We start from the raw sequence: 115343 nt of genomic DNA, 5'->3' as shown, positions 1-115343 counted from the left end.
CCGCCGCCATTGCCGCCGCCCAGGGTTTCCCAGGCCTCAAGGGCATGGACCTGGCGAAAGTCGTCAGCACCAAGGAAAGCTACGAGTGGCGCTCGACTGTCTGGGATCTGAAAACCGACAGCCACGCGACTATCGAAGCTTCCGAGCTGCCGTACCACGTGGTTGCCTACGACTACGGTGTCAAGGTGAACATCCTGCGCATGCTGGTCGAGCGCGGTTGCCGCGTGACCGTCGTGCCTGCGCAAACACCTGCTGCCGATGTGCTGGCGCTGAAGCCGGACGGCGTATTCCTGTCCAACGGCCCTGGTGACCCGGAGCCTTGCGACTACGCGATCCAGGCGATCAAGGACGTGCTGGAAACCGAAATTCCGGTCTTCGGTATCTGCCTCGGTCACCAACTGCTGGCCCTGGCCTCCGGCGCCAAGACCCTGAAAATGGGTCATGGCCACCACGGTGCCAACCACCCCGTCCAGGACCTGGACAGCGGTGTGGTGATGATCACCAGCCAGAACCACGGTTTTGCCGTAGACGAAGCGACCCTGCCGGCCAACGTTCGCGCGATCCACAAATCGCTGTTCGACGGCACCCTGCAAGGTATCGAGCGTACCGACAAGAGCGCCTTCAGCTTCCAGGGTCACCCGGAAGCCAGCCCTGGCCCGAACGACGTAGCGCCATTGTTCGATCGCTTCATCACCGAGATGGCCAAGCGACGCTGATCGCTCGCCCTGATGTAGCAAGGCTTGAGGGTGGTCCCGATACCGGCGGCCCCCTCAAGGCTTCAGATTGAACAAGACGGCTTGCCGACTGACCTGCGGATTTGAGTGACAAACCCATGCCAAAACGTACAGACATTAAAAGCATCCTGATTCTCGGCGCTGGCCCGATCGTGATCGGCCAGGCCTGCGAATTCGACTACTCCGGCGCCCAGGCCTGTAAAGCCCTGCGCGAGGAGGGCTACCGCGTCATCCTGGTGAACTCCAACCCGGCCACCATCATGACCGACCCGGCCATGGCCGACGCCACCTACATCGAGCCGATCAAGTGGCAGACCGTTGCCAAGATCATCGAAAAAGAGCGTCCGGACGCGCTGCTGCCGACCATGGGCGGCCAGACTGCTCTGAACTGCGCCCTGGACCTGGAGCGCGAAGGCGTTCTGGAGAAGTTCGGCGTAGAGATGATCGGTGCCAACGCCGACACCATCGACAAGGCTGAAGACCGTTCGCGTTTCGACAAGGCGATGAAATCCATCGGCCTGGCGTGCCCGCGTTCCGGTATCGCCCACAGCATGGAAGAGGCCAATGCGGTCCTCGAGAAGCTTGGCTTCCCGTGCATCATCCGTCCGTCCTTCACCATGGGCGGCACCGGTGGCGGTATCGCTTACAACCGTGAAGAGTTCGAAGAAATCTGCGCCCGTGGTCTGGACCTGTCGCCGACCAAGGAACTGCTGATCGACGAATCGCTGATCGGTTGGAAAGAGTACGAGATGGAGGTTGTCCGCGATAAGAAGGACAACTGCATCATCGTCTGCTCCATCGAAAACTTCGACCCGATGGGCGTGCACACCGGTGACTCGATCACCGTGGCACCTGCACAGACCCTGACTGACAAGGAATACCAGATCCTGCGTAACGCCTCCCTGGCGGTACTGCGCGAGATCGGCGTGGAAACCGGCGGCTCCAACGTTCAGTTCGGTATCTGCCCGAACACTGGCCGCATGGTCGTGATCGAGATGAACCCGCGTGTATCCCGTTCGTCGGCCCTGGCTTCGAAAGCCACCGGCTTCCCGATCGCCAAGGTTGCGGCCAAGCTGGCCGTGGGTTACACCCTCGACGAGCTGTCGAACGACATCACCGGCGGCAAGACCCCGGCGTCCTTCGAGCCGTCCATCGACTACGTCGTCACCAAGCTGCCACGCTTTGCCTTCGAGAAGTTCTCCAAGGCTGACGCGCGCCTGACCACTCAGATGAAGTCGGTCGGTGAAGTCATGGCCATCGGCCGGACCTTCCAGGAGTCCCTGCAGAAAGCCCTGCGCGGCCTGGAAGTCGGTGTTTGCGGTCTGGACGAGAAGGTTGATCTGGCCAACCCGGAAAGCATGAGCGTGCTCAAGCGCGAGCTGACCGTGCCGGGCGCCGAGCGTATCTGGTACGTGGCGGACGCCATGCGCGCCGGCATGAGTGTTGAAGACATCTTCGGCATGACCATGATCGATCCTTGGTTCCTGGTGCAGATGGAAGACCTGATCAAGGACGAAGAGAAGGTCAAGACCCTGGGTCTGACCAGCATCGACCGCGATCTGATGTTCCGCCTCAAGCGCAAAGGCTTCTCCGATATGCGCCTGGCCAAACTGCTGGGCGTGACCGAGAAGAGCCTGCGTGCTCATCGTCACAAGCTGGAAATCTTCCCGGTCTACAAGCGCGTTGATACCTGCGCCGCTGAGTTCGCCACCGACACCGCCTACCTGTACTCGACGTACGAAGAAGAGTGCGAAGCGGCGCCATCGGGTCGCGACAAGATCATGATCCTGGGTGGCGGTCCGAACCGTATCGGCCAGGGCATCGAGTTCGACTACTGCTGCGTACACGCGGCACTGGCCCTGCGCGATGACGGCTACGAGACCATCATGGTCAACTGCAACCCGGAAACCGTATCCACCGACTACGACACCTCCGATCGCCTGTACTTCGAACCAGTGACCCTGGAAGACGTGCTGGAAATCGTCCGCGTCGAGAAGCCGAAAGGCGTGATCGTCCAGTACGGCGGCCAGACCCCGCTGAAACTGGCGCGTGCCCTGGAAGCCGCCGGCGTGCCGATCATCGGTACCAGCCCTGACGCCATCGACCGTGCGGAAGACCGTGAGCGCTTCCAGCAGATGGTTCAGCGCCTGAACCTGCGTCAGCCGCCAAACGCCACCGTGCGCAGCGAAGACGAAGCGATTCGTGCCGCCAGCAAGATCGGTTACCCGCTGGTGGTGCGCCCGTCCTATGTACTGGGCGGTCGTGCGATGGAAATCGTTTACGAAGAAGAAGAACTCAAGCGCTACCTGCGTGAAGCGGTTCAAGTGTCCAACGACAGCCCGGTGCTGCTGGACCACTTCCTCAACTGCGCGATCGAAATGGACGTGGATGCGGTCTGCGACGGCAAGGACGTGGTAATCGGCGCGATCATGCAGCACATCGAGCAAGCCGGTGTTCACTCCGGTGACTCCGCATGCTCGCTGCCGCCGTACTCGCTGCCGGCGCACATCCAGGACGAGATGCGCGAACAGGTCAAGAAAATGGCCCTGGAGCTGGGTGTGGTTGGTCTGATGAACGTACAGTTGGCGCTGCAAGGCGAGGACATCTACGTCATCGAAGTCAACCCGCGCGCCTCCCGTACCGTACCGTTCGTGTCCAAGTGCATCGGTGTTTCCCTGGCGATGATCGCGGCGCGCGTGATGGCCGGTAAAACCCTGAAAGAACTGGGTTTCACCAAGGAAATCATTCCGAACTTCTACAGTGTGAAAGAGGCAGTGTTCCCGTTCGCCAAATTCCCAGGCGTTGACCCGATCCTCGGCCCAGAGATGAAGTCGACTGGTGAAGTGATGGGCGTGGGCGACACCTTCGGTGAAGCGTTCGCCAAGGCCCAGATGGGTGCCAGCGAAGTGTTGCCGACCGGCGGTACTGCGTTCATCAGCGTACGTGACGACGACAAGCCACTGGTTGCGGGCGTGGCCCGTGATCTGATCAACTTGGGCTTCGAAGTGGTCGCCACTGCCGGTACTGCCAAGCTGATCGAGGCTGCAGGTCTGAAAGTGCGCCGTGTGAACAAGGTGACCGAGGGTCGTCCGCACGTGGTCGACATGATCAAGAATGACGAAGTCACGCTGATCATCAACACCACCGAAGGTCGTCAGTCGATCGCTGATTCGTACTCCATTCGTCGTAATGCCTTGCAGCACAAGATTTACTGCACCACCACCATTGCTGCTGGCGAAGCCATCTGTGAAGCGCTGAAGTTCGGTCCCGAGAAGACCGTGCGCCGCTTGCAGGATCTACACGCAGGATTGAAGGCATGAGCATAACGAAGTACCCAATGACCGTTCAGGGCGCTCGCGCCCTGGAAGAAGAGCACACTCACCTGACCAAGGTCGTTCGTCCGAAGCTTAGCCAGGACATCGGTACGGCCCGCGAGTTGGGTGACTTGAAGGAAAACGCCGAATACCACGCTGCCCGTGAGCAGCAAGGTATGGTCGAGGCGCGGATCCGTGATATCGAAGGCCGCATGCAGAACGCGGTGATCATCGATGTGACGACCATTCCTCACTCCGGCAAGGTGATTTTCGGCACAACCGTCGAAATCGCCAACGTCGAAACCGATGAAAGCGTGACTTACCAGATCGTTGGTGAGGACGAGGCTGACATCAAACTCGGCAAGATCTCTGTCGGCTCGCCGATTGCCCGCGCCTTGATTGCCAAGGAAGAGGGTGATGTGGTTGCCGTCAAGACGCCTGGTGGCGTTATCGAGTACGAGATTGTCGAAGTTCGCCACGTCTGAAGGCCGGCGCCCGCTTCGTGCGGGCGTCATGCTTTGGCAGCTGACCCAGATGTTGTGGGTCGGCGGCTTGTGGTTGTTGCACGTCGGTCTTTTGCCGGTGCTGGGACGAATTGGCCTGGCACCGCTGCTGATCGATGAAATCGCAGGCATGCTCAATGCGTTGGTAGTGGGATTCGCTACGGCGTGTGTGATATTGCAGGCTTTGGTGCTGGTTAAGGCCGAGGGCCTTGTCAGTCTATGGCGCGATATTCGCGGGCAACTGCTGTTGATGGCGCTGTATGCGTGCGCGATGTACTTCGTGGTGCGTTTCGGCTGGCCGGATGCCGTGCGTTGGCAGGCGTTCAGCTATCTTGTTCTGGGCTTTACCGGGCTGGTGCTGGTGTTGCAGCCGATGCCGGGATGGAGTGGCAGGGTGCGCGAAGCACACCCTTGACCCTTGCCATCACTTGAAGCGATGGACGTTCGACAGCTGCTTGTTGACGCTGAAGTTCTTGCGGTAGATCAGTGCCATCTTGCCGATGACCTGGACCAGATCCGCTTTGCCGACCTTGCAGAGCTCTGCAATGGACGCCAGGCGCGATTCGCGATCGAGGATGTTGAGCTTGATTTTGATCAGCTCGTGATCCGCCAATGCGCGTTCGAGTTCGGCTAACACACCTTCAGTCAAACCATTGTCTGCCACAATCAGAACCGGTTTCAGATGGTGGCCAATGGATTTGTACTGTTTCTTCTGCTCTTGAGTGAGCGGCATAATCTGACCCCTGCGTCTGATCTTGTAAAAAGCGGCGGCCAGTTTACCCGAGCGAGTCCGGGACCGCCCAGTTAATCACGACCCGTTTTATTTTCGAGGTGGCCCGTGGCCCGTTCCAAGACAAGCCTTAACTGGCTGAAAGAACATTTCAACGACCCATTCGTCAAAATGGCACAAAAAGACGGGTATCGTTCCCGCGCCAGCTACAAACTGCTGGAGATCCAGGAAAAGGACCGTCTGATCCGCCCGGGCATGAGCGTAATCGACCTTGGAGCGGCCCCTGGTGGCTGGTCCCAGGTGACCAGTCGTCTGATTGGTGGGCAGGGGACATTGATCGCTTCTGACATTCTGGAAATGGACAGCATCCCGGACGTGACCTTCATTCAGGGCGACTTTACCGAGGATGCCGTGCTGGCCCAGATCCTCGATGCCGTCGGAAATAAGGAAGTAGACCTTGTGATTTCCGATATGGCCCCCAATATGAGTGGACTACCAGCCGTGGACATGCCGCGAGCGATGTTCCTGTGCGAGTTGGCGCTGGATCTCTCGACTCGGGTGCTCAAGCCCGGTGGTGATTTTTTGATCAAGATCTTCCAGGGCGAAGGTTTCGACGAGTTCCACAAGAGCGTTCGCCAGCAGTTCGAGAAGGTGCAGATGCGCAAGCCGACTTCGTCGCGCGACCGTTCTCGCGAGCAGTACCTGCTGGGCCGTGGTTTCCGCGGACGCAGTGAGAGTTGAGTGAATTTTCGATCAAGGCGATAGGATTTTTGTATTACGCCTTGTCAGAATTAGCGAATATTGTGTAGGAAGTGTTTCACAAAGGGTTACAGACGGCGCCTGCCAAGTTGTAGGTAATGTAGTAAGTTAGGCCGGTGAATATCATGCGAAGCGCGCGCCAGTAGCGGAGCTTGCTTCAGAGGGTAGTTAATTGAACGATATGGCAAAGAATCTGATCCTGTGGTTGATCATCGCGGCTGTCCTGGTGACGGTGATGAACAACTTCTCCAGCCCTAACGAGCCGCAGACCCTCAACTATTCCGACTTCATCCAGCAGGTCAAGGATGGCAAGGTCGAGCGCGTAGCGGTTGATGGCTACGTGATTACCGGCAAGCGCAACGATGGCGACAGCTTCAAGACCATTCGCCCGGCGATCCAGGACAACGGCCTGATCGGCGACCTGGTGGATAACCACGTCGTGGTCGAAGGCAAGCAGCCTGAACAGCAAAGCATCTGGACTCAGCTTCTGGTTGCCAGCTTCCCGATCCTCGTGATCATCGCCGTGTTCATGTTCTTCATGCGGCAGATGCAGGGCGGTGCCGGTGGCAAGGGCGGGCCGATGAGCTTCGGCAAAAGCAAGGCGCGCCTGCTCTCCGAAGATCAGGTGAAGACGACCCTGGCTGACGTTGCCGGTTGCGACGAAGCCAAGGAAGAAGTCGGTGAACTGGTCGAGTTCCTGCGCGATCCGGGCAAATTCCAGCGCCTCGGTGGCCGCATTCCTCGCGGTGTGCTGATGGTGGGGCCTCCGGGTACCGGTAAAACCTTGATCGCCAAGGCCATCGCCGGCGAAGCCAAAGTACCGTTCTTCACCATTTCCGGCTCCGACTTCGTCGAAATGTTCGTCGGCGTGGGTGCCAGCCGTGTTCGCGACATGTTCGAGCAGGCCAAGAAACACGCTCCATGCATCATCTTCATCGACGAAATCGATGCGGTCGGTCGCCATCGTGGTGCTGGCATGGGTGGTGGTCACGACGAGCGCGAGCAGACGCTCAACCAATTGCTGGTTGAGATGGACGGCTTTGAGATGAATGACGGCATCATCGTGATTGCCGCGACCAACCGTCCCGATGTTCTGGACCCTGCGCTGCTGCGTCCGGGCCGTTTCGACCGTCAGGTTGTAGTTGGTCTGCCGGACATCCGTGGTCGCGAACAGATTCTCAAGGTTCACATGCGTAAAGTGCCGATGGGCGACGACGTTGCCCCGGCCGTGATCGCTCGTGGTACTCCAGGCTTCTCCGGTGCTGACCTGGCGAACCTGGTCAACGAGGCATCGTTGTTCGCTGCCCGTGCCGGCAAGCGCATCGTCGAGATGAAAGAATTCGAACTGGCGAAAGACAAGATCATGATGGGCGCCGAGCGCAAATCCATGGTCATGTCCGAGAAAGAAAAGCAGAACACGGCTTATCACGAAGCGGGTCACGCCATTGTAGGTCGTGTCGTGCCTGAGCATGATCCGGTGTACAAGGTGTCGATCATCCCGCGCGGTCGCGCTCTGGGTGTGACCATGTTCCTGCCGGAAGAAGATCGTTACAGCCTGTCCAAGCGTGCGTTGATCAGCCAGATCTGCTCGCTGTACGGCGGTCGTATCGCTGAAGAAATGACCCTGGGCTTCGATGGCGTGACCACCGGTGCCTCCAACGACATCATGCGCGCCAGCCAGATTGCGCGGAACATGGTGACCAAGTGGGGTCTTTCGGAAAAGCTCGGTCCGTTGATGTACGCCGAAGAAGAGGGTGAAGTGTTCCTCGGTCGCGGCGGTGGCGGTCAGAGTGCAAGTTTCTCTGGTGAGACGGCCAAGCTGATCGATTCCGAAGTGCGCAGCATCATTGATCAGTGCTATGGCACGGCGAAGCAGATTCTCACGGACAACCGTGACAAGCTCGATGCGATGGCCGATGCCTTGATGAAGTACGAAACGATCGATGCCGAGCAGATCGACGACATCATGGCGGGTCGTACGCCTCGCGAGCCGCGCGACTGGTCGGGTGGCACGGGTACTTCCGGCACCCCTCCGGTGGTGCAGGACGAGCGTCCGGAAACACCGATCGGCGGTCCTGCTGCTGACGTATAAGGTTTTAAATGACTTCTGTTCAGTCCTCGACCCGGTTGCCTTGCGGCAACCGGGTTCTTGATTTGGCCCAGACGCATGTTATGGGTATTCTCAATGTCACCCCTGATTCTTTCTCCGATGGTGGCCAATACAGCCAGCTTGACGCGGCCATGCGCCACGCCGAAGCCATGGTGGCTGCCGGCGCGACGCTGATCGACGTCGGTGGCGAGTCCACCCGCCCTGGTGCCAGGGTTGTGTCGCCACTCGAAGAACTGGAGCGCGTAGCCCCCATCGTCGAGCGCATCAATCGCGAGCTGGATGTGATCATCTCGGTCGACACCTCAACGCCTGCCGTCATGCGAGAAGCAGCGCGCCTGGGTGCGGGCCTGATCAACGATGTGCGTTCGTTGCGACGCGATGGTGCCCTGGATGCTGCTGCTGCCACCGGGCTGCCGGTTTGTCTGATGCACATGCTGGGCGAGCCGGGCGATATGCAGGACAATCCGCAGTATCAGGATGTCACCCGGGAGGTCGGCGAGTTTCTCGCCGAGCGCATGCATCAGTGTTCATTGGCGGGTATTCCAGCTGAGCGGATCATTCTTGATCCCGGCTTTGGCTTCGCCAAAACCTTGCAGCACAATCTGAGTTTGTTCAAACATATGGAAGCCCTGCATGTCTTGGGTCGGCCCCTGTTGGTCGGGGTTTCGCGTAAGAGCATGATTGGTCAGGCATTGAATCGTCCGGTGGGAGACCGGCTGTATGGTGGTTTGGCGCTCGCGGCGCTGGCTTTGGCGAAAGGTGCGCGTATATTGCGCGTCCATGATGTAGCCGAAACAGTGGATGTGGTGCGGATGATCGCCGCAGTGGAATCAGCCGAATAAGAATGAAGGAGCACTTATGAGCAAAAAATATTTTGGCACCGATGGTATTCGTGGGCGTGTCGGTGAATACCCGATTACTCCTGATTTCATGCTCAAGCTCGGCTGGGCTGCAGGCATGGCTTTCCGCAAGATGGGCGCCTGCAAGGTATTGGTAGGCAAGGACACCCGAATCTCCGGCTACATGTTTGAGTCGGCGCTTGAAGCGGGGCTGACGTCGGCAGGTGCCGATGTGATGCTGCTGGGGCCGATGCCGACTCCGGCAATCGCCTACCTGACGCGCACTTTCCATGCCGAGGCAGGCATCGTCATCAGTGCGTCGCATAATCCGCATGATGACAATGGCATCAAGTTCTTCTCCGGCAAGGGCACCAAGCTTCCGGATGAAGTCGAGCACATGATCGAAGAGCTGCTCGATACCCCAATGACTGTGGTTGAGTCGAGCAAGATCGGCAAGGTGTCGCGAATCAATGACGCGTCGGGTCGGTATATCGAATTCTGCAAGAGCAGTGTGCCGACCGGTACCAGCTTTACCGGCCTCAAGATCGTGATCGACTGCGCTCACGGTGCGACCTACAAAGTGGCGCCGAGCGTGTTCCGCGAGTTGGGCGCTGAAGTCGTCGTATTGTCGGCGCAGCCGAATGGATTGAACATCAACGACAATTGCGGTTCGACCCATATGGGGTCGCTGCAGGCTGCCGTCGTGGCCGAGAAGGCTGATCTGGGCATTGCCTTCGATGGTGACGGTGATCGCGTTCAGATGGTCGATCACACGGGAGCGGTGGTGGACGGCGACGAATTGCTGTTCATCATTGCCCGTGACCTGCATGAGCGCGGCAAGCTGCAGGGCGGCGTGGTCGGAACCCTGATGAGTAACCTGGGGCTGGAGCTGGCCTTGGCGGATCTGGGTATTCCATTGGTGCGCGCCAATGTCGGTGACCGCTATGTCATTGCCGAACTGCTGGAGCGCAACTGGATCGTGGGTGGTGAAAACTCCGGGCACATCGTGTGCTTCAGCCACACCACCACGGGCGATGCAATTATTGCGGCGCTGCAGGTGTTGATGGCGCTGGGCAGGCGTGACGAAGGTCTGGCGCAATCGCGGCAGGCGCTGCGCAAGTGTCCTCAGGTGCTGATCAATGTGCGATTCGGCGGTGGCGCAAGCCCTCTCGAACATCCGTCGGTCAAGGAGGCCAGCGAGCGTGTGACCAAGGCCATGGCAGGTCGCGGGCGTGTGCTGTTGCGCAAGTCCGGAACCGAGCCGCTGGTGCGTGTGATGGTCGAAGGTGAAGACGAAACGCAGGTTCGTGGGTATGCCGAAGAGCTGGCAAAACTGGTTACTGAAGTTTCTGCCTGAATTCGGCTTGCCAGCCATGATTGTGTTGGGTAACATCTGCGCCCACTTTGACCGACGAGGTACAGCATGCGTCGCCCTATGGTAGCTGGTAACTGGAAGATGCACGGTACCCGCGCCAGCGTCGCAGAGCTGATCAACGGCCTTCGTGACTTGGCCTTGCCGAGCAGTGTTGATGTTGCGGTATTCCCGCCTTTCCTGCATATCAATCAAGTGATTGAAGGCCTGGAAGGAAAGTCGATTTCGGTCGGCGCGCAGAATTCTGCGGTGGAATCCGGACAAGGTGCGTTGACCGGTGAAGTTGCACCGAGTCAGTTGGTGGATGCAGGTTGTTCCCTGGTGCTTGTCGGGCATTCCGAGCGCCGCCAGATTCTGGGGGAGCAGGACGCAATGCTGATCCGCAAGTTCGCAGCGGCACAGGCATGTGGCTTGACTCCGGTGTTGTGCATAGGGGAGACCCTGGAGCAACGTGAAGCCGGAAAAACTCTTGAGGTTGTCTCGCGTCAGCTTGGCAGTATCATTGAGGAGCTGGGTGTCGGTGCCTTTGCCAAGGCAGTGATCGCTTACGAGCCGGTCTGGGCCATTGGCACGGGGCTGACTGCAACGCCGCAACAGGCGCAGGATGTGCACGCAGCCATTCGCGCCCAGTTGGCGGCAGAGAATTCTGAAGTCGCACAAGGTGTGCGGCTTCTATACGGCGGCAGCGTGAAGGCGGCCAATGCGGTCGAACTGTTCGGCATGCCGGATATCGATGGGGGTCTCATTGGTGGGGCTTCCCTGAATGCAGATGAGTTCGGTGCGATCTGTCGCGCCGCGGGAAACTGAAAAAATGCTGGAAACAGTCGTAGTCGTTTTTCATCTGCTGGGTGCATTGGGCGTAGTAGCTCTGGTTTTGCTGCAGCAGGGTAAAGGTGCGGATGCTGGCGCGTCTTTCGGAGCAGGTGCTTCAAATACTGTGTTCGGAAGCCAAGGTTCCTCTACCTTTCTTAGTAAGTTTACTGCTATACTTGCCGCAGGTTTTTTCATAACCAGCTTGGGGTTAGGTTACTTTGCTAAAGAGAAGGCTCACCAGCTGACTCAAGTAGGTCTCCCAAATCCAGCGGTACTTGAAGTTCCAAAGCAACAACCGGCTTCTGATGATGTCCCGGTGCTTCAAGAGCAAAAGTCGGCTACTCCAGCGACTGACGTGCCTCCAGCTCAAGAGCAGAAGTAAGAAGGGTTTCAAACGTAGTATTGCCGAGGTGGTGGAATTGGTAGACACGCAACCTTGAGGTGGTTGTGCCCATAGGGTGTAGGGGTTCGAGTCCCCTTCTCGGTACCAATTAGTCAGGAGAGCCCGCTGTTGCGGGCTTTCTTGCAGGTGGAAGGTTACATTGACCCTGTAGGGGATCGGTCGTATACTTCCGCCCCAGCTTTGTCGCGGGGTGGAGCAGTCTGGTAGCTCGTCGGGCTCATAACCCGAAGGTCGTCGGTTCAAATCCGGCCCCCGCAACCAGTTTAAGGAGCCCCTTTTAAGGGGCTTTTTGTTAGCTGGACACTTTCAACGCCGCTGTTCGACGGCGTTTCAAGGATGGGCGTTTCGCCCATTTTTTTATTTTGCATAGCATGCACATACATGCACTAGGGGGTTCAGGTGTCGAGCAAGCTAGAAGAGTTGCAGGCCTTGCTGGCCCCGGTGGTCGTGGCCCTAGGCTATGAATGCTGGGGTATCGAGTTTTCGGCTCAGGGTCGTCACTCGATGTTGCGCGTTTATATCGATAAAGAAGGCGGCGTGCTGGTGGACGATTGCGCCATCGTCAGCCGTCAGATCAGCGGTGTGCTGGATGTTGAAGATCCTATCTCCGTTGAGTACACCCTTGAAGTTTCCTCGCCTGGCATGGAACGCCCTCTGTTCACTCTTGAGCAGTTTGCAAAATTTGCCGGTGAACAAGTGAAGATCAAGCTGCGCTCGCCTTTTGAAGGACGACGCAACTTTCAGGGCCTTCTGCGCGGCGTAGAAGAGCAGGATGTCGTGGTGCAGGTAGATGACCATGAGTTCCTGTTGCCGATCGATATGATCGACAAGGCCAACATTATTCCCAGTTTTGACTGAGGCGTGCCAGATACTGCGGATCCCGCGGATCCAATGGCTTGCGAAAGGCGAGGCGTACGATGAGCAAAGAAGTACTGCTGGTTGTTGAGTCGGTATCCAATGAAAAGGGCGTACCGGCAAACGTGATTTTTGAAGCGCTGGAGCTGGCCTTGGCCACTGCTACCAAAAAGCGTTTTGAAGACGAAGTTGATCTGCGTGTGGAAATCAACCGCCACACGGGTGCATACGAGACATTCCGTCGCTGGACGGTCGTCGAAGAAGCAGACCTGGACGATCCGGCCATCGAAACCTGGCCGAGCAAGGTTGCTGAAACGCATCCTGGCGCCAAGGTCGGTGACGTCGTAGAAGAGAAGATCGAGTCCATCGAGTTCGGCCGCATTGCCGCACAGACTGCCAAGCAAGTCATTGTGCAGAAAGTTCGCGAAGCCGAGCGCGCTCAGGTTGTTGACGCTTACCGCGAGCGCCTGGGTGAAATCATCTCCGGCACCGTGAAAAAAGTTACCCGCGACAACGTGATCGTTGATCTGGGCAACAACGCTGAAGCGTTGCTGGCCCGTGAAGACATCATTTCTCGCGAAACTTTCCGGGTTGGCGTGCGTCTGCGTGCGCTGCTCAAGGAAATCCGCACCGAGAACCGCGGCCCGCAGTTGATCCTGTCGCGTACCGCGCCGGAAATGCTGATCGAGTTGTTCCGCATCGAAGTGCCGGAAATTGCCGAAGGCCTGATCGAAGTGATGGCTGCGTCCCGTGATCCGGGTTCGCGCGCCAAGATCGCCGTTCGCTCCAAGGACAAACGCATCGACCCGCAGGGCGCTTGCATCGGTATGCGCGGTTCGCGCGTCCAGGCAGTGTCGGGTGAGTTGGGCGGTGAGCGTGTTGACATCGTCCTGTGGGACGACAACCCGGCTCAGTTCGTGATCAACGCCATGTCCCCGGCCGAGGTTGCGGCAATTATCGTTGACGAAGATGCCCACGCAATGGACATCGCCGTTGGCGCAGACAATCTGGCTCAGGCCATCGGTCGCGGTGGTCAGAACGTGCGTCTGGCCAGCCAGTTGACTGGCTGGACCCTGAACGTGATGACCGAATCGGACATCCAGGCTAAACAGCAAGCAGAAACCGGCGACATCCTGCGCAACTTCATCGACGAGCTGGAAGTCGACGAAGAACTGGCTCAGGTGCTGGTTGATGAAGGCTTCACCAGCCTGGAAGAGATTGCCTACGTACCGTTGGAAGAAATGCTCAACATCGACGGCTTTGACGAGGAAATCGTCAACGAGCTTCGCGCTCGTGCCAAGGATCGCTTGTTGACCAAAGCCATCGCTACTGAGGAAAAGCTGGCAGACGCCCATCCGGCCGAAGACCTGCTCTCGCTTGAGGGTATGGACAAGGATTTGGCGATGGAACTGGCGGTGCGCGGCGTAATTACCCGCGAAGACCTGGCCGAGCAGTCTATTGACGACCTGCTCGACATCGACGGCATTGACGATGATCGTGCCGGCAAGTTGATCATGGCCGCCCGAGCCCACTGGTTCGAGTAATTAGGCGCGGCCTGAGGAGAGAAGTGCATGACGCAAGTCACGGTGAAACAACTGGCCGATGAGGTCAAAACACCGGTAGAGCGCCTGTTGCAGCAGATGCGTGAGGCAGGTCTGCCGCACACCGCCGCCGAAGAAAGTGTGACTGACAGTGAGAAGCAATCGTTGCTGACTCACTTGAAAAGCAGCCACAAGGCGAAAGTGGAAGAACCACGCAAGATTACGCTGCAGCGTAAAACCACCAGCACCCTGCGTGTTGCTGGCAGCAAGAGCATCAGCGTTGAAGTACGCAAGAAGAAAGTCTTCGTACAGCGCAGCCCGGAAGAAATCGAAGCCGAGCGCAAGCGTGAACTGGATGAACGTCGCGCAGTAGAAAATGCTGCTCGTCAGAAGGCTGAAGAAGAAGCCAAGTGTCGCGCCGAAGAAGAAGCGCGTCGCCAGCCTGCTGCTGCGCCGACCGCTCAAGCCGAACCTGTTGCAGCGCCTGCTGCGGTGGCCGAGCCAGTTCGCGAAAGCGCACCGGTTGTGGCGGCTGCTCCAGCTCCTGCGGCCGATACCCGCAAGCGCGACGAACAGCGCCGTCCGGACAAGCCACGTGCCGATGACAGCAACCGTCGCGGTAGCGGCGATGGCGAGCGCAAAAACGCTCCGCATCGTGCTTCGGTCAAGGAAAAGGCTCCGGCTCCACGTGTTGCCCCACGTACTACCGACGAAGAAAGCGATGGCTTCCGTCGTGGTGGTCGCGGCAAGGCCAAGCTGAAGAAGCGCAACGCCCACGGTTTCCAGAGCCCGACCGGCCCTGTCGTGCGCGAAGTGAAGATCGGCGAAACCATCACTGTTGGCGATCTCGCCCAGCAGATGTCGGTGAAGGCTGCTGAAATCATCAAGTTCATGTTCAAACTGGGTACTCCAGCGACCATCAACCAGGTACTGGATCAGGAAACTGCCCAGTTGGTTGCCGAGGAGCTGGGCCACAAAGTGACCCTGGTCAGCGACACCGCCCTGGAAGATTCCCTGGCCGAGTCCCTGAAGTTTGAAGGCGAGGCAGTTTCCCGCGCACCAGTCGTGACCGTAATGGGCCACGTTGACCACGGTAAGACTTCCCTGCTCGACTACATCCGTCGTGCCAAGGTTGCTGCTGGCGAAGCCGGTGGTATCACCCAGCACATCGGCGCATACCACGTTGAAACCGACCGTGGCATGGTGACTTTCCTCGACACCCCTGGTCACGCCGCGTTTACCGCAATGCGTGCCCGTGGTGCCAAGGCGACCGACATCGTGATCCTGGTGGTTGCAGCGGACGACGGCGTGATGCCGCAGACCATTGAAGCTGTCCAGCACGCAGTAGCGGCTGGTGTGCCACTGGTTGTTGCAGTGAACAAGATCGACAAGCCAGGTGCTGACCTCGATCGCATCCGTAGCGAACTGTCGGTTCACGGCGTGACGTCGGAAGAGTGGGGTGGTGACACTCCGTTCGTACCGGTCTCGGCGAAGATGGGTACTGGCGTCGACGAACTGCTCGAAGCCGTATTGCTGCAAGCCGAAGTCCTGGAACTGACTGCAACTCCGTCGGCTCCTGGTCGTGGCGTCGTGGTTGAATCGCGTCTGGACAAGGGCCGTGGCCCGGTGGCTACCGTTCTGGTTCAAGACGGTACCCTGCGCCAAGGCGACATGGTCCTGGTCGGTTCGAACTATGGCCGTGTACGTGCCATGCTCGACGAGAACGGCAAGCCAATCAAGGAAGCCGGTCCGGCCATCCCTGTCGAGATTCTCGGCCTGGACGGTACCCCGGACGCTGGCGACGAGATGAGTGTGGTTGCCGACGAGAAGAAAGCCCGTGAAGTGGCTTTGTTCCGTCAAGGCAAGTTCCGCGAAGTCAAACTGGCTCGCGCTCACGCCGGCAAGCTGGAAAACATCTTCGAAAACATGGGCCAGGAAGAGAAGAAGACGCTCAACATCGTCCTCAAATCCGACGTCCGTGGTTCGCTGGAAGCGTTGAACGGTGCCTTGAACGGCCTGGGTAACGACGAAGTGCAAGTGCGTGTAGTGGGTGGCGGCGTCGGTGGTATCACCGAATCCGACGCCAACCTGGCACTGGCCTCCAACGCTGTACTGTTCGGCTTCAACGTGCGTGCCGATGCCGGCGCGCGCAAGATCGTCGAGCAGGAAGGTCTGGATATGCGTTACTACAACGTGATCTACGACATCATCGAAGACGTCAAGAAAGCCCTGACCGGTATGCTCGGCAGCGATGTTCGCGAGAACATCCTGGGTATCGCCGAAGTGCGTGACGTGTTCCGTTCGCCGAAGTTTGGCGCGATCGCCGGTTGCATGGTTATCGAAGGTGTTGTTCACCGTAACCGTCCAATCCGTGTACTGCGTGAAGACATCGTTATCTTCGAAGGCGAGCTGGAATCCCTGCGCCGCTTCAAGGATGACGCTTCCGAAGTACGTGCCGGCATGGAATGCGGTATCGGCGTGAAGAGCTACAACGACGTTAAAGTCGGTGACAAGATCGAAGTCTTCGAGAAGGTGCAGGTTGCTCGCAGCCTCTAACTCGCGCACTTCAGGAGCCGTGACGGGTCGTCGCATGCAAATGCGCTATTCGTCACCAGGACTCTAAACGCAACGCCCGGTCTGGCTTTTGTCAGGCCGGGCGTTTGCCGCTTTCAGACCTCACGGGTTTGACCGTGGGGCAGTAACAGGTAACAAGACATGGCAAAAGAATATAGCCGTACCCAACGCATCGGCGATCAGATGCAGCGTGAGCTGGCACAACTGATCCGTCGTGAAGTCAAAGACCCGCGCGTCGGCCTGGTCACCATTACCGCAGTGGAAGTCAGCCGTGACGTCGGTCACGCCAAGATCTTCATCACCGTGATGGGGCAGGACAGCGCCGAAGAAATTGCACAAAGCATCAAGGTGCTCAACTCTGCCGCCGGTTTCCTGCGCATGCAGTTGGCTCGCGAGATGAAGCTGCGCAGCGTTCCACAGCTGCACTTCCACTACGACGAAAGCGTCGTGCGTGGTGCGCATCTGTCGGCATTGATCGAGCGCGCAGTGGCTGAAGACAATCAGCATCCGGTTGCGGCAGAAGCCGAAGACACCAAGGAGTAATCGGTGGCTCAGGTCAAACGTATCCGTCGTAACGTCAGCGGCATTATCCTTCTCGACAAACCGCTGGGGTTCACCTCCAACGCGGCCTTGCAGAAGGTTCGCTGGTTGCTGAACGCCGAAAAGGCAGGTCATACCGGCAGTCTCGATCCCTTGGCCACCGGCGTGTTGCCGCTGTGCTTCGGCGAGGCGACCAAGTTCTCGCAATACCTGCTCGATTCCGACAAGGGTTATGAAACCCTGGCGCAACTGGGCAAGACCACCACCACGGCGGATGCCGAAGGTGAAGTTTTGCAGGAGCGCCCGGTGACCGTTGGTCGCCCCGATATCGAGGCTGTACTGCCGAAATTTCGTGGGCAAATCAGTCAGATACCGCCGATGTACTCAGCACTCAAGCGTGACGGCCAGCCGCTGTACAAGCTGGCTCGTGCAGGCGAAGTAGTGGAGCGCGAACCGCGTTCTGTTACTATTACGCGCTTGGAATTGCTGGCCTTCGAAGGTGATACTGCGCGGCTGGCGGTGGATTGCAGCAAAGGCACCTATATCCGTACCCTGGTGGAGGATATCGGTGAGCAACTCGGTTGTGGCGCTTACGTTGCAGAACTGCGACGTACCCAGGCCGGGCCATTCACCCTGGCGCAGACGGTTACCCTCGAAGAGCTGGAAGCGGTACATGCCGAAGGCGGCAACGAAGCGGTCGATCGCTTCCTGATGCCATCGGACAGCGGCCTGCTGGATTGGCCACTGTTGCAGTTCTCGGAAGCGAGTGCGTTCTACTGGCTCAACGGCCAGCCGGTACGTGCCCCGGATGCTCCGAAGTTCGGCATGGTACGGGTACAGGATCACAATGGTCGCTTCATCGGTATCGGTGAAGTGAGCGAAGACGGGCGCATCGCGCCGCGTCGACTGATTCGGTCAGAATGACCGGACGAGGGTGGCTGTCAACAGGCACGGTCACTACTCATTTTTAGATACAGGGATTTGTCCCTGGCCTGTTGAAACTGTTTTTCTGAAACAGTTTCCTGATAAAAGGATTGCCTCATGGCTCTCGACGTTCAAGAAAAAGCTCAAATCGTAGCTGACTACCAGCAAGCTGTTGGTGACACCGGTTCGCCAGAAGTGCAAGTTGCACTGCTGACCGCCAACATCAACAAACTGCAAGGTCACTTCAAGGCCAACGGTAAAGACCACCACTCCCGTCGTGGTCTGATCCGCATGGTTAACCAGCGTCGTAAGCTGCTGGACTACCTGAAAGGCAAGGATCTGGGTCGTTATCAGACTCTGATCGGTCGCCTGGGTCTGCGTCGCTAATAAGCGATTGCGCTAGAGGTTGGTTGTCTGTCGTGCACCAGCGGGTTTCCCGCCGGCGCATGGCAGGCTCCCAGCCTCAAGTTTTATCTGGATACCTGCTTTGCCTGAGTAACACCTGGACAAACCAGTCGGGCCGATTCCCGGCGTTGCCCAAGAATTTCGCAAGAAACCAGTTCCCCCAAGAGCCACAAAGAAGGTAGGACACCGTGAACCCGGTAATCAAAAAATTCCAGTTCGGTCAGTCGACCGTTACCCTCGAGACTGGCCGTATCGCCCGTCAGGCCTCCGGCGCAGTATTGGTCACCGTTGACGACGACGTCAGCGTATTGGTGACCGTAGTCGGTGCAAAACAAGCCGATCCAGGCAAGGGCTTCTTCCCTCTGTCTGTTCATTACCAGGAAAAGACTTACGCTGCCGGTAAGATCCCTGGCGGTTTCTTCAAGCGCGAAGGCCGTCCTTCCGAGAAAGAAACCCTGACTTCCCGACTGATCGACCGTCCGATCCGTCCGCTGTTCCCGGAAGGCTTCATGAACGAAGTGCAGGTTGTCTGCACCGTCGTTTCCACCAGCAAGAAGACCGATCCGGACATCGCTGCGATGATCGGTACCTCGGCTGCGCTGGCGATCTCCGGCATTCCTTTCGATGGCCCGATCGGCGCTGCCCGCGTTGCGTTCCACGAAAGCACCGGTTACCTGCTGAACCCGACTTACGAGCAACAGGCTGCTTCGAGCCTGGACATGGTCGTTGCCGGTACTTCGGACGCTGTGCTGATGGTTGAATCGGAAGCCAAAGAGCTGACCGAAGACCAGATGCTGGGCGCGGTACTGTTTGCTCACGACGAGTTCCAGGTTGTGATCAACGCCGTCAAAGAACTGGCCGCTGAAGCTGCCAAGCCAACCTGGACCTGGGCGCCTGCGCCAGAAGCCACCGAACTGCTGGGCGCTATCCGTGCCGAGTTCGGCGAAGCGATCTCCCAGGCCTACACCATCACCGTCAAGGCCGACCGTTACGCTCGCCTGGGCGAGTTGAAGGATCAGGTCGTTGCCAAGCTGTCCGGTGAAGAAGGCCAGCCTTCTTCCAGCGAAGTCAAAGCGGCTTTCGGCGAAATCGAATACCGCACCGTTCGCGAAAACATCGTTAACGGCAAGCCACGTATCGACGGTCGCGACACCAAGACCGTACGTCCGTTGAACATCGAAGTCGGCGTTCTGCCAAAAACCCACGGTTCGGCTCTGTTCACCCGTGGCGAAACCCAGGCTCTGGTCGTTGCAACTCTGGGTACTGCCCGTGATGCACAGCTGCTGGACACCCTGGAAGGCGAGAAGAAAGACCCGTTCATGCTGCACTACAACTTCCCTCCGTTCTCGGTAGGCGAGTGTGGTCGCATGGGTGGCGCTGGTCGTCGCGAAATCGGTCACGGCCGTCTGGCCCGTCGTTCGGTTTCGGCCATGCTGCCTGCCGCTGACGTGTTCCCGTACACCATCCGTGTTGTGTCGGAAATCACCGAATCCAACGGTTCGAGCTCGATGGCTTCCGTTTGCGGCGCTTCCCTGGCCCTGATGGACGCTGGTGTGCCGATGAAGGCGCCGGTTGCCGGTATCGCCATGGGTCTGGTTAAAGAAGGCGAGAAATTCGCCGTCCTGACCGACATCCTGGGCGACGAAGACCACCTGGGCGACATGGACTTCAAGGTAGCCGGTACCGCCAAAGGCGTCACCGCGCTGCAGATGGACATCAAGATCAAGGGCATCACCGAAGAGATCATGGAAATCGCTCTGGGCCAAGCCCTGGAAGCGCGCCTGAACATCCTCGGCCAGATGAACCAGATCATTGGCCAGTCGCGTACCGAACTGTCGGCCAACGCTCCGACCATGATCGCGATGAAGATCGACACCGACAAAATCCGTGATGTCATCGGTAAAGGCGGCGCGACCATTCGTGCGATCTGTGAAGAAACCAAGGCTTCGATCGACATCGAAGACGACGGTTCGATCAAGATCTTCGGCGAAACCAAGGAAGCGGCTGAAGCAGCACGTCAGCGCGTTCTGGGCATCACCGCTGAAGCCGAGATCGGCAAGATCTACGTCGGCAAGGTTGAGCGCATCGTCGACTTCGGCGCATTCGTCAACATCCTGCCGGGCAAGGACGGTCTGGTTCACATCTCCATGCTGAGCGATGCTCGCGTTGAGAAAGTGACCGACATCCTGAAAGAAGGCCAGGAAGTGGAAGTGCTGGTACTGGACGTGGACAACCGCGGCCGTATCAAGCTGTCCATCAAAGACGTGGCGGCAGCCAAGGCTTCGGGCGTTTAATCACGCCTCACGCCTGACCGCTTCAACGTTATAAAAAATGCCCCGCCGTGAAAACGGTGGGGCATTTTTTTGTCTGTAGATCACAGAGTTGATTGACGACGTTGCCGTTGCCGAAACTCGGTGCTAGGTTTAGCCCACCGCCCGTGTAGCTCAGCCGGTAGAGCAGCGCACTCGTAACGCGAAGGTCGCAGGTTCGATTCCTGTCTCGGGCACCATATCTCCCTCGCTTGTTTCACCTTTCCGCTCAGGTTCTCGACGGTGCGCTTGAGGTTCTCGAGTTCGCGGTCCTGATCGCTGTTTGAATTTATGTTCCCGCCGCCATCAAAACATTGTGTGCACAACTTTTTGTGGGGAGATGTAAAGAGACGTGTAAATCCTCAGCCAAACGTCCTATATTCGGAGTCTGCCTGAGCAACGCCCAGCAGTTTTCAGATGATCCAGAATGGTTCTGAAGGCCAGATAAACCGGGCTTGATCCGGTTTTTTGTGTCAGAGAGATCCTTGAAGATCCAGATCCATCTTCCATTCCCAGATCAGCGAGAACGCCATGACTGTTAAAGAGATGACCCAGGAAGCCCGACACGAAGAAGCGCTGAAGAAGTATGTGCTGGATGCCCCCGAGTTGATGGACGAGATCAAGGACTTGTCCGCCGACGATCAGAAAGACCAGATCCAGTGGGCGTTCGAGGATGAAGCCGAAGCCCAGGGCTTGCAACCGTGGGAACTGACGCTCAAGTACACATCAACCCCGGAAGAATACGAGACCGAACGCCTGAAACTGCACAAGGAAGCAGCCGAGGTGTTGGGCGTCGAGTGGGAAGAGTACTGCGAGATGAACAATCTGGTGGTCTGACACTCATGTAGGAGCGAGCTTGCTCGCGATGGTCGTTAACGATAACGCCTGTTTACTGGTTAAACATGGCGCTCTCAGGTACATCGCGAGCAAGCTCGCTCCTACAGTTTTGGCAACTCACATACGTGTGATCAGAGACTCAGGCGCATCGACAGATCGACCGCCTTCACATCCTTGGTCATCGCACCGATCGAAATGTAATCCACCCCGGTCTGTGCAATTGGCAGCAACGTACTTTCGTTGATCCCGCCGCTGGCCTCCAGCTTGGCCTTGCCGGCATTCAGGCGCACGGCTTCACGCATGTCGTCCAGGCTCAGTTCGTCGAGCATGATGATGTCGGCACCGGCCGCCAGCGCTTCCTTGAGTTCATCCAGGCTTTCCACTTCAATCTCGACCGGTTTGCCCGGGGCGATCTTGTGCGCGGCGGCAATGGCCTGCGCGATGCCGCCGCTGGCGGCGATGTGGTTTTCCTTGATCAGGAAGGCGTCATACAGGCCGATGCGGTGGTTATGGCAACCGCCGCAGGTCACGGCGTACTTTTGCGCCAGGCGCAGCCCCGGCAGTGTTTTGCGGGTGTCGAGCAGCTTGACCTGAGTCTCGGCCACGAAGTCCGCCAGGTATTGCGCGCGGGTCGCCACGCCGGAGAGCAGTTGCAGGAAGTTCAGGGCGCTGCGTTCGCCGGTCAGCAGTGAGCGCGCAGGGCCTTCGAGGTGGAACAGCACCTGATTGGGCGTCACCCGTTCACCGTCGGCAACCTGCCAGTGCACCGCCACCCGCGGGTCCAGTTGCCGAAACACGTTATCCACCCAGGCGGTGCCGCTGATGACGGCCGCGTCGCGGGTAATGATGGTGGCTTTGGCCAGGCGTTCAGCCGGGATCAACTGCGCGGTGATATCGCCGCTGCCGATGTCTTCATGCAGCGCACGGCGCACGTTGGCTTCGATTTCGGCGGTCAGATCGGCGAGACGTAGATTCGGCATAACGGACTCCACAAACAAAGTGGCTCGATTATAGGGCCATGGCACCGACCAACCCAAGGCATCAGAGCGTTACGTTTGCGCTGGCACCTGTATTTGGTCGAATCCCTGACGTTACCGGCGTTGGCTGTCGATTCCGAACATACGCCTGTTTGAGATCGGCAACCTCAAACGCGGCAAGTGATCGCGTCCTGGGGGATTATCGCGGCATACTGTGCCAATACAGTCGACGTTGAAGGAATCGGTATGCAGTTGGACCCCGCGAGCGGTTGGATTCAGGGTGTGCATGTCTGCCCCTCTCCCAACTTCAATGCGCGCCCCACAGGCGAAATTTCCCTGCTGGTGATCCACAACATCAGCCTGCCGCCGGCGCAGTTCGCCACCGGCAAGGTGCAGGAGTTTTTCCAGAATCGTCTGGATGTCACCGAACATCCCTATTTTGAAGGGATCGTGGACTTGCGGGTGTCGGCGCACTTTCTGATCGAACGTGACGGTACCGTTACCCAGTTTGTTTCGTGCCTTGAGCGTGCGTGGCATGCGGGCGTCTCGAGCTTCGAGGGGCGGGAAACCTGTAACGATTTTTCCGTGGGCATCGAGCTCGAAGGCACGGATGATCTGCCGTTCACCGACGCGCAATACCACGCGTTGACAGCCCTGACGCGCCAGTTGCAACAGGCGTTCACGGCAATCACCACAGAGCGCATCTGCGGGCACAGCGACATTGCACCGGGGCGCAAAACCGATCCAGGGCCGGCGTTCGACTGGGCACGCTATCGTGCCGCCCTGGCACAAGAGGAAGGACGATGAGTTTTCTGGTGTTGCTGTTGGCGGTGTGGATCGAGAAGTTCTCGGCCCTGCGCCATCGGGTTCAGCGTGACAATGGCTGGACACACGAGCTGAACAAGCTTGAGGCCAGCCCGCGATTTTCAAACCGACCATGGTTGGTGCTGTCGATACTGGTCTTGTTGCCGGTGGCGTTGCTGGGGTTGCTGCTGGTCGTCATCGAGCCGGTGGCCTACGGCTTGCTGGCGTTGCCGATCCATATGCTGGTAGTCATCTACAGCCTGGGGCGCGGTGATCTACTGGGCGATCTCGGGCCGTTCCGCGATGCCTGGCGTCGGGAGGACCTGCAAGCGGCGGCCCATGTCGCCCAGCGCGATCTGGATATCTGCGCAGACAATGGCGAGCAGCTGCTGGAGCAGGTCGAAGGGCATTTGCTGTGGGAAGCCTACCAGAGCTTTTTCGCGGTGATTTTCTGGTACTTCCTGTTGGGTCCGGTTGCGGCGCTGAGTTATCGGTTGCTGGCGCTGGCCGAAGAGCACGGGAAAAACCCTGCAGTGATCGAGCGCGCCGGGCAACTGCGTCACGCCTTCGACTGGTTGCCGGTGCGTCTGCTGGCCGCGAGCCTGGCGTTGGTCGGCAATTTTGTCGCGGTCAGTCGGGTGATGCTGCATGAGCTGCTGAACTGGAACATCAGCGCCGCGCAATTGATCGTGAAAGTCGGGCTGGTGGCCGGTGAAATTCCGGCGCCGGTGACCGGCGCGGAAGGTATCAACAATCTGGATCGCATCTGGGCGCTGCTGCTGCGTGCGGCGGTGCTCTGGTATGCCGGGTTTGCGTTGTGGACGGTCCTGCATTAACCCGGCTGTCTGAGCCATTGTGGCGAGGGGGCAAGCCCCCTCGCCACATTGAGTTCGCTTCGTATCGCTCGCGGACTTCTGTCGTTAACCTTAAGTTACAAAACCTCCTGCCGATTTAAGTTATACAGAGATAGCGTCGAATAGTGGCCATCTGCTTTCTGTCTGCGCCTGCCAATAAAAAAAATAAGAAACTGAAGGGAGACATCCAGTGAAGAGCTTGCTCTATCCCGCTGTCGCACTGATGAACCGCCTGAGCTTCGGTATGAAGTTCAGCCTGATCAGCGTACTGTTCCTGGTGCCGATGCTGGTGACCAACTTCTATCTGGTGCGTGACTCCTACCGCGAATTCCAGGGCACGCGCATCGAGCTGCAAAGTCTCGACCTGTTGGGCAGCAGCCTGACGTTGCGGCGCGATCTGGAAACCCTGAACAACCTGGTGCAGATCAATGTCAGCCTCGGCCAATCCGGCAAGGCCGGCAACGTCGAGTCGAAAATCAACGCCCTTGAGCAGAATATTCTGACTCGCCTGCAAGGGCTGACGGCGATGACCAGCGACCCGGAGCAGGTTGCGGTGTTTGATGGCAAACGCGATGAAATGATCGCCGCGTTCAAGGCCCAGCAAACGGAAAATTCCCTGCAAAGCAAAAGTGCCTTGATCGGCAAGCTGGTGGGCAGCGCGCAGATTTTCAGCCAGCTCATTACCAGCCAGTCCGGCCTCAGTCGCGACAACCAGAGCGACATGCGCCAGTTGAGCGAGCTCGTCACCCTCGTCACGCCGCGGGTCACTCAGATCCTGGGCGAAGGTCGGGCAATGGGGTCTTACTCGTTGGGGCAGGGGTTCATCAACTCGGCTTCGAGTACCCGTTTCGATGAATTGCTGGCGCAGATTGAAAAGCTCCAGGCCGAGTATGGCCTGAAGTTGCAGGATGCCCTGGGTTCCAGCAAGGCTGCGCGTGAGACCCTGGTCACTCAGGCCGATAGCAGCCGGGCATCCTTGAAGAAAGCCAGCGAGCTGTTCGAAGAACAAGTGGTCATGGCTGATACCCTCGACGCGCCGTGGCAGGGCTTTTACGATCAGGTCAGCGCCCTGATGGACCAGACCTACCAACTCAACGAAGCGGTCCTGAAGTATCTCGGCCCGCAATTGCAGCAGCGACTTGAGCAGAATCGCACGCACATGGTCTTGCAGGCCGTGGCGCTGTCAGTCGTCTTTGTGTTGATCTTTTATCTCTACGGCGCTTTCTATGCCTCGACCCGCACCACCCTCAAGCGCCTGGGCGCGGTGATGGACAAGGTGGCGGCCGGCGACATGACCGTGACCTTCAGCGCCCACAGCCGCGATGAGCTGGGGGAGCTGGGCGAAGTGTTCAACGGCACGGTGAAAAAGATCCATGACCTGATCGAGCGGGTGGGGCAGACCGTCAGCGAAGTCGAGCGTCAGGCCGGCCAGGTGGAAAGCGTTTCCGCGCAAAGCAACCAGGCCGTCGCCGGGCAGCGCACGCAGATCGAACAAGTGGCCACGGCGATGAACCAGATGTCGGCCACTTCCCAGGAAGTGGCGCGCAGTGCCGCCGCGGCGGTGAGCAGTGCCCACAGTGTCAACGATGAGACCATCAGTGGTCGTGGCCTGGTGGAGTCGCAGCAAGGCAGCATTGCCGCGCTGGCCAGCGAGATCGATCAATCGGTACTGGTGATCAACCAGCTGGCCAGCGACAGCCAGTCCATCAGCCGTGTGCTCGAAGTGATCAAGAGTATCGCCGAGCAGACCAACCTGCTGGCGCTCAATGCTGCCATCGAGGCGGCACGGGCCGGTGAGCAGGGCCTTGGTTTCGCCGTGGTAGCCGACGAAGTCCGGACCCTGGCCAAACGAACCCAGCAATCGACCGAAGAAATCGAGCAGATGATCGCCAGGCTCCATGGCGGTGTCGGCGCTGCGGTCAAGGCCATGGGCACCAGCCATGAAATGGCCAATGGCACGGTCGGGCAGTCGGAAAAGGTCCAGCGGGCGCTGGAAAACATCTTGGGAGCGGTCGGCATGATCGTCGACCAGAACCAGCAGATTGCCGCCGCAGTGGAGCAACAAACCGCCGTGGCTCACGACATCGACCAGAACATCGTCGAGATCAATCGCGCTGGCGAGCGCACCGCTGAAGGTGCGCATCAGACCGAAGATGCCAGCCGGGCGTTGTCGGCCCAGGTCGTGGAGTTGAAACAGTTGATCAGCGCGTTTCGGGTGTAGCGGTCGCCTGATACCACAGGATTTGATTCACCAGTTGAACAACTCGCAGGCATTGGCCGTACTGGTCGCAGCCAATTGCTCGGGGCTGATCGCCATGATGTCGGCCAGTGCCGCGCAGATCGCGGGCAGATGCGCGGGGCTGTTGCGTTGGCCGGGGAACATGGCGGGCGCCATGTCCGGGGAGTCGGTTTCCAGCACCACAGAATCCAGCGGTAGCTTGGCCAGCACTCGGTGCATGCGCAGTGCTTGAGGCCAGGTCGCGGCGCCGCCCAGGCCGAGTTTGAAACCCAGCTTGATGTATTCCCGGGCTTCTTCCTGGCTGCCGGCAAAGGCGTGGATGATGCCGGCCCGTTTCAGGCGAAACCGTTTGAGCGTGGCAATCACCGCCGCATGGCTACGCCGCACATGGATCAGTGCTGGAAGATTGAAGTCCGCCGCCAATTGCAATTGCGCCTCGAACAACGCCTGCTGGCGGTCGCGGTCCAGGTTTTCGATGAAGTAGTCCAGGCCGATCTCGCCGACGGCACACAGTTGCCGATGGCCAGCCAGGTGGGTCAGCCAATCGCCGAGTTCGCTCAAGTCTTCAGGGCGATGATCGTCCAGATACACCGGGTGCAATCCGAACGCCGCATGCAGGTCGGGATCGTTTTGCACCAGCTCCCAGACCCGCTGCCAATTGGCCTGATAAACCCCCAGCACCACGATCCGCCGCACCCCGAGGGCGCGGCTTTCGGCCAGCAGCGCCTGACGGTCGGCGTCGAAGTCCGGAAAATCCAGATGGGTGTGGGTGTCGATCAGCTCCACGGTTCAGTCCTGGCGAATACGCTGCTTGAACGTGCGCGCAATGGCTTGCACACCGGGCCGGTAATCCGACTGCTCGATGGCTGCCAGGGCCAGCGCGAGGGCTTTGTCGGCAATCAGCTGGTGCTGCTGGGCCATGGCGTTGACCGGCAGCGGCAGGAAGTCCAGCAACTGAGTGTCGCCGAACGTGCCGAGGCGCAGCGGGCGGTTTTTCAGCGGGAAGTCGTGCAGCGCATCGAACACGCCTTGAAGCAGCACGTAGGATGTGGTCACCAGGGCATCGGGCAAATGGCCCAGGCGCTGCAGCAATTCTTCCATCAATTGTTTGCCGCACTCGCGGCTGAAGGATTCGCCTTCTTCAATCAGCACCTCACCGTTGAACCCGACGAGCGCCTCTTTGAAGCCGGCGCAACGTTCCTGGCTGATGCTCAGCTCCGGGCGGGCGCCGATCAGCGCGATCTGTTTGGGCAAGGGGTCGAGCAGGCTGCGGGTCAGTTGCAGGCTGGCCTCGCGGTCGTCACTGATCACCGAGCAGAAATGCTCGGGTTCCATGACCCGGTCGATGGCGATGATCGGAATGCCCTTGGCCTGCAATTGGCGATAGCTGTCGTCGCCGGGCGGCAGGCAGCTGGCAACGATCAGTGCGTCGCAGCGCCGGGCGCGGAACAACTGCAGCAATTGCCGTTCGCTGTCCGGCGCATCGTCGGAGCTGGCGATCAGCAACTGATAACCCCGGGCCCGCGCACCTTGTTCCAGCAATTTGGCGATTCGCGCGTAACTGGGGTTTTCCAGATCCGGCAGAATGAACCCCAATGTGCGGGTGTGTCGGCTGCGCAATCCGGCGGCCTGTGGGTTAGGCGTGAAGCCATGTTGTTCGACGACCGCGCGCACGCGTTCGACGGTAGCGCTGCTGATGCGCTGTTGTTCGGCCTTGCCATTGATGACATAGCTGGCGGTGGTGACGGACACACCGGCCAACTGGGCGATATCACTGAGTTTCAACCCGCTGTTTCCTTGTTTTTTCGAGATTGCCTCGACATTTTCGTCAATCCTAACCGATTAAGGCAGGCGACCATTGTCGCAACGCATCCGACAAGTTGGACTTCAAGGATGGGCCAATTTCGAGTAACGTGCCAATCGATATAGATTAAACGTTTCAGCAAGCGTATTTTCTACGTTTTAGGCGCCTTTGGCCGGTTCTGCCGTGAAACCGCCAAAAGCGATGACCAAGCGCCTAAGCTGACTCATTCAAAACAATACCTGGTGCCCCAAGGCGCCAAAAAGGAGAAAGCATGCTCGAGCTCACTGTAGAGCAGATTTCGATGGGCCAGTCGGCTGTGGATAAGTCCGCAGCCCTGCAATTGCTGGCCGGGCATCTGGTCGCCGACGGCCTGGTTGCCGAGGGTTATCTCGCCGGCTTGCAGGCGCGGGAGGCTCAGGGCTCGACCTTTCTCGGTCAAGGTATTGCCATCCCCCACGGTACGCCCGAAACCCGCGACCTGGTGTTCACCACCGGTGTGCGTCTGATGCAGTTCCCCGATGGCGTGGACTGGGGCGATGGTCATATCGTTTACCTGGCGATCGGCATCGCCGCCAAATCCGATGAACATCTGCGCCTGTTGCAATTGCTCACCCGCGCCCTCGGCGAGACTGACCTGGGCCAGGCCCTGCGTCGCGCCGGTTCCGCCGAAGCCTTGCTGAAGTTGCTGCAAGGCGCGCCGCAGGAGTTGGCGCTGGATGCACAGATGATCGGTCTCGGTGTGGCGGCTGAAGATTTCGAAGAGCTGGTCTGGCGTGGTGCACGTTTGCTGCGGCAGGCCGACTGCGTGAGCAACGGTTTCTCCGCCGTGTTGCAGCAGGTTGAAGCGCTACCCCTGGGCGATGGCCTGTGGTGGCTGCACAGCGAGCAGACGGTGAAGCGTCCGGGCCTGGCCTTCGTCACCCCGGACAGACCGCTGCGTTATCTCGGCCAGCCACTCACTGGACTGTTCTGCCTGGCCAGCCTCGGTGAGGCCCATCAAGCCCTGCTCGAACGCTTGTGCGCGTTGTTGATCGAAGGGCGTGGCCATGAGTTGGGACGTGCCACCAGCAGCCGCAAGGTCCTCGAAGTGCTCGGTGGTGAAGTGCCTGCCGACTGGCCCAGCGCGCGAATTGCATTGGCCAACGCCCACGGTTTGCATGCGCGCCCGGCGAAAATCCTCGCGCAACTGGCAAAGAGTTTTGAAGGTGACATCCGCGTACGCATCGTCGATGGCCATGACAGTGCGGTGTCGGTAAAGAGCTTGAGCAAGTTGCTCAGCCTCGGCGCCCGTCGGGGACAGGTCCTGGAAATCATCGCCGAACCGGGCATCGCGGCGGATGCGTTGCCGGCCTTGTTGGCCGCCATCGAAGAAGGCCTCGGGGAGGAAGTCGAACCGCTGCCGCCGGTAAGTCAGGCGCGTGAAGTCGTTGCCGATATGGCCGAAGTGGTCCTCGCTCCGTTATCTGGCAGCGTGGTTCAGGCGATTGCCGCGGCTCCGGGGATCGCTATCGGCCCGGCGCATATTCAGGTGCTGCAAACCATCGATTACCCGTTGCGCGGCGAGTCCGCCGGCATCGAGCGCAAGCGCCTCCAGCACGCCCTGGAGCAGGTACGCCGTGATATCCAGGGCCTGATCGAGCGCAGCAAGAGCAAAGCCATTCGCGAAATCTTCATTACCCACCAAGAGATGCTCGACGACCCGGAACTGACCGATGAGGTCGATACGCGCCTCAAGCAGGGCGAAAGCGCCGAGGCGGCGTGGATGGCCGTGATTGAAGCGGCGGCTCGGCAACAGGAAGCGTTGCAGGATGCCTTGCTCGCCGAGCGTGCGGCCGACTTGCGCGACATCGGGCGTCGGGTGTTGATGCAGCTCAGCGGCATCGAAACCCCGAGCGAACCGGATCAACCGTACATTCTGGTGATGGACGAGGTCGGCCCGTCCGACGTCGCGCGTCTCGACCCGGCTCGCGTGGCGGGGATTCTCACCGCTCGGGGTGGTGCTACGGCGCACAGTGCGATTGTTGCCCGGGCGCTGGGTATTCCGGCCTTGGTCGGCGCCGGTCCCGGCGTGTTGCTGCTGGCACCGGGTACGGCTTTGCTGCTCGATGGCCAGCGTGGTCGTCTGCATGTGGACGCTGACGCGGCGACCTTGCAGCGCGCCACGGCCGAACGCGATACCCGCGAGCAACGCTTGAAGGCGGCTGCTGAACTGCGTCATCAACCGGCATTGACCATCGATGGCCACGCCGTCGAAGTGTTCGCCAACATTGGTGAAAGCGCCGGCGTCACCAGTGCGGTGGAGCAGGGCGCCGAAGGCATTGGCCTGTTGCGCACCGAACTGATTTTCATGGCCCACCCGCAAGCGCCCGACGAGGCGACCCAGGAAATCGAGTACCGCCGCGTTCTCGACGGTCTGGCCGGACGGCCGCTGGTGGTGCGCACCCTCGATGTCGGTGGCGACAAACCGCTGCCGTACTGGCCGATTGCGAAGGAAGAGAACCCGTTCCTCGGCGTGCGCGGCATTCGCCTGACCTTGCAGCGTCCGCAGATCATGGAAGCGCAACTGCGCGCCTTGCTGCGGGCTGCCGACAACCGGCCGTTGCGGATCATGTTCCCGATGGTGGGCAGCGTCGACGAGTGGCGCCAGGCCCGTGACATGACCGAACGCCTGCGCCAGGAAATCCCGGTCGCCGACCTGCAACTGGGGATCATGATCGAAGTGCCGTCGGCGGCATTGCTGGCGCCGGTCCTGGCCAAGGAAGTCGATTTCTTCAGCGTCGGCACCAACGACCTGACCCAGTACACCCTGGCCATCGACCGTGGCCATCCGACGCTGTCGGCCCAGGCCGATGGCTTGCATCCGGCAGTGCTGCAACTGATCGACATCACCGTGCGTGCGGCCCATGCTCACGGTAAATGGGTTGGTGTGTGCGGCGAGCTGGCGGCCGACCCGCTGGCGGTGCCGGTGCTGGTCGGCCTCGGAGTGGATGAGCTCAGCGTCGGGGCGCGCAGCATTGCCGAGGTCAAGGCGCGGATTCGCGAACTGGGCTTCACTCAGACTCAAACCCTTGCCCGACAGGCCCTGGCCGTGGGCAGCGCCAATGAAGTGCGCGCATTAGTGGAGGCCCTGTAATGGCCCGGATACTTACCCTAACCCTTAACCCGGCGCTGGACCTGACCGTCCAGTTGCCGCGCCTTGAAGCCGGCCAGGTCAACCGCAGCGATGTGATGCACACCCACGCCGCCGGCAAAGGCGTGAACGTGGCGCAAGTGCTGGCGGACCTCGGGCATCAACTGACCGTCAGTGGCTTTCTTGGCGAAGACAACCTGCAAGCGTTCGAAACATTGTTCGCCAAACGCGGTTTTGTCGATGCCTTCATCCGTGTTCCGGGCGAAACCCGCAGCAATATCAAACTGGCGGAAAGCGACGGCCGCATCACCGACATCAACGGGCCGGGGCCGCAGGTCAGCGAGGCGGCGCAGCAGGCCTTGATGGATCGACTGGAGCAGATTGCTCCGGGGCACGATGCGGTGGTTGTCGCCGGAAGCTTGCCGCTGGGCGTCAGTGCGCAATGGTTGCAGGCGTTGATCTTGCGCTTGAAGAACCTGGGGCTGAATGTCGCCCTCGACACCAGCGGCGAGGCATTGCGCGCAGCGCTGAAAGCGGGGCCGTGGCTGATCAAACCCAACACTGAAGAGCTGGCCGAGGTGCTGGGCTGCGAGGTCGTGTCGGTCAGTGCCCAGGCCTTGGCGGCGGAGCGTTTGCATGCCCAGGGCATCGAGCATGTGGTGATTTCCCATGGTGTCGATGGCGTGAACTGGTTCAGCGTTGGCTCGGCGCTGCATGCCACACCACCCAGGGTCAACGTCGCCAGCACGGTGGGCGCGGGTGATTCGTTGCTGGCGGGGATGCTCCACGGTTTGCTCAGTGCCGATACGCCGGAGCAGACCTTGCGCACCGCCACGGCGATTGCCGCGATGGCAGTGACCCAGATCGGATTCGGCATTGGCGATGCAGCGCAACTGGCGCAGCTCGAACAGGGTGTGCGCGTGCGTCCCCTGACAGAACAATAAGAGGGATTGTCATGAAGTTAGCCATCGTTACGGCCTGCCCGAACGGCATGGTCACCAGTGTGCTGTGTGCCCGGCTGCTCGATGCCGCGGCCCAGCGCCAGGGCTGGAGCACCAGTGTCGAAGTCACCGATGCCGCGCATCCCGAAAAGCAACTGTCGGCGGCCACCCTCGACGCGGCTGAGTGGGTGCTGCTGGTGACCAGCGCGCCGGTGGAAATGTCGCGCTTTGTCGGCAAGCGGGTGTTCCAGAGCACCCCGGCCCAGGCCCTGCAAGACGTGGAAGCCGTGCTGCGCCGTGGAGCGCAGGACGCTCAGGTTTACGCCGCCGAAGAGGCCGTCGTCGAACCTGTAGCGGTTGTCCAGAATGCGCCGCGACTGGTGGCCGTTACCGCGTGCCCGACGGGTGTCGCTCACACGTTCATGGCCGCCGAAGCCTTGCAGCAAGCGGCCAAGCGCCTGGGCTATGAGCTGCAGGTGGAAACCCAGGGCTCGGTCGGCGCGCGCAATCCGTTGAGCGCGCAAGCGATTGCCGAGGCCGATGTGGTGCTGCTGGCGGCCGATATCGAAGTCGCCACCGAGCGTTTCGCCGGCAAGAAAATCTATCGCTGCGGCACCGGCATTGCCCTCAAGCAAGCCGAAGCGACGTTGAAAAAGGCCTTGGCCGAAGGTCAACAGGAAAGCGCATCGAGCGCTGCCAAAACAACGGCCAAACAGGAGAAGACGGGCGTCTATAAACACTTGCTGACCGGCGTGTCCTTCATGTTGCCGATGGTGGTGGCCGGCGGCTTGATGATCGCCTTGTCGTTCGTGTTCGGCATCACCGCGTTCAAGGAGGAGGGCACACTGGCGGCGGCGTTGATGCAGATCGGTGGCGACAGCGCGTTCAAGCTGATGGTGCCGCTGCTGGCAGGCTATATCGCCTATTCCATCGCCGACCGTCCGGGCCTCGCGCCGGGGATGATTGGCGGACTGCTGGCGAGCACCTTGGGCGCCGGTTTCATCGGCGGGATCATTGCCGGCTTTCTTGCCGGTTATGCGGCCAGGGCGATCAACCGTTATGCGCGATTGCCGCAAAGTCTTGAGGCGCTCAAGCCGATCCTGATCATCCCGCTGCTGGCGAGTCTGTTCACCGGTCTGGTGATGATCTACGTGGTCGGCAAACCGGTCGCCGGGATGCTTGCCGGGCTCACGAACTTTCTCGACAGCATGGGCACCACCAACGCGATTCTGCTCGGTGTGTTGCTGGGCGGCATGATGTGCGTCGACCTCGGCGGGCCGATCAACAAGGCGGCCTATGCGTTTTCGGTGGGGTTACTGGCGTCGCAGAGCTACGCGCCGATGGCGGCGACCATGGCGGCCGGCATGGTGCCGCCGATCGGCCTGGGCATCGCCACGTTCATTGCCCGACGCAAGTTCGCCCAGACCGAGCGCGAGGCCGGCAAAGCAGCGCTGGTGCTGGGGCTGTGCTTTATCTCTGAAGGGGCGATTCCTTTTGCGGCGAAAGATCCGCTACGGGTGATTCCGGCGAGCATCGCCGGCGGTGCGCTGACGGGTGCGTTGTCGATGTATTTCGGCTGCAAATTGATGGCGCCCCATGGTGGGTTGTTCGTCCTGGCGATCCCGAATGCAATCAACCATGCGCTGCTCTACCTGTTGGCGATTGTGGCGGGGAGTCTGTTGACGGCGGTGGCGTATGCGCTGGTGAAACGGCCGGAGGTGGTGGAGTTGGCGGTAGAACCCGTCACCGCCTGACACCTGACCCTGTGGGAGCGAGCTTGCTCGCGATGGTCGCGAACGATAACGCGTCAAACCAGATGCCCAGCGGCGCCCATTGGTTTTTCGCGAGCGGGCTCGCTCCTACAGGGTGGGGATGTCATGCCGGCTTCATCCAGCCATGCTTTAGTTTTTCCTTTTCCAGGGAGAACACCATGAGCGATTTCAACCTCGGGCGCCGTCGTGTCATGCAAGCGGTCGGCGCCGGGCTGTTGTTGCCGGGGCTGGCGCCGGCGGTGATCGCTTCGGTCAAGGATCGGCCGCAACTCACCGACGGCGTACAGTCCGGCGACCTGCTGGGCGACCGGGCGATCATCTGGAGCCGCTGCGACCGCCCCGCGCGGATGGTGGTGGAGTGGGACACCCGCAGTCTGTTTCCCAACCCACGGCGATTCGTCTCGCCCCTGGTCGATGCGCGCACCGATTTCACCGCCCGGGTCGAACTCACCGGGTTGCCCGCCGACCAGGCGATCTTCTATCGCGTGCAGTTCGAAGACACCCGGAATGGCGTTGCCAGCGAGCCCTGGTTCGGTCACTTGCGCAGCGTGCCGCAGGCCCGCCGTGACATCCGTTTTGTCTGGAGCGGCGACACCGTCGGCCAGGGCTTCGGCATCAACCCGGACATTGGCGGCATGCGCATCTACGAAGCAATGCGCCTGCGTCTGCCAGACTTTTTTATCCACAGTGGCGACACCATTTACGCCGATGGTCCGATCCCGGAACAGCTCATCACAGAAGGTGGCCGTGTGTGGCGCAACATCACCACCGAGGCCAAGAGCAAAGTTGCCGAGACCCTCGATGAGTACCGCGGCAATTACCGCTACAACCTGATGGACGAAAACATCCGTCGCTTCAACGCCGAGGTCCCGCAGATCTGGCAGTGGGACGACCACGAAGTGGTGAACAACTGGTCGCCGGGCAAGCAGCTGGACGCGCGTTACCAGGACAAAGATATCCACAGTCTGGTGGGCCGCGCACGCCAGGCCTGGCTTGAATATGCGCCGATGCGTTTGCAGAGTGCCGATGGAGGCGGGCGGATCTATCGCAAGCTTGGTTACGGGCCGCTGCTCGATGTTTTTGTACTGGACATGCGCAGTTATCGCGGGCCCAACGATGACAATCAGGGCGCTGAAAAACCTTTCCTCGGGCGTGAGCAACTGGACTGGCTCAAGCGCGAAATGCAGGCCTCGAACGCGCAATGGAAAGTGATCGCCGCCGACATGCCCATTGGCCTCGGCGTGCCCGACGGCGAGGTCAGCCCTGGTGTAGCGCGCTGGGAGGCCGTGGCCAACGGTGAACCCGGCCCGGCACAGGGGCGTGAGCTGGAGATCGCAGAACTGCTCGGCTTTCTGCGGGCGCAAGAGGTGCGCAACTTCCTGTTCCTGACCGCGGATGTGCATTACTGCGCTGCCCATCATTACCATCCGGATCGGGCGGCGTTTCAGGATTTCGAACCGTTCTGGGAGTTCGTCGCCGGACCGCTGAATGCCGGTAGCTTTGGACCGAACTCGCTGGATAAAACCTTTGGTCCTGAAGTGGTGTTCGAGAAGGCGCCGCCCGCGCAGAACGTCTCGCCGTTTGCCGGGTTTCAGTTTTTTGGCGAGGTGAACATCGATGGGCAGAGCGGGGAGTTGAGCGTGGTGTTGCGGGATCTGGACGGGGTGTCTGTATTTGAGAAAAAGCTGCAGCCGGTTTGAGATGGAGATGGATACATGAACCCTTGTGGGAGCGAGCTTGCTCGCGATGGCGGTATTACATTCAACACATTGGTTGACTGATAGACCGTAATCGCGAGCAAGCTCGCTCCCACAGGGAACTCAGTGAATCAGTACACGTCGCGGCGGTAGCGGCCCTGTTCGATCAGGCGCTCCACTTCGGCGCTACCCAACACTTCGTTGAGCACCTGATCCACGCCCGAAGCCATGCCTTGAAGGCTGCCGCAGATGTAGATCACCGCATCGTCCGCCAGCCACTTCTTGAGCTCGGCCGCCGATTCACGCAGGCGATCCTGTACGTAAATCTTTTCGGCCTGGTCGCGGGAAAATGCCAGGTCGAGGCGCGCCAGATCACCATTGATCAGCCACTCCTCCAGCTCCTTTCGGCACAGGTAATCGTGCTCGCGATGGCGCTCGCCAAACAGCAGCCACTGGCGTTGCTGACCATCGGCAATCCGGGCCTTGAGCAGGCTGCGCAACCCGGCCAGGCCCGTGCCATTGCCCAGCAGGATCATCGGCACCGGTTGGGCCGGCAGATGGAAACCACTGTTGCGCCGCACGCGCAGGCTGATGGAACTGCCCACCGGCGCGTGTTCGGTCAGCCAACCGGAACCGACACCGAGGTTGCCGTCGGCATGCACTTCCTGACGCACGATCAATTCCAGCACGCCATCGGCCGGGATCGACGCAATGGAATACTCGCGCATGGCCAGCGGCACGAGGGCCTCTGCCAACGCTTGGGCGTGCAGGCCGACCAGGTGGGCGCGGTTCTCCGGCAACTGGCGGCTGGCCAGGGCCTGTTCGAGGGTTTCTTCAAGGCCGTTGAGTTGCACCTTGGTTTCACCGTGAATCCCCATGCCGTCGAGGAAGTGCTCGATGGCCCACGGGCAATTGCGCGGCATCACTTCCACCAGGTCGCCCGCCAGCCAACTGCTGGTGGAAGGAGGCTTGAGGCCCAACAAGTACACCGGCGAGCCACTGCTGTCCGGATTGAGCAGTTCACGATGCAGCAGGGTCCAGTTGTCGTAGCTGGGCGCTTGCCAGGTATCCACGGGGACCTGGCCGGTCAACAGGCCCAGTTGCTGTTGCCAGTGGCGCAAGGCGTAAGGGTCACCGCTGTCGACCTCCACCGGGGCGAACAGGGTCTTTGCGCCATGTTCGCCCAACCAGGCGTGCAGGCGTTTGGCGAAACCGCAGAAGTGTTGATACTGCCGGTCGCCCAACCCCAGGACGGCGTAATTCAGGCGTCCCAGGCTCGGTGTCCGGCCCAGTACCTTGCGCTCGAAACTGCGGGCGCTGTCCGGTGCTTCGCCGTCGCCGAAGGTGCTGACCACGAACAAGGCATTGTTCGATTCATGCAAGTCCTGCTCGCTGACGTCCGCCAATGGCTGCACTTTGACCGGCAAGCCTGCGGCCTGCAATTGCCCGGCGGTTTGCCATGCCAGCTGTTCGGCAAAACCACTTTGGCTGGCGAAGCCGATCAGCCACGCCGGCGCGTCGCTGGCGGTTTGCACGAGATCTTTGCGCGCATCCTTGATCTGACGTTTTTTGCGCCGACGATCCAGGTACAGCATCCAGCCGGTGATGAAGAACAGCGGCATGGTCAGCGAGGCGATGGTCAGGATAATGCGCCCGACGATGCCGAAGTAACTACCGACGTGCAGCGCATAGATGCTGGTCAGCAGTTGCGCCTTGAGGCTCTTGTCGCTGTAGCGATCAACCCGTTTGACCACGCCGGTGGCCGGGTCAAGGGTGATCTGGTTCAGGGCGCGGTCGTGAGGCGAAGTTTTCAGCAGGAAGTAAACGGTCGCTGGTTGGCCGGCCACGGGCGGCATGCGCACGTTATAGGAGCTCAGTTGCGGACCGGCCGCACTGTAGATGCTGCTCCACATCGCCGCGTAATCGGCCGTCGGTGCCGGACCGCTTGGCGCAGGGCCGCGTCCGCCGCGAACGCGTTCGCTCTGTGGTGAGTCGGAGAGCAACCGGGTCAGGCCTTTGTTGTACCACTCATAGGACCAGAACAACCCGGTCATCGCCGCCAGAAGGTAAAACACCAGGCACCAGGTGCCGGCCACCGAGTGCAGGTCCCAGTTGAAGCTGCGGCCCTTTTTCTTCCAGTCCAGGGTCAGCCAGGTCCGCCAGCTTTTCCACTGGCGAGGCCAGCGCAGGTACAGGCCGGACAGGCAGAAGAACACCAGAATCAGCGTGCACGCGCCGGTGATCTGCCGCCCCGTGTCGCCCATGGCGAGGAAACGGTGCAGTTGCAGCATCAGGCCGAAAAAGCCCTGGCCGTTGGCGTCGCCGAGGAACTCGGCGGTGTACGGGTCGAAGTAGCGCATCTCGCCACGGCGTTCACCCGGCGGCGGGGTGAACCACACTTTGGCGGCGCTGCCGCTGTCGGTCTCCACCGTGAGCATCGAGACTTTTTTGCCCGATGCGGCTTCGATTCGCTCCACCAGTTCGACGGGCGGCAGCACACCGGCGACCTGTTTCTCGACCTGCAACACAGAAGGATTGAGTGTGCTCAGGATTTCATCCTGAAACGACACCGCCGCCCCGGTGATGCCCATCAGGGCCAGGACCAGCCCGGCGCTGATGCCGAAAAACCAGTGCAACTGGAACAGGGTTTTCTTCAACACGTCGCTCGCCTTGTTCGTTCAAGTTGATTCATCACGGCGCGCATTATGCCGTGGGGTTGTCGAGAAGCATTCTTTTTACGCACAAAGGCCCCGTTCATGTGGATGAACGGGGCCAGGTCTGATTTCAGCATTCACCCACAGGGATTGCAGTGTGAGTGGCAATCAGAAGTGGAAGTTGGTGCTCAGCAAAGCGGTACGACCGGCCGCCTGGTTGGCGAAGTGAGTCGAGAACGCCTTGTCGTAGTAGGTTTCGTCGGTCAGGTTCTGTACGTTCAGTTGCAGGTCGACGTTCTTGGTCAGCTTGTACGCCGCCATTGCGTCGTAACGAACGTAGGAATCGACCATGGTGGTGTTGGCGGCACTGCCGAACACGTCATCGACATAGAACGCACCGCCACCGATGGTCAGCCTTGGCGTGACCTGATAGGTCGTCCACAGGCTGGCGCTGTTTTTCGGCGTGTTAGGCAGTTCGTTGCCGTTGTTGGCTTTGTTTGCCGGCAGGTCGCCGCCATCGACTTGCTCGCTGTCCATGTAGGCGTAACCGGCGAAGACCTGCCATTTGTCGGTGAGCTTGCCGGTGGCCGACAGTTCGATACCTTGAACGCGGGTTTTGCCGACGTTTTCAAACGTAGTGGTGTTGGTTTGCACACGAGCGTTTTCTTTCTCGGTGCGGAAGATGTCGGCAGTCAGGGACAAACGATCGTTCAGCAGATCCCACTTGGTACCGATTTCGTAGTTCTTGGTGGTTTCCGGCTCCATGTCGCTTTTGAGCAGGTTGCCGTTGCGATCCGGCGTGCCGCCCAGCGGGTTGCCTTCCGCGCCATCGCCCAGGGTGTTGCCCGGTGGAGTGGCAGATGTCGCGTAGGAGGCATAGATGCTGCCGTTTTCGGCTGGTTTGTACACCACACCGAACTGACCGGTAACGAACTCGCTGGTGTCATCGCCCTTGGACGTGGTCACGCTGGAACCGTTGAAGGTTTTGTAGTCGGTGTCGAAATGGTCGTAGCGCAGGCCCATGTTCACCAGCCACTGCTCGGACAAGGTCAGGGTGTCGAATACATACAGTGCGTAGGTGTTGGCCTTGGTATCGGTGCCCGCGTAGTTGCGGGAGATGGCACCGCTCCACGGATCATTCGGCGTCGGGTTGGACAGCGAGGTGCAGTTGTAACCGCTTGGCGCGCCAATCAGTGCCGGCGAGCAGTTGTTGGTTACCGCTGCCGTTCCCGGGGTAGTGTCCGTGTTGACGTTGTACGAGGATTTTTCACTTTCCTCGTGGGTGTATTCGACACCGGTGGAGAAGCTGTTCTTGAACCCGGCGATGTAGATATCACCAAACAGGTCGGTCTGGTTGGTGGTTGTCTCGGTGTTGCTCACGCGGGTGTTCGCCCGGCGCCAGACGCTGCCGTTGTTGACGTTGCCTTTACTGTCGTCCGGCTGGGTCAGGATGTAATCCTGCATGCTGGTGCCGTGACGCAGGGTGTTCTTGATGGTCAGCGAGTCGCTCAGGTCGTGCTCGATGGCGAAGGTCGCGGTGTCGGTGCGGGTCTTGCGGAAGTCGCGGTCGGTCAGACCATAGAAATTGCTGCTGTCGCCGCCGTCATTCGGCTTGTCCGGGTTGGACTTGGTGCGTCCAGCCGCGAGAGTGGTCGGGATCGAGTACGGAATGCCCGAATCCGGCGTGTCGTTGCTTTCGAGGTGGTAGTAGTCGAGGTTGACGCGAGTGTCTGTACCCAGGCCGAAAGCCAGGGACGGTGCGACACCCCAGCGGTCGTAGTCGACGCTGTCACGTCCGGCGACGTTGCTCTCATGGCTCATCAGGTTCAGACGGCCAGCGGCAGTGTCGGTGAACTGATAGTTGCCGTCCATGGTGTAGCGCTGGGTCTGGTCGGAGCCCCAGGTGAAACCACCATCGAACGAATTGCCCAGGTGAGCTTTCTTGCTGACCAGGTTGATGCTGCCGCCTGCAGCGCCGCGACCGCCGATGGCAGAGTTCGGGCCTTTGCTGACTTCGATCGATTCCACGGCGAAGATCTCGCGGCTCTGGGAACCGGTATCGCGAACGCCGTCCAGGTAGGTATCGCCCTGGGCGTCAAAGCCGCGAATGAACGGACGATCGCCCTGTGGGTTGCCGCCTTCACCGGCACCGAAGGTGATGCCTGGAATGGTGCGCAGGGCGTCCTGCATGTTCATGGCGCCCGTGTCTTTCAACACTTGTTGCGGAATGACGGTGATCGAGCGCGGTGTGTCCACCAGCGGCGCGGTGTACTTGGGCGAGGAGGCTTTCTCTACGTTGTAGGTCGTCTCGTCCTGAGCTTCGCCGGTGATGGCGGTGGCGCCCAGCGAAATCACATTGCCCGGTGCTTTTTCGTCGGCTTTTTCCGCCGCGAAAACCATGTGGCCCGCAGAGCCGGCAGTAATCGCCATGCCGATGGCCGATGCGAGCAGACGTGGTGAACTGACCGGTACTTGTGGTTGTTGACGCGACATTTGAGTTCCCCTCCCCAAGGATTTGAGGCCGCGGAATATAGGGTAAACACGTATTCGTATCAATTGCGAAACATTACTATTCGCACTGAATTTACATTCTTTACAATTTACCCTTACGGTTTCTGCTGACTCATTCGTCAGATGTGTTTTACACAGGCAATAAGAATCAATACCATTGGCATCCCTTTGGTTTCAGGTGCCTTTGTCATGCTGCTGCACATTCCCGGCCTGTTTGAAAAAGACGAGGTGCAGCGCATTCGCGAGGCTCTGGAGCAAGCCGATTGGGCCGATGGCAAGATCACCGCCGGCTACCAGTCGGCGAAGGCCAAACACAATTTGCAGTTGCCGGAAGGTCACCCGCTGGCCAAGGAGATCGGCGCGGCGATGTTGGAGCGGCTGTGGAAAAATCCGCTGTTCATGTCAGCAGCGTTACCGCACAAAGTCTTCCCTCCGTTAGTGAACTGTTACACCGCCGGTGGCAGTTTCGACTTCCATATCGACAACGCGGTGCGTCAGCCAAAAGGCAGCATCGAGCGGGTGCGTACGGATTTGTCCGCCACGCTGTTCTTCAGCGAGCCGGAGGATTACGACGGCGGCGAGCTGGAGATCCAGGACACTTTCGGCACCCAACGGGTGAAGCTGCCTGCCGGCGACATGGTGCTGTATCCCGGCACCAGTCTGCACAAGGTCAATGCGGTGACACGCGGAGCGCGGCTCGCCTCGTTTTTCTGGACGCAAAGCCTGGTGCGTGAAGACAGCCAGCGCGCCCTGTTGTTCGAGATGGACGGAGCAATCCAGCAACTGACCCGCGATGTGCCCGATCATCCATCGCTGATCCGCCTGACCGGGACGTATCACAACCTGTTGCGTCGCTGGGTCGAGGTGTAAGTGGCGGATTTTCGTTTACGCCGCGAGGAAATGCTCGACGGTGAGCGCCTGCGCGCGATGCTCGACGAAAGTCCGGCCCGTGCTGCCCAGGCCATCCTGATTGCCGCACGAGAAGGAGAGGTCGAAGCCCAGGCCTTGCTCGGGCAGATTCTGCTCGACGGCCAGGGGATCGCGCAGGACCAACCGCTGGCGCTGAGCTGGTTCGGCATCGCAGCGCGCCAGGGGCACCTCATGGCGCGCAACATGCTCGGTCGTTGCCATGAGCATGGTTGGGGCTGCGCTGCCGATGCATCGCTAGCGGCCAGGCATTACCGACTTGCCGCCACTGCAGGGCTGGATTGGGCGATGTACAACTACGCCAATCTGCTGGCGACCGGTCGCGGGGTGGTTGAGGATCAGCTTCAGGCACTGAGTCTCTATCGCCGTGCGGCTGAGTTGGGTCATGCAAAATCGATGAATCTGTTGGGGCGGTATCTGGAAGAAGGGCGGGTCTGTCCTGTGAATCCGGCAGCGGCTCGTAACTGGTATCGACGTTCGGCCGAAGGCGGGGATTTTCGCGGGCAGTTCAGCTTTGCAGCGGTCTTGACCGACGAAGGGAATATCGAGGATGCGCTGGTCTGGCTGCGCAAGGCGTTGGCCGGTGGCAACCTGAATTTTCTGCGAGTGGCCTGTGAGGCATTGTCAGCCGCCAATGATCCACAGATTCAGGCGATGGCTGTGGATTACAAACAACGTGCCGAACAGCTCGAAACCCTGTAGGAGCGAGTTTGCTCGCGATGGTGGACAACGATAACGCGTGCTGTCTGAGTACACGCGGTGCTCTGAAATCCATCGCGAGCAAGCTCGCTCCTACATGGAACTGCATAAACAAAAAAGCCCATGACAGGTCATGGGCTTTTTGTTTTCTACGCAGTATTTACACGTAGAACGACTTCAGCGGCGGGAAGCCATTGAACTCGACGGCGCTGTAACTGGTGGTGTACGCACCGGTCGACAGCCAGTACAGGCGATCACCGATGGCCAGGTTCAGCGGCAGGCCGTACTTGTAGTTTTCGTACATGATGTCGGCGCTGTCGCAGGTTGGACCGGCGATGACCACTTCTTCCATTTCGCCTTTCTTCTCGGTCCAGATCGGGAACTTGATGGCTTCGTCCATGGTTTCGATCAGGCCGGAGAACTTGCCCACATCCGTGTACACCCAACGCTCTACCGCGGTACGGGATTTACGTGCAACCAGTACCACTTCGCTAACCAGGATGCCGGCGTTGGCGATCAGCGAGCGGCCTGGCTCCAGGATGATTTCCGGCAAGTCATCACCGAAGTCTTCCTTCAGGAAGCGGATGATTTCCTCGGCGTAGGTTTCCAGGCTGTTGGTGCGGGTGATGTAGTTGGCCGGGAAGCCGCCACCCATGTTGATCAGCTTCAGGTGGATGCCGTCTTCTTCCTTCAGACGTTCGAAGATCACTTTGACCTTGGCGATCGCCGCGTCCCAGACGCTGATGTCGCGCTGCTGCGAGCCGACGTGGAACGAGATGCCGTAAGGCACCAGGCCCAGGTCGCGAGCGAGGATCAGCAGGTCCATGGCCATGTCGGTCTGGCAGCCGAATTTGCGCGACAACGGCCAGTCGGCGGTGGTCGAGCCTTCGGTCAGGATACGCACGTAGACTTTCGAGCCCGGTGCGGCCTTGGCGATGTTGCGCAGGTCGGCTTCGGAGTCGGTGGCGAACAGGCGCACGCCCTTCTCGTAGAAGTAGCGGATGTCCTTGGATTTCTTGATGGTGTTGCCGTAGCTGATCTGGTCAGCGCTGACGCCGCGACCAAGCACTTTGTCCAGCTCGTAGATCGAGGCGATGTCGAAGCTCGAGCCTTTCTCTTTGAGCAGGTCGATGATCTCGACGGCCGGGTTGGCCTTGACCGCGTAGTAGACCTTGGCGAATTCGAAACCGGCGCGCAGGTCGTCATAGGCCTGGCTGATCATCGCGGTGTCGATCACCACGAACGGGGTTTCCTGTTTGTCGGCGAACGCCTTCATTTTCTGAAAGGTTTCACGCGCGAAATAGTCTTCGACCTGGATCGACATACCTGGGAGCTCCTAAAGGCAAACGTTGTTAATCAATGGGTGCAAATGAACGTCCTCCGTATCCCCACTTTGGTTCGCCTACTTCCCAAGGCATGTCGCCGAAAGCAAAAAGGCCATGGGAAGTGCAGCTTTCCCTTGGCCTTGCTGTCTCGTCGTCAGTACTTGAGCCGGATGGATCGTTTCCAGCATGGACGTTCGGCGCGAACTTTAGGGCGTGAGGGGCTTGAGATCAACAAAAAATGTCGCGTTTTTGCACTCTTCTGACGCGCGTTGCAGGCATCACTCTTTGTAACCGACACAGATGACAGTCGGATGTTCCCGAGGATTTATGGAGTGTTAAAAATACCTGCACGTTCGACGCTTTTGTGTGCAAAGTCGCTAGTAAGTACGATAGCGTCAACATCGGCGACGTTGGCCGCGAAAAGGTAGGCTGATAGGGGATTTGAGTATTCAGGAGCGTGTTTTCGGATAGCTTTTACAGACGCTACTGTTGATATTTTTTTCCGGCCTGCGAATCACTGGAAAATCGCATCGAACCTGTGGGAGCGAGCTTGCTCGCGATGACATTTTCACAGCCAGCATCGTGGTCGTCTGAAATGACGCCATCGCGAGCAAGCTCGCTCCCACAGGTTTTGTATTTTTACCGGGTAACGTGAGCTATCAGGCGACCACTGCCTCAGCTGGCGAGACGATATTGGTCTTCATCCCCCGCGAACGTCCGGAACTCAGGTACGCCGCAATCGACTCCTGCGTGACCTCGCCAAGAAACACCCGCTCGGCATCCATCACCGGCAACCACGCCCGATTGAACTCGTACATGCGCGACAGCAGGATGCGCAAATGTTCGTCGTACGCCGCCGTGGCGTTGAACTCGCGTTGGTACTGCGCGCAGGTGCCGGTCTGACGGTGCAAGTCGCGACGTCGTACATAACCCAGGGCTTTATTCTCGGCACAAGTGACCACCACATAGCGTCGGTCATGCTCGTCCATCAACTCCAGCGCTTCGGCCACCGGGGTATGCGGGCTGACGGAAGGCGCGTTGTCCGCCGCATCTTCGGCTTTCACCAGCAGCAGGCGTTTCAGTGTGCTGTCCTGGCCGACGAAGTTGCTGACAAACTCATCCGCCGGATGCGCGAGCAAAGTGTCCGGGTGATCGATCTGCAGCAGCTTGCCGGCGCGGAAAATCGCGATCTTGTCGCCGAGCTTGATCGCCTCGTCGATGTCGTGGCTGACCATGATCACGGTCTTGTTCAGCGCCCGCTGCATTTCGAAGAACTCGTTCTGGATCATCTCGCGGTTGATCGGGTCGACTGCCCCGAACGGCTCGTCCATTAATAGCAGTGGTGCATCGGCGGCCAGTGCGCGAATCACGCCGATCCGCTGTTGCTGGCCACCGGACAATTCGCGGGGATAGCGATGCAGATATTGCTTGGGATCGAGCTTGATCATGCTCATCAACTCGCGGGCGCGGTCGTGGCATTTCTGCTTGTCCCAGCCGAGCAGTTTCGGCACCACGACGATGTTCTCCTCGATGGTCATGTTCGGGAACAAACCGATTTGCTGGATGACATAGCCGATGTTGCGGCGCAGCGTCACTTCGTCGAGGCCTGTGGTGTCTTCACCGTTGATCAGGATCTTGCCCGAGGTCGGTTTGATCAGGCGGTTGATCATTTTCAGCGTGGTGCTTTTGCCGCAACCCGATGGCCCGAGGAACACGCAGATTTCGCCTTCATTGACGGTCAGGCTCACCGAGTCCACGGCTTTCACATCTTTGCCGTTGCTTTGGAAGGTCTTGCTGAGGTTTTGAAGTTCGATCATTTGAGCAGTCCTTTTGGAGTCAGCGAACGTTGCAGCACTTGCAGGATCAGGTCGGCGATGATCGCCAGCACACTGACCAGTACAGCGCCGACAATCAGCATCGACATGTCGCTGCGGCTGATGGCAGCGAGGATGAGTACGCCCAGGCCACCGGCGCCGATGGTCGCGGCGATGGTCATGACGCCGATGTTCATGACCACGGCAGTGCGCACACCAGCGAGGATCACCGGCACGGCGATGGGTAATTCGACCATGCGCAGGCGCTGGCCGAAGGTCATGCCGATGCCGCGCGCGGCTTCACGGATGCCCGGTTCGACGTTGGTCAGGGCCAGGTAGGTGTTACGCATGATCGGCAGCAGCGAATACAGAAACACCGCGGTGATGGCCGGCATCGGGCCCAGGCCCTGGCCGAACTTGGAGTAGAACGGCAGCAGCAGGCCAAACAGGGCAATCGACGGCACGGTCAGCAGCACCGTGGCGCTGGCTTGCAAAGGCCCGGCGAGGCTCGGGAAGCGTGTCATCAGGATGCCCAGCGGCACGCCAACCACAATCGCCAGGGTCACGGCGATGCCGACCAGGGTGATGTGTTGGCCGGTCAGCTGTATCACCTGCTGCCAGTCGAGGTGGGAAAAGGCGTTGAGAAATTCCATGGCTTTTCCTCCTTATTTGATTGGATGCTGGCGCAGGAAATCTGCGGCAACGGACGAAGGGCTTTGGTGATCGACATCGACCCGCGCATTGAGCTCGCGCATGGTGTCGTCGTCGAACAGCTCAGCCAGAGGCTTGAGTTGTTCGGCCAATTGCGGATGCGCATCGAGGTAGGCCTGACGCACCACCGGTGCGGCGGTGTAGTCGGGGAAGTAATGCTTGTCGTCTTCCAGCAGTTTCAGCTTGAAGGCGTTGAGGCGACCGTCGGTGGTGTAGACCAGACCGGCAAACACCTGGCCGTTACGCAGCGCGGTGTAGACCAGTCCGGCGTCCATCTGGCGGATGTTCTTGCGGGTCAGGTTCATGTCGTAGAGCTTGACCATGCCATCAAGACCGTCCGAGCGGTTGGCGAACTCGGTATCCAGCGCCACCAGATTGTTGGTCTCGGCTTCCTTGCGCAGCACCGAGTTCAGCTCGCTGATGGTGTTGATCTGCGGGTATTGATCAGCAACGTTTTTCGGCAGTGCCAGGGCATAGGTGTTACTGAATTTCGACGGTGTCAGCCAGACCAGGCCTTTTTTCCTGTCGAGTTCTTTTACTCGTGCGTAGGACTGTTCGCTGTCGAGTTTTTCAGTGACATGGTTGTAGGCCACCAGCGAAACGCCGGTGTATTCCCAGAGCATGTCCAGTTGACCACTTTCATGGGCGCTGCGGGCCAGATTGCTGCCCAGGCCGCCGGTCACCTGCACCTCGTAACCCTTGGTGCGCAGGTACTGCGAGGTGATTTCCGCCAGCAGGGTCTGTTCGGTGAACACCCGGGCGCCGATGCGGATCAACGGTTTTTCCGTGGCTTGGGCAAATCCTGCGAACAGCAGGACGCAGCCTAGTAAAAAGCTTGAAGTTTTCATGACGATTCCTTTGCCGAGGCTTAAGACGGGCGCAAGCCGCGTTCGAGCCAGAGGCGGCTGGCGAGTGTCACCAGACCGTCGAGCAACAAGGCCAGCAGGGCTGTGCAGGCCGCGCCGAGCAGCAATTGCGGCTGATTGTTCAGGGCGATGCCGGGGAAGATCAGGCTGCCGAGACTGTTGGCGCCGATCAGGAACGCCAGCGGCGCCGTCCCGACATTGATCGCCAATGCCATACGCAAACCACCGATGATGATCGGCACCGCGTTGGGCAATTCGACTTTCCACAGTACTTGGCGCGGGGTCATGCCGATGCCGACGGCGGCTTCCTTGAGCGAACCCTGAACGTTTTTCAGGCCTTCGTAGGTGTTGCGCACGATGGGCAGCAAAGAGGCGAGGAACAGGGCGAAGATCGCAGGACCGCTGCCGATGCCGAGGATGCCCAAGGCGATGGCCAGGACGGCCAGGGGCGGAATGGTGTTGCCAATGTTGAAGAACTGCATGAAGCGTTCGGCACGGCCGATCATGGACGGGCGGCTGAGGAGGATGCCGGCAGGAATGCCCACGACAAGGGCGGCCAGCATGGAAGCGAGGACGAGAACCAGATGAGCTTGCAGGTAAAACAACAAATCGTCGCGGTAGTGTTCGATCGTGTTGATGCCGATCCATTGGATCAGCAGGGCCAGAAGGGCGAATACCAGCGCGCCTCCTATCAGCCCTTTGCCATAGTGGATAGCCACAGGCGGACTCCTTTTTTCAGTCGGCGAACACTTTCTCGTGTGGCAACGCCATTCCTGGCTGCCGAAAAAATGATCGCGATAAGCAGCTCATGCCGAGCGCGTTTCACTGTAGGAGCGAGCTTGCTCGCGAAAAACTTCAAGACAATGCGTACCTTCAGGTACCCAGCATTATCGTTGACGTCCATCGCGAGCAGGCTCGCTCCTACAGGGGGAAACGCACGGCAATCGAGCCATGAGCACAGCCTCGTCAGGCCGAATTGCAGGTGTTTCAAGCCCCCGACGAGTGGTCGTTACGGGGGAGTGGACGTCTCCGTGCCTTAAAAGGTTCCCATCTGAAGCAGCATTTGGCCACCCCTAATGTGCTCAACGGTTCGGTTCTTGGATCAACTTGGGCTATAATCTGCGCCCTTTTTTGAATCACCTGCCAGGCGATTTCCCATGACCAAACAGGCCGCCGAAGTCGCGAAACGCCGCACTTTCGCCATTATTTCCCACCCCGATGCCGGTAAGACCACCATCACCGAGAAGCTCCTGCTGATGGGCAAGGCGATTGCGGTAGCCGGTACGGTGAAATCTCGTAAATCCGATCGCCATGCCACCTCCGACTGGATGGAAATGGAAAAGCAGCGGGGTATCTCCATTACCACGTCGGTCATGCAGTTCCCGTATCGCGAACACATGATCAACCTGCTCGACACCCCGGGCCACGAAGACTTCTCCGAAGATACCTATCGCACCCTGACGGCGGTGGACTCGGCGTTGATGGTTCTCGACGGCGGTAAAGGTGTAGAGCCTCGGACCATCGCCCTGATGGACGTCTGCCGTCTGCGTGACACGCCGATCGTCAGCTTCATCAACAAACTCGACCGTGACATCCGCGACCCGATCGAACTGCTCGACGAAATCGAAGCCGTCCTCAAGATCAAGGCTGCGCCGATCACCTGGCCGATTGGTTGCTACCGTGACTTTAAAGGCGTGTATCACCTCGCCGATGACTACATCATCGTGTACACCGCCGGTCACGGCCACGAACGCACCGAAACCAGGATCATCGAGAAGCTCGACTCCGATGAAGCCCGCGCCCACCTGGGTGACGAGTACGAGCGTTTCATCGAACAGCTGGAACTGGTGCAGGGCGCCTGCCACGAGTTCAACCAGCAGGAGTTCCTCGACGGTCAACTGACCCCGGTGTTCTTCGGTACGGCACTGGGCAACTTCGGTGTCGACCACGTCCTCGACGCTGTCGTTGATTGGGCGCCGCGCCCACTGGCACGCGTGGCCAACGAGCGCACCGTGGAGCCGGTGGAAGAGAAGTTCTCGGGTTTCATCTTCAAGATCCAGGCGAACATGGACCCGAAACACCGCGACCGCATCGCCTTCATGCGTATCTGCTCGGGCAAGTACGAAAAAGGCATGAAGATGCGCCACGTGCGCACCGGCAAGGACGTGCGGATCGGCGACGCGCTGACCTTCTTCTCCTCCGAGCGTGAGCAACTGGAAGAGGCGTTTGCCGGCGACATCATCGGCCTGCACAACCACGGCACCATCCAGATCGGCGACACCTTCAGCGAAGGCGAAGTCCTGGGTTTCACCGGCATTCCACACTTCGCCCCGGAACTGTTCCGTCGCGTACGCCTGAAAGATCCGCTGAAATCCAAGCAACTGCGCCAGGGCCTGCAACAACTGGCCGAAGAAGGCGCGACGCAGGTGTTCTTCCCGGAGCGCAGCAACGACATCATCCTCGGCGCCGTCGGTGTGCTGCAGTTCGATGTGGTCGCGAGCCGTTTGAAAGAGGAATACAAGGTCGAGTGCTCCTACGAGCCGATCACTGTTTACTCTGCGCGCTGGATCGAATGCAGCGACAAGAAGAAACTTGAGGAATTCTCCAACAAGGCTGTGGAAAACCTGGCGCTGGACGGCGGTGGTCACCTGACCTACCTCGCACCGACGCGGGTCAACCTGGCCCTGATGGAAGAGCGCTGGCCGGACGTGAAATTCCGTGCGACCCGTGAGCATCACTAAGCGTTGACTCCGAAACACCCAAAACCCCGTTGCGAAAGCTGCGGGGTTTTTTATTGCCTGGCGCAATTCCCTGTAGGAGCGAGCCTGCTCGCGATGACTCGAGCCGCGCTGCGTTTATCCAGACAGAGCGCGTCATCGTTAGCCTCCATCGCGAGCAGGCTCGCTCCTACAGGGGGGGGCTTCGTTGTTAGTTGAGTTGTGAATAACCCCTATTCCAAACCAGTCTCCAAACCCGCTGCATTTTCCCCCGCCAGATAGCGTCCAATCTGGAGAACCCGGCTGATCGGAACTAGATTTGACTCAGCACCAGACAGGCACTCAACGAAAGGAAGGAATCGGCTATGAACAGGTTGTTTCGCGTTTTACTGCTGTTGAAGGTGATGGTGATGCTCTCGCTCGGAGCTTCGACGGCGTGGGCCGAGTGTATCGATCACGGGGAGCAGGCTTCGAGCGGGCAGGCGGGTTATGCGGGGTTGATGATCGCCAAGTCTGAATCGGAACCGGGAGATCAGGGGCAGGGCGGTGCGGACAACGACGATGACTCGACCACCGACGAACCGGACTCCGATGAGGAAGAGGGCGACAGCCAGACGTAGTCGCTCTATTGCAGGCAAAAGAAAACCCCTTCTACCTGAGTGATGCGCATTCGAGGCGGAAGGGGTTTGGTTAACGCGTAATTACTTGAGCTACTCAATCCCTGTGGGAGCTAGCCTGCTAGCGATTGCGGTGTGCCAGTGAGCAGAAATGTTGACTGATATACCGCTATCGCCAGCAGGCTAGCTCCTACAGTTTTTTATGCCGCGCCGTCGAGGAATTGCTCGGCGTAGTGGCAAGCCACCTGGCGGCCGGCGATCAGGCGCAGGGCCGGCTCTTCAGTGCTGCAACGCTCGGTGGCGTACGGGCAGCGCTTGTGGAAGGCGCAGCCGGACGGCGGGTTCAGCGGGTTGGGCAATTCACCTACGATCTTGATTTTCGGCTTGTCCGGATCCGGGTGGATGGCCGGCGTCGCCGACAGCAGTGCCTGGGTGTAGGGGTGCAGAGGTCGGGAGTAAATGTCCTCTTTCGTGCCCATTTCCACCGGACGACCGAGGTACATCACCATCACATGGTCGGCAACGTGGCGTACCACCGCCAGGTTGTGGGAGATGAACACATAGGCGGTGTTGAACTCTTGCTGCAAATCCATGAACAGGTTGAGTACCTGTGCCTGAATCGACACGTCCAGTGCCGAGGTCGGTTCGTCCGCCACCAGCACTTTCGGTTGCAGCATCATCGCGCGGGCCAAGGCGATCCGCTGGCGCTGACCACCGGAGAACATGTGCGGATAACGCTGATAGTGCTCGGGACGCAAGCCCACCTGCTTCATCATCGCCTGGACTTTCTCGCGGCGTTCCGCGGCGCTCAGGTTGGTGTTGATCAATAACGGCTCTGCAAGCTGATCACCGACTTTCTGCCGAGGGTTCAACGAGGCGTACGGGCTCTGGAACACCATCTGCACGTCTTTGCGCAGTTGCTTGCGCTGGGCCTTGTCGGCACCGGCGACTTCCTGCCCGGCAATTTTCAAGGAGCCGGAGGACGGCTCTTCGATCAGGGTCAGGGCACGGGCCAGGGTGGATTTTCCGCAACCCGACTCGCCTACGACAGCGAGGGTCTTGCCGGCTTCCAGTTCGAACGACACGCCGTTGAGGGCGCGCACGGTGGCGTGACCCTTGAACAGGCCTCGGGACACCTCGTAGTGACGGGTCAGGTCGCGGGCGGTAAGAACGACGGCCATTACGCCACCTCCTGGTTCAGCGGGTAGAAGCAGCGAGCGAGGCTGTTGCTTTTCTGGTCAAGGGCCGGACGTTGTTGACGGCAGTTGTCTTTCACGTACGGGCAGCGTGGCGACAGCAGGCAACCTTGCGGGCGGTCGTAGCGACCGGGAACGATGCCCGGCAGGGTCGACAGGCGCGAGGCACCCAGGCTGTGTTCCGGAATTGCCTTGAGCAACGCTTCGCTGTACGGGTGTGCCGGAATGTCGAACAGTTGCGGCACCTGGCCGACTTCGACCGCCTGGCCGGCGTACATCACGCACACGCGCTGGGCGGTTTCGGCCACGACGGCGAGGTCGTGGGTGATCAGCACCAGGCCCATGTTCTGCTCTTTCTGCAACGCCAGCAGCAGGTCCATGATTTGCGCCTGGATGGTTACGTCCAGCGCCGTGGTCGGTTCGTCGGCGATCAGCAGTTTCGGTTCGCCGGCAATCGCCATGGCAATCGCGACACGTTGGCTCATGCCACCGGACAGTTGATGCGGGTAGGCGTCCATACGGCTGGCGGCACCCGGGATTTCAACTTTTTCCAGCAGTTCGATGGCGCGCTTGCGCGCAGCCTTGCCGGACATTTTCAGGTGCAGGCGCAGCACTTCTTCAATCTGGAAACCGACGGTGTAGCTCGGGTTCAGGGCAGTCATCGGGTCCTGGAAGACCATGGACAGGTCTTTACCCACGATCTGGCGACGCTGGCGATTGTTGAGCTTGAGCATGTTCTTGCCGTCGAAATTCAGGGCGTCAGCGGTGACGATCCCCGGATGCTCGATCAGGCCCATCAGCGCCATCATGGTCACGGACTTGCCGGAACCGGACTCGCCAACGATGGCCAGCACTTCGCCCTTGTCCACTTGCAGGTCGAGGCCATCGACGACTGGCGTGGCGTTTTTGTCGCCGAAGCGAACGTTGAGATTCTTGATTTCTAGCAGTGACATGGGAATCTCCTCAGGCGGCGTTCTTGAGTTTCGGGTCCAGCGCATCGCGCAGGCCGTCGCCCATCAGGTTGATTGCCAGCACGCTGAGCAAAATGGTCAGACCAGGCAGGCTCACTACCCACCAGGCGCGTTCGATGTAGTCGCGGGCCGAAGCCAGCATGGTGCCCCACTCAGGTGTTGGCGGTTGTACGCCAAGGCCGAGGAAGCCCAGTGCGGCGGCATCGAGGATCGCCGAGGAGAAGCTCAGGGTGGCCTGAACGATCAGCGGCGCCATGCAATTAGGCAGCACGGTGACGAACATCAGGCGCGGCAGACCGGCACCGGCCAGGCGCGCGGCGGTCACGTAGTCACGGTTCAGTTCGCCCATCACCGCAGCGCGTGTCAGACGAACGTAGGACGGCAGGGACACCACGGCGATGGCGATCACGGTATTGATCAGGCCAGGGCCGAGGATGGCGACGATCGCCACGGCCAGCAGCAGGGACGGCAGGGCCAGCATGATGTCCATCAGACGCATGATGCTCGGGCCAAGTATGCGCGGGAAGAACCCGGCGAACAGACCCAGCAGGATCCCCGGGATCAGCGACATCACCACCGACGACAAACCGATCAGCAACGACAGGCGCGAGCCCTGGATCAGGCGCGACAGCAGGTCGCGACCCAGTTCATCGGTGCCGAGCAGGAACTGCATCTGTCCACCTTCCAGCCAGGCCGGCGGGGTCAGCAGGAAATCACGGTATTGCTCGCTCGGGTCGTGAGGGGCAACCCACGGGGCGAAGATGGCGCAGAAAATCACCAGCAGCATGAACATCAGGCCGGCGACGGCACCTTTGTTCTTGGAAAACGCTTGCCAGAATTCTTTGTACGGAGACGGGTACAGCAGGCTTTGATCGACTGCTACCGATGGAATTGGAGTGGTCATGGTCATGATCTCAGCGCTGATGACGGATGCGTGGGTTGGCAAAGCCGTAGAGGATGTCCACTACGAAGTTGACCACAATCACCAGGCAGGCGATTAACAGGATGCCGTTTTGCACGACGGGATAATCCCGGGCGCCAATGGCTTCGATCAGCCATTTGCCGATACCGGGCCACGAGAAGATGGTTTCGGTCAGGACCGCACCGGCCAACAGGGTGCCGACTTGCAGGCCGACCACGGTGAGCACCGGGATCAGCGCGTTGCGCAGGCCGTGTACGAACACCACGCGTGCCGGCGACAGGCCTTTGGCCTTGGCGGTGCGGATGTAGTCTTCACGCAGCACTTCGAGCATCGACGAACGGGTCATCCGCGCGATCACTGCCAGCGGAATGGTGCCGAGCACAATGGCCGGCAGGATCAGGTGGTGCAGGGCGTCGAAGAAGGCGTCCGGCTCGTCGGCCAGCAGCGTATCGATCAGCATGAAGCCGGTGCGTGGCTCGATGTCATACAGCAGGTCGATCCGCCCGGATACCGGGGTCCAGCCCAGACTTACCGAGAAGAACATGATCAGGATCAGGCCCCACCAGAAGATCGGCATCGAGTATCCCGCCAGGGAGACACCCATCACTCCATGGTCGAACAGGGATCCTCGCTTGAGTGCCGCGATCACCCCGGCCAGAAGGCCCAGGATGCCGGCGAACAACAGGGCGGCCATGGACAGTTCCAGGGTCGCGGGGAACAGGGAGGTGAATTCGCTCCACACGCTTTCACGGGTACGCAGGGATTCCCCGAGATCGCCGTGGGCCAGCTTGCCGATGTAATCCAGGTACTGGGCATACAGGGGTTTGTTCAGACCTAGGCGTTCCATTGCCTGAGCGTGCATTTCGGGATCGACCCTACGTTCTCCCATCATGACTTCTACGGGGTCGCCCGGGATCATGCGAATCAACGCGAAAGTCAGCAAGGTGATGCCGAAGAACGTGGGGATCAGTAACCCCAGTCGGCGGGCAATAAAACTAAACATCGTGTGTTGTACCTCATCAGCCGGTTAGGCGTGCCCGGCATGCCTGGGTCAGGAATGCCGGGAGTTTTCTTATTACTTCACCTGGGTGGTGGCGAAGTTATTCGTGGTGAGGGGGCTAATGTGATAGCCCTCTACGTTGTTGCGCATTGCGGTAAACATTCTAGTGTGCGCCATGCTGATCCACGGCTGGTCCTGGTTGAAAATAACCTGGGCCTGTTCGTAGAGCGCTGCGCGTTCGGCCGGATCGGTTTTTTCCCGGGCCTGGTCGAGCAGCGCCTGGAACTTGTCATTGCACCAGCGTGCGTAGTTTTCTCCGTTCTTGGCCGCTTCACAACTGAGCATAGGCGTCAGGAAGTTATCCGGGTCGCCGTTATCACCCGCCCATCCGGCGGAAACCATGTCGTGCTCGCCGTTTTTGGCGCGTTTGAGCATTTCGCCCCATTCCATCACGCGGATGTCGATCTTGATCCCGACCTTGGCCAGGTCGGCTTGCATCATCTGCGCGCCGAGCATCGGGTTCGGGTTGGTCGGACCGCCACCGTTGCGGGTGAACAGGGTGAAGGTGGTGCCTTCCGGTACGCCGGCTTCCTTGAGCAGGGCGCGAGCCTTGTCCAGATCACGGGCCGGGTTTTTCAGGCTGTGGTTGTAGCCCAGCAGGGTGTCCGGGTACGGGTTGACCGCGGCGGTCGCATTGCCCTTGCCGAACAACGCATTGACGTATGCCTCTTTGTCGAAGGCGATGTCGATGGCTTTGCGCACCCGCACATCACTCATGTATTTGTGCGTGGTGTTCATGGCGATGTAGGAAACGGTCATCGCGTTCAGTTCATCGACTTTCAGCTTGTCGTCTTTCTTGATGCTCGGAATGTCATCCGGCTTTGGATAGAGCGCGACCTGGCACTCGTTGGCCTTGAGCTTCTGCAGGCGCACGTTGTTGTCGGTGGCGATGGCCAGGATCAACGCATCAGCCGGCGGTTTGCCGCGGAAGTAGTCCGGGTTGGCCTTGAAGCGGACCTGGGCGTCCTTGTTATAGCGCTGGAAGACGAACGGGCCAGTGCCGATCGGCTTGTTGTTCAGGTCGCCGGTCTTGTTCGCTTTGAGCAACAGGTCGGCGTACTCGGCGGAGTAGATCGAGGAGAACGCCATGGCGATGTCGGCCAGAAACGGTGCTTCGCGACGGGTCAGGGTGAACTTGACCGTGTTGTCGTCGACTTTCTCGACGCTCTTGAGCAGTTCCTTGAAGCCCATGCTTTCAAAGTACGGGAAGCCCACGCTCGACAGCTTGTGCCACGGATGATTCGGGTCCAGCTGACGCTGGAAGCTCCAGACCACGTCGTCGGCATTCATGTCGCGGGTCGGCTTGAAGTATTCGGTGGTGTGGAACTTTACGCCTTTACGCAGATGGAACGTGTAGCTCAGGCCGTCTTCGCTGATGTCCCAGGAGTCGGCCAGTGCCGGAATCACGTCGGTGGTGCCGGGCTTGAAGTCTGCCAGGCGATTGAAGATGGTTTCGGCCACGGCATCGGCGGTGACTGCAGTCGTGTACTGGACCATGTCGAAGCCTTCGGGGCTGGCTTCCGTGCAAACCACCAGGGGCTTGGCCGAAACACCGACAGCGACACTGAGCAACGCGGCCGCGATGGCCGCACGTAGGGGAAGCATTTTCATCAAGAACCCTCTGCAATCAGTTAAAGGACAAAAGCCGAACGGCCGATTCGTCACTGAATCAGCCGTTCGGCACGGGCATTACAGGATGTTGAACGGAACCGTGGTCACGAGGCGGAACTCGTTGATGCTGCCGTCAGCCTGGTTTTCGCTGGCACGGTGAGCGGTGTAGGTGCCGCGAATCGTGGTGGCCTTGAGCGGGCCGCTCTGCACGGCGTAGGTCGCGCCGATGCCGTATTCATAATGGTGTTCGCCATCCTGTGACTGGATGCCGTCGTAACCCTTGCCTGCCACGCCGCCGTTGCCGGTGTAGTGAGTACCGTCGATACCCCAGCCGCGAGCCTGGTAGATGTTGAACTTCAGGCCTGGTACGCCGTATTCGGCCATGTTCAGACCGTAGGCAACCTGGAACGATTTTTCGTTCGGGCCGTTGAAGTCCGACAACAGGGAGTTGGCCAGGTAAATGCCGTTGGTTTCGTGCAGGTAGTCGAAGTACTCGTTACCGTTCACTTCCTGGTACGAGAAGGTCAGGGTGTGGGCCTGGTGGGTCAGGCCGAACGACAGCGAGTAGGTGTCGTTGTCGATGTCGCCGATCAGGGCTTTACCGGTTTCCTTGGTTTTGTAGTAGTTCAGGCCGGTGGTCAGGCTCAGTACCTGGCTGTCGCCCAGTACGTGAGAGGCGCCGAAGTAGTACTGGTTCCAGATATCTTCAGCCTGGGTCGCCCAGAGACTGGTGGTCAGGCTGGCGAACGGGTTGTAGGTGATACCGCCGGTGTAGACGTGGTCGGTTTCGACGATGCCGTTTGCGTATTCGGTGCGGAATTTGCGCTGGCTTTCTTCGGTACGCGGTGAGTTGCGGTCGAAGGTGGCCAGGTCGAAGGCCAGGTTGTTCAGCTCTTCGCTGTGGAGGGCCACGCCCTGGAAGCTCGAAGGCAGTGCACGGTTACCGATCACGTCGACCATCGGGCTGCTGAAGTTCATGCGGCCGGCGGTCAGGGTGCTGTTGGAGACACGAGCCTTGACGTTGGCCAGGCCCAGTTTGCTCCACTGGCCTTGAGCGTCGCCGCCCTCTTTGGTCAGGGTACGGTTGTTGCCCGCGCCTGGACGAGTGCCCGGTGCGCCGCCGTTGTTGGACGCCAGGTCTTTGCGGTCCTGGTCCAGTGCGATGGCGTTGTACGCCGCCACCTCAGTGCTGAAGCCTACGGTGCCTTCGGTGAAGCCCGAGTTGTACTTGAGGATGGTGCCCTGGACCCAGTTGATCCGGCGATCGGTCGGGGTCGAAACGCCGTCTTTCTTGTAGGCGAACTTGGCGCCGCGTTGCAGTTGTTCGTTGGCGTACCAGTTGCGCGTGGTGCCGGTGATCGACTGGCCTTCGATAAAGCCGGTGGCTTCGCTTTGGGCGCTTTTCTCGTTCACGGTAACCGGGGTGAAAGCCTGGCTTTGGGTTTCTGCGTAAGCCGTGGCGGTTACGCTGCTGATGGCCATGGCCAATAACGCGGTGCTGCTCAGTTTCATGGGTAAAGCTCCTTACTTTCTTTTTTTTATGCCGGTCTTTTTTTGTGATCCGGCTATTGGTTTAGAACTCATTCACGGCATCGCAAACGTTTGCTGCCAGCCAAATTGGCAAAAGACGGCAAAGCGTCTGCGTGAGGGCGGAACATCCGCCCCCCGGCATTTCTGGCTAATCGGTTATTTTTCTATGCTGACACCCGAGAAAACATTGCGACCGAACGGGCTCACCTTGAACCCTTCGATTTTGGCGCTCAGCGGCTGGTTGACCGTCGAGTGGGCGACTGGCGTCATCGGCACTTGCTGCTTGAGCAATTGCTGCGCCTGTTTGTAGAGCAGGGTGCGCTGGTCGCGGTCGGTGACGACCTTGGCCTGCTTGATCAGCTTGTCGTAAGCCGGATCACACCACATCGAGTAGTTGTTGCCGCCAATGGCGTCACAGCTGTAGAGCGTGCCCAGCCAGTTGTCCGGGTCACCGTTGTCGCCGGTCCAGCCGATCAGGCTGATGTCGTGTTCGCCATTCTTGGTGCGCTTGATGTACTCGCCCCACTCATAACTGACGATCTTGACCTTGAGGCCGATCTTCGCCCAGTCAGCCTGGAGCATCTCGGCCATCAACTTGGCGTTGGGGTTGTACGGACGCTGGACCGGCATGGCCCAGAGGGTGATTTCGGTGCCTTCCTTGACGCCGGCAGCCTTGAGCAGTTCCTTGGCTTTTTCCGGGTTGTAGGCGGCGTCCTTGATAGTCTCGTCGTAGGACCATTGGGTCGGCGGCATGGCGTTGACCGCCAGTTGCCCCGCGCCCTGGTAGACGGCATTGAGAATGCCTTGCTTGTTCACCGCCATGTCCAGCGCCTGGCGTACTTCAAGCTGGTCGAACGGTTTGTGGCGCACGTTGTAGGCGATGTAGCCGAGGTTGAAACCGGGCTTCTCGATCAGTTGCAGGGCCGTGTCGTTCTTCAGTGCGGGCACATCGGCAGGGCGCGGGTGCAGGGTGATCTGGCACTCGCCGGCCTTGAGTTTCTGCACGCGCACCGAGGCGTCGGTGTTGATGGCGAAAATCAGGTTATCGAGCTTGACCCGGTCAGGAGCCCAGTAATGCTTGTTGCCGGTGTAACGGATGTTCGAGTCTTTCTGGTAGCTCTTGAACACGAACGGCCCGGTGCCGATCGGCTTCTGGTTGATGTCGCTCGGCTTGCCTTCGGCCAGCAGCTTGTCGGCGTATTCGGCCGAAAGGATGGCGGCGAAGCTCATGGCGATGTTCTGGATGAACGCGGCGTCCACGCTGTTGAGCGTAAATACCACGGTCAGTGGCCCGGTCTTTTCGACCTTGGCGATGTTCTTGTTCAGGCTCATGCCGTTGAAGTACGGAAACTCTGTCGGATAAGCCTTACGGAAAGGTTGCTGCGGGTCGAGCATGCGATTGAACGTGAACAGCACGTCGTCGGCGTTGAAGTCGCGGGTCGGCGTGAAGTACTTGGTGGTATGAAACTTCACCCCTTCGCGCAGGTGAAACGTGTATTTGAGGCCGTCCTCGGAAATATCCCAGCTCGTGGCCAGGCCCGGTACGACGTTGGTCGCGCCTTTTTCGAACTCAGCCAACCGGTTGTACAGCGGCTCGGCGGCGTCGTTGTCGGTCGCAGTGGTGTACTGCGCCGTGTCGAAACCGGCGGGGCTGCCTTCGGAGCAGAACACCAGGCTGTTGTTGGCGGCCTGGCTGATGGAAGTGGCGGCCAACAGGCCGGTGCCCAGCAATGCGGATAAAACCAAGGTATGGCGCATAACGCTCCCTTCTCTCTCAAAGTGTTTTCAATGAGTCGCCGTCCCGTCCGCGGACGTAGAGGCATCACTGATTTCAAGCCATGCGCGCAGCATTAACCGATGACCCACGCGTGCACTGGTCAGATCCCGACGGTATGAGCCACGGGTCCGGCAGTAAATGCGTAGAGTCCTAAAGACTCGTAGGAAATGGCAACGCGTCCTCGCCCGATGCTGTAGTCAGCTGCGGACTAGGATGTAGGCGAATTCCTGCTTTCTCGGAAGATAAAGCAACGGCGACGTCAGGAACGTCGCCGTTGCAAAACCTTATTTGCTGACGCTGACGCCGTAGAAGGAGTTCAAGCCAAATGGGCTGATCTTGAAGTCCTGCACGTTGGCGCGCATGGGTTGGAACACCGTCGAGTGAGCGATAGGTGTCATAGGCACAGCATCCTTGAGGACGTGTTGCGCCTGTTTGTACAGTTCGGTGCGTTTGCCTTGGTCCGAAGTGCGCTTGGCTTGCTTGACGATGTCGTCAAACTTCTTGTCGCACCATTTGGAGAAGTTGTTGCCTTCCAGCGAGTCGCAGCCGAACAGCACGTTCAGCCAGTTGTCCGGGTCACCGTTGTCGCCGCTCCAGCCAATCAGCATCGCGCCGTTCTCACCGCCCTTGGAGCGCTTGATGTACTCGCCCCACTCGTAGCTCTGGATCTTGACCTTGAGGCCGATCTTGGCCCAGTCGGACTGCAGCATTTCTGCCATCAGCTTGGCGTTCGGGTTGTACGGACGCTGAACCGGCATCGCCCACAGGACGATCTCGGTACCTTCCTTGACGCCGGCTTCCTTGAGCAGCTCCTTGGCTTTCTCGGGATCGTACTTGGCGTCCTTGATGGTGGTGTCGTAGGACCACTGGGTCGGCGGCATGGCATTGACCGCCAGTTGGCCGGCGCCCTGGTACACGGAGTCGATGATCTGCTGCTTGTTGACGGCCATGTCCATGGCCTGGCGCACTTTCAACTGCGACATCGGGTTTGGCTTGTCGTCGCCCTTGATCTTGTCCATCACGTTGTAGGCGATGTAGCCCAGGTTGAACCCCGCCTGCTCAGGCATCTTCAAGGACTTGTCTTCCTTGAGCGCCTTCAGGTCGGCCGGACGAGGGAACAGGGTGACCTGGCACTCGTTCTTCTTCAGCTTCTGGATGCGTACCGACGGGTCGGTGGTGATGGCGAAGATCAGGTTGTCGATCTTCACGTCGTCAGGCTTCCAGTAGTCCTTGTTCCCTGTGTAGCGGATGTTGGAGTCTTTCTGGTAGCTCTTGAACACGAACGGGCCGGTGCCGACCGGCTTCTGGTTGATGTCGGCGGCCTTGCCTTCCTTGAGCAGCTGGGCAGCGTACTCGGCGGACTGGATCGAGGCGAAGCTCATGGCCATGTTCTGGATGAACGCGGCATCAACGTCCTTGAGGGTGAACTTGACCGTGTGGTCGTCGACTTTATCGATCTTGGTGATGTTGGTATCCATCCCCATGTCGGTGAAGTACGGGAATTCGGTCGGGTACGCTTTGCGGAACGGATCATCCTTGTTAATCATGCGATTAAAGGTGAACAGCACGTCGTCGGCGTTGAACTCACGAGTCGGTTTGAAATACGGGGTAGTGTGGAACTTGACGCCTTCACGCAGGTGAAAGGTGTAGGTCAGGCCGTCATCGGAAACGTCCCACTTGGTCGCCAGCCCAGGAACCACGGCGGTGCCGCCACGTTCGAACTGGGTGAGGCGGTTGAACATGGTTTCTGCAGAGGCGTCGAAGTCGGTTCCGGTGGTGTATTGACCTGGATCGAAACCGGCCGGGCTCCCTTCGGAGCAGAACACCAGGTTAGTCGCTGCTTGGGCGAACGGTGCGCTGGCTAACAAGCTTGCGCCAACTAAGAACGGAATGACCGCGTGTTTAAGCATGGTGGCCTCATGATTTGTTGTCATTTTTGGAATTAGAGGACGACCTCGTGAGTCGTGCCTGCGGATACTTATGCAGGGGCCATACCCAATGCAAGATCCAGAGTGACTACAAGCCTTAAACGGTGGCACGAACGTACCTTAATGTCGCATTTGTATAATTCCTGACGCATTTGACCGTTTGCGCGGCGTTTTTATGGTGCAAATGACGCACTTTTACAGTGCGCTCTTGACTCGGGTTGCTCCCGCGTGGGGCGGGGGTGTTACTTATTCATACCCCGAATTGTGGGGTGGGCATGGCGTGAATAAGAGTGGTTATTGTTGTACCGATAGTGGCCAATCGACGGCTTTTCTCGGGGGACCTATCCAGTTATAGCTCATGCCTGAAAACTGCCAAAAAAAACGGCGATCATTTTCATGATCGCCGTTTTTGTTTACGGGCTACCGATTCAAGGCATCAGCACTTCAATCGAGCCATCGGCGGTCATGCTGACCTGGCTGGTGCCGGCCTCGACATCCGGCGTCACCGGTGCGCTGTCCATGGCGGCGGCTTTCATCATCATCGGCGCGCGCATGTAAGGCTGTGGATAACCGTTGCTGTTGAGGTTCAGGTTGACGATTTTGTAGCTCTTGCCGCCAAGGGCGTCGGTGGCCAGTTGGGCGCGGGCCTTGAAGGCGGTCACGGCGTCCTTGAGCAGGGCATCTTCGCTGGCCTTGCGGGTCGGGGTGGCGATGGCGAAGTCCATGCCGCCCATTTTCAGGTCGGTGAGCAGTTCGCCGGTCAGCTTCGACAGCGCAGCGAAGTCCGGGCTTTCCAGGCGCAATTCGGCGCGCTCGCGCCAGCCGGTGATTTTCTGGCCCTTGGTGTCATAGATCGGGTAGCTGTTGCGGCTGCCCTGGCGCAGAGTGATGTCCTTGACTTGCTTGGCCTTGGCCAGCGCCTTGTTCATGGTGGTGCTGACATCGGCGGCGAGTTTGGCCGGGTCGGTGTTCTGTTCTTCGGTGTAGAGGGTCACGATCATCAGGTCGCGGGCCACTTCCTGACTGACTTCGGCGCGCAGGGAAATCTGGTTGTAATGAAGCTCGTCGGCGGCCAGGGCCGGGAGGCTGGCGACGGTGCCAACGCTCAGGGCGAGGAGGGCGGCGCTGCGGCGGAATGTGTGCATGAAGGCTCCTTGAAAGGTGCGCAGGGGTATGGTCCGGACCTGCGTGAAACCATCAGACTCTAGCTTTTAAGCTCCGGTTCGCACAGTTACAACTTCTATACAGATGGAACTCAGGTGGCCCTGTGGCGAGGGGGCTTGCCCCCGTTGGACTGCGCAGCAGTCCCAAAACCTGCACCGCGTTATGACAGTTAGACCGCATCGACCTATTTGCGACTGCTTCGCAGCCGAACGGGGGCAAGCCCCCTCGCCACAGTTGTCATCGCCCGCGAAATTATGGGTAGCACTGTGGCCGTTTGCCGCACTTTTGCCTGTCAGCCCCCGCGCTTGGTTATACTCCCTGCGATCCGCCTGGAGCGCTCATCAGGAGAGCTCATGCTCGCCCCCGTTCAAATCACTTCCGCCACTCGCCAGAACCTCTGGCGGCTGACGTTCATCCGCACGTTGGTGCTGGCCGCCCAGGCCGGTTCCGTTGGCCTGGCCTACTGGCTCGAATTGCTGCCACTGCCCTGGTTTCAATTGGCGGCGACGCTCGCATGTTCAATGCTGCTGTGCGTGTTCACGGCCATTCGTCTGCGTACCTCGTGGCCGGTGACCGAGCTCGAATACGCCGTGCAACTGGCCTGCGATCTGTTTATCCACAGCGCATTGCTGTATTTCTCCGGTGGCTCGACCAACCCCTTCGTCTCCTATTACCTGGTGCCGCTGACCATTGCCGCCGTGACCTTGCCGTGGCGTTACTCGGTGATCCTGTCGGGTATCGCGCTGACGATGTACACGCTGTTGCTGGCGCAGTTCTACCCGCTGCAAACCTTCCCGATCGCCCGGGAAAACCTGCAGGTGTACGGAATGTGGCTGAGCTTCGCCCTGGCTGCAGCGGTGATCACGTTTTTCGCCGCGCGCATGGCCGAAGAGCTGCGTCGTCAGGAAGAGTTGCGCGCCATTCGCCGCGAAGAAGGCCTGCGCGATCAGCAACTGCTGGCCGTCGCCACCCAGGCCGCCGGTGCGGCCCATGAACTGGGCACGCCGTTGGCGACCATGAGTGTGCTACTCAAGGAAATGCGCCAGGATCATCATGATCCGATGTTGCAGGACGACCTGAGCGTGCTGCAGGATCAGGTCAAGTTGTGTAAAGAGACCTTGCAGCATCTGGTACGCGCCGCCGAGGCCAATCGCCGGTTGGCGGTGGAGATGCAGGACGTCACCGATTGGCTTGATGAAGCCCTCAATCGCTGGCACCTGATGCGTCCGGAAGCCAGTTATCGCTTCCAGCGCCTCGGCCAGGGCCCGGTCCCCCGGATGGCGCCGCCGCCGGACCTGACCCAGGCTTTGCTGAATCTGTTGAACAACGCTGCCGATGCCTGCCCCGAAGGGCTGCAAGTGACGCTGGACTGGGATTGGGAAAACCTCACCATCAGCATTCGTGACCATGGCGCCGGTGTGCCGCTGGCCATCGCCGAGCAAATCGGCAAGCCGTTTTTTACCACCAAGGGCAAAGGCTTCGGCCTGGGCCTGTTTTTGAGCAAGGCCAGCGTGACACGCGCCGGCGGCTCAGTGAAACTCTACAGTCATGAGGAAGGTGGCACGCTCACCGAGCTGCGCCTGCCCCGTGTCGCCCGAGGAGACGAACATGAGTGAAGAGATCCAAGTCGAAGGCGAAGAACTGCCGCATTTGTTGCTGGTCGATGACGACGCCACATTCACCCGCGTCATGGCCCGCGCCATGGCTCGCCGCGGTTTTCGCGTCAGCACTGCCGGTTCCGCCGAGGAAGGCCTGGAGTTGGCCAAGGCCGATCTGCCGGATTACGCCGCCCTGGACCTGAAGATGGACGGCGATTCCGGGCTGGTGCTGCTGCCCAAGTTGCTGGAAATGGACCCGGAAATGCGCGTGGTGATCCTCACCGGTTACTCGAGCATTGCCACTGCCGTCGAGGCGATCAAGCGCGGTGCCTGCAACTACCTGTGCAAGCCGGCGGACGCCGACGACGTGCTGGCGGCGCTGCTGTCCGAGCACGCCGACCTCGACAGCCTGGTGCCGGAAAACCCGATGTCCGTGGACCGCCTGCAGTGGGAGCACATCCAGCGCGTGCTGACCGAACACGAAGGCAACATCTCCGCCACGGCCCGTGCCCTGGGCATGCACCGCCGCACCCTGCAGCGCAAACTGCAGAAGCGTCCCGTTCGCCGCTGAACCTGCGCTGAACGAATGCGGGCCGTATCTCGCGAAAAACCGGACCGATCATCTATGATCGGTTCGTGTGTGTACTTTTTTCTATCGAGCCTTATCCATGAATCAGAACGCTGAGTATTCCGCGGTCAACGACGCTGTGCGCGGGCAGTTTTTTCGCAAAGTGTGGGCGATGATCACGCCTTACTGGCGCAGTGAAGAAAAGGTCAAAGCCTGGACTCTGCTGATCGCCGTGATTGCGCTGTCGCTGATCAGCGTAGGGATCTCGGTGTGGTTCAACACCTGGTACAAGGATTTCTACAACGCGCTGCAACAAAAGGACGAGGAGGCATTCTGGCGGCTGATCCTGTATTTCTGCGGGATTGCTGCGGTGGCGATCGTCGGCGCGGTGTATCGGCTGTACCTGACGCAGATGCTGACGATCCGCTGGCGGGCATGGCTCACCGAAAAGCATTTCACCCGCTGGCTGGGTGACAAAAACTACTACCAGCTGGAGCAGGGCGGTTACACCGATAACCCGGACCAGCGGATTTCCGAAGACCTCAACAACTTCACCTCCAACACCCTTGAGCTGGGTATCGGACTGCTGCGCAATATCGTCAGCCTGGTGTCGTTCTCGATCATCCTGTGGGGTGTGTCGGGCAGTATTGAAGTATTCGGCATCACCATTCCCGGCTACATGTTCTGGTGCGTGCTGGTTTACGCGGTGGTCGGCAGCTGGTTGACGCATTTGATCGGTCGTCGCCTGATCGGCCTGAATAACCAGCAACAACGCTTCGAAGCTGACCTGCGTTTCTCCATGGTGCGAATTCGCGAGAATGCCGAAAGCATCGCGTTGTACAACGGAGAGCCGAACGAAAACCGCCGGTTGAGCAGTCGCTTCGGGATGGTCTGGCATAACTTCTGGGACATCATGAAGGTGTCCAAGCGCCTGACGTTCTTCACCGCTGGTTACAGCCAGGCCGCGATCATCTTCCCCTTCATGGTTGCCGCCCCGCGTTACCTTTCCGGCAAGATCGAACTGGGCGAACTGATGCAAATCAGCTCGGCGTTCGGCAATGTGCAGGAAAGTTTCAGCTGGTTTATCAGTGCCTACCAGAGCCTCGCTTCCTGGCGCGCCACCTGCGATCGTCTGTTGAGCTTCCACCAGGCCATGCGTGACAACGAAGAACGTGCGCCGGCCATCGACGTCCAGAATTCGGGATCGGTGCTGAAGGTGCACAACCTCGGCCTCGACCTGGCTGAAGGTCGTCACCTGCTGACCAACGCCGACATGACCGTGAAGGAGGGCGAGCGTGTGATGCTCAGCGGTCGTTCCGGCAGCGGCAAGTCGACCCTGCTGCGGGCGATGGGGCATCTGTGGCCGACCGGCCACGGCAGTATTCGCCTGCCATCGGCGCGCTACCTGTTCCTGCCGCAAAAACCGTATTTGCCGATTGGCACCCTGCGTGATGTCCTCAGTTATCCACAGCCCGGCGATACCTATCCGAACGAGCGCTACGCGCAGGTGCTGGAAACCTGCCGCTTGCCGCACCTGATTGCCCGTCTCGACGAAGCCAACCACTGGCAGCGCATGTTGTCGCCGGGTGAGCAGCAGCGCCTGGCCTTCGCCCGTGCGCTGCTTTATGCACCGCAATGGCTGTACATGGATGAGGCCACCTCGGCGATGGACGAAGAAGACGAGGCCACGCTTTATCAGGCGCTGATCGACGAGTTGCCGGGGCTGAGCATCGTCAGCGTCGGCCATCGCAGCAGCCTGAAGCGCTTCCACCCTCGGCACATTCGTATCGAGAATGGCCATCTGGTGGACCAGGCTGTGACTGCATAACACCACAATCCCTTGTAGGAGCGAGCTTGCTTGCGATGGTGGCTAACGATAACGCGTGCTTCCTGAAGACACGCGGCGCTTGCCAGTCCATCGCGAGCAGGGGTGGTGGTGATCGTACAACCGCGTTGCGCTATGATGCGGTTTCAGCCGCCGATTTTTTCGAGACAGATGTTCACCATGGAAAACCCGAACGACGTACCACGCCTCCCACGCAAGCGCCGCAGCCTCGCTCAGGAACTGGTGACGGTGCTGTCGGAGCAGATCCGCGACGGCCATCTCAAGCGTGGCGACAAGTTGCCCACCGAGTCGGCCATCATGGATGCCCATGGTGTCAGCCGCACGGTGGTGCGCGAGGCGATTTCCCGTTTGCAGGCGGCAGGGCAAGTGGAAACCCGCCACGGTATCGGCACCTTCGTGCTCGACACGCCGAGCCCGAGCGGTTTCCGTATCGACCCGGCGACTGTGGTAACCCTGCGAGATGTGCTGGCGATCCTGGAACTGCGCATCAGTCTGGAAGTGGAGTCTGCCGGGCTGGCGGCGCAACGTCGCAGTCCGGAACAACTGGCCAACATGCGCGCCGCCCTCGATGCGTTGAATGAAAGTGCCGCTCACGCCAGTGACGCCGTGGCTTCGGACTTCGCCTTCCACCTCGAAATCGCGCTGTCCACCGGCAACCGCTACTTCACCGACATCATGACCCACCTGGGCACCAGCATCATTCCGCGCACACGGCTGAACTCCGCGCGCTTGGCCCATGACGACCAGCAGCACTACATGAGTCGCCTGAGCCGTGAGCACGAAGAAATCTACGACGCCATTGCCCGTCAGGATTCCGATGCGGCGCGGGCCGCCATGCGTTTGCACCTGACCAACAGCCGTGAGCGGTTGCGTCATGCCCATGAAGAGGCTGAGGCGCAGCGCGGATAAGAAATCTGACTCCGGTAATCCCTCGCCTGATCTGCCGCCATCGCGAGCAAGCTCGCTCCCACAGTGTCTTGTGTCGATCGTAGAATTGAGATCACACACAGCCCCTGTGGGAGCGAACTTGCTCGCGATTGGGCCGTAAGCCACACCAGAAAAGCCTCGTTCCTACTGACTTCTCTTCTGACAACGTATCTCTGATACGCCTACGGTCGCGACTTTTTTCCTCCGCGCTCTTAGGTCGGAGAGCCTCTGATTTGCTGGTTTCCTGATCCGCTTGTCCAACAATTTTCACCCCCAGCGATGAAATGCAGTTGACGGTTGTATTTTAAGTTGTACGATGACCTACAACTTCGGCGCAAGCTGAACGGTTTTCTCACACAACGTCGCAATCCAGGGTGTTCGAATAATGAATCCACAAGAACTGAAGTCCATCCTCTCTTCCGGTCTGCTGTCTTTCCCGGTTACCGATTTCAATGCACAGGGCGACTTCAACCGCGCGGGTTACATCAAGCGTCTGGAATGGCTGGCCCCATACGGCGCCTCGGCTCTGTTCGCCGCAGGCGGCACCGGTGAGTTCTTCTCTCTGGCGGCCAGCGAATATTCGGAAATCATTAAGACTGCGGTCGACACTTGCGCCACCAGCGTGCCAATCCTGGCCGGTGTCGGCGGTTCGACCCGCCAGGCTATCGAATACGCACAGGAAGCCGAGCGTCTGGGCGCCAAAGGTCTGCTGCTGCTGCCGCACTACCTGACCGAAGCCAGCCAGGACGGCGTTGCCGCCCACGTTGAAGCCGTGTGCAAGTCGGTCAACATCGGCGTGGTGGTCTACAACCGTAACGTCTGCCGCCTGACCGCGCCGCTGCTGGAACGTCTGGCCGAGCGCTGCCCGAACCTGATCGGCTACAAGGATGGCCTGGGTGATATCGAGTTGATGGTGTCGATCCGTCGCCGCCTCGGTGATCGCTTCAGCTACCTGGGTGGCTTGCCGACCGCCGAAGTCTACGCCGCGGCCTACAAGGCACTGGGCGTGCCGGTCTACTCCTCGGCGGTGTTCAACTTCATTCCGAAAACCGCGATGGACTTCTACCACGCGATCGCTCGCGAAGATCACGCCACCGTCGGCAAGATCATCGACGACTTCTTCCTGCCGTACCTGGACATCCGTAACCGCAAAGCCGGTTATGCCGTAAGCATCGTCAAGGCCGGGGCAAAAATTGCCGGCTACGACGCAGGTCCTGTGCGTGCACCGCTGACCGATCTGACCGGCGAAGAGTACGAAATGCTCGCCGCGCTGATCGACAAGCAGGGTGCGCAGTAACACATCCGTTCAAGTAAGGCCGCTGAGCAATCAGCGGCCTTTTGCGTGAGGAGATCTCAAAGTGGCAGATGCAAAGCGTTTCGATAACTACATCAACGGCGAATGGGTTGCCGGTGGCGATTATTCGACCAACATCAACCCGTCCGAACTGACCGACGCCATCGGCGACTACGCCAAGGCTGATCTGGCTCAGGTCCACGCTGCCATCGACGCCGCCCGTGCCGCGTTCCCGGCCTGGTCCACGTCCGGCATTCAGGCGCGTCACGATTCCCTGGATAAAGTCGGCACTGAGATCCTCGCCCGTCGCGAAGAACTCGGCACCCTGCTGGCCCGGGAAGAGGGCAAGACCCTGCCTGAAGCCATCGGCGAAGTGACCCGCGCCGGCAATATCTTCAAGTTCTTCGCCGGCGAGTGCCTGCGCCTGTCCGGCGACTACCTGCCGTCGGTGCGTCCGGGCGTCAACGTTGAAGTCACTCGCGAAGCTTTGGGGGTGGTCGGTCTGATCACCCCGTGGAACTTCCCGATCGCCATCCCGGCATGGAAAATCGCCCCGGCCCTGGCCTACGGCAACTGCGTCGTGCTGAAACCCGCAGACTTGGTTCCAGGTTGCGCCTGGGCCCTGGCCGAAATCATCTCCCGCGCAGGCTTCCCGGCCGGTGTATTCAACCTGGTGATGGGCAGCGGTCGCGTGGTGGGCGATGCACTGGTTCACAGTCCGAAAGTCGACGGCATCAGCTTCACAGGTTCCGTGGGCGTGGGTCGTCAGATCGCTGTCAGCTGTGTATCGCGCCAGGCCAAAGTCCAGTTGGAAATGGGCGGCAAGAACCCGCAGATCATTCTCGACGACGCCGACCTCAAGCAAGCGGTCGAGTTGTCAGTGCAGAGCGCGTTCTACTCCACCGGCCAGCGTTGCACGGCTTCCAGCCGCTTTATCGTCACCGCCGGGATTCACGACCAGTTCGTCGAAGCCATGGCCGAGCGCATGAAGTCGATCAAGGTCGGCCATGCATTGAAGGCGGGTACCGATATCGGTCCGGTGGTCTCGCAAGCGCAACTCGAGCAGGACATGAAGTACATCGACATCGGTCAGTCCGAAGGTGCGCGTCTGGTCAGCGGCGGTGGTCTGGTGACGTGCGACACCGAGGGCTACTTCCTCGCGCCAACCCTGTTTGCCGACAGCGAAGCTTCGATGCGCATCAGCCAGGAAGAGATCTTCGGCCCGGTGGCCAACATCGTCCGCGTCGCCGATTACGAAGCCGCGCTGGCCATGGCCAACGATACCGAGTTCGGGCTGTCGGCGGGCATTGCCACCACCTCGCTGAAGTACGCCAACCACTTCAAGCGCCACTCCCAGGCCGGGATGGTGATGGTCAACCTGCCGACCGCCGGTGTGGATTACCACGTTCCGTTCGGTGGGCGTAAAGGTTCATCCTATGGATCACGTGAGCAAGGTCGCTATGCGCAAGAGTTCTACACGGTCGTGAAGACCAGCTACATCGGTTCGTAACAAGAAACACCGCGGCATTGGCAACGATACCGCGCCCCCTGTAGGAGCGAGCTCTGCTTGCGATGGTCTCGAGATCGCGAAGTTCAGCCTGATGCCCAGCGTCATCGTTGACGACCATCGCGAGCAGGCTCGCTCCTACAGAACACCGTTATTACCCGCATAAAAATAATCAGTGGGAGTACATCTACATGCAACCGACCCAGAAGCCGACTCACGTCCGCTATTTGATCCTGCTCATGCTGTTTCTGGTGACCACAATCAACTACGCCGACCGGGCTACCATCGCAATCGCTGGCTCCAGCCTGCAAAAAGACCTCGGCATCGACGCCGTGACCCTCGGCTACATCTTCTCCGCATTCGGTTGGGCCTATGTGGCCGGGCAAATCCCCGGCGGCTGGCTACTGGACCGTTTTGGCTCGAAAAAAATCTACGCATTGAGCATCTTCACCTGGTCGCTGTTCACCGTGCTGCAAGGCTTCGTCGGTGAATTCGGCATGTCCACGGCGGTGGTTGCGCTGTTCATGCTGCGCTTCCTGGTGGGCCTGGCTGAAGCGCCGTCTTTCCCTGGTAACGCCCGAATCGTTGCGGCGTGGTTCCCGACTGCTGAACGCGGTACGGCCTCGGCGATCTTCAACTCGGCGCAATACTTCGCCACCGTGCTGTTCGCTCCGCTGATGGGCTGGATCGTCTACTCCTTCGGCTGGGAGCACGTGTTCATCGTCATGGGTATCCTGGGCATCATCTTCTCGCTGGTCTGGCTGAAAGTGATCTACAGCCCGCGCGAACACCCACGGATCAACGATGCTGAGTTCAAGCACATCTCCGAAAACGGCGGCATGGTCGACATGGACCAGAAGGGCAAGAAGTCCGACGGTCCGAAGTGGGATTACATCCGCCAGTTACTGACCAACCGCATGATGCTCGGCGTGTACCTGGGCCAGTACTGCATCAATGGCATCACTTACTTCTTCCTGACCTGGTTCCCGGTGTACCTGGTGCAGGAGCGCGGCATGACCATCCTCAAGGCCGGTTTCATCGCGTCCTTGCCGGCAATCTGCGGCTTCATCGGTGGTGTGCTCGGCGGGGTGATTTCCGATTACCTGTTGCGCAAGGGCCATTCCCTGACCTTCGCCCGCAAGGCGCCGATCATCGCTGGCCTGCTGGTTTCCAGCAGCATCGTGGCGTGCAACTACGTGGACGTAGAATGGATGGTCGTCGGCTTCATGGCCCTGGCGTTCTTCGGCAAAGGCGTCGGTGCACTGGGCTGGGCCGTGGTGTCCGACACGTCGCCGAAGCAGATCGCCGGTCTGAGCGGCGGCCTGTTCAACACCTTCGGTAACATTGCTTCGATCACCACTCCAATCGTGATCGGTTACATCATCAGCTCCACCGGTTCATTCAAGTGGGCGTTGGTGTTCGTCGGTTGCAACGCACTGGTTGCGGTGTTCAGCTACCTGGTGATCGTGGGCCCGATCAAGCGCGTGGTGCTCAAAGAGCCACCAGCGAACGGTACTGAAGCCCCAGGCAAATTGTCTCAAGCGCATTCCTGAGGAGCGGCGTCATGCAGTTGATTGAACATTCCGACTCGCCGCGCTACATCCGCCTGCACGAGCGGGACAACGTAGTGATTGTGGTCAATGATCAGGGCGTACCGGCCGGCACCGAGTTTGCGGACGGTCTGGTTACCGTGGATTTCGTGCCGCAGAGCCACAAGGTCACCCTGGAAGACATTCCCGAAGGTGGCCAGGTGATTCGTTATGGCCAGGTCATTGGTTATGCCTTGCAGCCGATTCCCCGCGGCAGTTGGGTCAAGGAAGATCAACTGCGCATGCCGACCGCGCCACCGCTGGACAGCCTGCCGCTGTCCACCGACGTGCCGGCCGCGCAGGCACCGCTGGAGGGCTTCACTTTCGAGGGTTATCGCAACGCCGACGGCACCGTCGGCACGCGCAACATTCTCGGCATCACTACCACCGTGCAGTGCGTGACCGGAGTACTGGATCATGCGGTCAAGCGCATCAAGGACGAGTTGCTGCCCAAGTACCCGCACGTCGATGATGTGGTGGCGCTGACCCACAGCTACGGCTGTGGCGTGGCCATCACCGCCACCGACGCGTACATCCCGATCCGCACCGTGCGCAACCTGGCACGCAACCCGAACCTGGGTGGCGAAGCCTTGGTGATCAGCCTGGGCTGCGAGAAATTGCAGGCCGGGCAAGTGATGCACGAGAACGACAGCTCGGTGGATTTGAGCGAGCCATGGCTGTACCGCTTGCAGGATTCCAGTCACGGCTTCACCGAGATGATCGAGCAGATCATGGAACTGGCCGAGACGCGCTTGAAGAAGCTCGATCAACGTCGTCGGGAAACCGTGCCGGCATCCGAGTTGATCCTGGGCATGCAATGCGGTGGCAGTGATGCGTTCTCCGGCATCACCGCCAACCCGGCGCTCGGATATGCCTCGGACCTGCTGCTGCGGGCCGGTGCGACGGTGATGTTCTCCGAAGTCACCGAAGTGCGCGATGCGATTTATCTGCTGACCTCCCGCGCGGAAAACCAGGACGTCGCTCAGGAACTGGTGCGGGAAATGGACTGGTACGACCGCTACCTGGCCAAGGGCGAGGCGGATCGCAGCGCCAACACCACGCCGGGCAACAAGAAGGGCGGGTTGTCGAACATTGTCGAGAAATCCCTGGGATCGATCGTCAAGTCCGGCAGCAGCGCGATCAACGGCGTGCTTGGCCCTGGCGAGCGATTCAAGCGCAAAGGCCTGATCTTCTGCGCGACCCCGGCCAGCGACTTTGTCTGCGGGACCTTGCAGTTGGCGGCGGGGATGAACCTGCACGTGTTCACCACCGGTCGTGGCACGCCTTACGGTCTGGCCATGGCGCCGGTGGTGAAGGTCTCTACCCGGACCGAACTGGCGCAACGCTGGCCGGACCTGATCGACATCGACGCAGGGCGCATTGCCACCGGCCGCGCGTCCATCGAAGATCTTGGCTGGGAGTTGTTCCACTACTATCTGGACGTGGCGAGCGGCAAGAAGCAGACGTGGGCCGAGCAGCACAAACTGCATAACGACATCACCTTGTTCAATCCGGCGCCGATCACTTAAGACCGAGTCGCCTGCTTCGCGAGCAAGCCCGCTCCCACACTGGATTTTCGCCGTGCACAGGTTTTGTGTTCGACACTGATCAAATGTGGGAGCGGGCTTGCTCGCGAAGGCGATCCAGCAGGCGCCGAAGTCTTCAGTGGCTTATCATTAGCCCCCTAACGACGCCCACCCCAAGGTCCTCCCGGCATGCTGGCAATTTTCCTCGAAACCCTGAACATCACTGCGCCGGTGTTCGTCATGCTGTTTCTGGGGGTGCTGCTCAAGCGCATCGACTGGATCAACGACAATTTCATCCACACCGCGTCAGCATTGGTGTTCAACGTCACCATGCCGGCGTTGCTGTTTTTGGGCATCCTGCATGCCGACTTGCACGCGGCGTTGCAGCCTGCGCTGCTGATCTATTTTTCCCTTGCGACCCTGGTGTGTTTTGCCATCGCCTGGGTTTGGGCGATCTGGAAGTGCCCGCGGGAAGATCGGGGGATCTACACCCAAGGTGCCTTTCGCGGTAACAACGGGGTCATTGGCCTGGCGCTGGCGGCAAGCATGTACGGCGACTACGGGATTTCCCTCGGGGCGATCCTGGCGGCGCTGGTGATCCTGTTCTACAACACCCTTTCGACCATTGTGCTGGCGGTGTACAGCCCGGTGATCAAGTCCGATCCGTGGAGCATCTGCAAAAGCGTGTTCAGCAATCCGCTGATCATCAGCGTGATTGCGGCTGCACCATTCGCCTATTTCAAGATCGGCTTGCCCGGCTGGCTGGAAACCTCCGGCCAGTACCTGGCGCAAACCACGTTGCCGCTGGCGCTGATCTGCATCGGCGGCACGCTGTCGCTGGCGGCGCTGCGAAAAAGCGGTTCGATGGCGTTCAGTTCGAGCCTGGTGAAAATGCTCGGTCTGCCGATCCTGGCGACACTCGGTGCGTGGCTCTGGGGCTTCCGTGGTGCGGAGCTGGGGATTCTGTTTTTGTACTTCGGCAGCCCGACAGCGGCGGCCAGTTTCGTCATGGCCCGGGCGGCGGATGGCAATCACGAGCTGGCGGCGGCGATTATCGTGATCACCACGTTGATGGCGGCGGTGACCACCAATATCGGGATCTTTTTGTTGCAGTGGGGTGGGTGGATTTAGCTTCCGGATTGTCGCTGCGCTTTAGGGCTTCATCGCGAGCAAGCTCGCTCCCACAGGTTTCTTTGTTGTTGATCAAATTCTATTCACACCGAAGACCCCCTGTGGGAGCGAGCTTGCTCGCGATGGCGCCAGATCAGGCAGCCTGAATTTCTTTGATTCACTCTGGCTTCTGGTAACTGTCGATCACTTCCTGCGCCGCCCGAAACGCATCGATCGCCGCCGGCACGCCGGCATACACCGCGCAATGCAGCAGTGCTTCGCGAATCTCCTCCACGGTGCAGCCGTTGTTCAGCGCACCGCGCACGTGACCTTTCAACTCCTGCGGGCACTTGAGTGCGGTCAGGGCTGCGAGGGTAATCAGGCTGCGGGTTTTCAGCGGCAGGCCTTCGCGATTCCACACGCCGCCCCAGGCGTGTTCATTGACGAAGTCCTGCAGCGGCTGGGTGAACTCGGTGGCGTTGCCCAGTGCGCGGTCGACGAAGGCGTCGCCCATCACTTGGCGGCGGACTTCAACGCCGGGTTTTTTATTCTCGGTCATGGGACTTCCTTCTTATGGTGTTGGCGACGCCAGGCGCGAAGTGACGTGAACAGCAAAAACGCTACCAGCGCTGGCAGGACGAATAACAGCATCAAGTGTTCCAGCTTGCCGGCCAGTGGCATGCCGGTGGTGAACGACACCACGTGCAGCCCATACGCCAGGTACAAACCCAGAAACAGCAGACCTTCGGCGCGGGTCACCCGATAGCCGGAGTAGAACACCGGCAGGCACAGCGCCGCGATGCCGAGCATCACCGGCAGGTCGAAATCCAGGGCGTTGGGCGACACCGACAGCGGTGACGGTGCCACGAGCGCGGTAAAGCCGAGCACGCCCAGGAGGTTGAACAGGTTGCTGCCAATCACGTTGCCCACGGCAATATCGCGTTCGCCGCGTATAGCCGCGATCAACGAAGTGGCGAGCTCAGGCAGTGAGGTGCTGACGGCGACGATGGTCAGGCCGATGATCCGCTCCGACAGCCCAAGGTCGGTAGCGACCGCAACGGCTGCCCCCAGCAGCAAGTGTCCGGCGTACACCAGCATCGCCAGTCCGGCGACGATCATCAGCAGGCTGCTCAGCCATGACGCCTGGCCGTTGTGATCATGGCTCGATACCGGGCGTGCCGAGTGTCGCGACTGACGCAGTAACAAGCCCAGGTAAATCGCCAGCGCCGTCAGCAACATCACGCCGTCGGCCCGGGTCAGTTCTTCATTCCAGGCGAGTACGAACACCAACAGGCTGGCGCCGATCATCAACGGAATATCCAGGCGCACCAATTGTCGGGAAACCCGCAGCGGAATGATCAGCGCAGACAACCCGAGGGTGACGAGGATGTTGAAAATGCTGCTGCCGATCACACTGCCGACGGCGATGTCGGCATTGTGCGCCAGGGTCGCTTGCAGGCTGACCGCCATCTGCGGTGCGCTGCTGCCGAGGGCGACGATGGTCAGGCCGATGATCAGCGGTCGTACGTGCAACCGCGCGGCGATGCGTACGGCGGCGCGCACCATCAATTCGGCGCCGACAATCAGCAGGAGCAATCCGCTGAGCAATTCGATCACGCTGATCAGGGGTAAATCGGCTAATCCGAAAATGGTCGGGGCTCCATCGGTCAGTCGTCGAGGGCTTGCACGCGAACCCGCGCGGTGCCGCTGCGCAGCATGCCCAGGCGCTCGGCGGCTTCCTTGGACAGGTCGATCAGGCGGCCCCGGGTGTGCGGCCCGCGATCATTGATGCGCACCACGCAGGATTTGTCGTTATTCAGATTGGTGACCTTCACCCGTGTACCGAAGGGTAGCTGGCGATGGGCGGCGGTCATGGAATTCATGTTGAAACGCTCGCCGTTGGCGGTGCGTTTGCCTTGGTGTTTGGCGCCGTAGTACGAAGCCACGCCGGTTTTGTCGTAGCCATGCGGATCGACGGTGTCGGTGCTGGCGCAACCGGCCAGGAGCGAGAGGAGGGCGCAGGCGCCGAGCAGACGTTTCATTTGGGTGTTCCAAAAAACAAATGTGGGAGCGGGCTTGCTCGCGAATGCATTCTGACAGTCAACATTGAATTGAGTGCCGAACCGCATTCGCGAGCAAGCCCGCTCCCACAGGGGAATGGAGCCAGTGAGTCGGGCTGGCTCCATTCTCATCAGCCTTCGAGCTTGCTTTTGAGCAGTTCGTTGACCTGTTGCGGGTTGGCCTTGCCTTTGGAGGCTTTCATGGCCTGACCGACGAAGAAGCCGAACATCTTGCCGCGCTTGGCTTCGTCTGCCGCGCGGTATTGTTCGACCTGCTCGGCGTTGGCCGCGAGCATTTCGTCCAGCACCGCCGAGATGGCGCCGGTGTCGGTCACTTGCTTGAGGCCGCGCTTGTCGATGATCTCGTCTGCGCTGCCTTCGCCGTTGGCCATCGCTTCAAACACCACCTTGGCGATCTTGCCGGAGATAGTGTTGTCCTTGATGCGCAGCAGCATGCCGCCCAGAAGCTCGGCGGAAACCGGCGACTCTTCGATGTCCAGACCTTGCTTGTTGAGCAGGCTGCCCAACTCGACCATCACCCAGTTCGCCGCCAGTTTGGCGTCGCCGCCGATGCTCGCGACTTTCTCGAAGTAATCGGCTTGCTCGCGGCTGGTGGCCAGCACGCTGGCGTCGTAGACCGACAGACCGAACTGCTCCTGGAAGCGCTCGCGCTTTTGCGGTGGCAATTCCGGCAGGGTGGCGCGCACGTCGTCGAGGAACGAGTTCTCGATGACCACTGGCAACAGGTCCGGATCGGGGAAGTAACGGTAGTCGTTGGCTTCCTCTTTGCTGCGCATCGGACGGGTCTCGTCCTTGTTCGGGTCGTACAGGCGGGTCTGCTGGATCACCTTGCCGCCGTCTTCGATCAATTCGATCTGACGCTGGATTTCGCTGTTGATCGCCTTCTCGATGAAGCGGAACGAGTTGACGTTCTTGATCTCGCAGCGGGTGCCGAACTCGGCCTGGCCTTTCGGGCGGATCGATACGTTGCAGTCGCAACGCAGCGAACCTTCGGCCATGTTGCCGTCGCAGATCCCTAAGTAACGCACCAGGGCGTGGATCGCCTTGACGTAGGCCACGGCTTCCTTGGCACTGCGCATGTCCGGCTCGGAAACGATTTCCAGCAGCGGCGTGCCGGCACGGTTCAGGTCGATGCCGGTGGCGCCGCTGAACTCTTCGTGCAGGCTCTTGCCAGCGTCTTCTTCCAGGTGCGCGCGGGTGATGCCGACACGTTTGACCGTGCCGTCCTCGAGGGCGATGTCCAGGTGGCCCTTGCCGACGATCGGCAGCTCCATCTGGCTGATCTGGTAGCCCTTGGGCAAATCCGGGTAGAAGTAGTTTTTACGGGCGAACACGTTGTGCTGGCCGATCTCGGCGTCAATCGCCAGACCGAACATCACCGCCATGCGTACCGCTTCCTGGTTCAGCACCGGCAATACGCCCGGCATGCCCAGGTCTACCAGGCTGGCCTGGGTGTTCGGCTCGGAACCGAAGGTGGTGGAACTACCGGAAAAGATTTTCGACCGGGTGGTGAGCTGGGTATGAATCTCCAGCCCGATCACGACTTCCCATTGCATGTGTGTCTCCTCAGAAGCCGGTTGGGGTGCGGGTGTGCCAGTCAGTGTTCAACTGATACTGGTGGGCAACGTTCAACAGGCGACCTTCCTGGAAATACGGAGCGAGCAATTGCACGCCGACCGGCAGGCCGTCGACAAAACCGGCCGGCATCGACAGGCCGGGCAGGCCTGCGAGGTTGGCGGTGATGGTGTAGACGTCTTCCAGGTACGCAGCGACCGGGTCGCTGTTCTTGGCGCCAAGCTTCCAGGCCGGGTTCGGCGTGGTTGGGCCGAGGATGATGTCGACCTCATTGAAGGCGGCCATGAAGTCGTTCTTGATCAAGCGACGAATCTTCTGCGCCTTCAGGTAGTAGGCGTCGTAGTAACCGGCCGACAGCGCGTAGGCACCGACCATGATCCGGCGCTGTACTTCTGTCCCGAAACCTTCGCCGCGGGAGCGCTTGTACAGGTCTTCCAGGTTTTTCGGGTCTGCGCAACGGTAGCCGAAACGCACGCCGTCGAAGCGCGACAGGTTGGAAGAGGCTTCCGCCGGGGCGATCACGTAGTACGCAGGAATCGCGTGCTGCATGTTCGGCAGGCTGATTTCCTTGACCACGGCGCCGAGCTTTTTCAGCTCTTCGACGCTGGCCATGACCAGGTCGGCAATGCGCGGGTCGAGACCGGCGCTGAAGTACTCTTTCGGCACACCGATACGCAGGCCTTGCAGCGAGCCGTTGAGGCTGGCGCTGTAGTCCGGCACGGGTTCGTCGATGCTGGTGGAATCATTTGGATCGAAGCCGGCCATACCTTGCAACAATATTGCGCAGTCTTCGGCGGTGCGTGCCAACGGGCCGCCCTGATCGAGGCTGGAGGCGTAAGCGATCATGCCCCAGCGCGATACGCGACCGTACGTCGGTTTCAGGCCGGTGAGGTTGGTCAATGCCGCTGGCTGGCGGATCGAGCCGCCAGTGTCGGTGCCGGTAGCCGCAGGCAGCAGACGAGCGGCAACCGCCGCCGCCGAACCGCCGGACGAACCGCCTGGCACGTGTTCCAGGTTCCACGGGTTTTTCACCGCGCCGTAGTAGCTCGATTCGTTGGCCGAACCCATGGCGAATTCGTCCATGTTGGTCTTGCCCAGGGTCACGGCGCCGGCAGCGGCCAGCTTGGCGACGACGGTGGCGTCGTACGGGGCCTTGAAGTTGTCGAGCATCTTCGAGCCGCAGCTGGTGCGAATGCCCTGGGTGCAGAACAGGTCCTTGTGGGCGATCGGCGCGCCGAGCAGGGCGCCGCTCTCACCATTGGCCCGGCGGGCGTCAGCGGCTTTCGCCTGCGTCAGCGCCAGGTCTTCGGTGAGGCTGATGAAACTGTTGAGCTGCGGATCGAGCTGGGCGATGCGCGCCAGCAGGACTTTGGTCAGCTCTTCGGAGGAAAACTTTTTATCGGCGAGTCCGCGGGCGATCTCGGCCAGAGTCAATTGATGCATTGCAGGCTCTTTCCCTATTAGTCGATGACTTTCGGAACCAGGTACAGGCCGTTTTCGACCGCTGGTGCGATGGACTGGTACGCCTCGCGGTGATTGGTCTCGGTCACGACATCTGCGCGCAGGCGCTGGCTGGCTTCCAGTGGGTGGGCCAGCGGTTCGATACCATCGGTATTGACCGCCTGCATTTCGTCGACCAGCCCGAGAATGCTGTTAAGGGCCGAAGTGATGTGTGGAAGATCGGCATCATTGAGGCCAAGGCAGGCCAGATGAGCGATTTTTTCCACGTCGGAGCGTTCAAGCGCCATTGGGATTCTCCAGTGGAAAACAAAACGGACGGCGTCCGTGTGTTAGATTGTCGGAACACTACCGCACTTCTACGGTCATAAGGCCGCGATTGTGGGGCTTGGTGCACAGAAAAGCGGCCAATTTAACATATTGGCGCCTTGCCCAAAATCCCTGTCGTTGTTAGAGTTTGCCGCACTTTTTTACCCACGCGTTGCCTAGGGTCCCTTTCCCATGTTCAAGAAACTGCGTGGCATGTTTTCCAGCGATCTTTCCATTGACCTGGGCACTGCCAACACCCTTATTTACGTGCGCGAGCGCGGTATCGTCCTGAATGAGCCCTCCGTTGTGGCCATTCGGACACACGGTAACCAGAAAAGTGTCGTTGCTGTCGGCACCGAAGCCAAGCGCATGCTGGGTCGTACGCCGGGCAACATTGCTGCCATTCGTCCGATGAAAGACGGCGTGATCGCCGACTTCAGCGTGTGCGAAAAAATGCTGCAGTACTTCATCAACAAGGTTCACGAAAACAGCTTCCTGCAGCCTAGCCCACGCGTGTTGATCTGCGTTCCATGCAAATCCACCCAGGTTGAGCGTCGTGCCATCCGTGAATCGGCCCTTGGCGCCGGTGCCCGTGAAGTGTTCCTGATCGAAGAGCCAATGGCCGCTGCGATCGGTGCCGGCCTGCCGGTTGAAGAAGCTCGCGGTTCGATGGTCGTGGATATCGGTGGCGGTACCACTGAAATCGCGCTGATCTCCCTGAACGGTGTGGTTTACGCCGAATCCGTACGTGTGGGCGGCGACCGCTTCGACGAAGCGATCATCACCTACGTGCGTCGCAACTACGGCAGCCTGATCGGTGAATCCACCGCCGAGCGCATCAAGCAGGAAATCGGTACCGCGTATCCGGGCGGCGAAGTTCGCGAAGTCGACGTTCGCGGCCGTAACCTGGCCGAAGGCGTTCCACGCGCATTCACCCTGAACTCCAACGAAGTGCTGGAAGCTCTGCAAGAGTCCCTGGCAACCATCGTTCAGGCCGTGAAAAGCGCCTTGGAGCAATCGCCTCCGGAGCTGGCTTCCGATATTGCCGAACGTGGCCTGGTACTGACCGGTGGTGGCGCCTTGCTGCGCGACCTGGACAAATTGCTGGCCCAGGAAACCGGTCTGCCGGTGATCGTTGCCGAAGACCCGCTGACCTGCGTTGCTCGCGGCGGTGGCCGTGCATTGGAAATGATGGATAAACACACCATGGACCTGCTTTCCAGCGAATAAGTCGCCGGATTGCCTCTATGCTGTTGAGCGCGCAGGCGGCACTTTGCAGTGCTGCCTGTTCGCGTTTATCTTCTGTCAGTCTGCATCCAGGCCGGATTGCTGCCGTATGAATAAACAGAACATTTGCCTGGGAGGAGCGGCTTATTAAACCGCTTTTCACCAAGGGCCCTTCACTTGGCGTGCGCCTGTTGGTGCTGGTCGTGCTATCGGTCGCGCTGATGGTGGTCGATGCCCGTTTCAGTCTGCTCAAGCCTGCACGCAGCCAGATGTCGCTGGTGCTGATGGACGCCTACTGGATCACCGACCTGCCCGGACGACTGTGGGAAGGCGTTGCCAGTCAGTTTGGCAGCCGGACCGAACTCGTCGCCGAAAACGAAAAACTCAAGACCGAGAACCTGCTGTTGCAGGGGCGCATGCAGAAGCTTGCCGCCCTGACCGAGCAGAACGTTCGGCTGCGCGAGTTGCTCAACTCTTCGGCCCTGGTCAACGAGAAGGTCGAAGTGGCCGAGTTGATCGGCATGGACCCCAACCCCTTCACCCATCGCATCATCATCAATAAAGGTGAGCGCGATGGCGTAGTCCTCGGTCAGCCGGTACTCGATGCCCGTGGCCTGATGGGGCAGGTGGTCGAGTTGATGCCCTACACCTCCCGCGTCTTGCTGCTGACCGATACCACCCACAGCATTCCGGTGCAGGTGAACCGTAACGGTTTGCGGGCGATTGCCAGCGGCACCGGCAACCCGGAACGTCTCGAGTTGCGGCATGTGGCCGATACCGCCGACATCAAGGAGGGCGACCTGCTGGTCAGCTCCGGCCTCGGTCAGCGTTTCCCGGCGGGTTATCCGGTGGCGACGGTCAAGGAAGTGATTCACGATTCCGGCCAGCCGTTTGCCATTGTCCGCGCCATTCCGACCGCCGCCTTGAACCGTAGCCGTTACCTGTTGCTGGTGTTCAGCGACAACCGGACTGCCGAAGAGCGCGTCAACGCTGCCGCCCAGGCCCAGGAAAGCCTGGATGCGCAGGGCGGTGGGCCGATCATTCCGTCGACGGTTCCGAAACCGGTCAGCCCCGCGGTCCCCGCTGCACCGGCCGCCGCACCGGCGATTCCTGCGACGGCGGCGCCTGCGGCCACCGCGCCAGCCAAGCCAACCACCACGCCAGCCAAGCCTGTGGTCTCGCATCCTGCGGCGGCTAAACCACCGGCGGCGCAACCCGCTGCCGCGAAGCCTGCCGCCAAACCGCCAGTGTCCGCGCCGGCCACTCCAGTGGGGAGAGAATAATGGGCGGTGTGAAAGCATCCCGAAACGGCTGGATAGTCTGGCTGACGTTCGCCATCGGTCTGCTGTTGAGCGTTTCGCCTCTGCCGCAATTCATGGAAATCCTGCGCCCGCTGTGGCTGGCCTTGTTGCTGGCATTCTGGGCGTTGAACCTGCCGCAGACCGTCGGGATGGTGACGGCGTTTTGCCTGGGGCTGGCTGAAGACGTGCTCTACGGTACCTTGCTGGGTCAGAATGCCTTGATCCTGACGCTCATCACCTATCTGGTGCTGGCGCTGCAGCAACGCCTGCGGATGTTCCCGATGTGGCAGCAGAGCCTGGTGATCCTGGTGATCTTCGGACTCGCCCAGCTAGTACAGCTATGGCTCAGTGCCTTGACCGGCAATCGTCAGCCGACGTTGGCGCTGGTGCTGCCGGCACTGGTCAGTGCGCTGCTCTGGCCCTGGATCAGTTTCGGTTTGCGCGGACTGCGTCGACGCTACAAAATCAATTAATTCGTTCAGGCATTGGACAGGGAGAGGTCTTGATGAAACGGTTGTACCTCGCCTCTGGTTCGCCGCGTCGACGTGAATTGCTCACGCAGATCGGCGTTGCGTTCCGCGCCGTCAATGCGGACATCGATGAAACCCCTTTAGCTCAAGAATCCCCATCGGCCTACGTCGAGCGCCTGGCACGCGGCAAGGCCGAGGCCGGGCGCGGCGGCGTCGTGTCTGATGAACCATTTTGTGTGCTCGGTGCCGATACCGCCGTGGTGCTCGATGGGAAAATTCTCGGCAAACCGGTTGATCAAGCGGATGCGTGCGCCATGCTGACGATGCTGTCTGGGTGTGAACATGAAGTCCTGACCGCGATTGCCGTGCTCGATGGCGAACGTTGCGAATCCCGGGTTGTCACCAGCCGGGTGCGTTTTCGAGATATCAGTCGTGAGGAAGCCGCAGCTTACTGGGCCAGCGGCGAACCACGGGACAAGGCGGGCGGTTATGGCATTCAAGGACTGGGTGCGGTGTTTGTCGCCGGGCTCGATGGAAGTTATTCAGCGGTGGTCGGACTACCGCTTTGCGAAACCGCGGAACTGCTCGGCCATTTCGGCATACCCTGTTGGCAACCCCGGAACGCACACCAAGCAACGTTCTGAACAGATGCGGCCATTATCGTGAACATGCCTGAACGAGACCCTGCCATGAGTGAAGAGATTCTGATCAACATCACGCCGATGGAGTCGCGCGTGGCGGTGGTCGAAAACGGTGTCCTGCAAGAGGTCCACGTCGAGCGTACGCAAAAGCGCGGGATCGTCGGCAACATCTATAAAGGCAAAGTCGTGCGGGTATTGCCTGGAATGCAGGCGGCATTCGTCGATATCGGCCTGGACCGTGCCGCGTTCATTCATGCGTCGGAAATTTCCCTGCGCGAAGGCCCGGCGGTCGAGAGCATCAGTGCACTGGTGCACGAGGGCCAGAGCCTGGTGGTGCAGGTGACCAAGGATCCGATCGGTTCCAAAGGCGCACGCCTGACCACCCAGCTTTCGATTCCTTCACGCTATCTGGTGTACATGCCGCGCACGGCCCATGTCGGCATTTCTCTGAAGATTGAAGACGAAGCCGAGCGCGAACGCCTCAAACAGGTGGTCACTGATTGCGTGGCCAAGGAAGGTATCAAGGAAGCTGGCGGTTTCATCCTGCGCACGGCAGCCGAAGGCGCCGGCGCGGATGAAATCCTCATGGACATCCGTTATCTGCGCCGTCTCTGGGATCAGATCAACGCCCAGATCAAAACCATCAGTGCGCCTAGCGTAATCTACGAAGACCTTGGCCTGGCGCTGCGCACCCTGCGTGACCTGGTGAGCCCGAAAATCGAGAAGATCCGCATCGACTCCCGGGAAACCTTTCAGAAAACCACGCAATTCGTCGCTGAACTGATGCCCGAGATTGCTGACCGCCTGGAGCATTACCCGGGCGAGCGGCCGATTTTCGACCTGTATGGCGTCGAAGACGAAATCCAGAAGGCACTCGAACGCAAGGTCCCGCTCAAGTCCGGCGGTTATCTGGTGGTCGATCCGGCGGAAGCCATGAGCACCATCGACGTCAATACCGGGGCGTTCGTCGGCCACCGCAATCTCGAAGAGACCATCTTCAAGACCAACCTCGAAGCCGCGACGGCTATCGCCCGTCAATTGCGCCTGCGTAACCTGGGCGGAATCATCATCATCGACTTCATCGACATGGAAGATGAAGAGCACCAGCGCCAGGTGTTGCGCACGCTCGAAAAGCAACTGGAGCGCGATCACGCCAAGACCAACATCATCGGTATCACCGAACTGGGCCTGGTGCAGATGACCCGCAAGCGCACTCGCGAAAGCCTTGAACAGGTGTTGTGCGAGCCGTGCAATGCCTGTCAGGGACGGGGCAAGCTCAAGACCCCGGAAACCGTTTGCTACGAAATCTTCCGTGAAATCCTGCGCGAGGCTCGCGCCTATCAGGCGGAAGGCTATCGTGTATTGGCAAACCAGAAAGTGGTGGACCGCCTGCTCGACGAAGAGTCGGGCAACGTTGCCGAACTGGAAGGGTTTATCGGGCGCACCATCCGCTTCCAGGTCGAAACCATGTATTCCCAGGAACAATACGACGTGGTGCTGCTCTGAAGCGTTTTGTTTTGATTGTTCGAGAATGGCTGGCCTCAGCTTTTTGCAAAACTTTTGCCATGGGAGCCACCTGACATGGACCGTCTGACACGCATATTGGCCGCACTGACCCGCTGGGGTCTGGGCCTGTGCGCGTTGGTTTTGGTGTTGATGGCGCTCTACGTCAGCCTTGGCCGGGAGCTGACGCCGCTAGTCGCCGAGTACCGCGCCGACATCGAAACCAAAGCCAGCGATGCCTTGGGTATGCCGTTGCAGATCGGCGAGCTCGAAGGCAACTGGAGTGGATTCGCCCCTATATTGATGGCCCGCGACGTGACGGTCGGCGACGGCGCCAATGCCTTGCACCTGGATCAGGTGCGCGCGGTGCCGGACCTTTGGGCCAGCTTGTTGGCCCGCCAGGTACGCATCGCTCATCTGGAGTTCAGCGGCCTCAAGATCAACCTCAGGCAAGGTGAGGGCGGTCAGTGGGCTCTGGAAGGTTTGCCGATGCGCCAGGACCAGCCCACCGATCCGGAGCAACTGCTCAATCAGATGCAGATGATCCAGCAACTGTCGGTGCTCGACAGCCAGGTGACCTTGCAGCCGTTTGGCGAATCACCGCTGACCTTGACTTATGTCGGCCTGAATCTGAAAACCGGGGTGTCACGGCAGCGGCTCGACGCACGGTTGACCCTGCCGGACGGGCAACCGGTGGCCATGAGCCTGCGTACCCGTATTCGAGCCAGCCAATGGAAGGACGGTGAAGCCGAGGTCTACCTGAGCCTGCCGCAAAGCGACTGGTCGAAGTGGTTGCCTGAACGTCTGACCCAACAGTGGAATTTTTCCGAGATCAAGGCCGGCGGCGAGCTGTGGGTGACCTGGGGCAAAGGCACCTTGCAAAGCGCTGCGGTGCGCGTGAACGCGCCACAACTCAAGGGTGCCTACGCCGAGCGCAAGCCGATCCAGATCAATAACCTGGCGCTCAATGGTTACTTCCAGCGCAGTGCCAAAGGGGCGTCAGTGACTCTGGATTCCCTGGCGATGAACTTCGGCGAGACCCGCTGGGAAACGCATCTGCAGCTCACGCAAAACGCCGCCACCGATAAAACCGAAGAACTCTGGCACCTGCAAGCCGACCGGGTTGATCTCACGCCGCTGACCCCGCTGCTCAACGCCCTGGCGCCGTTACCAGAGGGTTTTGCCACGGTCGTCGAGCGGCTCAAGGTCACGGGTGGCCTGCGTAACGTGCTGGTCGACTTCCGCCCCAATGCCACCGACGACAGCAAGTTCGGGTTTGCCGCCAACCTCGACCAGGTGGGCTTTGATGCCTATCACGGTGCGCCGGCGGCGCGAAATGTCAGCGGCAGCATCATCGGTGACCTGGGGCACGGCGAACTGCGCATGGACAGCAAGGATTTCATGCTGCACCTGGACCCGATTTTCGCCAAGCCATGGCAGTACATTCAGGCCAATGCGCGGCTGACCTGGAAACTCGATAAAGAAGGTTTCACCCTGATCGCGCCGTATCTGAAAGTGCTGGGCGAGGAAGGCAAGATCGCCGGCGACTTCCTGATTCGCCTGTATTTCGATCACACCCGGGAAGACTACATGGACCTGCGGGTCGGCCTGGTGGACGGTGACGGTCGCTACACCGCCAAGTACTTGCCGACGGTCCTCAGTCCGGCGCTGGACGAATGGCTGCGCACGGCGATTCTCAAGGGCGCGGTGGATCAAGGCTTCTTCCAGTATCAAGGGTCGCTCAGCCCCGGTGCCGCGGATGTCGATCGCAGCATCAGCCTGTACTTCAAGGTTCACGATGCCGAACTGGCCTTCCAGCCGGGCTGGCCCCATGTCAGCAAGGTCAGCGGCGATGTGTTTGTCGAAGACAGCGGCGTGCGGATTCTGGCCAGCACGGGCCGGTTGCTCGACACCCAGGTCAACGATATCTACGTCGACATTCCCCATGTGCCGGCCGGGCAGAACGTTCATTTGTTCCTCGATGGCGGATTTGCCGGCGGTTTGGGCGATGGCCTGAAAATCCTCCAGGAAGCACCGATCGGCACCGCAGCAACCTTTGCCGGCTGGGAAGGCGAGGGTGACCTGCAAGGCAAGTTGAAACTCGATATTCCCCTGGCAAAAGGCGAGGAGCCGAAGATCCTCGTCGATTTCAAGACCGCCAAGGCGCGCTTGAAACTGGCCGAACCTGCGCTGGAACTGACCCAACTCAAAGGTGATTTCCGTTTCGACAGCGGCAAAGGCCTGAGCGGGCAGAACATCAGCGCCCGGGCGTTCGACAAACCGGTCACCGCACAGATATTTGCCGATGGCAGCCCGGGCAAGCACAGTACCCGGGTGGCCGCGTCAGGGCAGGTCGAGGTCAAGAAACTGACCGACTGGCTGAAGGTCACCCAACCTCTGCCAGTGAGCGGTGTGATCCCGTATCAACTGCAACTGACCCTGGACGGCGCCGACAGCCAGTTGATGGTCAATTCCAGCCTCAAGGGCGTGGCCGTCGATTTGCCTGCACCGTTCGGCATAACCTCCGAGGCCGGGCGCGACACCACGTTCCGCATGACCTTGCAGGGCGACGAGCGGCGTTATTGGGTCAACTACGGGGACTTGGCGAGTTTCACGTTCGCGGCCCCGGCCAGTAGTTTCGCCGACGGTCGCGGGGAGTTGTTCCTCGGTGGCGGCGAGTCCGTCTTGCCTGGCACCAAAGGCTTGCGGATACGGGGCGTGCTGTCGGAGCTGGACGTTGGCCCGTGGAAGGATCTGGTGGACAGATACGCCGGACAAGACCCCGGCGGCAGCGCCAGGCAACTGCTCAGCGGCGCGGATTTCAAGGTGGGCAAACTCAGCGGTATCGGCACGACCCTCGATCAGGCCTCGATCCAGCTGGCGCGCAAGCCTTCCGCCTGGGCGCTACAACTGGACAGCCAGCAGATCAATGGCAGCGCCAGCCTTCCCGATGCGAAAGCCACGCCGATCACGATCAATCTGCAAACTGTGCGCCTGCCCGCACCGGACCCGACCGTGCTGGCCGATGAAAACTCGCCGGATCCGCTGGCGTCGGTGGACCCGACAAAAATCCCCGCGATGGACATCACCATCAATCAGCTATTCCAGGGGCAGGATCTGGTGGGGGGCTGGTCGCTGAAAATTCGTCCGACGCCCAAGGGCATAGAGTTCAACTCCCTGGACCTGGGCCTCAAGGGCATGCTGTTGGTGGGCAGCGGTGGTTGGGAAGGCGTGCCTGGCGCCAGCAACAGCTGGTACAAGGGTCGTATCAGCGGCAAGAACCTCGCCGATGTGCTCAAGGGCTGGGGGTTTGCGCCGAGCGTCACCAGCCAGGACTTCTATATGGATGTCGATGGCCGCTGGCCCGGCTCACCGGCCTGGGTGGCGACCAAGCGTTTCTCTGGCACGCTTGATGCGACCCTTAATCAGGGTCAGTTCGTCGAGGTTGAGGGCAGTGCCCAGGCGCTGCGGGTATTTGGCTTGCTCAACTTCAACTCCATCGGCCGGCGCCTGCGCCTGGATTTCTCCGACCTGTTCGGCAAAGGCCTGAGTTATGACCGGGTCAAGGGGCTGCTGGTCGGGACCAATGGTGTGTATGTCACCCGTAAGCCGATCCAGCTGACGGGGCCGTCGAGCACCATTGAACTCGACGGCACCCTGAACATGGTGGCCGATCAGATCGATGCGAAACTGATGGTGACCTTGCCGGTGACCAATAACCTGCCGATTGCCGCATTGATCGTCGGTGCACCTGCGGTCGGCGGGGCGCTGTTCCTGATCGACAAGTTGATCGGAGACCGGGTCGCCCGTTTCGCCAGTGTGAAGTACACCGTCAAAGGGCCGTGGAAAGAACCGAAAATCACCTTCGACAAGGCTTTTTGAAACGCCATCCTTCGGGCCTATGGAGTAGCATGGCCATTGCGGCTCGCCCCTTGTAGGAGCGAGCTCGCTCGCGATGGACGTGAACGATGACGCAGGCTGTCTGAAAAAACGCGTCGCATTCAAACTCATCGCGAGCAAGCTCGCTCCTACAAGGTCTGTGTTGGTTTCAATAAGGAAAAGGCCATGTCTCTAGCGGTGATTCAAATGGTCAGCCAGAGCGATGTGCTGGCCAATCTGGCCCAGGCCCGTCGGCTGCTCGAGCAAGCGGCCGCCGGTGGCGCGAAGCTCGCGGTATTGCCGGAGAACTTCGCCGCCATGGGCCGGCGCGACATTGCCGACATCGGGCGCGCCGAAGCACTGGGCGAAGGCCCGATCCTGCCCTGGTTGAAACAGACCGCACGCGACCTCAAGTTATGGATTGTGGCCGGCACGTTGCCGTTGCCGCCGGTGGATCAACCGGCGGCCAAGGTGCATGCCTGTTCGTTGCTGGTCGATGACCAGGGTGAAACGGTGGCGCGCTACGACAAGCTGCACCTGTTCGACGTCGACGTGGCCGACAATCGCGGCCGTTATCGTGAATCCGATGACTATGCTTATGGCAGTGGGGTCGTGGTGGCGGACACACCGGTTGGGCGGGTTGGCCTGACGGTCTGTTACGACTTGCGCTTCCCGGAGCTGTACAGCGAATTGCGCGCGGCCGGTGCGGAACTGATTACCGCCCCTTCGGCCTTCACGGCAGTGACCGGCGCGGCGCATTGGGATGTACTGATTCGCGCACGGGCCATCGAGACACAATGTTATGTGCTCGCGGCTGCCCAGGGTGGGACGCATCCGGGGCCGCGGGAAACTTTCGGTCATGCTGCCATCATCGACCCGTGGGGGCGTGTGCTGGCACAACAGGATCAAGGCGAGGCCGTGCTGCTGGCCGAACGCGACAGCAGCGAACAGGCGTCCATCCGGGCGCGGATGCCGGTGTCCAGTCACCGGCGCTTTTTCTCGCAGGGCGCCCAGCGACCTGCATCAGAACGACGAATTTAAGGCGTAAAGCATATGAGCGAGTTGTTGTCCTCAGTCAGTGAACACCTGCTGGCGCCCGGTGGCGTCACGATCGAGAGCCTGCAAGGCGTGCTAGGCGACCTGGCCGGGCCGGGCATCGATGCGGCCGACCTGTATTTCCAGGGGCAGATCTCCGAGTCCTGGGCGCTGGAAGACGGCATCGTCAAGGAAGGCAGCTTCAACCTTGACCAAGGTGTGGGCGTGCGCGCGCAATCGGGTGAAAAAACCGGTTTTGCCTACAGCAATGCCATCACCCTGGAAGCCCTTGGCGCGGCGGCGCGGGCCGCCCGTTCGATTTCCCGCGCTGGCCAGAATGGCACCGTGCAGGCATTCACCAGCCAGGATGTCGCGCAGTTGTATGCGCCGGACAATCCCCTGGAAGTGCTGACCCGTGCCGAGAAAGTCGATTTGCTCAAGCGAGTCGATGCCGCGACCCGCGCCCTCGACCCACGCATCCAGCAAGTCACCGTGAGCATGGCCGGTGTCTGGGAGCGGATTCTGGTGGCTTCCACCGACGGCGGTCTGGCGGCGGATGTACGGCCGCTGGTGCGCTTCAACGTCAGCGTGATCGTCGAGCAGAACGGTCGCCGCGAGCGCGGGGGGCACGGTGGTGGCGGTCGGACCGATTACCGTTATTTCCTCGGCGAAGACCGCGCCATGGGCTATGCCCGTGAAGCGTTGCGCCAGGCGCTGGTCAACCTCGAAGCCATTCCGGCACCGGCCGGTACCTTGCCGGTGGTGCTCGGTTCCGGCTGGTCGGGCGTGTTGCTGCACGAAGCGGTCGGTCATGGTCTGGAAGGCGACTTCAACCGCAAGGGCAGTTCGGCCTACAGCGGTCGCATGGGCGAGATGGTTGCGTCGAAGCTGTGCACCATTGTCGATGACGGCACCCTGGCCGGTCGCCGTGGCTCGTTGAGTGTCGACGACGAAGGCACGCCGACCGAGTGCACCACGCTGATCGAAAACGGCGTACTCAAAGGCTACATGCAGGACAAGCTCAACGCCCGCCTGATGGGCGTGGCACGCACCGGTAACGGCCGTCGCGAATCCTACGCGCACCTGCCGATGCCGCGCATGACCAACACCTACATGCTCGCCGGCGAAAGCGACCCGGCGGAAATCATCGCTTCGGTGAAGCGCGGCATTTACTGCGCCAACCTGGGTGGCGGTCAGGTGGACATCACCAGCGGCAAGTTCGTGTTCTCCACCAGCGAGGCGTACCTGATCGAGGACGGCAAGATTACCGCTCCGGTCAAGGGCGCGACCCTGATCGGCAACGGGCCGGAAGCCATGAGCAAGGTGTCGATGGTCGGTAATGATCTGTCGCTGGACAGCGGCGTGGGTACGTGTGGCAAGGATGGGCAGTCGGTGCCAGTGGGTGTCGGCCAGCCAACGCTGAAGATTGATGCGATCACCGTGGGTGGCACGGGGTCGTAAGAAGTGAGGCTGCGGGTGAGCTGCGAGGCAGCTCACCCGCTTCGAGAATTAACGCAGACCGCGTTGAGTCTCGTCCAGCTCACGGATGTACTTGAAGATTTTACGGCTGGAAGCAGGAGGTTTGTTTTGCGCAACCTCATGCTGGGCCTGACGGATCAGGGATCGCAATTGCTGGCGGTCCGCGTCCGGGTAGTCGACGACGAATTTTTCCAGTACGGCATCGTCGCCGGCAATCAGACGATCGCGCCAGCGTTCCAGGTTATGGAAGCGTTCGTTGTATTGACGGGTGGAGGCATCGAGTTGATCGAGCAGAACCAGAATGGCGGCAGTGTCCTGATCGCGCATCAGTTTGCCGATGAACTGAAGGTGCCGTTTTCGCGCGATGTTCGCGGTGTGCTTGGGCGCATCGGCCAGAGCCCGACGCATTCCGTCGGTCAAGGGCAGTTTTGCCAGCAAGTCAGGCTTGAGTGTTGTAAGGCGCTCGCCAAGGTCAACCAGAGCATGCAGCTCGCGTTTGACCTGGGATTTGCTTTTTTCTCCCGTATCGAGGGAGTCGTCGTAAGAATCAACCATGGTGGCCGTCCGCAAAGAAACGCCGCCATGATAACCAGTCGGGGGCCGCTTGTCCGGCCCGGTCGCTCGATGACCGTTACCGAAAGCAGAATTTGAGTGGAGAACAGCATGAGTGCAGTTGAAAGCGTCGGCCCACAAGCGTTGCCGGCACTGCAGGAACAAGTCGAGCAGATCATCGCTGAAGCCAAGCGCCAGGGGGCCAGCGCCTGTGAAGTGGCGGTGTCGCTGGAGCAGGGGTTGTCGACTTCGGTGCGCCAGCGTGAAGTCGAAACCGTTGAGTTCAACCGCGACCAGGGGTTTGGCATCACCTTGTACGTGGGGCAGCGCAAAGGCTCGGCCAGCACCTCGGCCAGCGGTCCTGAAGCGATTCGCGAAACCGTCGCCGCTGCACTGGCCATTGCCAAACACACTTCGGAAGACGAAGCCTCGGGCCTTGCGGATGCCGCGCTGATGGCGCGCGATATTCCGGATTTCGACCTGTTCCACCAATGGGACATCACTCCGGAACAAGCCATCGAACAGGCCCTGGCCTGCGAAGCCGCGGCGTTTGCCGCCGACAGCCGGATCAAGAACGCCGACGGCACCACCCTCAGTACCCATCAGGGTTGCCGCGTGTATGGCAATAGCCACGGCTTTATCGGCGGTTACGCATCGACTCGGCACAGCCTGAGCTGCGTGATGATCGCCGAGGCCGATGGCCAGATGCAGCGCGATTACTGGTACGACGTGAACCGCCAGGGCAATCTGCTCGCCGACCCGGTGAGCATCGGTCAACGCGCTGCGCAACGGGCGGCGAGTCGTCTGGGCGCGCGTCCGGTGCCGACTTGCGAGGTGCCGGTGCTGTTTTCCGCAGAGTTGGCTGGGGGGCTGTTCGGCAGTTTCCTGTCGGCGATTTCCGGCGGCAGCCTGTATCGCAAGTCGTCTTTCCTCGAGGGCACCCTTGGGCAGAAGCTGTTTCCGGAGTGGCTGACCATCGACGAACGTCCGCATCTGATGCGGGCCATGGGCAGTGCAGCGTTCGACGGTGATGGTTTGGCAACCTACGCCAAACCGTTCGTCGAAAAGGGCGAGTTGGTGTCTTACATCCTCGGCACCTATTCCGGCCGCAAGCTCGGTATGCCGAGCACGGCCAACGCCGGCGGCGTGCACAACCTGTTCGTCACCCATGGCGACGAAGACCAGGCGGCGTTGCTGCGGCGCATGGGGCGTGGCTTGCTGGTGACTGAATTGATGGGGCAGGGCCTCAACATGGTCACCGGCGATTACTCCCGTGGTGCAGCGGGTTATTGGGTCGAGAACGGTGAAATCCAGTTCGCGGTCCAGGAAGTGACCATCGCCGGCAACATGCGCGACATGTTCAAGCAGATCGTTGCCGTGGGTAATGACCTGGAACTGCGCAGTAACATTCGCACCGGCTCGGTGCTGATCGAGCGGATGACGGTGGCAGGCAGCTAAGCCACGGCCGCTTCACCAAAAGGCGCGCCACCCATTGGGTGGCGCGCCTTTTTTGTTGGCTACAACTCAGATCCCCTGTGGGAGCGAGCTTGCTCGCGATAGCAGCGTGTCAGACGAAATCAATGTTGAAAGTGATGACGCCTTCGCGAGCAGGCTCGCTCCCACAATGGATCTGCTGTGTCGGCACGGACTTGTTTTGGTTCTCATTATCATATAATAATAAATCTCATTACCGAATGAGCCCCGGATCATGAGTTCTGCCTTGCACGAGCAGCCTTATCTCGAAAGCTGGCGCTGGATGAGTCGCCAGATCCGTTGCGCGATGAACCCCGACGAGCCTCGCCTGATCGACCACTACCTGGCCGAAGGCCGGTACCTGGCGTGTTGCACGGCCACCTCGCCGTGGACTGTCGCCGAAACTTCCTTCCGATTGTTGCTCGATACTGCCGCCGATGTCGCGCTGCCGTGGCACTGGCGCACTTACTGTCTCGACCAGGCCTGGCGCCCGCTGCGCGAACTGGAACGCCTCTCGTTGTGCAAATGCCGCCTCAAGCGCTGGCAGAGCTACACCTGGCAACTCGCTACCTGTGAGTTGCAGCCCTCGATTCCTCTCATAGAACTGATGCAAGGATCTCCCGATGAGTAATACCCGTATCGAACGCGACAGTATGGGCGAGCTTCAGGTCCCGGAAGACGCCCTCTACGGCGCACAGACCCAGCGTGCGGTGGATAACTTCCCGATCAGCGGCAAACCGATGCCGGTTCAGTTCATCCGCGCCTTGATCCTGGCCAAGGCAGCGGCCGCCCGCACCAACGTCGAGCTCAAGCAGATCGGCGAAGCCCAGGGCAAAGCCATCGTCGACGCAGCCCAGGGCTTGCTCGAAGGTGATTTCATGCAGCACTTCCCGGTGGATGTGTTCCAGACCGGTTCCGGCACCAGCTCGAACATGAACGCCAACGAAGTGATCGCCACGCTGGCCAGCCGCTTGCTGGGCGAGGCGGTGAACCCCAACGATCACGTCAACTGCGGGCAGAGCAGCAACGACATCATCCCGACCACCATTCACGTCAGCGCAGCACTGGCGCTCCATGAACAACTGCTGCCGGCGCTGACGCATCTGGTGCAGGTCATCGAGCGCAAGGCCGAGCAGGTTCATCACCACGTCAAAACCGGGCGTACGCACCTGATGGACGCCATGCCGGTGCGCATGAGCCAGGTGCTCAACGGTTGGGCGCAGCAGATCAAGGCCAACATCGGCCATCTGCAGGGCTTGCAGCCAAGCCTGCAATCCCTGGCTCAAGGCGGCACGGCGGTGGGCACGGGTGTCAACGCCCACCCCGAGTTCGCGGCGCGTTTCAGCCAGCAGCTAAGCAAATTGACCCGGGTTGAGTTCCAGCCAGGCAAGGACCTGTTCGCGCTGATCGGCTCCCAGGACACTGCCGTTGCCGTCTCCGGACAGCTAAAGGCCACTGCCGTGTCGCTGATGAAAATCGCCAACGATCTGCGCTGGATGAACTCCGGCCCGCTGGCCGGCCTTGGCGAGATCGAACTGCAAGCCTTGCAGCCGGGTTCTTCGATCATGCCGGGCAAGGTCAACCCGGTCATTCCAGAGGCCACCGCGATGGTCGCGGCTCAGGTCATCGGCAACGACAGTGTTATCACCATCGCCGGTCAGTCGGGCAATTTCGAACTGAACGTGATGCTGCCGATCATCGCCCAGAACCTGCTGAGCAGTATCGAGTTGCTGGCCAATTCCAGTCGTCTGCTGGCAGACAAGGCCATCGCCAGCTTCAAGGTCAACGAAGGCCGGATCAAGGAAGCACTGTCACGCAACCCGATTCTGGTTACCGCGCTCAACCCGATCATCGGTTACCAGAAGGCTGCCGAGATTGCCAAGAAGGCCTATCAGCAAGGTCGGCCGGTGATTGACGCCGCGCTGGAACACACCGACCTGACGCGCAGCCAACTGGAAGAATTGCTCAACCCGGAAAAACTCACTGCGGGCGGCGTCTAAGCCCCGTTACCGCTTTGGAGGCGCACCATGGAGCACTGGAAACGCACGATCGAAAGAGCCAATCGCTTTTTCATGCTGGGTGAACTGGTCGATGCCCGCGAGGCGTACCTGCAGGCATTGGCTCTGGCCCAGGTGCTGTTCGAGCGCTGGGCGGATGCCGACGAAGCGGTAGCGGCCTGCGTGATTTCCCATCACAACCTGGCGGACCTGCACTTGCGTCTGAATCAGCCGGAGGAGAGCGCCGAATACTTGTGTGCCATCCACCAACGGCTGCTGCACACCATGCAGGACCCGCGGCTACCTCAAACATTGCGAGAAGCCGCGTTGCGCCAGAGCAGCAAGACCTACGTCGAGCTGCTGAATTTCATCAGTGAGCACGGCGAGTATCCGCGTACACATCGGCTGCTGCACATCGATGTCGCTTCGCCTGCGCCTCATCATCATGGAGTCCATTGAACATGGCTTTTACCTTGCCTGCCTTGCCGTACGCCTACGACGCCCTGGAGCCGCACATCGATGCGCAGACCATGGAGATTCACTACACCAAGCATCACCAGACCTACATCAATAACCTGAACGCGGCTGTTGAAGGCACCGAGTATGCCGAGTGGCCCGTGGAGAAGCTGGTGTCCGCCGTTCAGCAACTGCCGGAAAAACTACGGACGGCGGTGATCAACCAAGGTGGCGGCCACGCCAATCATTCGTTGTTCTGGGAAGTCATGGCGCCCGACGGTGGTGGCGAGCCCGAAGGCGTGCTGGCCAAGGCCATTGATGAACAACTGGGCGGTCTCGATAGCTTCAAGGAAGCCTTTACCAAGGCCGCGTTGACCCGCTTCGGCAGCGGCTGGGCCTGGCTGAGCGTGACCCCGCAAAAGACCTTGGTAGTGGAAAGCAGCGGTAACCAGGACAGCCCGTTGATGAACGGCAATACCCCGATTCTGGGCCTCGACGTCTGGGAGCACGCCTATTACCTGCGTTATCAGAACCGTCGTCCGGAATACATCAGCGCGTTCTACCGCGTGATCAATTGGCCGCAAGTCGCTGCGCGCTATCAGGACGCACTGGTTTAAGTCTTCCATAAAAACAATCCAAGGCTGGACTATGGGCACTGAAACACTGGCGATCGGAAATGGACGGATGTTTCGTTACGCGTTTGGATCGCTGTTACTGCTGGCGGGAATGAGCCTTTTGGTTGCCCATGGGCTGGCATGGCTCGACCTTGAGCCGAAGTTGCTGCGCGCACTGCAGGGCGGTGCGATCTGCGCCTTGGGTACCGCGCTGGGCGCGGTGCCGGTGTTGGTGATTCGGCGGATGCCGCAGAGGCTCAGCGACACTTTGCTTGGCTTTGGCGCTGGCGTGATGCTGGCTGCGACGGCATTTTCGCTGATCGTTCCGGGCATCTCTGCCGCCGAAGGGCTTGGACTGTCACCTTGGGCGTCCAGTGGATTGATCAGCTTCGGCATTATGCTCGGCGCCTTCCTGTTGTTCCTGGTGGATCGGAAGGTCTCTGGCGCCAGCCCGGACATGCTGGTCGGCACGCTGGAACGACCGGTCATTGCTCCGCGGATCTGGCTGTTCGTATTTGCCATCATCGCCCACAACATCCCGGAAGGCATGGCGGTAGGTGTTTCGGCCGGTGGCGCAATGCCTGACGCCGACAGCCTGGCCATGGGCATTGCCTTGCAGGATGTACCGGAAGGGTTGGTCATCGCTTTGGTGCTGGCCGGGGCAGGGATGTCCCGGGGCAAGGCGTTCCTGATCGGTGCGGCGTCAGGTTTGGTAGAACCGGTGTTCGCACTGCTATGCGCGTGGCTGGTGAGCCTGGCCGAACTGCTGCTGCCTTTGGGATTGGCGCTGGCGGCAGGGGCGATGCTGCTGGTGGTGACCCACGAAGTCATTCCCGAGTCGCGCCGCAATGGTCATGACAAGCTTGCCAGTCTCGGGCTGCTGATGGGGTTTTGTTTGATGATGGTGATGGATACGGCCCTCGCTTGATTTGTGGTGAGGGGCTTTTGTGGTTGTATTACTCGCCTTCGTCGAAGAAGTTGTTGATCAACGCCACCAGAGCATCCAGCGCTTCCTGTTCCTGCTCGCCTTCTGTGCTCAAGTGGATCGTGGTGCCTTTGCCGGCGGCCAGCATCATCATCGCCATGATGCTTTTGCCATCGACCATGGACTGTGGTGTACGTCCGGCCCTGATCTGGCACGGGAACTGACCTGCTACCCCAACGAATTTTGCAGAAGCGCGAGCGTGCAGACCCAGTTTATTGATGATTTCGATTTCCAGAGCAGGCATCGCGATGTGAATCCTTTAGCTGAGGTCGCGGTGGCGGACCTGGACGTTCTTCAGGGATTGTTGCAGCGTTTGCCCCAGACGCTCGGTCAGGTAGACGGAACGGTGATGTCCGCCAGTGCAGCCAATGGCAATGGTGACGTAGGCGCGGTTGCTGGCGGCAAAGCGAGGCAGCCACTTTAGCAGGTATGTGGAAATGTCCTGGAACATCTCTTCGACATCCGGCTGAGCCGCCAGGTATTCGGCAACCGGTTGATCGAGCCCGGACTGTTCGCGCAACTCCGGTTTCCAGTAAGGGTTGGGCAGGCAGCGCACATCGAACACCAGGTCGGCGTCCACCGGCATGCCGCGCTTGAAGCCGAAGGATTCCACCAGGAACGCAGTACCGGGTTCCGGTTGATTCAACAGGCGCAGTTTGATGGCATCGCGCAGTTGATACAGGTTCAGGCTGGTAGTGTTGATCTTGAGATCGGCGAGGTCGGCAATCGGCCCGAGCAGGACGCTCTCGACGCTGATGGCTTCGGCCAGCGAGCGGTTGGCGTTGGTCAGGGGGTGACGCCGTCGGGTTTCCGAGAAGCGCTTGAGCAGTGTTTCTTCGTCGGCGTCCAGGTACAGCACATCGCACTGGATGTGGCGGGCACGGACTTCCTCGAGCAGGTCGGGGAAGCGTGACAGGTGGCTGGGCAGGTTGCGCGCGTCAATGGAAACGGCGACCAGCGGCTGCAACATCTCGGTATGAACCAGGGCGCGTTCGGCCAGCTCCGGCAGCAGACCGGCTGGCAGGTTGTCGATGCAGTAGTAGCCGCTGTCCTCAAGAACGTCGAGGGCGGTACTTTTACCTGAGCCGGAACGGCCACTGACGATGATCAAGCGCATGATTACTGACCGTTTTGCTCGTCAAGGACAACCTGATACAGGGCTTCGTTGCTTGCAGCACTACGCAGCTTTTCGCGAACTTCCTTGCGGTCGAGCATGCTGGCGATCTGTCGCAGCAGCTCAAGGTGCGCATCGGTGGCGGCTTCCGGGACCAACAGCACGAACAGCAGGTCAACCGGCGCGCCGTCGATGGCGTCGAAATCGATAGGGGCGTCCAGGTGCATCAATGCACTGATGGGCGAAACACAGCCCTTGAGACGGCAATGTGGAATAGCGATGCCATTGCCAAACCCGGTGGAACCGAGTTTTTCACGGGCGATCAGCGCCTCGAAGACATCTTGCATCTCCAGGGCCGGCACTTCGCGGGCGATAAGATTGGCAATTTGTTCGAGGGCTTTCTTTTTACTGCCTCCCGGCACGTTCACCAGGGAACGGCCGGGGGTCAGGATACTTTCAAGTCGGATCATGGGTTGGGAGTGTTAACGACCGGTTGCGCCCTGGAGGAGGCTCTGGGTCTTTTCCTTATGCTTTTTGAGTTGTTTATCCAGCTTGTCGGTGAGTGCGTCGATCGCGGCATACATATCGGTATGTTCCGCGTTGGCGACCACTTCATTCCCGGGAATATGCAGCGTGGCTTCGATTTTCTGCTTCAGTTTTTCGACGGTCATCGTGACCTGCACATTAGTGATCTTGTCGAAATGTCGCTCCAATCGTTCGAGTTTTTCGCCGATGTAGGTGCGAAGAGGTTCGGTCACTTCCAGTTGGTGTCCACTGATGTTGACTTGCATACAGCTTCTCCTTCGTTGCCAGTGCATAAAGCGGCAGATCAGATGATCTACCACTGGAACGCTGTGGCGTGGCCCTACATCAACCGCTTGCGTTCGCTCGAAGGCGCGATCCCGAGGGATTCGCGGTACTTGGCGACGGTGCGGCGAGCCACCTGAATGCCTTGTGCCTCCAGTAAACCAGCGATCTTGCTGTCACTCAACGGCTTTTTCTGATTTTCCGCTGCAACCAGTTTTTTGATGATCGCCCGGATCGCCGTGGACGAGCATTCGCCGCCTTCGGAGGTGCTTACGTGACTGGAAAAAAAGTACTTCAGTTCATAAATGCCCCGGGGGGTGTGCATGAACTTCTGGGTGGTCACCCGTGAAATCGTCGATTCATGCATGCCGACCGCTTCGGCGATGTCATGCAGGACCAGCGGCTTCATGGCTTCGTCGCCGTACTCCAGAAAGCCGCGCTGATGCTCGACGATCTGGGTGGCAACCTTCATCAGGGTTTCATTGCGGCTTTGCAGGCTCTTGATGAACCAGCGGGCCTCCTGCAACTGATTGCGCATGAAGGTATTGTCGGCGCTGGTGTCGGCGCGGCGCACGAAACCGGCGTACTGGGCATTGACCCGCAGCCGTGGCACCGACTCCTGATTGAGCTCCACCAGCCAGCGCTCGTTGTCCTTGCGCACGATGACGTCAGGAACGACGTACTCGGCTTCGGTGGACTCGATCTGCGAGCCCGGGCGCGGGTTGAGGCTCTGGACCAGCTCGATGACCTGGCGCAGCTCATCTTCCTTGAGCTTCATGCGACGCATCAACTGGCTGTAGTCGCGGCTGCCAAGCAGGTCGATGTAATCGGTGACCAGGCGCTTGGCCTCGGCCAGCCAAGGGGTCTTGGCAGGCAGCTGGCGCAATTGCAGCAGCAGGCATTCGCCCAGGTTGCGGGCGCCGATGCCGGCGGGCTCGAATTGCTGGATGCGGTGCAGGACGGCTTCGATTTCGTCCAGTTCGATGTCCAGTTCCGGGTCGAACGCTTCGAGGATTTCCTCGAGGGTTTCGTCCAGGTAGCCCTGATTGTTGATGCAGTCGATCAGGGTTACGGCGATCAGGCGATCGGTGTCGGACATCGGGGCCAGGTTCAGTTGCCACAGCAAGTGGCTCTGCAGGCTTTCGCCGGCCGAGGTGCGGGTGGTGAAGTCCCACTCGTCATCATCATTGCTGGGCAGGCTGCTGGCGCTGGTCTGGTAAACATCTTCCCACGCGGTGTCGACGGGGAGTTCGTTGGGGATACGCTCGTTCCAGTCACCCTCATCGAGGTTATCAACCGTCGGGGCGCTCTCCTGGTAGGAGGGCTCCTGGATGTCGGTGTTGGGCTTTTGTTCGGCGTTGTCGGCCAGGGGGTCGGAATTGTCGAAGTCGTCGCCTTCTTCCTGGCGTTCGAGCATCGGATTGGACTCCAGGGCCTCCTGGATTTCCTGTTGCAGGTCCAGGGTCGACAATTGGAGCAGGCGGATGGCCTGTTGCAGCTGCGGTGTCATCGTCAGCTGCTGGCCCATTCTCAAGACTAGCGATGGTTTCATGGCAGGGGCTTAACACCTTATTCGCCGGCGCACATGCGCCATCCACTACAGGGCGCCGGGGCGCCAAACTTAAGCAAATTATATGCCTGAAACTAAAGGGTTTGCCTAGAGCGCTGTAACAATAAAAAACTATAAAGCTGTGTTGCAGCGCTGCCCTTGTCGAGGGCTGACCACGCTTGTCGGCACGGAAGCGCTGGTGAGTGGCTGGTCAGGTGCCCGGGCAACTGCCTGGGCACGGCTCAGCGCTTACAGGCGGAACTCATGGCCCAGATACACTTCCTTGACCAGGTCGTTGGCCAGGATGGTCTCTGCGTCGCCTTCGGCAATCAGTTGGCCGTCATTGACGATATAGGCGGTTTCACAGATATCCAGGGTTTCACGAACGTTGTGGTCCGTGATCAGCACGCCAATGCCCTTGGCCTTGAGGTGGTGAATGATCTGCTTGATGTCGCCGACCGAAATCGGGTCCACGCCGGCGAAGGGCTCGTCGAGGAGGATGAATTTCGGGTTGGTGGCCAGGGCGCGGGCGATTTCCACGCGACGGCGCTCACCACCGGACAGGCTCATGCCCAGGTTGTCGCGGATGTGGCTGATGTGGAATTCCTGCAGCAGGCTTTCCAGCTCCTTGCGACGACCGGCCTTGTCGAGTTCCTTGCGGGTCTCGAGGATGGCCATGATGTTGTCGGCCACCGACAGTTTGCGGAAGATCGATGCTTCTTGCGGCAAGTAGCCGATACCAGCCTTTGCGCGGCCGTGCATCGGTTGGTGGCTGACGTCCAGGTCATCGATCAGGACGCGGCCCTGGTCGGCTTGCACCAGGCCGACGATCATGTAGAAGCAGGTGGTCTTGCCGGCGCCGTTCGGGCCAAGCAGGCCGACGATCTGGCCGCTGTCGATGGACAGGCTGACGTCACGCACGACCTGGCGGCTCTTGTAGCTCTTGGCCAGATGCTGAGCTTTCAGAGTTGCCATTACTGGGCCTTTTTCTCGTCGGTTTTCTTCTTCGGCTGGATCACCATGTCGATACGCGGACGCGCCTCGGTGATCTTGCTGCCTGTGGCTCGACCGGCGCTGGCGAGTTTCTTGTCCGTGTCGTAGACAATTTTCTCGCCTTGGGTGACGTTGTTGTCCTTGTCGACAACTTTGGCCTTGTCGATCAGTACGACGCGATTTTGCGAAGCGTGATACTGGATCGTCACGCCCCAACCCTGGACAGGCTTGGTGTCGCCAGCCGTTTGCAATTGCTCGAAGTACGCCAGGTTGCCCACCGAGGTCACTACGTCAATGTCGCCAGCCGGGGTGCGGGTGATGGTAACGGTGTTGCCTGTCACCTTCATCGAGCCTTGGGTGATGATCACGTCACCCTTATAGGTAGCAATACCTTGCTTGTCGTCCAGTTGGGCATCGTCGGCCTGAATACGGATAGGCTGCTGTTGGTCTTCCGGCAGAGCCCAGGCGCTCACGCTTCCCAGTGCTGCGCCCAGACTGAGCAAAATCGGGAGGGTTTTAACGAGCCTCATACTGTCCTCTTACGTTCGATAGCAGGTGTATCCTGCTTTCTTTCAAATACGCTTTCATTCCCTTGCCAGTCGATACACCGCCAGCGCCGTCGATTCTAACGTCTTGCTCGGTCTGCGCATATTGCTGCTGCGGGAACACGGTCATGCGGGTGCTGGTGATCAGGGTTCTACGGTTTTTCTCGTCGAAGCGCGTGATGCGCACGTCATCGATCAGTTCGACCTGTGTGCCATCAGGGTTGACCTCGCCGCGCAGGCTCTGGACGTGCCACGGGAATTCAGTGCCGCGGAACACGTTCAGGTCGGGGTTGGTCAGCAATGTCACCTCGGTCGCTTTCACGTGCTCGACCTTGTCGGACACCAGATCATATTGCAGCTTGCCGTCGGGCAGGTACTGCACGCTGTGGGCGTTGATGGCGTAATAGTCGATCGCGCTTTCATCGACCGGCGTTACCGGCTTGTCGAGGAAGCGTTCCGGGCTGATGTTCCAGTAGCCAACCGCAGCGAATATCGCCGCGATGCAACTGAACATCAGGGTGTTGCGAAATTTTTTGCTCAGCATAGTGGGCTCACAGGTACGCCGCATTGGCCGCGTCGAGGCGGTCCTGGGCGCGCAGGATCAATTCGCAGAATTCGCGAGCGGCACCTTCGCCGCCACGGGCGAGGGTGATGCCGTGGGCGTGTTCACGCACGAAGCTGGCGGCATTGGCCACCGCCATGCCCAGGCCGACGCGGCGAATCACCGGCAGGTCCGGCAGGTCATCGCCGAGGTAGGCCACCTGTTCATAGCTCAAGTTGAGTTGGGCCAGCAGTTCGTCGAGTACCACCAGTTTATCCTCGCGCCCCTGATAGAGGTGCGGGATACCGAGGTTTTTGGCCCGCCGCTCGACCACCGGGGTCTTGCGGCCACTGATGATGGCGGTCTGCACGCCGGCGGCCATCAGCATCTTGATGCCCTGGCCGTCGAGGGTGTTGAACGTCTTGAACTCGCTGCCGTCTTCGAGGAAGTACAGGCGCCCATCGGTCAGCACGCCATCGACATCGAACACCGCCAGCTTGATCTGTTTGCCGCGTTGCAGCAGGTCCGCACTCATCACATTACTCCTGCACGCAGCAAGTCGTGCATGTTCAAGGCGCCGACCGGGCGGTCTTCACTGTCGACTACGACCAGCGCGTTGATTTTATGGTCTTCCATGATTTTCAGCGCTTCGGCGGCGAGCATCTCGGCGCGGGCAGTCTTGCCGTGTGCTGTCATGACCTGGTCGATGGTAGCGCTATGGATGTCGATGCTACGGTCCAGCGTGCGACGCAAGTCACCGTCAGTAAAGATCCCGGCCAGCTTTCCGTCGGCTTCCAGGATCACGGTCATGCCCAGGCCTTTGCGGGTCATTTCCATTAGCGCGTCCTTCAGCAGGGTGCCGCGCTGTACCTGCGGTAACTCTTGCCCGGCGTGCATGACATTTTCCACTTTCAGCAGCAGGCGTCGGCCCAAGGCGCCGCCGGGATGGGAAAAGGCGAAGTCTTCGGCGGTAAAGCCACGGGCTTCCAGCAGCGCGACTGCCAAGGCATCGCCCATGACCAGGGCGGCGGTGGTCGACGAGGTGGGGGCCAGGTTCAACGGACAGGCTTCGTGCTCGACGTGAACATTCAGGTTGACCTCGGCGGCCTTGGCTAGCGGCGAGTCAGGCTTGCCGGTCACGCTGATCAACTGAATGCCCAGGCGCTTGATCAGTGGCAGCAGGGTCACGATTTCATTGGTGGAGCCGGAATTCGAGAGCGCCAGAATGATGTCGTCGCGGGTAATCATGCCCATGTCACCGTGGCTGGCTTCAGCCGGGTGCACAAAAAACGCCGTGGTGCCGGTGCTGGCCAAGGTCGCGGCAATCTTGTTGCCGATGTGTCCCGACTTGCCCATGCCGACCACGACCACGCGGCCTTTGCTGGCCAGAATCATCTCGCAAGCGCGTACGAAATCTGCGTCGATATGGGGTAGCAGGCCTTGCACGGCTTCTACCTCGAGGCGGATGGTGCGTTGTGCAGATTGAATCAGGTCGCTGGATTGGCTCATGTCAGAAATCGTATAGCCTGATGAAAAGGCGGCGATTATAACGGTTATGATCGAATCCCTCACGCTAGTTCGTCGCGCATTGCCATCCTTGTTGCCGGAAACCTTCTAAACGGGGCCTTCAACCTGTCATGCGGCTGAACATGACCTGGCTTTGGCCTTGGGCGCGCAGCCGTTGCAGTGATATAGTTCGCCGCCAGTTCGGCCTGCCCGGGAGGTATGTGCTTTTGTCAGAAAGCCAGGCGTCCGAGTGAGAGGCTGCATCGCAAGGAGTTTAGATGAGTGCCGATAACGCCTACGCGGTCGAGCTGAAGGGACTGTCCTTCAAGCGCGGTGCGCGCAGCATTTTCAATAATGTCGATATCCGTATCCCACGCGGCAAGGTCACCGGCATCATGGGGCCTTCCGGGTGTGGCAAGACCACGCTCTTGCGTCTGATGGGCGCCCAGTTGCGGCCCACCAAGGGCGAAGTCTGGGTCAACGGTCAGAACCTGCCAAAACTGTCGCGCAGCGACCTGTTCGACGCGCGCAAGCACATGGGCGTGCTGTTTCAGAGCGGCGCACTGTTTACCGACCTCGATGTCTTCGAGAACGTCGCTTTTCCGTTGCGTGTTCATACCCAGCTGCCGGATGAAATGATCCGCGACATTGTCCTGCTCAAATTGCAGGCCGTGGGCTTGCGCGGTGCTATCGAACTGATGCCCGACGAGCTTTCCGGCGGCATGAAGCGCCGTGTTGCGCTGGCCCGGGCGATTGCGCTCGACCCGCAGATCCTCATGTACGACGAGCCCTTTGTCGGCCAGGACCCCATCGCAATGGGCGTTCTGGTGCGCCTCATCCGGTTGCTCAACGATGCGCTGGGCATCACCAGCATCGTGGTATCCCACGACCTGGCCGAGACCGCGAGCATTGCCGACTACATTTATGTGGTGGGCGATGGTCAGGTGTTGGGGCAGGGGACGCCTGACGAGTTGATGAATTCGGATGAACCGCGCATTCGTCAGTTCATGACCGGCGAACCCGATGGCCCGGTTCCGTACCACTTTCCAGCGACGGATTACCGCGCAGATCTTCTGGGGAAGCGCTGATGCGCAGAATTTCATTGATGGAGCGCGTTCGCCGCTTCGGCCAGGCCGGCATCGATGTGCTGGCGGTGTTCGGGCGTTCGAGCCTGTTCCTGTTCCATGCCTTGCTCGGCCGGGGCGGTATCGGTGGCGGCTTCGGGCTGCTGGTCAAGCAGTTGCATTCGGTGGGCGTGATGTCCCTGGTGATCATCGTGGTCTCCGGGGTGTTCATCGGCATGGTGCTGGCGCTGCAGGGCTTCAACATTCTTTCCAGCTATGGTTCGGAGCAGGCTGTCGGGCAGATGGTGGCGCTGACGCTGCTGCGTGAACTGGGGCCGGTAGTGACCGCCTTGCTGTTCGCCGGGCGCGCAGGTTCGGCGTTGACCGCCGAAATCGGCAACATGAAGTCCACCGAGCAGTTGTCCAGCCTGGAAATGATCGGGGTCGACCCGCTCAAGTACATCATCGCGCCACGCCTGTGGGCCGGTTTCATTTCCCTGCCGGTGCTGGCGATGATTTTCAGCGTGGTGGGTATCTGGGGCGGCTCGTGGGTAGCGGTCGACTGGCTGGGGGTCTATGAGGGCTCCTACTGGTCGAACATGCAGAACAGCGTGACGTTCGCCGACGATGTGCTCAACGGGATCATCAAAAGTATCGTCTTTGCCTTTGTCGTGACCTGGATCGCCGTATTCCAAGGCTATGACTGCGAACCCACTTCCGAGGGGATCAGTCGTGCCACTACCAAGACCGTTGTATATGCCTCGTTGGCAGTACTCGGCCTGGACTTTATTCTGACCGCCTTGATGTTTGGAGATTTCTGATGCAAAACCGCACCCTGGAAATCGGTGTCGGCCTTTTCTTGCTGGCTGGCATCCTGGCTTTGCTTTTGTTGGCGTTGCGGGTCAGTGGCCTGTCCCCGACTCCGAGCACCGACACGTATAAACTTTACGCCTACTTCGACAATATCGCCGGTTTGACGGTCAGAGCAAAGGTGACCATGGCCGGTGTGACCATCGGCAAGGTCACGGCCATCGATCTGGATCGCGACAGTTTCACCGGTCGGGTGACCATGCAGCTGGAAAAACGCATCGATAATCTGCCGGCGGACTCCACTGCATCTATCCTGACTGCTGGCCTGTTGGGCGAGAAGTACATCGGTATCAGCGTGGGCGGGGAAGACACCCTGCTCAAGGATGGTGGAACCATCCATGACACGCAGTCATCGCTGGTGCTCGAAGACCTGATCGGTAAATTCCTGCTCAATACCGTTAGCAAAGAAGCTAAATGAGGAACTGTTAAATGATCTCTATCTTGCGACGTGGCCTGTTGGTAATGCTCGCGGTGTTTCCGTTGGTGTCCCACGCCGTAGCGGCGACTTCGGCGCACGATCTGGTGCAGGACACAACCAACCGTATGCTCGCGGACCTGGCGGCAAACAAAGAGAAGTACAAGCAGGATCCGCAAGACTTTTATGCGGCACTGAACACCATCGTCGGGCCGGTCGTGGATGCCGAGGGTATTTCCAAGAGCATCATGACGGTCAAGTACTCGCGCAAAGCTACGCCTGCACAGATGAAAACCTTCGAAGAAAACTTCAAGAAGGGTCTGTTCCAGTTCTATGGCAATGCCTTGCTGGAGTACAACAACCAGGGCATCACCGTTGAACCGGCCAAAGACGAGTCGGGCGACCGTACCAGTGTAGGCATGACTGTCAAAGGCAGCAGCGGCGCGATCTATCCAGTGTCCTACACGCTGGAAAAGATCAACGGCGAGTGGAAACTGCGTAACGTCATCATCAATGGCATCAATATCGGCAAGCTGTTCCGCGATCAGTTCGCCGACGCGATGCAGCGCAATGGCAACGACCTGGACAAGACCATCAATGGTTGGGCCGGGGAAGTCGCCAAGGCCAAGGAAGCCACCGACAAGAAACCAGAGCAGTCAGCCCAATGAGTGAGTCGGCAGTCCAGATGGACGAAGCGGGCGAGTTGCGACTCAGTGGCGTGCTGGATTACCGCACCGGCCCTGGCCTGCGCGAGCAGGGCAAGGCGCTGATCAAGGCCAGCAACGCTGCAGCGCTGGTGGTCGATTGCTCGGCGGTAACCAAGTCCAGCAGTGTCGGTTTGTCGTTGCTGCTGTGCTTTATCCGTGATGCGCAGGAGGCCGGCAAGGCCCTGAGCATCCGTGGGATGCCGGAAGACATGCGTGAAATCGCTCAGGTCAGCGAGCTGACCGAGCTGTTGGCGCGTCCCTAACCCGCATCTATGAAGAAGCCCCCCGTCTGAGTCCTGCTTGGCGGGGTTCGCAGGCGCGGGGCTTTTTTGTATGATGTCCGACCCGCGCGCACAGGGCGCCGATTGAGGTTGAGCATGCAGGCCAACGAAGTTAAGAGCTTTCTTGAAGGAAAGCTGCCCGGAACGAAAGTAGAAGTCGAGGGCGAAGGCTGCAATTTCCAGCTGAACGTGATTAGCGATGAACTGGCGGCGTTGAGCCCGGTCAAGCGTCAGCAGCAGGTCTATGCCCATTTGAACCCATGGATCACCGATGGCAGCATCCATGCGGTCACTATGAAATTTTTCAGCAGCGCGGCCTGGGCCGAGCGCACCTGAGCCCAAGGGCGTCGAGATTCTTATGGATAAATTGATTATTACTGGCGGTGCTCGTCTTGACGGCGAGATCCGCATCTCCGGGGCAAAGAACTCTGCCCTGCCGATCCTGGCGGCTACCCTGCTGTGCGATGGCCCGGTGACTGTGGCCAACCTGCCGCACCTGCACGACATCACCACCATGATCGAGCTGTTCGGGCGCATGGGTATCGAACCTGTGATCGACGAGAAGCTGGCCGTCGAAATCGACCCGCGCACCATCAAGACCCTGGTCGCACCTTACGAACTGGTTAAAACCATGCGTGCGTCGATTCTGGTGCTCGGTCCGATGGTTGCTCGTTTCGGTGAAGCCGAAGTCGCCTTGCCTGGCGGTTGCGCCATCGGTTCGCGTCCGGTTGACCTGCACATCCGTGGCCTGGAAGCCATGGGCGCCGTCATCGACGTCGAAGGCGGCTACATCAAGGCCAAGGCGCCTGAAGGTGGCCTGCGCGGTGCGCACTTCTTCTTCGATACCGTCAGTGTGACCGGTACCGAAAACATCATGATGGCCGCGGCCTTGGCCAAGGGCCGTAGCGTCCTGCAAAACGCCGCTCGCGAGCCTGAAGTGGTCGACCTGGCGAACTTCCTGAACGCCATGGGCGCCAAGGTTTCCGGCGCCGGTACCGATACCATCACCATCGATGGCGTCGAGCGTCTGCACACCACCACTTATAAAGTAATGCCTGACCGCATCGAAACCGGCACCTATCTGGTGGCGGCGGCGGTGACCGGTGGTCGTGTGAAGGTCAAGGATACGGATCCGACCATCCTCGAAGCCGTTCTGGAAAAACTCCGTGAGTCCGGTGCCGAAATCACCTGTGGCGAAGACTGGATCGAGCTGAACATGCACGGTAAGCGTCCGAAAGCCGTCAACGTGCGGACCGCTCCGTACCCGGCGTTCCCGACCGACATGCAGGCGCAGTTCATCTCCCTCAACGCCATTGCCGAAGGCACCGGCGCTGTGATCGAGACGATCTTCGAAAACCGCTTCATGCACGTCTACGAGCTGCACCGCATGGGCGCCAAGATCCAGGTCGAAGGCAACACCGCCATCGTCACCGGCACCGAAAAGCTCAAGGGCGCGCCAGTGATGGCGACCGACCTGCGTGCTTCGGCCAGCCTGGTGATCTCGGCCCTGATCGCCGAAGGCGACACGCTGATCGACCGCATCTACCACATAGACCGTGGCTACGAGTGCATCGAAGAAAAACTGCAGATGCTGGGCGCCAAGATCCGTCGCGTTCCGGGCTAGTCCCTGCTGTATGGGCATAAGGACATGCCCGTTGATTTGTTGAAGTCGAGCCGTTTTCGGCTCGATGTGTGTCCGGCGCCATTTGCGACCGGGCATGAGTACCTTGATAAGGACTGACGTTTCCCATGTTGACCATCGCACTGTCCAAGGGCCGCATCCTTGACGACACCCTGCCGCTTCTGGCTGAAGCGGGCATCGTGCCGACCGAGAATCCGGACAAGAGCCGCAAGCTGATCATTCCCACGACCCAGGAAGATGTACGCCTGCTGATCGTGCGTGCCACCGATGTGCCGACTTACGTCGAGCATGGTGCCGCCGACCTCGGTGTCGCCGGTAAAGATGTGCTGATGGAATACGGCGGCCAGGGCCTGTATGAGCCGCTGGACCTGCAAATTGCCCAGTGCAAGCTGATGACCGCCGGCAAGGTCGGCGCGGTCGAGCCCAAGGGCCGCCTGCGTATCGCCACCAAGTTCGTCAACGTTGCCAAGCGCTACTACGCCGAGCAGGGCCGTCAGGTCGACATCATCAAACTCTACGGTTCGATGGAGCTGGCGCCGCTGATCGGCCTGGCGGACAAGATCATCGACGTGGTCGACACTGGTAACACGCTGCGGGCCAACGGTCTGGAGCCACAGGATTTCATTGCTGCCATCAGCTCCCGGCTGATCGTCAACAAAGCTTCGATGAAGATGCAGCACGCCCGTATCCAGGCGTTGATCGACACCCTGCGCAAGGCAGTGGAGTCTCGACACCGCGGCTGATTCACCTGCGCGACGTTAAGTCGCGCCCGTCTATCCGCCTCATAGCCAGAATTCTCAGGTGCCCAAGCGGAAACGACTGCTAAGTTAGGGCGCCTGAGTTTTTGCCATTCCTATGAGGCTCTCGCTATGACCGCACCGACTGCAATTCGCCGACTCAACGCTGCTGACCCGGATTTCGCGCATCATCTGGATCATCTGCTGAGCTGGGAAAGTGTGTCTGACGACTCGGTCAATCAGCGGGTGCTGGACATCATCAAGGCTGTGCGTGAGCGTGGCGACGCGGCACTGGTGGACTTTACCCGCCAGTTCGACGGCCTGGACGTGAAGTCCATGGCCGACCTGATCCTGCCGCGTGAGCGTCTGGAATTGGCACTGACGCGCATTACCGTGGCCCAACGCGAAGCGCTGGAAGTCGCCGCCGCCCGTGTGCGCAGCTACCACGAAAAACAGAAGCAGGACTCCTGGAGCTACACCGAGGCCGACGGCACCGTGCTGGGCCAGAAAGTCACGCCGCTGGACCGTGCCGGCCTGTACGTTCCGGGTGGCAAGGCGTCGTACCCGTCGTCGGTGTTGATGAACGCGATTCCGGCCAAGGTCGCCGGCGTCACCGAAGTGGTCATGGTCGTGCCGACCCCGCGCGGTGAAATCAATGAACTGGTGCTGGCCGCTGCCTGCATCGCCGGCGTCGACCGTGTGTTCACCATCGGTGGCGCTCAAGCCGTTGCCGCATTGGCTTACGGCACCGAAAGCGTGCCGAAGGTCGATAAAGTGGTCGGCCCGGGCAACATCTATGTCGCCACCGCCAAGCGCCACGTGTTTGGCCAGGTCGGAATCGACATGATCGCCGGTCCCTCCGAGATCCTGGTGGTGTGCGACGGCCAGACCGATCCGGACTGGATCGCCATGGACCTGTTCTCCCAGGCCGAGCACGACGAAGACGCCCAGGCGATTCTGGTCAGCCCCGACGCCGAATTCCTCGACAAGGTCGCCGCCAGCATCGCCAAGCTGATGCCGACCATGGAGCGCGCCGCGATCATCGAAACCTCGATCAATGGCCGTGGTGCACTGATCAAGGTGCGCGACATGGAGCAAGCCATCGAAGTGGCCAACCGCATCGCGCCGGAGCACCTCGAATTGTCCGTTGCCGATCCACAAGCCTGGCTGCCGCAGATCCGCCACGCCGGCGCGATCTTCATGGGCCGCCACACTTCTGAAGCCTTGGGCGACTACTGCGCAGGTCCCAACCACGTGTTGCCGACCTCCGGCACCGCGCGTTTCTCCTCGCCGCTGGGTGTGTATGACTTCCAGAAACGCTCGTCGATCATCTTCTGTTCCGAGCAGGGCGCTTCCGAGTTGGGCAAAACCGCTTCCGTGCTGGCCCGTGGCGAATCGCTGACCGCCCACGCGCGTAGCGCCGAGTACCGCATCGTCGACGAAGACTTTCCACAAGGGCAGGGGAACTGAACATGAGTAAATTCTGGAGCCCGTTCGTCAAGAATCTGGTGCCTTACGTCCCGGGCGAGCAGCCGAAGCTGGCAAAACTGGTGAAGCTAAACACCAATGAAAATCCGTACGGTCCATCGCCCAAAGCCTTGGCCGCGATGCAAACCGAACTGAACGACAACCTGCGTCTGTACCCGGACCCGAACAGCGATCTGCTGAAGAACGCGGTCGCCAGGTACTACGGTGTTCAAAGCAATCAAGTGTTCCTCGGCAACGGTTCCGATGAAGTGCTGGCGCACATCTTCCACGGTTTGCTGCAGCACGATCAGCCGCTGTTGTTCCCGGACATCAGCTACAGCTTCTACCCGGTCTACTGCGGTTTGTACGGCATCAAGTTCGACGCGGTGCCGCTGGACGAGCAGTTCCAGATCAACCCGGCGGACTATGCCAGGCCGAACGGCGGGATCATCTTCCCCAACCCGAACGCGCCGACCGGCTGCCTGTTGGCGCTGGAAGCGGTGGAGCAGATTCTCAAGGCAAGCCCGGATTCGGTGGTGGTGGTCGACGAGGCCTACATCGACTTCGGTGGCGAGACGGCAATCACCCTGGTGGACCGTTATCCGAACCTGCTGGTGACCCAGACCCTGTCCAAGTCCCGTTCCCTGGCGGGCCTGCGGGTTGGATTGGCGGTCGGCCATCCGGACCTGATCGAGGCGCTGGAGCGGATCAAGAACAGCTTCAACTCCTATCCGCTGGATCGCATGGCGAATGTCGGCGCTGCCGCCGCGTTCGAGGATCGCGAGTATTTCGACAAGACCTGCCGGTTGGTGATCGAGAATCGCGAGAAGGTCGTTGCACAGCTGGAGGAGAAGGGTTTTGAAGTGCTGCCATCGGCGGCGAACTTCATTTTTGCCCGTCACCCCCGGCACGATGCGGCGGGGCTTGCGGCGAAGCTGCGCGAGCAAGGCGTGATCGTCCGGCACTTCAAGCAGGAGCGGATTGCCCAGTTCCTGCGGATCTCCATCGGCACGCCGGAGCAGAATCAGGCGCTGATCGACGGCCTGGGCGACTTGTAAAACCAGGCACGACCCTGTGGGAGCGAGCTTGCTCGCGATAGCGGATTTACAGTCAACGAGTATGTTGAATGTTATTGCCTCATCGTCGGAGCGCCGCCCGGAGCAAGCTCGCTCCCACAGGTTTTTGGGTTGTCCGCTTACTCTTCTTCTTTTTCCTTGATCGGAGCCGGCGGCGGACGCAGGCCGACTTCAGCCATCAGCTTGAGCTCCTTGCCGTTGCGCATCACCTCGATCGCGACCTTGTCGGTCGGCTTGATCCGCGCTACCTGATTCATCGAGCGACGGCCATCACCGGCCGGTTCGCCATCGATGGCAAGAATCACATCACCCAGTTGCAGACCGGCCTTCTGTGCCGGGCCATCGCGGAAAATTCCCGCCACGACAATGCCTGGACGACCGGACAAGCCGAACGACTCGGCCAGTTCCTGGGTCAGCGGCTGCACCTCGATACCCAGCCAGCCACGAATCACCTGGCCGTGCTCGATGATCGACTTCATCACTTCCATCGCCAGCTTCACGGGGATTGCGAACCCAATGCCCTGGGAGCCCCCGGACTTGGAAAAGATCGCCGTGTTGATGCCGGTCAGGTTGCCGATGGCATCCACCAGCGCACCGCCTGAGTTGCCCGGGTTGATCGCCGCATCGGTCTGGATGAAGTCTTCGTAGTTGTTCAGGCCCAATTGATTGCGCCCGGTGGCGCTGATGATGCCCATGGTTACGGTCTGGCCGACGCCGAAGGGGTTGCCGATGGCCAGCGCCACATCGCCGATGCGGATGTTGTCGGAACGCCCCACGGTGATCGCCGGCAGGTTTTTCAAGTCGATTTTCAGAACCGCGAGGTCGGTCTCCGGGTCGCTGCCGATCACTCGCGCCAGGGTTTCCCGGCCGTCCTTGAGCGCCACCACGATCTGGTCGGCACCGCTGGTCACGTGGTTGTTGGTCAGGATGTAGCCTTCCGGGCTCATGATCACGCCGGAACCGAGGCTCGACTCCATGCGTTTCTGCTTGGGCGAGTTATCGCCGAAGAAGCGACGAAACTGCGGATCTTCGAACAGCGGATGGTTGGGTTTGTTGATGACTTTGGTGGTGTACAGGTTCACCACCGATGGCGCCGCGGTGGATACCGCTTCGGCATAAGACACCGGACCCTGCTGCATGCTGGTGGTTTGCGGCGCTTGTTGCAGATTGACGTCGAGGCTCGGGAGCCCGACCCATTGCGGGTAACGCTGGATTATCAAAAGAGCGACAAGCACGCCGGCCAACAGCGGCCAGCCGGAAAAACGCAGCGCCTTGAGCATTAAGCAGTTCCTGAGAGAGTTGCAGGCGGTCTGAGACCGCTCATAATGACGCGCATTATACGAGGCCGCACGCGCCTCTGAACGGGATATTTAGGAGTCTTTTATGGCCGTCGCCCTGAGCACCCTGGTCGAAGAAGCCGACCGCTACCTCAACAGCGCCAAAATCGCCGATTATTGCCCCAACGGCCTGCAGGTCGAGGGGCGGCCACAAGTGATGCGCATTGTCAGTGGGGTCACCGCCAGCCAGGCCCTGCTCGATGCGGCCGTGGAGGCCAACGCAGACCTGGTGCTGGTGCATCATGGCTACTTCTGGAAAGGTGAAAACCCGTGCATCACCGGCATGAAGCAGCGCCGCTTGAAGACCCTGCTCAAGCACGATATCAGCCTGTTGTCCTATCACCTTCCGCTGGACCTGCACCCGGACGTCGGCAATAACACGCAGCTCGCGCGACAGCTCGACATCACCGTCGAAGGACCGCTGGATCCGGACAACCTGAAGATTGTCGGCCTGGTCGGCTCGTTGAACGAGCCAATGATGCCCCGGGATTTCGCCCGCCGCGTCCAGGAAGTGATGGGGCGTGAGCCGCTGTTGATCGAAGGCAGCGCCATGGTACGCCGCGTCGGCTGGTGCACCGGTGGTGGCCAGGGTTACATCGATCAAGCCATTCTGGCGGGTGTCGATCTGTACCTCAGCGGCGAGGCTTCCGAGCAAACCTTCCACAGCGCCAGGGAAAACGACATCAGCTTCATCGCCGCCGGTCACCATGCGACCGAGCGCTACGGCGTTCAGGCGCTGGGGGATTATCTGGCCCGTCGGTTTGCACTGGAGCACATCTTCATCGATTGCCCGAATCCCATCTGAAAGCGCACCCTCTTCCTGTAGGAGCGAGCTTGAACTGGTCAAGTAATCCCGGACACCGGTTACGGTGTTTATGCCGCTTTTTGCTCCATGGCTATTGGCGACAGATA

Annotated in this window: 101 protein-coding genes, 3 tRNA genes and 1 pseudogene (1 of these 105 running past the window's edge); 67 read left to right on the top strand and 38 right to left on the bottom strand. The window is 60.0% G+C overall.

Annotated elements, in window-relative coordinates; all coding sequences use genetic code 11:
* From carA to AC1Q6Y_RS20720, 4 genes are all read left to right on the top strand, one after another.
* A protein-coding gene (carA, locus tag AC1Q6Y_RS20735; protein WP_046038697.1) for a glutamine-hydrolyzing carbamoyl-phosphate synthase small subunit crosses the window boundary here: on the top strand, positions 1–716 show its 3' portion. Its footprint begins 421 nt before the window's first position; 716 of the gene's 1137 nt are visible here — the last part of the coding sequence; its start codon lies off the left edge, out of view; it ends in the stop codon at positions 714–716.
* Positions 717–832: 116 nt separating this feature from the next.
* Entirely contained in the window at positions 833–4054 is a 3222-nt protein-coding gene (gene carB, locus AC1Q6Y_RS20730; RefSeq protein ID WP_150812839.1) for a carbamoyl-phosphate synthase large subunit, read from the top strand.
* A gap of 2 nt (positions 4055–4056) precedes the next feature.
* Positions 4057–4533, top strand: a complete 477-nt coding sequence (gene greA, locus AC1Q6Y_RS20725; protein WP_057716674.1) for a transcription elongation factor GreA — start codon at positions 4057–4059, stop codon at positions 4531–4533.
* A gap of 28 nt (positions 4534–4561) precedes the next feature.
* Positions 4562–4966, top strand: a complete 405-nt coding sequence (locus AC1Q6Y_RS20720; protein WP_150812838.1) for an MFS transporter — start codon at positions 4562–4564, stop codon at positions 4964–4966.
* Positions 4967–4975: 9 nt separating this feature from the next.
* Here the strand turns inward: AC1Q6Y_RS20720 and AC1Q6Y_RS20715 are convergent, their stop codons facing one another.
* Positions 4976–5284, bottom strand: a complete 309-nt coding sequence (locus AC1Q6Y_RS20715; protein WP_007942889.1) for a YhbY family RNA-binding protein — start codon at positions 5282–5284, stop codon at positions 4976–4978.
* Between the two features lie 105 nt (positions 5285–5389).
* On the opposite strand from AC1Q6Y_RS20715, the gene rlmE reads away from it, so the two are divergent.
* From rlmE to AC1Q6Y_RS20630, 17 genes are all read left to right on the top strand, one after another.
* Positions 5390–6022, top strand: coding sequence for a 23S rRNA (uridine(2552)-2'-O)-methyltransferase RlmE (gene rlmE, locus AC1Q6Y_RS20710; RefSeq protein ID WP_057716479.1), 633 nt, complete (start codon positions 5390–5392; stop codon positions 6020–6022).
* Between the two features lie 199 nt (positions 6023–6221).
* Entirely contained in the window at positions 6222–8132 is a 1911-nt protein-coding gene (gene ftsH, locus AC1Q6Y_RS20705; RefSeq protein ID WP_057716478.1) for an ATP-dependent zinc metalloprotease FtsH, read from the top strand.
* Positions 8133–8140: 8 nt separating this feature from the next.
* On the top strand, positions 8141–8992 hold the full coding sequence (gene folP, locus AC1Q6Y_RS20700; RefSeq protein ID WP_218494886.1) for a dihydropteroate synthase: 852 nt from the start codon (positions 8141–8143) through the stop codon (positions 8990–8992).
* Positions 8993–9008: 16 nt separating this feature from the next.
* On the top strand, positions 9009–10346 hold the full coding sequence (glmM, locus tag AC1Q6Y_RS20695; protein WP_090453035.1) for a phosphoglucosamine mutase: 1338 nt from the start codon (positions 9009–9011) through the stop codon (positions 10344–10346).
* Between the two features lie 66 nt (positions 10347–10412).
* Positions 10413–11168, top strand: coding sequence for a triose-phosphate isomerase (gene tpiA, locus AC1Q6Y_RS20690; RefSeq protein WP_218494887.1), 756 nt, complete (start codon positions 10413–10415; stop codon positions 11166–11168).
* Positions 11169–11172: 4 nt separating this feature from the next.
* On the top strand, positions 11173–11556 hold the full coding sequence (gene secG / locus AC1Q6Y_RS20685; RefSeq protein ID WP_017336473.1) for a preprotein translocase subunit SecG: 384 nt from the start codon (positions 11173–11175) through the stop codon (positions 11554–11556).
* A 22-nt stretch (positions 11557–11578) separates the two neighbouring features.
* Positions 11579–11664: transfer RNA gene (locus AC1Q6Y_RS20680), tRNA-Leu, on the top strand.
* A 97-nt stretch (positions 11665–11761) separates the two neighbouring features.
* A tRNA-Met gene (locus tag AC1Q6Y_RS20675) sits at positions 11762–11838 on the top strand.
* Between the two features lie 138 nt (positions 11839–11976).
* The gene (gene rimP / locus AC1Q6Y_RS20670) at positions 11977–12435 is read left to right on the top strand and encodes a ribosome maturation factor RimP (protein WP_007915250.1); all 459 of its coding nucleotides are present in this window, start codon (positions 11977–11979) and stop codon (positions 12433–12435) included.
* A gap of 59 nt (positions 12436–12494) precedes the next feature.
* On the top strand, positions 12495–13976 hold the full coding sequence (nusA, locus tag AC1Q6Y_RS20665; protein ID WP_007988680.1) for a transcription termination factor NusA: 1482 nt from the start codon (positions 12495–12497) through the stop codon (positions 13974–13976).
* A gap of 27 nt (positions 13977–14003) precedes the next feature.
* Entirely contained in the window at positions 14004–16529 is a 2526-nt protein-coding gene (infB, locus tag AC1Q6Y_RS20660) for a translation initiation factor IF-2 (protein WP_492625055.1), read from the top strand.
* 159 nt (positions 16530–16688) lie between these two features.
* A complete protein-coding gene (gene rbfA, locus AC1Q6Y_RS20655; protein WP_007973108.1) occupies positions 16689–17090 on the top strand; it encodes a 30S ribosome-binding factor RbfA in 402 nt (133 codons plus the stop codon).
* Positions 17091–17093: 3 nt separating this feature from the next.
* Positions 17094–18011, top strand: a complete 918-nt coding sequence (truB, locus tag AC1Q6Y_RS20650; RefSeq protein ID WP_090453040.1) for a tRNA pseudouridine(55) synthase TruB — start codon at positions 17094–17096, stop codon at positions 18009–18011.
* Positions 18012–18128: 117 nt separating this feature from the next.
* Entirely contained in the window at positions 18129–18398 is a 270-nt protein-coding gene (gene rpsO, locus AC1Q6Y_RS20645; protein WP_015093441.1) for a 30S ribosomal protein S15, read from the top strand.
* Between the two features lie 206 nt (positions 18399–18604).
* The gene (pnp, locus tag AC1Q6Y_RS20640; protein ID WP_007915263.1) at positions 18605–20710 is read left to right on the top strand and encodes a polyribonucleotide nucleotidyltransferase; all 2106 of its coding nucleotides are present in this window, start codon (positions 18605–18607) and stop codon (positions 20708–20710) included.
* A 139-nt stretch (positions 20711–20849) separates the two neighbouring features.
* A tRNA-Thr gene (locus AC1Q6Y_RS20635) sits at positions 20850–20925 on the top strand.
* 331 nt (positions 20926–21256) lie between these two features.
* Positions 21257–21562 (top strand): DUF6388 family protein, encoded by a 306-nt coding sequence (locus AC1Q6Y_RS20630; protein ID WP_090453044.1) that lies wholly within the window; start codon positions 21257–21259, stop codon positions 21560–21562.
* Between the two features lie 131 nt (positions 21563–21693).
* Here AC1Q6Y_RS20630 and nadC read toward each other — a convergent pair whose 3' ends face one another.
* Complete coding sequence (gene nadC, locus AC1Q6Y_RS20625) at positions 21694–22542, bottom strand: carboxylating nicotinate-nucleotide diphosphorylase (protein WP_057716471.1); 849 nt, start codon at positions 22540–22542, stop codon at positions 21694–21696.
* 243 nt (positions 22543–22785) lie between these two features.
* Here nadC and ampD point away from each other — a divergent pair, with 243 nt between their 5' ends.
* The 4 genes and pseudogenes from ampD to AC1Q6Y_RS20605 all read left to right on the top strand — a co-directional run bounded on the left by ampD (position 22786) and on the right by AC1Q6Y_RS20605 (position 26418).
* Positions 22786–23346 (top strand): 1,6-anhydro-N-acetylmuramyl-L-alanine amidase AmpD, encoded by a 561-nt coding sequence (gene ampD, locus AC1Q6Y_RS20620; protein WP_057716470.1) that lies wholly within the window; start codon positions 22786–22788, stop codon positions 23344–23346.
* Positions 23343–24179: a regulatory signaling modulator protein AmpE gene (gene ampE, locus AC1Q6Y_RS20615; protein WP_492625054.1), complete on the top strand. Its 837-nt coding sequence runs from the start codon at positions 23343–23345 to the stop codon at positions 24177–24179. Before ampD ends, ampE begins: the two co-directional genes overlap by 4 nt.
* Before the next feature lie 241 nt (positions 24180–24420).
* Positions 24421–25512: pseudogene (locus tag AC1Q6Y_RS20610) on the top strand (methyl-accepting chemotaxis protein); the annotation flags it as partial.
* Positions 25489–26418: a methyl-accepting chemotaxis protein gene (locus tag AC1Q6Y_RS20605; protein WP_492625087.1), complete on the top strand. Its 930-nt coding sequence runs from the start codon at positions 25489–25491 to the stop codon at positions 26416–26418. The pseudogene AC1Q6Y_RS20610 and the gene AC1Q6Y_RS20605, both read left to right, overlap by 24 nt.
* A gap of 27 nt (positions 26419–26445) precedes the next feature.
* Here AC1Q6Y_RS20605 and AC1Q6Y_RS20600 read toward each other — a convergent pair whose 3' ends face one another.
* The gene (locus tag AC1Q6Y_RS20600; protein ID WP_492625053.1) at positions 26446–27222 is read right to left on the bottom strand and encodes a TatD family hydrolase; all 777 of its coding nucleotides are present in this window, start codon (positions 27220–27222) and stop codon (positions 26446–26448) included.
* Positions 27223–27225: 3 nt separating this feature from the next.
* Positions 27226–28221 (bottom strand): catabolite repressor/activator, encoded by a 996-nt coding sequence (gene cra / locus AC1Q6Y_RS20595; RefSeq protein WP_150812831.1) that lies wholly within the window; start codon positions 28219–28221, stop codon positions 27226–27228.
* Positions 28222–28511: 290 nt separating this feature from the next.
* Between cra and ptsP the strand changes: the two genes are divergently transcribed.
* From ptsP to AC1Q6Y_RS20575, 4 genes are all read left to right on the top strand, one after another.
* A complete protein-coding gene (ptsP, locus tag AC1Q6Y_RS20590; RefSeq protein ID WP_492625052.1) occupies positions 28512–31373 on the top strand; it encodes a phosphoenolpyruvate--protein phosphotransferase in 2862 nt (953 codons plus the stop codon).
* Complete coding sequence (pfkB, locus tag AC1Q6Y_RS20585) at positions 31373–32314, top strand: 1-phosphofructokinase (protein WP_429520791.1); 942 nt, start codon at positions 31373–31375, stop codon at positions 32312–32314. Before ptsP ends, pfkB begins: the two co-directional genes overlap by 1 nt.
* Positions 32315–32325: 11 nt before the next feature.
* On the top strand, positions 32326–34065 hold the full coding sequence (locus AC1Q6Y_RS20580; protein WP_218494896.1) for a PTS fructose-like transporter subunit IIB: 1740 nt from the start codon (positions 32326–32328) through the stop codon (positions 34063–34065).
* A gap of 176 nt (positions 34066–34241) precedes the next feature.
* Positions 34242–35783, top strand: a complete 1542-nt coding sequence (locus AC1Q6Y_RS20575; RefSeq protein WP_492625051.1) for an alkaline phosphatase D family protein — start codon at positions 34242–34244, stop codon at positions 35781–35783.
* A 128-nt stretch (positions 35784–35911) separates the two neighbouring features.
* Here AC1Q6Y_RS20575 and AC1Q6Y_RS20570 read toward each other — a convergent pair whose 3' ends face one another.
* Both AC1Q6Y_RS20570 and AC1Q6Y_RS20565 read right to left on the bottom strand, forming a co-directional pair.
* Positions 35912–38440, bottom strand: coding sequence for a PepSY domain-containing protein (locus AC1Q6Y_RS20570; RefSeq protein ID WP_492625050.1), 2529 nt, complete (start codon positions 38438–38440; stop codon positions 35912–35914).
* A 162-nt stretch (positions 38441–38602) separates the two neighbouring features.
* Entirely contained in the window at positions 38603–40927 is a 2325-nt protein-coding gene (locus tag AC1Q6Y_RS20565) for a TonB-dependent receptor (RefSeq protein ID WP_057716460.1), read from the bottom strand.
* A gap of 207 nt (positions 40928–41134) precedes the next feature.
* Here AC1Q6Y_RS20565 and AC1Q6Y_RS20560 point away from each other — a divergent pair, with 207 nt between their 5' ends.
* Both AC1Q6Y_RS20560 and AC1Q6Y_RS20555 read left to right on the top strand, forming a co-directional pair.
* Entirely contained in the window at positions 41135–41815 is a 681-nt protein-coding gene (locus tag AC1Q6Y_RS20560; RefSeq protein ID WP_090453057.1) for a Fe2+-dependent dioxygenase, read from the top strand.
* Between the two features lie 30 nt (positions 41816–41845).
* Complete coding sequence (locus AC1Q6Y_RS20555) at positions 41846–42574, top strand: tetratricopeptide repeat protein (RefSeq protein WP_492588613.1); 729 nt, start codon at positions 41846–41848, stop codon at positions 42572–42574.
* Positions 42575–42731: 157 nt separating this feature from the next.
* Here the strand turns inward: AC1Q6Y_RS20555 and AC1Q6Y_RS20550 are convergent, their stop codons facing one another.
* From AC1Q6Y_RS20550 to AC1Q6Y_RS20530, 5 genes are all read right to left on the bottom strand, one after another.
* Positions 42732–43895 (bottom strand): type III PLP-dependent enzyme, encoded by a 1164-nt coding sequence (locus AC1Q6Y_RS20550; protein ID WP_056728269.1) that lies wholly within the window; start codon positions 43893–43895, stop codon positions 42732–42734.
* Between the two features lie 660 nt (positions 43896–44555).
* Positions 44556–45713: an osmoprotectant ABC transporter ATP-binding protein OsmV gene (locus tag AC1Q6Y_RS20545; RefSeq protein ID WP_492625049.1), complete on the bottom strand. Its 1158-nt coding sequence runs from the start codon at positions 45711–45713 to the stop codon at positions 44556–44558.
* On the bottom strand, positions 45710–46363 hold the full coding sequence (locus AC1Q6Y_RS20540) for an ABC transporter permease (RefSeq protein ID WP_057716456.1): 654 nt from the start codon (positions 46361–46363) through the stop codon (positions 45710–45712). The genes AC1Q6Y_RS20545 and AC1Q6Y_RS20540 overlap by 4 nt, the downstream gene beginning before the upstream one ends.
* A 12-nt stretch (positions 46364–46375) precedes the next feature.
* Positions 46376–47269: a glycine betaine ABC transporter substrate-binding protein gene (locus tag AC1Q6Y_RS20535; RefSeq protein WP_492625048.1), complete on the bottom strand. Its 894-nt coding sequence runs from the start codon at positions 47267–47269 to the stop codon at positions 46376–46378.
* A 20-nt stretch (positions 47270–47289) separates the two neighbouring features.
* Positions 47290–48006, bottom strand: coding sequence for an ABC transporter permease (locus tag AC1Q6Y_RS20530; RefSeq protein WP_492625047.1), 717 nt, complete (start codon positions 48004–48006; stop codon positions 47290–47292).
* A 438-nt stretch (positions 48007–48444) separates the two neighbouring features.
* On the opposite strand from AC1Q6Y_RS20530, the gene AC1Q6Y_RS20525 reads away from it, so the two are divergent.
* Positions 48445–50028, top strand: a complete 1584-nt coding sequence (locus AC1Q6Y_RS20525) for a peptide chain release factor 3 (protein ID WP_057716453.1) — start codon at positions 48445–48447, stop codon at positions 50026–50028.
* A gap of 341 nt (positions 50029–50369) precedes the next feature.
* Positions 50370–50624, top strand: coding sequence for a hypothetical protein (locus AC1Q6Y_RS20520; RefSeq protein WP_057716452.1), 255 nt, complete (start codon positions 50370–50372; stop codon positions 50622–50624).
* Between the two features lie 197 nt (positions 50625–50821).
* Here the strand turns inward: AC1Q6Y_RS20520 and AC1Q6Y_RS20515 are convergent, their stop codons facing one another.
* The 9 genes from AC1Q6Y_RS20515 to AC1Q6Y_RS20475 all read right to left on the bottom strand — a co-directional run bounded on the left by AC1Q6Y_RS20515 (position 50822) and on the right by AC1Q6Y_RS20475 (position 62761).
* Entirely contained in the window at positions 50822–51802 is a 981-nt protein-coding gene (locus AC1Q6Y_RS20515) for a peptide ABC transporter ATP-binding protein (RefSeq protein WP_057716451.1), read from the bottom strand.
* Positions 51802–52770 (bottom strand): ABC transporter ATP-binding protein, encoded by a 969-nt coding sequence (locus AC1Q6Y_RS20510; protein ID WP_057716450.1) that lies wholly within the window; start codon positions 52768–52770, stop codon positions 51802–51804. The genes AC1Q6Y_RS20515 and AC1Q6Y_RS20510 overlap by 1 nt, the downstream gene beginning before the upstream one ends.
* A gap of 10 nt (positions 52771–52780) precedes the next feature.
* Positions 52781–53692, bottom strand: coding sequence for an ABC transporter permease subunit (locus AC1Q6Y_RS20505; RefSeq protein WP_057716449.1), 912 nt, complete (start codon positions 53690–53692; stop codon positions 52781–52783).
* 10 nt (positions 53693–53702) lie between these two features.
* A complete protein-coding gene (locus AC1Q6Y_RS20500; protein ID WP_008051717.1) occupies positions 53703–54713 on the bottom strand; it encodes an ABC transporter permease subunit in 1011 nt (336 codons plus the stop codon).
* Between the two features lie 72 nt (positions 54714–54785).
* Positions 54786–56381: an ABC transporter substrate-binding protein gene (locus AC1Q6Y_RS20495; RefSeq protein WP_407514389.1), complete on the bottom strand. Its 1596-nt coding sequence runs from the start codon at positions 56379–56381 to the stop codon at positions 54786–54788.
* 78 nt (positions 56382–56459) lie between these two features.
* On the bottom strand, positions 56460–57893 hold the full coding sequence (locus AC1Q6Y_RS20490; RefSeq protein ID WP_057716447.1) for an OprD family porin: 1434 nt from the start codon (positions 57891–57893) through the stop codon (positions 56460–56462).
* Positions 57894–58067: 174 nt separating this feature from the next.
* Positions 58068–59669 carry an ABC transporter substrate-binding protein gene (locus tag AC1Q6Y_RS20485; RefSeq protein WP_057716446.1) on the bottom strand — a complete coding sequence of 534 codons (1602 nt, stop codon included), beginning with the start codon at positions 59667–59669 and terminating at the stop codon, positions 58068–58070.
* A gap of 303 nt (positions 59670–59972) precedes the next feature.
* Complete coding sequence (locus AC1Q6Y_RS20480) at positions 59973–61598, bottom strand: ABC transporter substrate-binding protein (protein ID WP_057716445.1); 1626 nt, start codon at positions 61596–61598, stop codon at positions 59973–59975.
* Positions 61599–62044: 446 nt separating this feature from the next.
* Positions 62045–62761 (bottom strand): SIMPL domain-containing protein, encoded by a 717-nt coding sequence (locus AC1Q6Y_RS20475; protein ID WP_090453064.1) that lies wholly within the window; start codon positions 62759–62761, stop codon positions 62045–62047.
* Positions 62762–63133: 372 nt separating this feature from the next.
* On the opposite strand from AC1Q6Y_RS20475, the gene AC1Q6Y_RS20470 reads away from it, so the two are divergent.
* The 9 genes from AC1Q6Y_RS20470 (at position 63134) to AC1Q6Y_RS20430 (ending at position 74766) form a co-directional block, all read left to right on the top strand.
* On the top strand, positions 63134–64396 hold the full coding sequence (locus AC1Q6Y_RS20470) for an ATP-binding protein (protein ID WP_057716443.1): 1263 nt from the start codon (positions 63134–63136) through the stop codon (positions 64394–64396).
* Positions 64389–64949: a response regulator transcription factor gene (locus AC1Q6Y_RS20465; protein WP_007973041.1), complete on the top strand. Its 561-nt coding sequence runs from the start codon at positions 64389–64391 to the stop codon at positions 64947–64949. Before AC1Q6Y_RS20470 ends, AC1Q6Y_RS20465 begins: the two co-directional genes overlap by 8 nt.
* 97 nt (positions 64950–65046) lie before the next feature.
* Positions 65047–66774, top strand: coding sequence for an ABC transporter ATP-binding protein/permease (locus tag AC1Q6Y_RS20460; RefSeq protein ID WP_057716442.1), 1728 nt, complete (start codon positions 65047–65049; stop codon positions 66772–66774).
* A 177-nt stretch (positions 66775–66951) separates the two neighbouring features.
* Positions 66952–67701: a FadR/GntR family transcriptional regulator gene (locus AC1Q6Y_RS20455; RefSeq protein ID WP_178081865.1), complete on the top strand. Its 750-nt coding sequence runs from the start codon at positions 66952–66954 to the stop codon at positions 67699–67701.
* 403 nt (positions 67702–68104) lie between these two features.
* Positions 68105–69016, top strand: a complete 912-nt coding sequence (gene kdgD / locus AC1Q6Y_RS20450) for a 5-dehydro-4-deoxyglucarate dehydratase (RefSeq protein WP_007976489.1) — start codon at positions 68105–68107, stop codon at positions 69014–69016.
* Positions 69017–69077: 61 nt separating this feature from the next.
* Positions 69078–70523, top strand: a complete 1446-nt coding sequence (locus AC1Q6Y_RS20445) for an aldehyde dehydrogenase family protein (protein WP_150812819.1) — start codon at positions 69078–69080, stop codon at positions 70521–70523.
* Positions 70524–70711: 188 nt separating this feature from the next.
* Positions 70712–72073, top strand: a complete 1362-nt coding sequence (locus tag AC1Q6Y_RS20440; RefSeq protein ID WP_102669068.1) for an MFS transporter — start codon at positions 70712–70714, stop codon at positions 72071–72073.
* A gap of 11 nt (positions 72074–72084) precedes the next feature.
* The gene (garD, locus tag AC1Q6Y_RS20435) at positions 72085–73638 is read left to right on the top strand and encodes a galactarate dehydratase (protein WP_057716438.1); all 1554 of its coding nucleotides are present in this window, start codon (positions 72085–72087) and stop codon (positions 73636–73638) included.
* Positions 73639–73824: 186 nt separating this feature from the next.
* On the top strand, positions 73825–74766 hold the full coding sequence (locus tag AC1Q6Y_RS20430; RefSeq protein ID WP_150812817.1) for an AEC family transporter: 942 nt from the start codon (positions 73825–73827) through the stop codon (positions 74764–74766).
* 157 nt (positions 74767–74923) lie between these two features.
* On the opposite strand, the gene AC1Q6Y_RS20425 is transcribed toward AC1Q6Y_RS20430, so the two are convergent.
* The 6 genes from AC1Q6Y_RS20425 to gatC all read right to left on the bottom strand — a co-directional run bounded on the left by AC1Q6Y_RS20425 (position 74924) and on the right by gatC (position 80149).
* The gene (locus tag AC1Q6Y_RS20425) at positions 74924–75304 is read right to left on the bottom strand and encodes a carboxymuconolactone decarboxylase family protein (protein WP_057716435.1); all 381 of its coding nucleotides are present in this window, start codon (positions 75302–75304) and stop codon (positions 74924–74926) included.
* Positions 75301–76362, bottom strand: coding sequence for a calcium/sodium antiporter (locus AC1Q6Y_RS20420; RefSeq protein ID WP_492588668.1), 1062 nt, complete (start codon positions 76360–76362; stop codon positions 75301–75303). Before AC1Q6Y_RS20420 ends, AC1Q6Y_RS20425 begins: the two co-directional genes overlap by 4 nt.
* A 50-nt stretch (positions 76363–76412) precedes the next feature.
* Positions 76413–76787 (bottom strand): septal ring lytic transglycosylase RlpA family protein, encoded by a 375-nt coding sequence (locus AC1Q6Y_RS20415; RefSeq protein ID WP_150812815.1) that lies wholly within the window; start codon positions 76785–76787, stop codon positions 76413–76415.
* Between the two features lie 149 nt (positions 76788–76936).
* Positions 76937–78382: an Asp-tRNA(Asn)/Glu-tRNA(Gln) amidotransferase subunit GatB gene (gatB, locus tag AC1Q6Y_RS20410; RefSeq protein WP_090453075.1), complete on the bottom strand. Its 1446-nt coding sequence runs from the start codon at positions 78380–78382 to the stop codon at positions 76937–76939.
* 10 nt (positions 78383–78392) lie between these two features.
* Positions 78393–79844 (bottom strand): Asp-tRNA(Asn)/Glu-tRNA(Gln) amidotransferase subunit GatA, encoded by a 1452-nt coding sequence (gatA, locus tag AC1Q6Y_RS20405; protein WP_057398872.1) that lies wholly within the window; start codon positions 79842–79844, stop codon positions 78393–78395.
* A 17-nt stretch (positions 79845–79861) separates the two neighbouring features.
* A complete protein-coding gene (gene gatC, locus AC1Q6Y_RS20400; RefSeq protein WP_007901429.1) occupies positions 79862–80149 on the bottom strand; it encodes an Asp-tRNA(Asn)/Glu-tRNA(Gln) amidotransferase subunit GatC in 288 nt (95 codons plus the stop codon).
* A 211-nt stretch (positions 80150–80360) separates the two neighbouring features.
* Here gatC and mreB point away from each other — a divergent pair, with 211 nt between their 5' ends.
* The 8 genes from mreB (at position 80361) to tldD (ending at position 91685) form a co-directional block, all read left to right on the top strand.
* Positions 80361–81398 carry a rod shape-determining protein MreB gene (gene mreB, locus AC1Q6Y_RS20395; protein WP_002555108.1) on the top strand — a complete coding sequence of 346 codons (1038 nt, stop codon included), beginning with the start codon at positions 80361–80363 and terminating at the stop codon, positions 81396–81398.
* A gap of 143 nt (positions 81399–81541) precedes the next feature.
* Positions 81542–82678, top strand: coding sequence for a rod shape-determining protein MreC (gene mreC, locus AC1Q6Y_RS20390; RefSeq protein WP_492625086.1), 1137 nt, complete (start codon positions 81542–81544; stop codon positions 82676–82678).
* On the top strand, positions 82678–83169 hold the full coding sequence (gene mreD / locus AC1Q6Y_RS20385; protein WP_218544027.1) for a rod shape-determining protein MreD: 492 nt from the start codon (positions 82678–82680) through the stop codon (positions 83167–83169). Before mreC ends, mreD begins: the two co-directional genes overlap by 1 nt.
* Before the next feature lie 32 nt (positions 83170–83201).
* The gene (locus tag AC1Q6Y_RS20380) at positions 83202–83810 is read left to right on the top strand and encodes a Maf family protein (protein ID WP_150812812.1); all 609 of its coding nucleotides are present in this window, start codon (positions 83202–83204) and stop codon (positions 83808–83810) included.
* Positions 83811–83855: 45 nt separating this feature from the next.
* The gene (gene rng, locus AC1Q6Y_RS20375) at positions 83856–85313 is read left to right on the top strand and encodes a ribonuclease G (protein WP_008018726.1); all 1458 of its coding nucleotides are present in this window, start codon (positions 83856–83858) and stop codon (positions 85311–85313) included.
* Between the two features lie 75 nt (positions 85314–85388).
* Positions 85389–89192: a YhdP family protein gene (locus AC1Q6Y_RS20370; protein ID WP_492625046.1), complete on the top strand. Its 3804-nt coding sequence runs from the start codon at positions 85389–85391 to the stop codon at positions 89190–89192.
* A gap of 183 nt (positions 89193–89375) precedes the next feature.
* The gene (locus tag AC1Q6Y_RS20365) at positions 89376–90230 is read left to right on the top strand and encodes a carbon-nitrogen hydrolase family protein (protein WP_218494920.1); all 855 of its coding nucleotides are present in this window, start codon (positions 89376–89378) and stop codon (positions 90228–90230) included.
* A 12-nt stretch (positions 90231–90242) separates the two neighbouring features.
* The gene (tldD, locus tag AC1Q6Y_RS20360) at positions 90243–91685 is read left to right on the top strand and encodes a metalloprotease TldD (RefSeq protein ID WP_102669080.1); all 1443 of its coding nucleotides are present in this window, start codon (positions 90243–90245) and stop codon (positions 91683–91685) included.
* 48 nt (positions 91686–91733) lie between these two features.
* Here tldD and yjgA read toward each other — a convergent pair whose 3' ends face one another.
* Positions 91734–92258, bottom strand: coding sequence for a ribosome biogenesis factor YjgA (gene yjgA / locus AC1Q6Y_RS20355; RefSeq protein WP_056728351.1), 525 nt, complete (start codon positions 92256–92258; stop codon positions 91734–91736).
* A 108-nt stretch (positions 92259–92366) separates the two neighbouring features.
* Between yjgA and pmbA the strand changes: the two genes are divergently transcribed.
* The 6 genes from pmbA to AC1Q6Y_RS20325 all read left to right on the top strand — a co-directional run bounded on the left by pmbA (position 92367) and on the right by AC1Q6Y_RS20325 (position 97723).
* On the top strand, positions 92367–93713 hold the full coding sequence (gene pmbA / locus AC1Q6Y_RS20350) for a metalloprotease PmbA (protein WP_492625045.1): 1347 nt from the start codon (positions 92367–92369) through the stop codon (positions 93711–93713).
* A 250-nt stretch (positions 93714–93963) separates the two neighbouring features.
* On the top strand, positions 93964–94359 hold the full coding sequence (locus AC1Q6Y_RS20345) for a FagA protein (RefSeq protein WP_090453084.1): 396 nt from the start codon (positions 93964–93966) through the stop codon (positions 94357–94359).
* Complete coding sequence (locus tag AC1Q6Y_RS20340) at positions 94352–95728, top strand: class II fumarate hydratase (protein ID WP_492625044.1); 1377 nt, start codon at positions 94352–94354, stop codon at positions 95726–95728. Before AC1Q6Y_RS20345 ends, AC1Q6Y_RS20340 begins: the two co-directional genes overlap by 8 nt.
* Before the next feature lie 27 nt (positions 95729–95755).
* Positions 95756–96184 carry a DUF2753 family protein gene (locus AC1Q6Y_RS20335; protein ID WP_492625043.1) on the top strand — a complete coding sequence of 143 codons (429 nt, stop codon included), beginning with the start codon at positions 95756–95758 and terminating at the stop codon, positions 96182–96184.
* Positions 96185–96186: 2 nt separating this feature from the next.
* On the top strand, positions 96187–96798 hold the full coding sequence (locus AC1Q6Y_RS20330) for a superoxide dismutase (RefSeq protein ID WP_492625042.1): 612 nt from the start codon (positions 96187–96189) through the stop codon (positions 96796–96798).
* Positions 96799–96829: 31 nt separating this feature from the next.
* Positions 96830–97723, top strand: coding sequence for a ZIP family metal transporter (locus tag AC1Q6Y_RS20325; protein WP_057716421.1), 894 nt, complete (start codon positions 96830–96832; stop codon positions 97721–97723).
* Between the two features lie 28 nt (positions 97724–97751).
* Here the strand turns inward: AC1Q6Y_RS20325 and AC1Q6Y_RS20320 are convergent, their stop codons facing one another.
* The 10 genes from AC1Q6Y_RS20320 to AC1Q6Y_RS20275 form a co-directional block, all read right to left on the bottom strand.
* Positions 97752–98024: an HPr family phosphocarrier protein gene (locus AC1Q6Y_RS20320; protein ID WP_057716420.1), complete on the bottom strand. Its 273-nt coding sequence runs from the start codon at positions 98022–98024 to the stop codon at positions 97752–97754.
* 15 nt (positions 98025–98039) lie between these two features.
* Positions 98040–98897 carry an RNase adapter RapZ gene (rapZ, locus tag AC1Q6Y_RS20315; protein ID WP_057716419.1) on the bottom strand — a complete coding sequence of 286 codons (858 nt, stop codon included), beginning with the start codon at positions 98895–98897 and terminating at the stop codon, positions 98040–98042.
* A gap of 2 nt (positions 98898–98899) precedes the next feature.
* On the bottom strand, positions 98900–99364 hold the full coding sequence (ptsN, locus tag AC1Q6Y_RS20310; RefSeq protein ID WP_008046148.1) for a PTS IIA-like nitrogen regulatory protein PtsN: 465 nt from the start codon (positions 99362–99364) through the stop codon (positions 98900–98902).
* Between the two features lie 12 nt (positions 99365–99376).
* Positions 99377–99685, bottom strand: coding sequence for a ribosome hibernation-promoting factor, HPF/YfiA family (hpf, locus tag AC1Q6Y_RS20305; protein ID WP_007941242.1), 309 nt, complete (start codon positions 99683–99685; stop codon positions 99377–99379).
* A 74-nt stretch (positions 99686–99759) separates the two neighbouring features.
* Positions 99760–101253 (bottom strand): RNA polymerase factor sigma-54, encoded by a 1494-nt coding sequence (locus AC1Q6Y_RS20300; protein ID WP_015093497.1) that lies wholly within the window; start codon positions 101251–101253, stop codon positions 99760–99762.
* 246 nt (positions 101254–101499) lie between these two features.
* Complete coding sequence (gene lptB, locus AC1Q6Y_RS20295; RefSeq protein WP_008054366.1) at positions 101500–102225, bottom strand: LPS export ABC transporter ATP-binding protein; 726 nt, start codon at positions 102223–102225, stop codon at positions 101500–101502.
* Positions 102225–102773 carry a lipopolysaccharide transport periplasmic protein LptA gene (gene lptA / locus AC1Q6Y_RS20290; RefSeq protein WP_102669085.1) on the bottom strand — a complete coding sequence of 183 codons (549 nt, stop codon included), beginning with the start codon at positions 102771–102773 and terminating at the stop codon, positions 102225–102227. Before lptA ends, lptB begins: the two co-directional genes overlap by 1 nt.
* Positions 102760–103332, bottom strand: coding sequence for an LPS export ABC transporter periplasmic protein LptC (gene lptC / locus AC1Q6Y_RS20285; protein WP_057716417.1), 573 nt, complete (start codon positions 103330–103332; stop codon positions 102760–102762). Before lptC ends, lptA begins: the two co-directional genes overlap by 14 nt.
* Before the next feature lie 7 nt (positions 103333–103339).
* The gene (locus tag AC1Q6Y_RS20280) at positions 103340–103864 is read right to left on the bottom strand and encodes a KdsC family phosphatase (protein ID WP_008018712.1); all 525 of its coding nucleotides are present in this window, start codon (positions 103862–103864) and stop codon (positions 103340–103342) included.
* The gene (locus AC1Q6Y_RS20275; protein WP_057716416.1) at positions 103864–104838 is read right to left on the bottom strand and encodes a KpsF/GutQ family sugar-phosphate isomerase; all 975 of its coding nucleotides are present in this window, start codon (positions 104836–104838) and stop codon (positions 103864–103866) included. The genes AC1Q6Y_RS20280 and AC1Q6Y_RS20275 overlap by 1 nt, the downstream gene beginning before the upstream one ends.
* 275 nt (positions 104839–105113) lie before the next feature.
* Here AC1Q6Y_RS20275 and AC1Q6Y_RS20270 point away from each other — a divergent pair, with 275 nt between their 5' ends.
* From AC1Q6Y_RS20270 to hisC, 10 genes are all read left to right on the top strand, one after another.
* Positions 105114–105923 (top strand): ATP-binding cassette domain-containing protein, encoded by an 810-nt coding sequence (locus tag AC1Q6Y_RS20270; RefSeq protein ID WP_007986707.1) that lies wholly within the window; start codon positions 105114–105116, stop codon positions 105921–105923.
* Complete coding sequence (gene mlaE, locus AC1Q6Y_RS20265) at positions 105923–106720, top strand: lipid asymmetry maintenance ABC transporter permease subunit MlaE (protein ID WP_057716415.1); 798 nt, start codon at positions 105923–105925, stop codon at positions 106718–106720. The genes AC1Q6Y_RS20270 and mlaE overlap by 1 nt, the downstream gene beginning before the upstream one ends.
* Entirely contained in the window at positions 106720–107187 is a 468-nt protein-coding gene (gene mlaD / locus AC1Q6Y_RS20260; RefSeq protein WP_007970271.1) for an outer membrane lipid asymmetry maintenance protein MlaD, read from the top strand. The genes mlaE and mlaD overlap by 1 nt, the downstream gene beginning before the upstream one ends.
* 11 nt (positions 107188–107198) lie before the next feature.
* Positions 107199–107852 carry an MlaC/ttg2D family ABC transporter substrate-binding protein gene (locus tag AC1Q6Y_RS20255; protein ID WP_057716414.1) on the top strand — a complete coding sequence of 218 codons (654 nt, stop codon included), beginning with the start codon at positions 107199–107201 and terminating at the stop codon, positions 107850–107852.
* Positions 107849–108154, top strand: a complete 306-nt coding sequence (locus AC1Q6Y_RS20250) for an STAS domain-containing protein (RefSeq protein WP_057716413.1) — start codon at positions 107849–107851, stop codon at positions 108152–108154. Before AC1Q6Y_RS20255 ends, AC1Q6Y_RS20250 begins: the two co-directional genes overlap by 4 nt.
* Positions 108155–108268: 114 nt before the next feature.
* Complete coding sequence (locus AC1Q6Y_RS20245) at positions 108269–108508, top strand: BolA family protein (protein WP_020796650.1); 240 nt, start codon at positions 108269–108271, stop codon at positions 108506–108508.
* 22 nt (positions 108509–108530) lie between these two features.
* Entirely contained in the window at positions 108531–109796 is a 1266-nt protein-coding gene (murA, locus tag AC1Q6Y_RS20240; protein ID WP_056728381.1) for a UDP-N-acetylglucosamine 1-carboxyvinyltransferase, read from the top strand.
* A gap of 125 nt (positions 109797–109921) precedes the next feature.
* A complete protein-coding gene (gene hisG, locus AC1Q6Y_RS20235) occupies positions 109922–110557 on the top strand; it encodes an ATP phosphoribosyltransferase (protein WP_008018703.1) in 636 nt (211 codons plus the stop codon).
* A 126-nt stretch (positions 110558–110683) separates the two neighbouring features.
* Entirely contained in the window at positions 110684–112021 is a 1338-nt protein-coding gene (gene hisD, locus AC1Q6Y_RS20230) for a histidinol dehydrogenase (protein ID WP_057716412.1), read from the top strand.
* A gap of 2 nt (positions 112022–112023) precedes the next feature.
* The gene (gene hisC, locus AC1Q6Y_RS20225) at positions 112024–113076 is read left to right on the top strand and encodes a histidinol-phosphate transaminase (protein ID WP_154861588.1); all 1053 of its coding nucleotides are present in this window, start codon (positions 112024–112026) and stop codon (positions 113074–113076) included.
* A gap of 137 nt (positions 113077–113213) precedes the next feature.
* On the opposite strand, the gene algW is transcribed toward hisC, so the two are convergent.
* Entirely contained in the window at positions 113214–114374 is a 1161-nt protein-coding gene (gene algW / locus AC1Q6Y_RS20220; RefSeq protein ID WP_057716410.1) for a Do family serine endopeptidase AlgW, read from the bottom strand.
* A 103-nt stretch (positions 114375–114477) separates the two neighbouring features.
* Between algW and AC1Q6Y_RS20215 the strand changes: the two genes are divergently transcribed.
* Positions 114478–115236, top strand: a complete 759-nt coding sequence (locus AC1Q6Y_RS20215; RefSeq protein ID WP_492625041.1) for a Nif3-like dinuclear metal center hexameric protein — start codon at positions 114478–114480, stop codon at positions 115234–115236.
* The last annotated feature ends 107 nt before the right edge of the window (positions 115237–115343 follow it).

The organism is Pseudomonas sp. GW823-FHT06E10 (genome assembly GCF_058794995.1).
This window is presented reverse-complemented; position numbering and strand designations above follow the sequence as displayed.

What these genes read in the sequence shown, in the direction of transcription:
- hisC (WP_154861588.1), top strand. Translation starts at nt 112,024, where the DNA reads ATGAGTAAATTCTGGAGCCCGTTCGTCAAGAATCTGGTGCCTTACGTC.
- AC1Q6Y_RS20250 (WP_057716413.1), top strand. Translation starts at nt 107,849, where the DNA reads ATGAGTGAGTCGGCAGTCCAGATGGACGAAGCGGGCGAGTTGCGACTC.
- AC1Q6Y_RS20545 (WP_492625049.1), bottom strand. Translation starts at nt 45,713, where the DNA reads ATGATCGAACTTCAAAACCTCAGCAAGACCTTCCAAAGCAACGGCAAA.
- AC1Q6Y_RS20495 (WP_407514389.1), bottom strand. Translation starts at nt 56,381, where the DNA reads ATGAAAATGCTTCCCCTACGTGCGGCCATCGCGGCCGCGTTGCTCAGT.
- rng (WP_008018726.1), top strand. Translation starts at nt 83,856, where the DNA reads ATGAGTGAAGAGATTCTGATCAACATCACGCCGATGGAGTCGCGCGTG.
- lptA (WP_102669085.1), bottom strand. Translation starts at nt 102,773, where the DNA reads ATGAGGCTCGTTAAAACCCTCCCGATTTTGCTCAGTCTGGGCGCAGCA.
- ftsH (WP_057716478.1), top strand. Translation starts at nt 6,222, where the DNA reads ATGGCAAAGAATCTGATCCTGTGGTTGATCATCGCGGCTGTCCTGGTG.
- AC1Q6Y_RS20215 (WP_492625041.1), top strand. Translation starts at nt 114,478, where the DNA reads ATGGCCGTCGCCCTGAGCACCCTGGTCGAAGAAGCCGACCGCTACCTC.
- mreD (WP_218544027.1), top strand. Translation starts at nt 82,678, where the DNA reads ATGGGCGGTGTGAAAGCATCCCGAAACGGCTGGATAGTCTGGCTGACG.
- mlaE (WP_057716415.1), top strand. Translation starts at nt 105,923, where the DNA reads ATGCGCAGAATTTCATTGATGGAGCGCGTTCGCCGCTTCGGCCAGGCC.
- AC1Q6Y_RS20560 (WP_090453057.1), top strand. Translation starts at nt 41,135, where the DNA reads ATGCTGCTGCACATTCCCGGCCTGTTTGAAAAAGACGAGGTGCAGCGC.
- AC1Q6Y_RS20380 (WP_150812812.1), top strand. Translation starts at nt 83,202, where the DNA reads ATGAAACGGTTGTACCTCGCCTCTGGTTCGCCGCGTCGACGTGAATTG.
- secG (WP_017336473.1), top strand. Translation starts at nt 11,173, where the DNA reads ATGCTGGAAACAGTCGTAGTCGTTTTTCATCTGCTGGGTGCATTGGGC.
- AC1Q6Y_RS20470 (WP_057716443.1), top strand. Translation starts at nt 63,134, where the DNA reads ATGCTCGCCCCCGTTCAAATCACTTCCGCCACTCGCCAGAACCTCTGG.
- hisG (WP_008018703.1), top strand. Translation starts at nt 109,922, where the DNA reads ATGTTGACCATCGCACTGTCCAAGGGCCGCATCCTTGACGACACCCTG.
- lptC (WP_057716417.1), bottom strand. Translation starts at nt 103,332, where the DNA reads ATGCTGAGCAAAAAATTTCGCAACACCCTGATGTTCAGTTGCATCGCG.
- AC1Q6Y_RS20540 (WP_057716456.1), bottom strand. Translation starts at nt 46,363, where the DNA reads ATGGAATTTCTCAACGCCTTTTCCCACCTCGACTGGCAGCAGGTGATA.
- tpiA (WP_218494887.1), top strand. Translation starts at nt 10,413, where the DNA reads ATGCGTCGCCCTATGGTAGCTGGTAACTGGAAGATGCACGGTACCCGC.
- AC1Q6Y_RS20325 (WP_057716421.1), top strand. Translation starts at nt 96,830, where the DNA reads ATGGGCACTGAAACACTGGCGATCGGAAATGGACGGATGTTTCGTTAC.
- AC1Q6Y_RS20430 (WP_150812817.1), top strand. Translation starts at nt 73,825, where the DNA reads ATGCTGGCAATTTTCCTCGAAACCCTGAACATCACTGCGCCGGTGTTC.
- AC1Q6Y_RS20480 (WP_057716445.1), bottom strand. Translation starts at nt 61,598, where the DNA reads ATGCTTAAACACGCGGTCATTCCGTTCTTAGTTGGCGCAAGCTTGTTA.
- lptB (WP_008054366.1), bottom strand. Translation starts at nt 102,225, where the DNA reads ATGGCAACTCTGAAAGCTCAGCATCTGGCCAAGAGCTACAAGAGCCGC.
- AC1Q6Y_RS20535 (WP_492625048.1), bottom strand. Translation starts at nt 47,269, where the DNA reads ATGAAAACTTCAAGCTTTTTACTAGGCTGCGTCCTGCTGTTCGCAGGA.
- rpsO (WP_015093441.1), top strand. Translation starts at nt 18,129, where the DNA reads ATGGCTCTCGACGTTCAAGAAAAAGCTCAAATCGTAGCTGACTACCAG.
- hisD (WP_057716412.1), top strand. Translation starts at nt 110,684, where the DNA reads ATGACCGCACCGACTGCAATTCGCCGACTCAACGCTGCTGACCCGGAT.
- nadC (WP_057716471.1), bottom strand. Translation starts at nt 22,542, where the DNA reads ATGCCGAATCTACGTCTCGCCGATCTGACCGCCGAAATCGAAGCCAAC.
- AC1Q6Y_RS20580 (WP_218494896.1), top strand. Translation starts at nt 32,326, where the DNA reads ATGAAGTTAGCCATCGTTACGGCCTGCCCGAACGGCATGGTCACCAGT.
- AC1Q6Y_RS20415 (WP_150812815.1), bottom strand. Translation starts at nt 76,787, where the DNA reads ATGAAACGTCTGCTCGGCGCCTGCGCCCTCCTCTCGCTCCTGGCCGGT.
- AC1Q6Y_RS20245 (WP_020796650.1), top strand. Translation starts at nt 108,269, where the DNA reads ATGCAGGCCAACGAAGTTAAGAGCTTTCTTGAAGGAAAGCTGCCCGGA.
- infB (WP_492625055.1), top strand. Translation starts at nt 14,004, where the DNA reads ATGACGCAAGTCACGGTGAAACAACTGGCCGATGAGGTCAAAACACCG.
- AC1Q6Y_RS20510 (WP_057716450.1), bottom strand. Translation starts at nt 52,770, where the DNA reads ATGTCACTGCTAGAAATCAAGAATCTCAACGTTCGCTTCGGCGACAAA.
- ampE (WP_492625054.1), top strand. Translation starts at nt 23,343, where the DNA reads ATGAGTTTTCTGGTGTTGCTGTTGGCGGTGTGGATCGAGAAGTTCTCG.
- garD (WP_057716438.1), top strand. Translation starts at nt 72,085, where the DNA reads ATGCAGTTGATTGAACATTCCGACTCGCCGCGCTACATCCGCCTGCAC.
- carB (WP_150812839.1), top strand. Translation starts at nt 833, where the DNA reads ATGCCAAAACGTACAGACATTAAAAGCATCCTGATTCTCGGCGCTGGC.
- AC1Q6Y_RS20630 (WP_090453044.1), top strand. Translation starts at nt 21,257, where the DNA reads ATGACTGTTAAAGAGATGACCCAGGAAGCCCGACACGAAGAAGCGCTG.
- AC1Q6Y_RS20515 (WP_057716451.1), bottom strand. Translation starts at nt 51,802, where the DNA reads ATGGCCGTCGTTCTTACCGCCCGCGACCTGACCCGTCACTACGAGGTG.
- gatC (WP_007901429.1), bottom strand. Translation starts at nt 80,149, where the DNA reads ATGGCGCTTGAACGCTCCGACGTGGAAAAAATCGCTCATCTGGCCTGC.
- AC1Q6Y_RS20565 (WP_057716460.1), bottom strand. Translation starts at nt 40,927, where the DNA reads ATGTCGCGTCAACAACCACAAGTACCGGTCAGTTCACCACGTCTGCTC.
- AC1Q6Y_RS20465 (WP_007973041.1), top strand. Translation starts at nt 64,389, where the DNA reads ATGAGTGAAGAGATCCAAGTCGAAGGCGAAGAACTGCCGCATTTGTTG.
- AC1Q6Y_RS20370 (WP_492625046.1), top strand. Translation starts at nt 85,389, where the DNA reads ATGGACCGTCTGACACGCATATTGGCCGCACTGACCCGCTGGGGTCTG.
- ptsN (WP_008046148.1), bottom strand. Translation starts at nt 99,364, where the DNA reads ATGATCCGACTTGAAAGTATCCTGACCCCCGGCCGTTCCCTGGTGAAC.
- pmbA (WP_492625045.1), top strand. Translation starts at nt 92,367, where the DNA reads ATGAGTGCAGTTGAAAGCGTCGGCCCACAAGCGTTGCCGGCACTGCAG.
- AC1Q6Y_RS20440 (WP_102669068.1), top strand. Translation starts at nt 70,712, where the DNA reads ATGCAACCGACCCAGAAGCCGACTCACGTCCGCTATTTGATCCTGCTC.
- pfkB (WP_429520791.1), top strand. Translation starts at nt 31,373, where the DNA reads ATGGCCCGGATACTTACCCTAACCCTTAACCCGGCGCTGGACCTGACC.
- AC1Q6Y_RS20345 (WP_090453084.1), top strand. Translation starts at nt 93,964, where the DNA reads ATGAGTTCTGCCTTGCACGAGCAGCCTTATCTCGAAAGCTGGCGCTGG.
- yjgA (WP_056728351.1), bottom strand. Translation starts at nt 92,258, where the DNA reads ATGGTTGATTCTTACGACGACTCCCTCGATACGGGAGAAAAAAGCAAA.
- AC1Q6Y_RS20520 (WP_057716452.1), top strand. Translation starts at nt 50,370, where the DNA reads ATGAACAGGTTGTTTCGCGTTTTACTGCTGTTGAAGGTGATGGTGATG.
- AC1Q6Y_RS20525 (WP_057716453.1), top strand. Translation starts at nt 48,445, where the DNA reads ATGACCAAACAGGCCGCCGAAGTCGCGAAACGCCGCACTTTCGCCATT.
- AC1Q6Y_RS20280 (WP_008018712.1), bottom strand. Translation starts at nt 103,864, where the DNA reads ATGAGTGCGGACCTGCTGCAACGCGGCAAACAGATCAAGCTGGCGGTG.
- AC1Q6Y_RS20475 (WP_090453064.1), bottom strand. Translation starts at nt 62,761, where the DNA reads ATGCACACATTCCGCCGCAGCGCCGCCCTCCTCGCCCTGAGCGTTGGC.
- AC1Q6Y_RS20455 (WP_178081865.1), top strand. Translation starts at nt 66,952, where the DNA reads ATGGAAAACCCGAACGACGTACCACGCCTCCCACGCAAGCGCCGCAGC.
- AC1Q6Y_RS20505 (WP_057716449.1), bottom strand. Translation starts at nt 53,692, where the DNA reads ATGACCACTCCAATTCCATCGGTAGCAGTCGATCAAAGCCTGCTGTAC.
- AC1Q6Y_RS20270 (WP_007986707.1), top strand. Translation starts at nt 105,114, where the DNA reads ATGAGTGCCGATAACGCCTACGCGGTCGAGCTGAAGGGACTGTCCTTC.
- AC1Q6Y_RS20715 (WP_007942889.1), bottom strand. Translation starts at nt 5,284, where the DNA reads ATGCCGCTCACTCAAGAGCAGAAGAAACAGTACAAATCCATTGGCCAC.
- AC1Q6Y_RS20275 (WP_057716416.1), bottom strand. Translation starts at nt 104,838, where the DNA reads ATGAGCCAATCCAGCGACCTGATTCAATCTGCACAACGCACCATCCGC.
- AC1Q6Y_RS20340 (WP_492625044.1), top strand. Translation starts at nt 94,352, where the DNA reads ATGAGTAATACCCGTATCGAACGCGACAGTATGGGCGAGCTTCAGGTC.
- AC1Q6Y_RS20605 (WP_492625087.1), top strand. Translation starts at nt 25,489, where the DNA reads ATGACCGTGACCTTCAGCGCCCACAGCCGCGATGAGCTGGGGGAGCTG.
- AC1Q6Y_RS20550 (WP_056728269.1), bottom strand. Translation starts at nt 43,895, where the DNA reads ATGTCGATCCAGGTCGAAGACTATTTCGCGCGTGAAACCTTTCAGAAA.
- mlaD (WP_007970271.1), top strand. Translation starts at nt 106,720, where the DNA reads ATGCAAAACCGCACCCTGGAAATCGGTGTCGGCCTTTTCTTGCTGGCT.
- AC1Q6Y_RS20575 (WP_492625051.1), top strand. Translation starts at nt 34,242, where the DNA reads ATGAGCGATTTCAACCTCGGGCGCCGTCGTGTCATGCAAGCGGTCGGC.
- AC1Q6Y_RS20365 (WP_218494920.1), top strand. Translation starts at nt 89,376, where the DNA reads ATGTCTCTAGCGGTGATTCAAATGGTCAGCCAGAGCGATGTGCTGGCC.
- gatB (WP_090453075.1), bottom strand. Translation starts at nt 78,382, where the DNA reads ATGCAATGGGAAGTCGTGATCGGGCTGGAGATTCATACCCAGCTCACC.
- gatA (WP_057398872.1), bottom strand. Translation starts at nt 79,844, where the DNA reads ATGCATCAATTGACTCTGGCCGAGATCGCCCGCGGACTCGCCGATAAA.
- rapZ (WP_057716419.1), bottom strand. Translation starts at nt 98,897, where the DNA reads ATGCGCTTGATCATCGTCAGTGGCCGTTCCGGCTCAGGTAAAAGTACC.
- folP (WP_218494886.1), top strand. Translation starts at nt 8,141, where the DNA reads ATGACTTCTGTTCAGTCCTCGACCCGGTTGCCTTGCGGCAACCGGGTT.
- glmM (WP_090453035.1), top strand. Translation starts at nt 9,009, where the DNA reads ATGAGCAAAAAATATTTTGGCACCGATGGTATTCGTGGGCGTGTCGGT.
- nusA (WP_007988680.1), top strand. Translation starts at nt 12,495, where the DNA reads ATGAGCAAAGAAGTACTGCTGGTTGTTGAGTCGGTATCCAATGAAAAG.
- hpf (WP_007941242.1), bottom strand. Translation starts at nt 99,685, where the DNA reads ATGCAAGTCAACATCAGTGGACACCAACTGGAAGTGACCGAACCTCTT.
- ampD (WP_057716470.1), top strand. Translation starts at nt 22,786, where the DNA reads ATGCAGTTGGACCCCGCGAGCGGTTGGATTCAGGGTGTGCATGTCTGC.
- mreB (WP_002555108.1), top strand. Translation starts at nt 80,361, where the DNA reads ATGTTCAAGAAACTGCGTGGCATGTTTTCCAGCGATCTTTCCATTGAC.
- AC1Q6Y_RS20330 (WP_492625042.1), top strand. Translation starts at nt 96,187, where the DNA reads ATGGCTTTTACCTTGCCTGCCTTGCCGTACGCCTACGACGCCCTGGAG.
- algW (WP_057716410.1), bottom strand. Translation starts at nt 114,374, where the DNA reads ATGCTCAAGGCGCTGCGTTTTTCCGGCTGGCCGCTGTTGGCCGGCGTG.
- AC1Q6Y_RS20490 (WP_057716447.1), bottom strand. Translation starts at nt 57,893, where the DNA reads ATGAAACTGAGCAGCACCGCGTTATTGGCCATGGCCATCAGCAGCGTA.
- AC1Q6Y_RS20320 (WP_057716420.1), bottom strand. Translation starts at nt 98,024, where the DNA reads ATGCCTGCTCTGGAAATCGAAATCATCAATAAACTGGGTCTGCACGCT.
- AC1Q6Y_RS20425 (WP_057716435.1), bottom strand. Translation starts at nt 75,304, where the DNA reads ATGACCGAGAATAAAAAACCCGGCGTTGAAGTCCGCCGCCAAGTGATG.
- AC1Q6Y_RS20485 (WP_057716446.1), bottom strand. Translation starts at nt 59,669, where the DNA reads ATGCGCCATACCTTGGTTTTATCCGCATTGCTGGGCACCGGCCTGTTG.
- tldD (WP_102669080.1), top strand. Translation starts at nt 90,243, where the DNA reads ATGAGCGAGTTGTTGTCCTCAGTCAGTGAACACCTGCTGGCGCCCGGT.
- kdgD (WP_007976489.1), top strand. Translation starts at nt 68,105, where the DNA reads ATGAATCCACAAGAACTGAAGTCCATCCTCTCTTCCGGTCTGCTGTCT.
- AC1Q6Y_RS20335 (WP_492625043.1), top strand. Translation starts at nt 95,756, where the DNA reads ATGGAGCACTGGAAACGCACGATCGAAAGAGCCAATCGCTTTTTCATG.
- murA (WP_056728381.1), top strand. Translation starts at nt 108,531, where the DNA reads ATGGATAAATTGATTATTACTGGCGGTGCTCGTCTTGACGGCGAGATC.
- AC1Q6Y_RS20460 (WP_057716442.1), top strand. Translation starts at nt 65,047, where the DNA reads ATGAATCAGAACGCTGAGTATTCCGCGGTCAACGACGCTGTGCGCGGG.
- rbfA (WP_007973108.1), top strand. Translation starts at nt 16,689, where the DNA reads ATGGCAAAAGAATATAGCCGTACCCAACGCATCGGCGATCAGATGCAG.
- AC1Q6Y_RS20300 (WP_015093497.1), bottom strand. Translation starts at nt 101,253, where the DNA reads ATGAAACCATCGCTAGTCTTGAGAATGGGCCAGCAGCTGACGATGACA.
- AC1Q6Y_RS20720 (WP_150812838.1), top strand. Translation starts at nt 4,562, where the DNA reads ATGCTTTGGCAGCTGACCCAGATGTTGTGGGTCGGCGGCTTGTGGTTG.
- ptsP (WP_492625052.1), top strand. Translation starts at nt 28,512, where the DNA reads ATGCTCGAGCTCACTGTAGAGCAGATTTCGATGGGCCAGTCGGCTGTG.
- AC1Q6Y_RS20555 (WP_492588613.1), top strand. Translation starts at nt 41,846, where the DNA reads ATGCTCGACGGTGAGCGCCTGCGCGCGATGCTCGACGAAAGTCCGGCC.
- AC1Q6Y_RS20500 (WP_008051717.1), bottom strand. Translation starts at nt 54,713, where the DNA reads ATGTTTAGTTTTATTGCCCGCCGACTGGGGTTACTGATCCCCACGTTC.
- AC1Q6Y_RS20255 (WP_057716414.1), top strand. Translation starts at nt 107,199, where the DNA reads ATGATCTCTATCTTGCGACGTGGCCTGTTGGTAATGCTCGCGGTGTTT.